Here is an 87,460-nt window from a genome sequence, read left to right on the forward strand (position 1 = left end):
CATCAGCGGGTGGTGACTGGCCAGCCAGAGCTGGCGGCGTGATCGGATCAGAACATAATGCTCGAAACGGTCAATGGCCTCGCTGTTGGACACAATGATCAGGCCAAGATCCAGGCGCCCTTCCAGAACAGCCTGCTCGATACTGGGCCGATCCATGTCCACTAGATCAATATCCACCTGCGGATAGCTGCGCTTGAAGCGAGCCAGCAGGCTGGGCAGAAAATACCCCAGCACTGCGTAGGTGGCTCCTACGCGCACCACTCCCTCCTGGGTATGACTCAAGAATAGGGGTTCCTTGAATGCATCGTTCAGCGTATCGAGAATGTGCCGGGCATGCTGCAGGAACCGGTGCCCTTCTGCTGTCAGAGCAACCCCGTAGGGCTGTCGCTCAAACAGATTGACCCCCAGATTTTCCTCCAGTTGAGCCACTGCTGAGGTAATCGCGGACTGGGAAACATGGACATCCAATGCCGCCTGGGAGAAACGGCCCGTGGTGGCAGCCGCCACAAAGTAGCGTAGTTGACGCATCGAAATATCTTTGGAGCTGGCCATCTGATTTTCGAATACCTGAGTGCGGTTTTTAGAATTTTACGTTACCTGTACCCCTTCCTACACTCAAAAGCAAATGGGGCTTCGCTCGCCCCGATCCTGATGACAAAAACAATAATTCGAGGAATAGCGAATGAGTGCAGCCAACAAGACGTTGGATGAAAAGTACACGTTGGAAAGCGGGCGCATCCTGCTAACCGGTATCCAGGCGCTCGTTCGCCTACCCTTGATGCAACGGCAACGTGATCTTGCAGCAGGTTTGAATACTGCTGGGTTCATCTCGGGCTACCGTGGCTCGCCACTGGGCGGCCTGGACCAGGCTTTATGGAAGGCTCAGAGCCATCTCAAACAGCATCACGTTGTCTTTCAGCCCGGCCTGAACGAAGACCTGGCCGCTACGGCCGTCTGGGGATCACAGCAGGTCAACCTCTTCCAGGGTGCGCAATACGACGGCGTGTTTGGCATGTGGTATGGCAAAGGCCCAGGCGTTGACCGCTGTGGCGATGTCTTCCGCCACGCTAACGCTGCAGGCTCTTCACGCTTTGGCGGCGTGCTGGTTATCGCTGGTGACGACCATGGCGCTCGTTCTTCCACCCTGCCTCATCAGACCGAGCACATCTTCAAGGCCGTGATGATGCCGGTATTGTCTCCCTCCGGGGTGCAGGAATACCTCGATTTTGGTTTGCATGGCTGGGCCATGTCCCGCTATTCAGGCTGTTGGGTGGCCATGAAAGCCATTTCGGAAACCGTGGAAAGTGGCGCGGTGGTCGATGTCGACCCGCTTCGTGTACAGCCCAAGGTGCCTACCTATGAGCTCCCGGCGGATGGTCTCAACATACGCTGGCCCGATCCGCCACTGGTGCAAGAGAAGCGCTTGCTGGAGCATAAGCTCTATGCCGCCCTCGCCTATGCGCGGGCCAACGGGCTCGACCGCATCACCCATGATTCTCCCAACGCCCGCATCGGTATTATCACGTCAGGCAAATCGTATCTGGAAGTCTGCCAAGCCCTGAAGATTCTAGGTATCGACGAAGACATGGCCCGGCAGATCGGTTTGCGCGTGTACAAGGTGGGCATGGTCTGGCCCCTGGAAGCCGAAGGCGTCCGGCATTTTGCCGACGGGCTGGAAGAAATCATCGTGGTGGAAGAAAAACGCCAGTTGATCGAATACCAGCTCAAAGAAGAGCTGTACAACTGGCGCGAGGATGTCCGTCCACGCATCGTGGGCAAGTTTGATGACAAGGGCGAATGGTCACTGCCCCATACGGACTGGCTGCTCCCGGCCACCAGTGACCTGACCCCGGCGCAGATTGCCCGTGCAGTGGCCAAGCGCATCCTGCAACGCCAGTCCAATGGCCTGCTGCAGATGCGGCTGGCAGTGCTGGATGCTCAGTTGGCAGCCAAAGGCGGACTGGTCACCAAGATGGCGCGGATGCCCCATTACTGCCCTGGCTGTCCACACAACACTTCTACTCAGCTCCCGGAAGGCAGTCGCGCACTGGCCGGGATCGGTTGTCACTACATGGCAACCTGGATCTACCCTGAGCACACCCAGACATTCAGCCAGATGGGTGGTGAAGGTGTCGCCTGGGTAGGACAGGCACCGTTTACCCAGACAAAGCATGTATTTGCGAACCTGGGCGATGGGACTTATTTCCACTCAGGGCTTCTAGCCATTCGCGCATCGGTCGCCGCGAAAGTACCGATTACCTACAAGATTCTCTACAACGATGCCGTGGCCATGACAGGCGGCCAACCGGTGGACGGTACCTTGACCGTGCCGCAGATTTCCCAGCAGCTACGCGCCGAGGGTATCGAGCGCATCGTGGTCGTCACGGATGACCCGGACAAATACAAGCCAGTCAAAGGGCTTGCCGAGAATGTACCGGTCAAACACCGTGACGAGCTGGACGCTGTGCAACGTGAGCTGCGAGAGCACCCGGGCGCATCCGTCATCATCTACGACCAGACATGTGCCGCCGAGAAGCGACGTCGCCGCAAGCGTGGTGCCTATCCTGATCCCGCTCGTCGCGTTGTGATCAACGAGGCCGTGTGTGAAAACTGCGGTGATTGCAGCAGCAAGTCCAATTGCATGTCCGTGGCTTCGGTCGAGACTGAGTTCGGACGCAAGCGCGAGATCGACCAATCCGCTTGCAACAAGGATTTCAGCTGTCTTTCAGGTTTCTGCCCGAGCTTTGTCACGGTGGAAGGCGGAAAGCTGCGCAAGGCCAAGGCGCTGGCGGAAGACCCTTCCGATAGTTGGGATCTGCCTGAGCCTGTACTGGCCTCGGTCAGTGAGCCTTACAGCATTCTGGTAACTGGTGTGGGCGGTACAGGAGTCGTCACGATCGGTGCCCTCCTGAGCATGGCGGCTTATCTTGAAGGCAAGGGAGTGCTGACGCTGGACATGGCGGGGCTGGCGCAGAAAGGTGGCGCAGTGTGGACTCATGTACGGATCGCCGAGCGGCAGGAGCAGCTCTTTGCACCCCACATTGCTGAAGGTGAAACCAACCTGTTGTTAGGTGGCGATCTCATCGTCAGTGCCAATGCCGAGACGCTTGATAAGCTTCGCCAGGGCGTCACCCATGCGCTCGTCAACAGTCAGGAAAGCGTAACCAGCCACTTTGTTCGCACCTTTGCCCATCAGGCAAACAGTGGCGATGTTCACACCCATCCCGATCCTCAATTCCAGTCTACGGACATGGCCGCTCAGATCGCCGAAGCCGTAGGAACGGATCGTGCCTTTTTCCTTAATGCCAGCCGTATCGCTACTTCGCTGATGGGCGACTCGATTGCAACCAATACCTTTTTGATGGGAGTGGCCTATCAGAAAGGTTGGCTGCCGGTTAGCCAGGACTCGCTATTCCAGGCGATCGAAATGAATGGCGCTGCCGTCGAGCTGAACAAAAAAGCCTTCATCTGGGGCCGTCGAACTGCCGTTGACCAGGCGCGGGTTGAGCAGAAGGTCAAGGAAGGCTCCGTTGTTACCGCGTCTCACCAGTTATCCAAAACCCTTGAAGAAGTGATTCTGCGGCGTGTGGATGATCTGACGGCGTACCAGAACACCGCCTATGCCGAGCGCTACCTTGCGCGTCTTGAAAAGATCAAGGCAGCTGACACAGTCCTGATGGGACAGCCTGGTGAATTGAGCGAGGCGGTTGCCCGTGCCTATTACAAGGTCCTGGCTATCAAGGATGAGTACGAGGTGGCGCGTCTGTACACCGATGGCGACTTCCAACGCAAGATTGCTTCGATGTTTGAAGGCGACTACACGCTCAACTTCCATTTGGCTCCGCCTATCTTCAATAAATCCAAGGCTGGTGAGGGTCCGAAGAAGCAGCAGTTCGGACCCTGGATGATGAAAGGCTTCAGCATGCTGGCGCGCCTGAAAGGTATCCGCAATACCTGGCTGGACCCCTTTGCCCGCACTGAAGACCGCAAGCGAGAGTTGAAGACGCTCAGGGAATACGAAGCCAACCTGGATGAAATCCTGCAGCGTCTGACGCCTGACAATTATTCCGTTGCAGTTGAGCTTGCCAAGTTACCGCTGGACATTCGGGGGTTCGGCCCGGTGCAGGAGCGTTATCTGGCTACTACCGAACGCAAGCGTGCCGAACTGCTGGCCCGCTTGAGGCAACAAGCCTCGTTTGTAGACGCTGCCGCTGAGGTACAGGAGACCCTGCAGCGCATTCGTACTACCCAGCTGTAAGGTGTTGAATCGAGCGGTTGCAGGAATGAGCCGCTCGTATCCCAATGCAGGAGGTAGCTTTATCAACGGCACGGCAAAATGTTAACCTAATCACAATTCGCATGGTGCGAATCAAGGATGCCCGAAAGGATTAGTGATGTATCGTAAAGCAGTTGCGGCTATCGGAATGGCCGTATTATTAAATGGATGTGCCTCTGGCTTGAACAGTTTTCAGAAGTCAGAACTCGACCGGTACGAAGCCCGCGGTCTGGTCGTTCAAGAAAAGAGCCCTGGTCTTGCAGCAGGCCTTGGCCTTCTTCCCGGAGGAGGTTCTTTCTATACCAGAGAATACGGCTTTGGCGTCGTGAATCTTCTGCTCTGGCCTCTTTCCATCATCTGGGACCCGGTTGGCGGTTACGATGCAGCCAAGGTCATCAACTATCAGGCCACCAAGGCTAAGCTTGATGCTGAGCGTGACAAGGACTTGGACACGCTTGATAGCCAGCTTCAGCTGGGTCAAATTGACATGACCCAGTACACGCTGGAAAAGCGCAAGATCGAGAGCAAGTACAAATAATTCCCCCGCTCCCGCTGACATCATGACTAGCGGGAGCGGTACGCACTACGACGCCTTTCGCTGCGTCAGCTCCTCGATCATGATTTCCCGCATGCGAAATTTCTGAATCTTGCCCGTTACGGTCATGGGAAACTCGTCTACGAAGCGAACATGTTTCGGCACCTTGAAGTGTGCGATGTGGGCCTTGCAGAAGTCGCGAAGTACCTCCTCCTGCGGGCTGTGCCCGTCATGCAGCTTGACCCAGGCGACGATCTCCTCACCGTACTTGTCGTCAGGAATGCCAATTACCTGAACATCTGCCACTGACGGGTGACGGAATAGGAACTCTTCGATTTCACGTGGATAGACGTTTTCACCACCCCGAATGATCATGTCCTTGCTGCGGCCCACGATCTGCACATAGCCCTGCTCGTCCATGCAAGCAAGGTCGCCCGTATGCATCCAGCGGGCACCGTCCAGCACGTCGGATGTGGCCTTTGGGTTTTCCCAATAGCCTAGCATCACGCTATAGCCGCGTGTACATAACTCGCCTATTTGCCCACGAGGAACGATGCGGCCCTGCTCATCGACGATCTTGCTTTCCAAATGGGGCTGACTGCGGCCCACGGTGGTAACGCGGCGCTCCAGTTCATCGTCCGGGCTGGTCTGAAGGGAGACCGGACTGGTTTCGGTCATGCCATAGGCAATCTGCACTTCGCTCATGTGCATCTCGGTTATGACTCGGCGCATCACTTCGATCGGGCATGTCGATCCTGCCATGATGCCGCTGCGCAGGGAGGACAAATCAAAACGCACGCGTTCGGGATGATCAAGTTCGGCGATAAACATGGTGGGAACGCCATAGAGCACGGTGGCCTGCTCTTCCGAGACAGCGCTCAATGTTGCCAACGGCTCAAAAGATGGCGCTGGATAGATCATGGTGGAACCGTGGGTCAGGCAACCTAGATTACCCATGACCATACCGAAGCAGTGATACAGCGGTACGGGAATGACCAGACGATCCCGCTCGGTCAGCCCAAGGCTTTCTCCCACCATGTAGCCGTTATTGAGAATGTTGTAATGACTCAGAGTGGCTCCCTTGGGAAAGCCTGTGGTGCCCGAGGTGTACTGGATATTGATAGGGTCATCGAACTGAAGTAGCGCGCTGCGCTCATGCACATCAGCCGTGCTCGTTTGCTTGGCGAAATTGGCAAGATCACTCCAACGCAGGAAACCGGCAGGTGCCGTTTCGCCCAGCGTGATTATGCCGTGCAGATCCGGAAGGTTTACACAGCGCAGCCGCCCTGGGGGCTGGCTTTCAAGATCAGGGAGAAGCTCGTTCAACATGGCGTGGTAGTCGCACGTCTTGAAGGTATGCGCGCACACCAGCCAACGGCAGCCGGATTGCTTCAGCACATACTCCAGCTCACCTACCCGATATGCCGGGTTGATATTGACCAGAATGGCCCCGATTCTAGCGCTGGCAAACTGCATGACGCACCATTCCATGCAGTTTGGTGCCCAGATACCCAGTCGGTCCCCCTGCTCTACACCCAATGCTACCAAGGCCCTGGCGCAACGCTCTACCTCCTCGGCCAACGCCTGCCAGGTCAGCCGTACATTCTGGTGACGAACAATTAGCGCTTCGCGCTCAGGGTAACGGGCTACTGTAAGATCAAAGGCCTCTCCAATCGTCATGGCCAGTAAGGGCTTGTCTTGACGGCCCTGGGTATAGCTCGGTTGGTTCATGGCTTTCCCTTCTTGTCATTGTTGTGGGAACTGCTGACTCATGTGGCTACCGCTAAAGCCTAGTCATCTTTACGTTAACGTAAAGGGCATGGCAAGTCGTTGTATCCAACCAGCACAACCAAATTTCTGAAGAGGTGTCTGGCGTGCTTGCGAGGTATTTGCATCCAGACATTACCGAAGCGAGTTGACAGCTTCGCTGACCAGCTTTACGTTAACGTAAAGGTAATCCAGTTGAGTTTACATATGACGGCGAGTTACAGCATTTCCGATCTGGCCCGAGAGCTGGATATTACAACCCGCACCATTCGCTTCTATGAGGAGCAAGGCATGCTTACGCCCGAGCGGCGTGGTCAGGAGCGCATCTACTCGGCCAAGGATCGCGTCACGCTCAAGTTGATTCTGCGGGGTAAGCGAATCGGGTTTTCGCTGGCGGAGTGCCGGGAATTGATCGAATTGTATGACCCGAGTTCAGGTAACCAGAAGCAGCTCAATAGCATGCTGACCAAGATTGCGGAACGTCGCGAGCAGCTTGCACAGCAGCTGCTGGATATTCAACAGATGCAGCTTGAACTGGACACGGCTGAAGAGCGCTGTCGTGCGGCGCTGGAGATGGCTAACGCCACGGCTTGATCCCTTTTTGCTTCCACCAGACAAAAACAATCACAGGTGACCCCATGACATACCCCTCGCTCAACTTTGGCCTCGGCGAAACCATCGACATGCTGCGCGAGCAGGTGCAAAGCTTTGTCAGAGCGGAAATCGCACCCCGCGCAGAAGCCGTTGACCGTGAGAATACGTTCCCTCATGACCTCTGGCGCAAATTTGGCGACATGGGCCTCCTAGGCATCACGGTGAATGAGGAGTACGGCGGCTCGACACTGGGGTATCTGGCTCATGTGGTGGCCATGGAAGAAATCAGCCGAGGCTCGGCTTCTATCGCCCTTTCCTATGGTGCGCATTCAAACCTGTGCGTCAATCAGATCCACCGTAATGGTACACCTGAGCAGAAAGCCAGATATCTGCCCAAGCTGGTATCAGGTGAGCATGTCGGCGCGCTGGCCATGAGCGAGCCCAATGCCGGTTCTGACGTGGTTTCCATGAAACTGCGTGCAGAGAAACAGGGTGACCGCTACATCCTCAACGGCACTAAAACCTGGATTACCAATGGACCAGATGCCAATACCTATGTGATCTATGCCAAGACTGATCTGGATAAAGGACCACACGGCATCACAGCATTCATCGTTGAACGTGACTGGAAAGGCTTCAGCCGCAGCAACAAGTTCGACAAGCTGGGGATGCGGGGCTCCAATACCTGCCAACTCTTTTTCGATGGCGTCGAGGTGCCGGAAGAAAACATCCTTGGCGCCCTGAACGGGGGCGTAAAGGTACTTATGAGCGGGCTGGATTACGAGCGTGTCGTACTCTCTGGCGGACCTGTCGGCATCATGCAGGCCTGCATGGATGTCATTGTCCCCTACATTCACGACCGCAAACAGTTTGGCCAGAGCATTGGCGAGTTCCAGCTGATCCAGGGAAAGGTGGCGGACATGTATACCCAACTCAATGCCAGCCGCGCGTACCTGTATGCCGTTACCCAAGCCTGTGATCGAGGAGAAACCACGCGCAAAGATGCCGCGGGCGTCATTCTCTATACGGCTGAGCGAGCCACTCAGATGGCGTTGGATGCCATCCAGATTCTGGGCGGCAATGGCTATATCAATGAATTCCCGACCGGTCGCCTTCTGCGCGATGCCAAGCTGTACGAAATCGGTGCCGGGACCAGCGAGATCCGACGCATGCTGATCGGGCGCGAGTTGTTCAAGGAGACAATGTAACCCACTTTCTATCCTGCGGACATTCCAACAACAACGCTGAAGCGAGATCCGCCATGACCGTTCTAACCAGTCAGCTCGACCCCTGCTCGCCTGACTTTATCCGCAATCAAGACGCCATGCAGGCACAGGTGGCGAACCTGCACGCGCTGCTTGCCCACATCCAGCAAGGCGGCGGGCCCAAGGCGCAGGAGCGTCATACCTCACGCGGCAAACTGCTGGTACGAGACCGCATTGATCACCTGCTCGACCTCAACTCGCCTTTTCTGGAGGTTGCCCAACTTGCCGCTCATGAGGTTTATGGCGAGGACGTACCGGCGGCTGGCGTGGTGGCCGGCATTGGCCGAGTCGAGGGTGTGGAGTGCATGATCATTGCCAACGATGCGACGGTCAAAGGAGGGACGTATTACCCCCTTACCGTCAAAAAGCACCTGCGTGCTCAGGCCATTGCCAAAGAGAACCGACTGCCGTGTATCTACCTTGTGGATTCTGGCGGTGCCAACCTGCCCCGACAGGATGAGGTCTTTCCTGATCGCGATCATTTCGGACGAATTTTCTTCAACCAGGCAACCATGAGCGCCCAAGGCATTCCGCAGATTGCGGTAGTGATGGGTTCTTGTACTGCCGGTGGCGCCTATGTGCCCGCCATGGCGGACGAAACCATCATGGTTCGCAACCAGGCCACCATCTTTCTGGCCGGTCCGCCCCTGGTCAAAGCCGCTACCGGTGAGGTAGTGACCGCTGAGGAACTGGGTGGCGCTGATGTACATTGCAAAGTGTCCGGCGTGGCGGATTACTACGCCGAGAATGATGAGCATGCCCTTGCTCTGGCGCGTCGCTGTATTGGCCATTTGAACTGGCGCAAACAGGGTCAGGTACAGATGCGCTCCCCTGTAGCACCTAAATACTCACCCGATGAGCTTTATGGGGTTATCCCGGCAGATGCCAAACAGCCCTACGACGTTCGCGAAGTGATTGCGCGTCTGGTTGATGGTAGCGAATTCGATGAGTTCAAGGCGCTGTTCGGACCTACGCTGGTCTGCGGTTTTGCGCATTTACACGGCTACCCCGTAGCAGTTCTGGCCAATAACGGCATCCTGTTTGCCGAGGCGGCGCAAAAAGGTGCGCACTTCATCGAGCTGGCCTGCCAGCGAGGTATTCCGCTGGTGTTTCTTCAAAACATCACGGGCTTCATGGTTGGCCAGAAATATGAAGCAGGCGGCATTGCCAAGCATGGGGCCAAGCTTGTGACCGCTGTCGCCTGCGCACAAGTCCCCAAGTTTACCGTGATCATTGGCGGCAGCTTTGGCGCGGGAAATTACGGCATGTGCGGCCGAGCCTATGATCCCCGCTTCCTCTGGATGTGGCCTAACGCCCGTATCGCGGTAATGGGCGGTGAACAGGCAGCCGGTGTACTGGTGCAGGTCAAGCGGGAACAGACCGAGCGGACAGGCGGAGCACTCAGCCTGGAAGAGGAAGCGGCCATCAAAGAGCCGATCCTTGAGCAGTACGACCGTCAGGGTCACCCCTACTACTCCAGCGCCCGTTTATGGGATGACGGCGTGATCGACCCTGCCCAGACGCGTGAAGTACTGGCCCTGGCTATCTCTGCTTCTTTAAACGCACCTATTGAGCCGACCCGCTTTGGCGTGTTCCGCATGTAAGGAATCCTGCGATGACTTACCAGACCTTGCAACTTGATATCGACAGCCGCGGCGTTGCCACCTTGTGGCTGAACCGCCCGGAAAAAAACAATGCGTTCAATGCCGAGGTGATTGCCGAGCTCATTCACGCATTGGAAGCAATTGGTGCTAATGAGGCCATCCGGTTTCTGATTCTGCGTGGACAGGGACGGCACTTTTCCGCAGGAGCAGACCTTGCCTGGATGCAGGCATCGGCCACCTTGAGCCTCAAGGAAAACCATGACGATGCACAACGACTGAGCCTTTTAATGGAAACACTTCATGCCCTACCCCAACCTACGTTGGCGGTCGTGCAGGGAGCGGCCTTTGGTGGAGCGCTTGGATTGATTGCCTGTTGCGACATGGCCATCGGTTCGCAGGATGCTGTGTTCTGTCTTTCTGAAGTCCGCATCGGTCTGGCTCCGGCAGTGATCAGCCCCTATGTCGTCCGGGCTATTGGCGAGCGAGCCACGCGTCGCTATGCCTTGACAGCCGAGCGCTTTTCCAGTGGTCGTGCACAAGCCTTGGGGCTACTGGATGAAACCTACCCGGCTGACCAACTGGAAGCCGCCGTCAATGAGTGGAAAAACAATCTGCTCCTCAACAGCCCCGCAGCCCTTAAAGCCTGCAAGAGCTTGCTACACCAAGTGGGTACGGCTGCAAACCTGGATGATGCATTGAAAGGTTATACCCAGCACTTCATTGCATCACTGCGGGTAAGCCCTGAAGCACAGGAAGGGCTAAGCGCCTTCCTTGAAAAACGTATGCCCAGCTGGCAGGAGCCCTCCGTATGAGCATGTTAAAGCCTCTCGACACTCTCCTGATCGCCAATCGCGGCGAGATTGCCTGTCGTATCATGCGTACCGCCCAATCGCTGGGTATCCGAACGGTCGCGGTGCACAGCGAGATCGACATTACAGCCCGCCATGTTCGCGAAGCAGACCTGGCTGTAAACCTAGGTGGTAGTAAACCGGGCGAAAGCTATCTGTGTATTGACAAGATTATTGCAGCGGCCAAGCACAGCGGTGCCCAGGCCATCCATCCGGGGTATGGCTTTCTTTCCGAAAATGCAGCCTTTGCCCAAGCGATTGAAGAAGCAGGCCTGCTCTTTCTCGGCCCTCCCGCCTCCGCAATTGTGGCGATGGGTAGCAAGTCTGCCGCCAAGGCCCTGATGGAAACCGCCGGCGTGCCCCTGGTTCCCGGCTATCATGGCGAGGACCAGACGCTAGAAACATTCAGACAGGCCGCCGAGCAGATCGGCTATCCCGTTCTGCTGAAAGCGGCTGCTGGCGGTGGTGGCAAGGGTATGAAAATCGTTGAGCGAGAGGCCGATCTGGCTGATGCCCTGGCCTCGGCGCAGCGTGAAGCTCAATCTGCCTTTGGCGACGCCCGCATGCTGGTTGAAAAATACGTGCTCAAGCCTCGACATGTCGAAATACAAGTCTTTGCCGATCAGCACGGTCATTGTTTGTATCTGAACGAACGCGACTGTTCGATTCAGCGTCGCCATCAGAAAGTCATAGAAGAAGCCCCTGCCCCCGGACTTTCTCCTGCATTGCGTAAAGCCATGGGAGAAGCTGCCGTACGGGCTGCACAGGCGATCGGCTATGTCGGTGCCGGTACCGTCGAGTTTCTGTTGGACGACCGTGGCGAATTCTTCTTTATGGAGATGAACACGCGCTTACAGGTAGAGCATCCTGTGACAGAGGCTATCACCGGACTGGATCTTGTTGCTTGGCAGATTCGCATCGCCCGAGGTGAAGCCCTGCCCATCACTCAGGATCAGGTCCCGCTTGAAGGGCATGCTATTGAGGTACGCGTGTATGCAGAAGATCCTGGCAATGATTTCCTGCCCGCTACCGGTACCTTGCATCTCTATCAGGAACCCGCCAGTGGTCCAGGTCGCCGCGTCGATAGTGGTGTAACCGAGGGTGATACAGTATCGCCCTTTTACGATCCCATGCTGGCCAAGGTCATCGCTTGGGGCGAGAACCGCGAAGAAGCCAGACAACGTCTGCTCGCCATGCTGGAGCATACCCAGGTAGGCGGGCTGCGAACCAACCTGGCCTTTCTCAAGCGCGTGTTGGCTCACCCCGCCTTCGCGCGTGCTGAACTGGATACAGATTTCATTCCTCGGTATCGGAATGAATTACTGCCAGCCCCTGCAGAGCATGACAATGATTTCTGGCAAGCAGCTGTTCAAGGCTGGCTAGGCAGTGAGCCGCCGGTAGCAAGGGCTGATGACCCCAGCGCTCCCTGGGCATCGTTGCCCGGATGGCGAGCAGGCTTGCCGAATCGGCAGGCAGTAACGCTGATATGCAATGAAGAAAAACAGCGTGTTGTCTGGGATGGAAAAGATCGAAAGGTCAAGGCGCAGCGCCGCGACGACAACCTCTATCTGAATTGGCGAGGCGAAACCCACACCCTTACCCGCTTCGATCCCATACAGGCCGCAACCAATAAAACGGTTCACTCAGGCGGGCTTACCGCTCCTATGAATGGCAGCATTGTGCGGATACTGGTAGAACCAGGTCAGCGTGTTGAAGCCGGCGCTCCCCTAGTGGTTCTGGAAGCCATGAAGATGGAACATACCATCCGGGCCCAGACTCCAGGCATGCTCAAGGCCATCCTTTACCATGAGGGTGACATGGTCAGCGAGGGTTCAACCTTGGTTGAAATGGAGGCTGATGATGCTGCCTGAGCGTGTTCGTCTGGTTGAGGTAGGCCCACGAGATGGCCTTCAGAATGAAACACAGCCGATTAGCCTGGAGAACAAGGTACGGCTGGTAAATGATTTGACTGACACTGGCCTTGATTACATTGAAGTGGGTAGTTTTGTTTCTCCCAGGTGGGTGCCGCAGATGGCAGGGAGTTCTGATCTATTTTTGAAGATCTTTAAAAGGGCTGGTATTACCTATAGTGCCTTGACGCCTAACATGATGGGTTTCGAAGCTGCCTTGAATGTAGGTGTGAAAGAAATAGCCATCTTTGCAGCAGCATCCGAGAGCTTTTCTCAACGTAATATCAACTGCTCTATCAATGAGAGCCTGCAGCGGTTTAAACCTGTAATGGAGGCTGCACGGCAGCATGGGATTAGCGTCCGTGGGTATGTTTCCTGCGTACTGGGGTGTCCTTATGAGGGCGACATTACGCCTGATCAAGTCTTATCAGTTGCACGTGAACTGATTGATATGGGGTGCCGTGAAATTTCATTAGGTGACACGATAGGGATTGGTACACCGGGTGCTGTACGAACGCTCATAGGTAAGCTCTCCCAAGAGATTCCGTGTGATCGACTGGCTGTGCATTTCCACGACACTTATGGCCAGGCATTGGCCAATATCTATGCTGCCCTGCTGGAGGGTGTCTCTGTGGTCGATAGCTCTGTTGCCGGCCTGGGAGGCTGTCCCTATGCAACGGGTGCAAGCGGTAATGTGGCCACAGAGGACGTGCTCTACATGCTCAACGGCCTTGGTATCCAGACTGGAGTAGATCTTTCTCGGCTGATTGCCGCAGGTCAGCGAATCTGTGAGGTCCTAGGCCGCGATACAGGCTCTCGAGTCGCCAAGGCTTTTAAATAGCGCTCCTTCCCTACCGTTACGAGACTTTATAGGTACTCGTAACGGTTCATATGCAACGTACCCGCTTTTACCGATCATGCTTCATGAGGTAAGCATCAACATCATGGAGCAATGCTAGAGGTCTGGATACATTGGGCGTATTTCCTACCGTTCGATTACTGCTCGAAACGCTGATTACGATGCCGACGCGAATGCCCCGCTCCGCTGATCTGGAAGGAAAAGATGAAACTGGAGCACTGGAAAAATATTTGGTTAGACAGCGATTCATTTCTACGGCTGGTAATGCCCTCTTCTCCTGACATGAAAGCTACGTTTGTATGAAGTCAGCTTCTTAACGTAGCGTCTTTTTTGATGACTTGCTGCTTTTGCTTTTTATGGAGGTGTTTGAAAAGACTATATGGGCTGGTATTACTTAGGCACTCTGACCTTCCAGCGCAGGCTTTTCATTGGCACTCAACTGGCCATTGATAGCGATGCGCTTGGGCTTGGCCTCTTCCGGTACTTCACGTACCAGATCGATGTTGAGCAAGCCATTCTTCAAGCTCGCGCCCTTCACCTCAATGTGATCAGCCAGGCGGAAGGACAGCTTGAAGGCACGCTGGGCGATGCCCTGGTGCAAATAGGTCACGCTGTCAGCGTTCTTCTCGCGACGGCCGCTTTTCACGGTTAATACGCCCCGCTCCACTTCAAGCTCAAGGTCTTCTTCGGCAAGGCCGGCAGCCGCGATCACGATGCGATAGCGATCGTCGCCATGCTTTTCCACGTTATAGGGTGGGTAGGAGCTGCCCGACTCGTTGCGCAGCGCGGATTCGAACAGGTCATTGAAGCGGTCGAATCCAACGGAATGGCGGAACAAGGGAGCAAGAGAGAATGCAGTGTTCATATAGGGAATCTCCTGAGTCATCAGCAAGTTTCAACGCAGGGCCCGACTTCGGCGCCCTGCAGGACTCCATATAGGAACCCTCTCGCTTTTTTCAAGTAGCACGCCCGACGAACGGTAAATCTCCACCTAGTATCAGCCGATGTGTGCAGGAGTCGGTAGATGAATACGGCTTCGCTGCGTATCGGTGCAACTTCTTTCGTATTGGCGTCGACTTTATGACGATCAGAAGACAGCAAAATGCAATAACGAGACATGCGTCTCACTTTTCTAGCGCTATGAACGCTACCCTTTCAAGCACGTGAGATGGACGGGTTTGAGCAACGCGGTATTCATGCTGAAGGTAAGAAGTTGATTCAGCTATGAAATTTTTGATCCCCGCCAAATCTCGCCGTTGTTGTCGAGTAAGTGCTCGTAACGGTTGCCCCATTAAATTGGAAAACGTTTGCAAACTGCCTGTGCGTAGTATGCAAACGCTATAGCGGCTGGAAAATCTCGTTTCAGATCGCCTGAAATTTTTCTCAGGCGAGGCTCAGGCTGAACAGTTCACCGTTCTCATGGCCGGTCGTAGCTGATGGAGCTCCAGCAATATTGAGACTGGTTCAGAGCCTTTGCTCCCGTCTCCCTACCGATTTCGAGATACCTTTCATGGCCAAATACAACAACGCCCTGCGCCGCACCGAAGAAATCTTTTTTGATGATCGCAAACGCAACGAGCTGATCATTATCCCGCACGACACTGATGAAATCAGCGAAATTGAGGCACTTTTGACACAATTATCACGTGCCTCTTTACGAGTCATCCATAAGAATGGCCAGAAGGCGACATTGATGATTCTTCAGGGCTGGAAGTCCAATCCCAAAAAAATCACGGCCAGCTTTACGCCGGGCGTGATTGATGTATTGGGACGTGACCTGGAACCCAAGGATCTGCTGGCCCTAGCTATCGAAAAAGCAACTTAACCCGTACTGCAACACCGTACAGGTACGATAGAACCATTTGGCTTATTCAGGCTAAATGGCTAGTCACATCCGTAGAAAAGTGTCTAGCAGGTACAGACCGCCTTTCTAATGGACTGTAGATACAGGTCTGCCTGCTGCTCAAGCCATTGCCGTTTTGTAACTGCCTGCTCCCGCATCTTGCCCTTCTCCAGCATCTTTGCATCTGCATCTACATTGAGCAGTACCGCCGATAACCCACCCTGCAATAACAGACTCCCAGAGAGTATGTCGCTCAGCACATTCTCGGATGTAAACGAAACGCCTTCTTCCGCCAGACGAAGCAGTTCGAGACAGGTTTCTGCTGTTTTCAACGGGACCTGCGTGGCCTCGACCACGGCATCTTGTACCTCCTGCTCACGTTCTTCTGCCTGGATTGAGGAATGCTCCGGTAGTCGAGCCGCATCCATATAGCGCTCAAACGCTTTTACATCTGCGTCGGCGTAGGTACCAAGCTTCGCCATCTGCTGCTCGACGCGCTTGATCAGCTCGCTCCGACCAGGAGCAGCCGATTTGGATTCGCTGATCCGCAGCGCCATGAGTATCAACGCACTTCCCATCGTGGCCGAGACGACCGCTGCTGCCCCACAGCTGGGTGTCGAGCTGTTGGCAGCCGTTGCATCACGAAAGGCTGCCAGCGTCATGCTCCAGATACTGCTCATGATTCACACCTGCACTCTTTGTCTGTTCTTATCAGAGCGGCCAGCAAGCAAATACGTTTCCAACGTAAGTGTTAACAGATTATATGGATATGCATATATACGAATTTTCATATATTAATTATAGTGCCTCCCTTATTGAAGGAAGCCATATATGTCCCAATCCCTGACGCCTTCACTCCTGTTTAAATGCCTCGCCGACGAGACCCGTGCACGCATGACATTGCTGATCCTTCAAGAGGAAGAGCTATGTGTATGTGAACTTGCTAGCGCTCTGGATGAAATCCAACCAAAGATTTCTCGCCATCTGGCACACCTGCGCCAATGTGGACTGCTAGCGGATCGTCGCCAGGGCCAATGGGTGTATTACCGGATTCACCCAACCTTGCCCGGGTGGATTCGGGCTGTCCTTCGGAGCACGCTGGAAGCCAATCCAGCGTGGCTCGCGGTGGACATGGAACGCCTGCACAAAATGGGTAACCGTCCCGAGCGTAAGGCGCTTTGCTGTTAATCAACGTCAACCTTCCATCGAGTTTCATGCATGCTGATTGCATCTTTGATCTTTCTGATAACGATCGTTCTGGTCATCTGGCAGCCCAAAGGGTTAGGCGTGGGCTGGAGCGCATCCCTAGGAGCCGTTCTGGCACTTCTGACAGGTGTCGTAAGCCTGGGAGACATCCCGGTCGTATGGCATATCGTATGGAATGCTACTGCCACCTTTATCGCCATTATCGTCATCAGCCTGCTACTGGATGAGGCAGGCTTTTTCGAATGGGCCGCATTGCATGTCGCCCGCTGGGGTGGCGGCAATGGACGCAGGCTGTTCGCGTTCATTATCCTGCTGGGGGCTGCGGTTTCTGCCCTGTTCGCCAATGACGGTGCGGCGTTGATCCTTACCCCTATTGTCATCGCCATGCTAATGGCCTTGCGCTTTTCACCAGCCGCCACGCTGGCATTTGTCATGGCGGCCGGTTTTATTGCCGATACAGCCAGCCTGCCGCTCGTGGTATCCAACTTGGTAAACATCGTTTCGGCGGATTATTTCGGCATCAGCTTTGGCGAATATGCCGCCATCATGGCACCCGTGAATATCGTGAGCATCCTGGCCACGCTGATTATGCTGCTCTGGTTTTTCCGCCGTGAAATCCCTCAGCACTACGACTTGGCCCAGATCAAGGACCCCCGTGAAGCCATACGAGACCGTGCAACGTTCATTGCTGGCTGGTGGGTGCTGGGCCTTTTGCTCATTGGCTTCTTCATCATTGAGCCGATGGGTGTACCTATCAGCGTTATTTCTGCGGCCTGTGCCCTGCTGCTATTCGTAATTGCGGCGCGAGGTCATGTGATCAGCACCCAGAAGGTTCTCAAGGACGCTCCCTGGCAAATTGTCGTCTTTTCCCTTGGGATGTATCTGGTGGTATACGGGCTACGCAATGCGGGCCTGACAGACTACGTGACGCAGGCATTGAAATATTGCGCTCATTACGGTGTATGGGGCGCTGCAATCGGAACCGGCCTGCTAACCGCTTTTTTGTCGTCCATCATGAACAACCTGCCTACGGTTCTCATTGGAGCGCTTTCTATTCATGACAGTGAAACCAGCGGTGTGGTCCAGCAGGCCATGATTTACGCCAACGTTATTGGCAGCGATCTGGGCCCGAAGATCACCCCTATCGGGAGTCTGGCCACGCTGCTCTGGCTACATGTTCTTGCACGCAAGGACATTACGATTACCTGGGGTTACTACTTCAAGGTAGGTATCGTGCTTACCCTGCCCGTTTTGCTCGCGACGCTTGCTGCGCTCGCTCTGCGTTTAAGTCTGTAAGCGCCAGGAGGCTTTATGAAAGTACTGTTCATGTGTACCCATAACCGTTGCAGAAGCATTCTATCGGAGGCAGTGTTCAATCATCTGGCTCCTGATGGATTCGAGGCGGTTAGCGCTGGTAGCCATCCTAGTGGGGAGGTCAGTCCATTGACTTTAGATGCTTTAAAAAGGGCTGGTATTACAACGGAGGGACTTTATAGCAAGTCTTCCGACGTGTTTGCTGACGCTCCGCCTGATGTAGTTATTACCGTCTGCGACCGGGCAGCTGGCGAAGCCTGCCCGGTCTATTTTGGTCATGCACTCAAGACTCATTGGGGGCTGGAGGATCCCTCTGCACTGGAGGCCAGCGAAGCGGATATTCAGCAAGCCTTCGAGAAAACGCTAAGGATCATCGAGCAGCGCGTGCAGGCATTCCTTGCCCTACCGTTTGATCGGTTGAATCGGGACGAACTCCGCTCCGCAGTTAATGCGCTTGGCAACTGACCGGGAGGCTTTACTTGGATAACCTGCCGAATCTCGATATGTCCCTGATCGACATTCCCGCTGTCGAGCGCCTGGATAGTCAGCAGCCCCTGCCCCATAAGCCCAGGATCCTGTTGCTTTATGGATCGAACCGAGAGCGCTCCTTCAGCCGACTCCTGACACAGGAAGCCGCTCTTCTGCTCGAACATTTTGGCGCCGACGTCCAAATTTTTGACCCCTCAGATCTCCCCTTGCCTGACGATGCCCCCGACACCCATGAGAAAGTCGTTGAGCTGCGGGAATTGATGCAATGGTCAGAAGGTCAGGTATGGTGCTCACCTGAGCGACACGGCTCCATGAGCGCCGTTTTCAAAGCACAAATCGACTGGGTTCCGCTGGCCATGGGTGCGGTTCGCCCTACCCAAGGCAAGACCCTCGCTGTTCTGCAAGTCTGCGGAGGCTCGCAGTCTTTCAATGTCGTGAATCAACTGCGTGTTTTAGGTCGTTGGATGCGGATGTTCACGATTCCAAATCAGTCCTCGGTGCCCAAGGCGTTTCTGGAATTCGATGAGGCAGGACGAATGAAACCTTCGCCCTATTACGATCGCCTAGTGGACGTCATGGAAGAACTGATGAAGTTCACGCTCCTGCTCCGTGGGCGCCAGACGTATCTGGTAGATCGTTACTCGGAACGCAAGGAATCTGCCGAGGCACTGTCCCGGCGCGTCAATCAACGCTCCCTCTGATCGAGATAGACTTCAATCTCCTGAACGGTGCTCCGTGCCGTTCGGGTGACGCCTACCAGCGTTGCTGATGCCATACCGGTCCACTCACCGTAGCCCACGAGCCACACACGGGGCTCCTTGACCGAACGAGTGCGGTTAACCTGAACGCGTCCATCCGGCTCGACTAGCCCCAGCGCTTCCAGATGCGTCAACGCAGGCCTGAAGCTCGTGCACCAGATTACCGCGTCTACTGCAATTTCATGTCCGTCGGACCAGACTACGCCGCTCTCAGTAAAGCGCTCGAATGGCCGCACGGCCCGTAATACGCTTCGTGTCCTTGCCTCCTTCACGCTGGGAACCATGACAATATCGCCCAGCCCACCCGCGGGCTCATCCCAGACGCGGCCTTCCTGCTGCGCCCTCCAGCGCTCGGTTGCTCGCTCGAACAGGACATATCCATCCACATCGTCCGGTAGAAATTGTGGATCCGCCAGGGTAATCCAATGAGCCTCTGCCACCCTGGATACTTCAGCCAGGATCTGAGCCCCTGAATTGCCCCCTCCGACAATCAATACGGTTTTGCCCATAAAGGGCTCGGGATTGACATACTGTGCCGAATGAATCTGCTGCCCTCTGAACAGCGTTTGGCCCGGATAACGGGGCGTATAGGGATGTCGCCAGGTTCCGGTTGCACTAACTACCGCCTGGGCCAGCCATGCCTCTGCGCCAGCCTTGACCAGCAAGCCGTTCGGGTGTGGCTCAATGCTCTCTACCCAGACAGGACGCCTGATGGGAAACCCGTAACGCTGCTCATATCGGGTCAGATAATCCAGGACATGGTCACGTGAAGGCGTTTCTTCGTGGGTAGGAGGCATGGGCCAACCAGGAATGGAGCTGGCCGGTGAGAACAGATGCAACGAATCCCACCCGTGTTGCCAGGCACCACCTGGATGCTGCTCTGCATCCAGCAACACGAATGAACGTGACGTACGACGCAGGAAATAGGCAACTGCCAGCGCGGACTGCCCTCCTCCTACCACAACCACGTCAATCTGCTGCATAACCCTGCTCCACCCTGTCATTCTCGGTAGTTTCTGACCGTTCACGCACCTAGGGGTGCCTACCGCTTCGACACCTTGATCAAACGATCAAGGCCAAATGCAGTCACATCTATAACAGACGAAGTGGCAGTTATTGACTGCACAGCTCTGGATTAGAAGGAGTTTACATTCGGCATGACTGGCCACGATCAACGCGAAGCCGACCCCATACGCTGTGAGAGCGAGCCTATTCATATTCCAGGCGCTATTCAGCCTCATGGGTATCTGATTGCTTTTAGAGAAGCCGATACTCGCGTTCAGCACATCAGCGCCAATCTCCCTACGCTTTTGGACTGCAAAGCGGATGCGGTACTTGGACAGCCTCTTGCAAAGATCCTGAATGCTCAAGCGTTGTCGCAGGTCGAGCAAGCGCTCCGGCAGCCCCATTTCGACGAGGTCAATCCGCTGTTATTGACGGTCGGAAGCCACGAATACGAGGGTCTGCTGCATCAACATGATGGCTTGATCTTTCTCGAACTGGAACGTGCTCAACCCACTTCGCCTTCTGACGGCGTTCTGAATTCACGCGCGCTGCGTCGCCTGCAAAAAGTACGCACGTTGGCGGATTTGCAGCAGGTGGTTGTCGAGGAGGTCAGAGCCCTGACAGGTTTCGACCGGGTTGTGGTCTACCGATTCGATAACGAAGGTGACGGCCAAGTGGTGGCAGAGGCACGAGATCCTGAGGTAGATCCCTATCTCGAGCTTCGGTTTCCTGCCTCTGATATACCGGCCCAGGCCCGCAAGCTCTATGAGCATAACTGGATTCGCCTGATTCCCGATGCTCGCTATGAGCCGGCCCCCCTGCTCCCGCCATTCAGAAGCGAGACAGGCCAGCCGGTAGACCTTAGTTGTGCAATCCTGCGCAGTGTTTCGCCGCTGCATCGGGAATACATTGGCTATCAAGGCTTGCGGGCGTCAATGAGTGTATCGCTTATGCAGGGCGATTCCTTATGGGGCCTGATCAGCTGCGGTCATAGGGAGCCCTATTACCTTCCCTACCGAATTCGTGCCGCTTGCCAGGCAATTGGCGAGTTAACGTCGCTCCAGATCAATGCGCTCCAGGAGCGGGATGCCCAACAGCAGCGTGAAGCCAAGCAGGAATACCTTTCTCGCCTGGTGGAAGCCATGCATTCGGCTGAAGATGAGGCGTTGATCGGGCTGATGTACAAAGGGGACGATCTTCTGGCGCTTGCGGATGCCAGTGGCGCTGCCATTTTAGTCGATCAACGCGTATTGGTTGTGGGGGATTGTCCGGGTGATACTGAAATCAAGGCGCTCGCCCAATGGGCTGAATCGCAACTTGGCGAGAGCGGGATTTTCCATACGCGCTGTCTACCCAATGAGCTGGCTGATGCCTCTGCCTATGCGCACCTAGGTAGCGGCCTTATGGCTATTACCCTGCCCAAGCCAGTCACCAATATGGTGCTGTGGTTCAGACCAGAGCTGGTCAAAACCCTCAAATGGAGCGGTAATCCGAATAAACCCTTAGAAGCGGACCCAGATACCGGTCAGCTGCGTCCTCATCCGCGGCGCAGCTTTGCCGTTTGGCGAGAACAGGTACGTGGACGCTCCAAGCGCTGGCTTCCTGGAGATATTTATGCCGTCAAGGACTTGCGCCGCTCAGCGATAGAAATTGATCTGGCCCTTCAGGTCGCCCGCGAACGCGAGGCCGTACGTGCCCGTGACGAGATTGTGGCAGTAGTCTCCCATGACCTGCGTAATCCCATGACGATTGTGACCATGCAGGCAGGCCTTATGCAGCGGATGATCGTGGGCGATCAACGTGAATCATCCAAGCGCTTGCTGTCGGCGATCAATATCATTCAAACGGTCGCTACACGCATGAATAGCATGATTGGCGACCTGTTGGACCTGTCCAAGATTGAATCGGGCCGCTTTCAGATTTCACCTCAGCCCCATGATGCTTCCAGTCTGGTCCACCAGGCGGTGCAGTTATTGCAGTCGCTCGCCGAAACCAAATCCATTCAGCTCAAGATTCATGCAGAAGACGACGTGATCCTCAATGCCGATGCCGAGCGGCTCTTTCAGGTGCTATCGAATCTGATCAGTAACGGTATCAAGTTCACGCCTGCTGGTGGCAGTATCGAAATATCCGTGACGCGTGAGGGTAGCCACGCCTGCTTCTCCATCAGAGACAGCGGCATAGGCATTTCCGATGACGAATTGAAGCATATCTTTGATCGTTACTGGCACGTCAAGGCAGGCAACCCAACGGGAACCGGGCTGGGCCTATTCATTAGCAAGGGAATTGTAGAAGCGCATGGAGGTAGAATCTGGGCCGTGAGCGATCCCGGACAAGGCAGCACCTTTCATTTCACGCTGCCCCTGGCCGCTTGATTGACTGAGGCGTTAGTCAACTACTAGTGATCTGCTCGTCAAGAAACCTTTACAGCAAGCCTTGCAAACCGTGGATGTTGGCGCGGCTGTCAGAAAAACGTGACACTTTATCCCACAGCAACAGCCCGGGTCCTTCAGGCCGGGGTTGTTACTTGTGCTGGCTTCGGCTCATATAGGTCTACTGGAAAGGACATTCCATTACCGCTTCTCCGGTACGTCCGCTCCGTCACATACAACAATAAAAGGTGACGCATGATCCTGAACGTAGACTGCCTGCTTTCTAGCTCTAAAACCGCCTCGATTAACCTTACCTATCACAGGTGTACTCATCAAAAGAGTGCTTCAACCGATAAAAGGCGGAGTACCTGCGACATTTTTACCTAGTTTGGCCTTCGCATAGACACGCTTCACACCGCACAATAACAACACCTTGCGTGAGGACGTTTAAATGGTTGGTCGTAACACCCAATCGGGTACACTAAAACGTGGCCTGAAAAATCGCCATATCCAATTGATAGCCCTGGGTGGCGCTATTGGTACTGGTTTGTTTCTTGGCTCGGCAGGCGTCATGCAGTCGGCCGGCCCTTCCATGATCCTGGGCTATGCCCTGGCAGGATTTATTGCCTTTCTCATCATGCGCCAACTGGGCGAGATGATTGTCGAGGAACCTGTAGCCGGCTCGTTCAGCCACTTCGCTCATCGATACTGGGGAGGCTTTGCCGGCTTTCTGTCAGGCTGGAACTGCTGGGTTCTCTATATCCTGGTAGGCATGTCCGAGCTGACGGCGGTTGGCAAGTACATTCACTACTGGTGGCCGGAGATACCCACTTGGGCCAGCGCCGCCTTCTTTTTCCTGCTGGTCAATGCCATTAACCTGGCCAATGTGAAACTGTTCGGCGAGGCCGAGTTCTGGTTTGCGATCATCAAAGTGGTTGCCATCATCGGCATGATCCTGCTGGGAACTTACCTGCTTATCGGTGGCAGTGATCCACAGGCTTCTGTCAGCAACCTGTGGTCGCATGGCGGCTTCTTCCCCCACGGCATTCAGGGATTGGTCATGTCCATGGCCATTATCATGTTCTCGTTTGGTGGCCTGGAAATGCTGGGCTTTACCGCCGCCGAAGCCTCGGAGCCCAAGAAAGTCATTCCCAAAGCCATCAACCAGGTGATCTACCGTATCCTGATCTTTTATGTCGGCGCCCTGATCATCCTGCTTTCACTCAAACCCTGGGATTCGCTGGTACAGACGCTGACTGCCTCTGGCGATGCGTACAGCGGTAGTCCCTTTGTCCAGATCTTCTCTCTGATTGGCAGTGATGCAGCGGCCCACATCCTGAACTTTGTCGTACTGACCGCAGCGTTGTCCGTCTACAACAGTGGTTGCTACTGTAACGGACGCATGCTGTTGGGTCTGGCTGAGCAAGGCGATGCGCCTCGTTTCCTGGCCAAGGTCGATACTCGCGGCGTACCGGTAAGTGCCCTTCTGTTCTCGGCCGCCATTACCTTCCTGGCGGTGGTTGTCAATTATCTGATGCCGCAGCAGGCGCTTGAGCTCCTGATGTCGCTGGTAGTGGCAACGCTGGTAATCAACTGGGCGATGATCAGCCTGGCGCATCTGAAGTTTCGTGCGCAGATGAAGCGCCAGGGTGTCAGCACGGCGTTCAAGGCGTTCTGGTATCCCTATGGGAACTACCTGTGCCTGGCGTTTGTAGTCTTCATCCTGGGCACCATGCTGTTGATTCCCGGCATCAATATCTCGGTTTACGCCATTCCGGTATGGCTGGTCATCATGGTGGCGTGCTATCGCCTCAAGCGTAAGCCGGACGCCAACGCCGCAGAACCTTCGCTGGCAGCCACTTCGGCTGACTAAGCCAGACACCTGGACCCGTAAGGGTCCAGGCTCCTCCTCTGTATCAACTTTTCCCTCCCGCTGTAGCCTAATGCTCCGATCTTGCGTGTTCGCAACCGGAGGAAGAGCAATGGATTTAGGCATTTCGGGACGCTGGGCAGTAGTATGTGCTGCCAGCAAGGGGCTGGGTAAAGGCTGTGCCAGTGCGTTAGCTCAGGAAGGCGTCAACCTGGTAATCAATGCACGCGGCCTTGAAGCACTGGAGGGGACCGCCACATTTCTACGCTCGCTTAATCCTGCTATTGAGGTCCGCTGTGTCGCAGGCGATATCAGTGATGAAAACGTCAGACAGGCACTCCTGACTCAATGTCCACAGGTCGACATCCTTGTGAACAACGCAGGCGGACCTCCGCCGGGAGACTTTCGTGACTGGACGCGGGAGGACTGGCTGAGCGCCGTCGAGACTAATATGCTGACGCCCATCGACCTGATCAAAGCAACCGTTGATGGCATGGCGGAGCGAGGATTCGGTCGTGTCGTGAATATCACGTCCTCTGCCGTCAAGGCGCCTATCGATATTCTAGGATTGTCCAATGGCGCACGCAGCGGCCTGACGGGGTTTGTCGCCGGGCTTGCGCGTCAGGCTCGTCTGGCGGAGCGCAACGTTACGATCAACAACCTTCTGCCAGGCTCTTTCGATACCGATCGGCTACAGAACACGCTGGAGCGTTCTGCACAGTCCACTGGCAAGCCGGTAGCAGATATCGTTCAGCAGCGATTACAAACGATCCCCGCCAGACGCTTCGGCACGGCAGATGAATTCGGTGCGGTGTGTGCTTTTCTATGCAGCCAACATGCGAGTTACATGACCGGCCAGAACGTGTTGCTCGATGGTGGGCATTACCAGGGCACGTTCTGAAAGAAAAGCCGGCGATTGCCGGCTTTTCCGCTACCGAGAGACCTCAGCAATCGCACGTGCCAGTTCATCGAGCCGGTTCTCGTCCAGCCCGGCGATATTGGCCCTGCCGCTACTGACGAGATAAACGCTATAACGCGCCTTGAGCTGTGCGACCTGCTCAGCGGTGAGTCCTGTATACGAGAACATACCGCGTTGCTCGGCAATATGAGCAAAGCGCTCGTTCAAGCCAAAGGGGATCAGTGCTTCGACCAGTCCCTTGCGCAAGCTCGTGATACGCGTGCGCATGGCATTGACTTCTTCCTCCCACATTGTGCGTAATGAAGCAGTACCCAGGATCTCGGCCACGACCGCCGCACCATGGGAAGGCGGCGTAGACCAGAGATTACGGGCAATCGAGGCGAGCTGGCTGCGTACGGCCAGAAGACGATCTGCATCTTCCGCCACCACGATCAGCCCTCCCGTACGTTCACGGTACAGACCAAAGTTCTTCGAGCAGGAGCTGGTAGTCAAAAGCTCTGGCAACGCCTGGGCAAATAACCTGACAGCCCAGGCGTCTTCTTCCAGCCCGTCGCCAAACCCCTGATAGGCAAAGTCGAACAAGGGCAGCAGCTCGCGCTCCTTCACGATCCCCAATACCTGCTGCCAATCGGCCCGACTCAAATCGAAGCCAGTCGGATTATGACAACAGGCGTGCAACAGAATGACGTCACCTTTGGGAATCTGCCGCATGGCTTCGAGCATACCGGCTACATCAAGACGGTTATCTGCTCCCACATAGGGGTAATGCTGCACGGCGAGCCCGGCGGCCCTGAACAGCGTTTCGTGAATCGGCCAGGTTGGCTGACTCAACCAGACGCCCTTGCCTGGCAGACACTGCGCAATGAACTCTCCTGTTAGCCGCAGGGCTCCTGTACCACCGACGGTCTGGGTACAGCCGGCCCGTTTGTCATCGATTACCGCGCTATGTGCACCTAGAACAAGGTGCAGCAGGTAGGTCCCGAAGCTCACATCGCCGTGGCCGCCAACATAGCTCTTGGTCTGTTCGTTGCCGATCAATGCCTGCTCCGCCAGTTTGACGGCTTTGGGAATGGGAGTAAGGCCTTGCCGATCCTTATATAAGCCTACGCCCAGATCCAGCTTGGCGGGGTTAGGATCGGCTCGAAACGCTTCAAGCAGCCCCATGATCGGGTCGCCGGCTACCCAGTCGACCGTCTTAAAATGGCTCACTTGCGCCCCTCCGCTGTAGCCGCCACCTCGTCCGTGCGGGCCGCCATGATGAAATCGTTGCGATGAAGTCCTTTGATCGAATGGCTCCACCAGGTCACCGTCACCTTGCCCCATTCGGTCAAGAGGCCGGGATGATGCCCTTCTTCCTCAGCAATAGCGCCAACGGCATTGGTGAACGCCAGCGCATGGCGAAAATTCTTGAAGCGGAAGACCTTTTCGAGCTGCATGATTCCGTCACGCACTTCAATGTTCCAGTCCGGAATCTGCCGAATCAGCTCCGCCAGCTCTTCTTCGCTGACTTTGGGGGCATCGGCGCTACAGGCTTCGCAGTGGCCTTGTTTCAGAGCGGTAGCAGTCATGTCTTCTCCTTGTAATATCAGGCTGCTTTGGGCGAAAAGCGGGGCTTGTGAAGCCCGAGCTGCATGGCCTCGCGAACCATGCCCATGATGTCTTCATGAGCGACCTGGAATAGCCGCTTGAGTTCAGGCAACACGAAATAGACGGGTTGCAGAATATCGATTCGATACGGGGTACGCATGGCCTCGATGGGGTCGAACGGCAGGTGCTCGGGTTCGGCCGAAAGCGAATACACCGTCTCCTTGGGCGATGACAGGATACCGCCTCCATAGATCTTACGTCCCATCGGCGTATCCACCAGTCCAAACTCAATGGTCATCCAGTACAGGCGCGCCAGGAAGATGCGCTCTTCCTTGGAGGCAGCGAGCCCCAACTTGCCGTAGGTATGGGTGAATTCGGCAAACCAGGGATTGGTCAGCAGCGGGCAATGGCCAAAGATTTCATGGAAGATATCGGGCTCCTGCAAATAGTCCAGTTCTTCACGGGTTCGAATGAACGTGGCGACTGGAAACTGCTGGCTAGCCAACAAGGCGAAAAACGTCTCGAAAGGGATCAACGCTGGCACTTGTGCCACGCGCCAGCCCGTGGTGCGTTCCAGTACGCGGTTGACTTCGGACAACTGGGGTATGCGGTCCATAGGCAGATCAAGTTGGGTAATACCGTCCAGGTATTCCTGGCAGGCCTTGCCTTCGATCACCTTCAACTGCCGGGTGATCAACGTATTCCATACACCGTGCTCATCATCCGAGTAATGGATAAAACCAGACTCATCCGGTTTTCTCGCCACGTACTGCGTACCTTTCATGTAGCCTCCTTGACGGCGGATGCCGCTGGGTCTTGTTGTATGGCTCTAGCAATAGCGCGAAGGCGGGCTGTGTGTATAAGGGTAAAAGATCAAGGCGGCATATGTTGCCTAGATGATTCGTAAGAAAATCTTTACAGCAAACTGTTAAGGGTTCACTTCAGGCTGTGTGGTTTACTTGATAAAGGGCCTATCTGGCACATATTCTTGACACTCAATTTGCGGCCCACTGAAAAATTCGGCTGCACCGCCCGCCATAATCACAACAATGGGCCCGCTCGATGCGAATCAAAGTTTTGTGTCAGAACCGCGTAGGCATTCTGCGCGACATGCTCAGTCTGTTGGCTGACTACGGGATTAACGTGGCCCGTGGCGAGGTGGGAGGCGACCAAGGCAATACGGTCTATCTCTACTGCCCTAATCTGATCAATCTGCAATTCCAGGCACTGCGACCCAAGCTCGCGGCCATCCCCGGTGTGTTCGATATCTGGCGCATCAGCCTCATGCCCAGCGAGCGTCGTCACCTGGAACTCAATACGCTGCTCGGCGCGTTGGAGTTTCCCGTGCTGTCGATTGATATGGCTGGCCATATCGTTGCAGCCAACCGCGCAGCAGCACAGCTATTGGGTGCCCGAGTGGACGAGGTGCCCGGGATGGCACTCTCAAAATATGTGGATGAGCTGGACTTGCCTGAGCTGGTTCGTGCCAACAAATCCCGGCTCAACGGTCTGCGTATTCAGATCAAGGGCGATGTCTTTCTCGCCGATATTACCCCCCTGCAGACCGGGCATGACGACAGCGAGGCCCTGGCGGGCGCCGTACTGACGCTGCACCGTGCCGACCAGGTGGGCGAGCGTATCTATCAGGTACGCAAGCAGGAGCTTCGAGGGTTTGACAGCATCTTCCAAAGCTCCAGATCCATGGCTGCTGTCGTCCGGGAGGCGCGACGCATGGCTCCTCTTGATGCGCCGCTGCTGATTACCGGCGAAACCGGTACCGGCAAAGAACTGCTGGCGCGGGCCTGTCACCTGGCAAGCCCGCGCGGTCAAGCCCCCTTCATGGTGCTCAACTGTGCGGGGCTGCCCGAGTCGATGGCTGAGACGGAACTGTTTGGATACAGCGCTGGTGCATTCGAAGGGGCTCGGCCAGAGGGCAAGCTTGGACTGCTTGAGCTTACCGCCGGCGGCACGCTCTTTCTGGATGAAGTGGGTGAGATGAGCCTGCGCCTTCAAGCCAAACTAGTTCGGTTTCTGCAAGATGGGATTTTTCGCCGGGTGGGTAGCGACGAGGAGGTCTACCTGGACGTCCGTGTCATCTGCGCCACCCAGCAGGATCTGTCCGATTTATGCGTACAAGGCGAATTCCGCCAGGACCTGTACCATCGCCTCAATGTGCTTTCGCTGCACATCCCCCCCTTGCGAGAGTGCCTCGATGGACTGGAGCCGCTGGTCGAACACTTTCTGGATCAAGCCAGCCGCCAGATCGGCTGCCCGTTCAAGCCTTTGGCCCCTGCCGCCTTCGAGCGACTACGCCATTACCCCTGGCCTGGCAATGTGCGTCAGCTTGAAAACGCACTCTTTCAAGCGGTTTCCTTGGCCGAAGGCAAGGTGGTTAAACCTGAGCAAATACGCCTGCCGGATTACGGTACCCCACAACCGCTGGGGCACTTCACGCTGGACGGTAATCTTGACCAGATCGTTGGTCGATTCGAAAAGGCAGTGCTGGAACAGCTGATCACCCAATACCCCAGCAGCCGCTTACTGGGAAAACGACTTGGCGTCTCCCATACCACCATTGCCAACAAGCTCCGTTTATACGGTATCGGGCAGCATACCGAGCCGTCAGGTTAAACATCCAAAATCAATAAGGCCATTGCGGGCAAATTAGCCACAGGCCGGACTTTCGTGAGGCGTGGGAGATTCAGAAAATCATCGATACTGCGGTTCTGTCCTCCCAAGAGCGTGCCTGGTTGCCGATCAGTTAACGACGCGTGAATTAGGCAGCCTTATCAGGCTGCCTTGCGAGCGCGCAGAAAGTCATTCCAGCGACGCACCAGGTAGTTGTGCTCATCCATCACGGAATTCCAGACGCTGATATGCCCCATGCGCTGCGCATAAGACCCACCTTCACGGCGCTCGCCGCTGTCGATCAGGGGAAGCCCGTCACTACCCAGCAACTCTTCGCGCGCGGGCTTGCCGTCATACCAGTAATCCCATTCGGCTGCGCTCATGTAATCACGGGCGCGGGGCGGATTGGAGATATAGAAACCTTGCCGTGCCATGACGGCGCCAGGCCAGCCGGACAGCCACCAGTTCAAATAGGCATAGGCAGCGTCCTTGACGCGTCCTTCAGCCCGACGTGACAACGATAGTCCGCCGAACCAGGCTCGATATCCCTCCTTCGGAACCGCGAGGCGATACTGGATACCGGCCCGATGGAGCTGCATCAGGGTGGGTGACCATAGGCTCTGGATGGAAACAGCAGGGTCGAGCATCAGCCGGCCGGCTTCCTGATCGTCCGACCAGAACGCGGCGAAATGGCCATGATGCTGTTTTTTGATCAGAAGGTCTGCCAGCTGGTCGATTTCATCTAGCCGAAGATTGCCCAGATTCTCGAATCGTGCAAGACCAGCCGCCTGTAACGCCAGCGCTGCGTCGAGCGCGCCGATGGCGGCATCGCTCTGTAAAGCAATATGGCCGCACCAACCCTCATTGATCAGCCAGGACCAGCTCTCTTCGGTTGCAGCGAGCGTGTCGGGCAGCCGCTCCGGGCGGTAGGCAAAGCTGTCAGCATTATGGGTCAGTGGCAGCATACTGATCCGCTCGGTAGGCTGACCTCCCAGGTTGCCATCATGCTGAACGAACAGCCGCTCGCTAGGCAGGCTGCCAGCACCCAATTTATCACTGGTGTGGAGCCTTCCCCGCTTGGGCAAATCGTTGATTTCATCCCATAACGCAATCCGGCGAATGTCGATCGGCTGGATGGCCCCGGCAGGCCACACGAAATCCACGTTGTGAAACCATTGATCATAAAGGTCGTAGCGTTCCGGCTGCATGACTGCAATACGCTGCGCCTGCTGGACATTGTGGATCTCGTAGACTAGACGGATACCGAGTTCCTCTTCGGCACGCTGACGGATGGATTCGAGCAGCGTTACCGAGGTGCCCAAGACACGAAGCGTGACAGGCTCGCTCATGCCGCAGCCCCCAAACGCCCCAGAAAGGCAGCAAAGGAGCGCTTGAGAAGGCCGGTATCCAATCCTCTTACGATAAAGACCAGGCGCGAGCAACGCGCCCCTCCGGGCCAGGCCGGTAGATGTACAGGCGCATGCAGGCAGTGCTGTACGCCATGAATGACGATGGGCTCAGGGGAGTCGATCACGTCCAGAATACCTTTGACCCTGAGGATACGTTCACCATGGCATCTTAGCAGCATCGACAGCCAGACGCCGAAGGCAACCCAGTCCAGCGGTGTAGCAAATTCCAGACAGCAGACCTCCGCGTCACCGTGCCGGGCATTCGGTACCGGTGCAAAGAGCTGCCAGCGCTGCACCTCTGCCATAGCGTCATGACCCTGCACCCCCTCGCCCAGGAGCAGTTCATCCCCACTGCGAACCTCAGCGGTAATAGCCAAGGTGGCGGATGGATTCAATGCCTGGAGCTGCGCACGACAAGCCTCTACAGCAGGCGGCTCGATTAGGTCGATCTTGCTGATCAGCAGACGGTCCGCCGCAGTAACCTGCCCCAACCATTCGGGATGCAGACGCTGCTGCAGCTTGGCATGCTGCGCATCCACCACGGTAATGAGCAACCCTAGATGATAGCGGCCACGTAACTGCGGATCCTGGGTCAGGGTAGCCAGAATCGGTGCCGGATCGGCCAGCCCGGTGGTTTCCAGTAGTACACGTTTGAAGGGCGGTACCGCGCCCCGGCTACGCCTGTCATGCAAATCGATCAAGGCCTGCTTGAGGTCTTCCCTGACGGAGCAGCAAACACAGCCACTGGGAAGCAGCACCGTATCCGGTGCCACTTCCTCAACCAACAAATGGTCGATACCCACTTCGCCAAACTCGTTGATCAGCAGCGCCGTATCCCCCAGTTGTTCATCAGCGAGCAGGCGCTTGAGCAGCGTAGTCTTGCCGCTCCCCAGAAATCCGGTAATCACGTTGACCGGCACGCTCATGGATGCATCTCCAGATGTTCGAGCAGGCGCACATCAAGTGGGTCCAGTGGCCTGCCCAGAATCAACTCTGCCGAGCGCCACAACTGGTCCAGTCCGTGGGCAATTTCCTGCCGGCCGGTCGCCCCCTGTACCACATACGCCGAGCCCTGAAAATCCGTCACACTCAGACGAAACGGTGTAATCACATGGTTGATTGCCTTGATGCGCCGCAGCCGTTCACGACGCCGTGGCAACTCATCACCCAAGGGATCGCTCCAGTGCCTCTCTTCGCCCAACAGGCCACACAGCCCACACATGTCAGCTCCTCATGATCGTGTACCCAGCCACTTGGGTAGGTGGTTGCTCAACCTGCCCTGCGAGGAAACGGCATGGCAACGGTGGTTGAGCATAACAACACCCATCGCTTCGTTACGGCATGACATCCCCTGAGTTCGGTCCCAGCGTCTGTCCGACAAACAGGTTGCCACCCGGCTCGGAGGCCAGGAGCACGGCCACTGGTGCCACCTCTTCAGCCCTGCCGAATCGCCCCAGTGGCAGCTCCTTGGCTTTGGCAACCTTCCAGTCCTGACTAATGCCATCGACGAGCGGCGTCTCGATCGGCCCCGGCGCAATGGCATTGACCAGTACGTTGTCCTTGGAAACTTCCAGCGCTAGGGATTTCGTAAAGCCGATCACTCCGGCCTTAGCGGCCGCATAATGGGTCAACTCCGCTCCGCCCTTGATACCCAGCTGCGAGGCCACATTAATGATGCGCCCCCACCGCTGCGCCAGCATGTGCGGCAATGCACGCTGGCTGGCAATAAATACGCTGGTGAGATCTATTCTGAGCATGTCATCCCACATGGTCTGGGTCAGCTCAACGCAGGGCGCCTGCGTTAGCATCCCTGCATTGTTGACGAGAATATCGATCCCTCCAAAGGCTTGCAGGCAGACATCTATACCTGCCTGAGCACCCTCTCGCGTCCCGACATCCGCCACACACTCGATCACGTCGGCACCTTGAGCACGGCACTGCTGCGCCGTCACAGCCAACCGTTCGGCATCACGATCACACACCACCAGACGAGCCCCTTCCCGAGCATACGCCTGGGCGATAGCAGCGCCAATACCGCTGGCAGCCCCGGTGATAACAGCGCGACGCGCCTGCAACTGTTTCATGACATTCTCCTTTTGGTTCGCGGTGCAGGCACCGTCGGCATTAATCTCATTCAGGCCAGCGTACCGTCAGGCCACCATCGACGATAATGCTCTGCCCGGTGATATAGCTCGCCTCGGTACTGGTCAAGAAACGTACCAGCCTGGCGACCTCGTCGGCACGCCCCACACGCCCGAGCGGAATGGCACGTGCGGCCTTTGCCAGTCCCTCCGGACCAAGGGAGTTCTTGGCATCCAGCGACTGAGGTGTCTCGATCAAGCCCGGGATTACCGCATTACAGCGGATGCCACGCGGTGCCAGTTCAACTGCCAGGGAACGACACAGCCCGGGTACACCCGCCTTGGCCGAGGCGTAATGAGCATGGTTCTGCCAACCATAGACACCCCCTGCAATCGACGAGATGGCAACCATTGCGCCCCCCTCGCCCATATGGCAAGCCGCCGCGCGGAACGTCCGCATGACGCCTGTCAGGTCCACGTTGAGCATTTCGTTCCAACGCTCGTCGGTCATCTCCAGCAATGGCGAAGCGCGTAACAGACCGGCATTGGCGATCGCATAATCCAACCGGCCGAAGCGTCCCATGGCGGCCTCCGCCAGCGCATCGACCGACGCGCTCTCGGTTACGTCCAACGGCTGCATCAGGCATTCACCGCCAGCCTCTTCCACCAGGCGAAGTGTCACCTCGTGATCATGGGGATCACCCGGGAAATAGCCTCCTGCCACGCGTATGCCCTGCTGGGCATACGCGACAGCCAGGGCCTGACCAATACCGCTGGCGGCACCGGTAACCAGGGCAACGGGGTGAGAACTCATAGTCATGTCACACTCCACTTTTTATTTGAGACTGGAGGGTTCGACGTGGCGCGCGGCCCACATCACAACGCCGGAGAGAAAGCATGGCAAGGCACCAAACCAAAGCGCGGCGCTGTGCCATTGACCACCGGCGCCCAGAACGCTGGTGATGCCCAACCCTGCCAGAATGGCGCCGACCGGACCCATGGCATGCACAATGGCACCGCCGGTAGCCCGGATACTGGTAGGAAAGCTTTCACCCATGAAGAACAACATGGCCGAATAAGGCCCTGTCAGAAAAAACAGACCGAGGCTGTACAGCGCCACGACAGGCATCAACTCACTGGGTGCCTGTAGCATAGCCGCAAAGGCCAGTCCGCCGCACATCCAGCCCAGCGCCACGGTGTTGCGCCGACCAATACGGTCACCCAGCCAACCATGGAACAGGTAGCCGATAAAACCGACCAGGTTGGACAGCACTAGAATCCACAGCGAATTTTCGAACGACAGATGATGAACGCTGACAATCACCGACGTCCCGAGCACACTGAAGACCTGAATGGCCGACCAGTTGAGCAGGATCGCCACGCTTAGCACAACGGTCGGGCGCAGCGCCGCACCACGAAATGCAGCCGCAACCCCTGCCTTGGCATGCTCGTCGTAATCGACGTCATACTCGTACGCCAGGCTGCGGGCCTCGCTTTCCTGACCCGCCTTGCGCAACTGAGCAATACGCAGATGTACTTGGAACTGTGGGCTCTCTTTGAGCTTGCGGGCCAATACTGCAATCACAAAGGCCGGTACGGCGGCAAATACGAAACAGCCTTGCCAGCCTATGGCTGGCAGCAACAAAGCAGTTAGTCCCGCCGCAATCAGGGCACCGACCGGCCAGCCGCTCTGCACTAGGCTGTACACAAAACCGCGACGCTTGATCAGCTTAGGATCATCAGACGCCGCATAGATTTCGGTCAGGTAGGTCGCGTTGACCCCTTCCTCTGCATACCCCAGACCTGCCACGGAACGTACACCGATCAAGGCCCCCTTACCCATGCCGGCACAGATCGCCGTCAACAGCGAGCACAGCGCCGCTCCTCCAATGGTAAACATGATGCCGCCACGCCGCCCGATGCGATCCACGATAGGGCCAATCGCAAAGGCTACTACTGCACCTCCAACGGCTACCCACGTTGCGATTTCGGCCTGCTCGGCCTCGCTCCATGAATAGTGGCCACCCATGACCGGCAACAAGGTACCGAACAGGATGAAGTCATAGACCGCAAACACCCAGGCAAAGAACGCAATCCAGGTTGCGTACTTCACATCACCTGAGGACAGCGTTTGAGGTTTCCAGCCGGACGTCAGGTCCGTTTGAAGCGGTGTAGCAGCATGCGTAGTCATATCGGTTTCCTCGACGGAAAAGAACGATCAGCGCTGGCGCGGCTGACGCTGCAGGAAGTCATCGGCAATCTCGTCCATGGTGACGAAACGCACCCCTTCATGGCCCTGCATGTGCTCGATGAAACGCTCCAGCATCAACAGAACCTGTGGGCGGCCTGAAACATCAGGGTGAATGGTGATCGGGAAGACGGCATAATCATGTTCGCGGTAAACCCAGTCGAACTGGTCACGCCACATCTCTTCTAAATGGCGAGGATTGACGAAACCATGGCTGTTGGGGGACTTCTTGATAAACATCATGGGCGGCAGGTCGTCCAGGTACCAGTTGGCCGGAATCTCGACCAGATCTGTTTCCTGCCCGCGAACCAGCGGCTTCATCCACGCCTCAGGCTGCTGGCTGTAATCAATCTTGGTCCAGCTGTCGCCTACCCGTACGTAATAGGGATGAAAGTCGTTGTGCATCAGGCTGTGGTCATACTTGATACCTTTCTTGAGTAGAAGCTCATTGGTGACACGGCTGAACTCCCACCAGGGCGCGACGTAGCCTGTCGGACGCTTGCCCGCCAACTGCGTGATCAGCTCGATGGATTTGTCGAGCACGGCCTCTTCCTGTTCGGGAGTCATCGCGATGGGATTTTCATGGCTGTAACCATGAATACCAATCTCATGGCCGGCTTCAGCGACGGCCTTCATCTGCTCGGGGAAAGTTTCAACCGAGTGCCCCGGAATGAACCAGGTAGTACGCAGACCATACTTCTTGAACAGGTTGAGCAAACGGGGAGCACCAACTTCACCAGCGAACAGGCCACGGGAGATGTCATCCGGCGAATCTTCACCACCGTAGGAGCCCAGCCAACCGGCTACGGCGTCCACATCCACACCGATCGAAACGAAGATTTCCTTTGCCATGCCTAACCTCATTGCCCGGTATTATGAGGCGCTGGAGAGAGCCGGGCCCCTACTCCAGCGCGTCAAAAAGCGTTAGCGCTGGAGCAAGACCGCTTCCACGCCCAAGGCGACCCGAAGCAGGTAGGTATCCTCCCCGCTGGGCACGGATAACAACAGGCCCGTCGGCAAGCCATCACCGTCGCATCCGCTACGCAGCGAAACTCCGGGCATGTCCAGCAGACTGCCGGGCATGGTCAGGCGAAGCGTGGCAAGATTGGTGGCGATGAACAGCGCATCGTCGCGCTCCAGCGGCTCGAGTAACGGAGCGACATGGGCGACGGTCGGTGTCACCAGGACGGCCCCGTCGAGCTCAAGGGTCATTTCGCGCTGTAACCGTTCCCGTGCCTGATAAAGCTTTATCTGCCGACTGGCCGGAAAGTGACGCGCCGCCTCGAGGCGGGTACGAACCCGCGGGTCCAGCTGGTCTGCTTCAGGGCTGCCCAGTAGCGCCTCGTGCAAAGTGAACGCTTCGGCAGAACCAAGCCAGCCCTCGGTTTCAATCACCTTCAAGGTCTGTTGGAGGGCCTGAACTGGACGGTAGTCAACCAAGGCGCCTGCGTTGCAAAGCTGTTTAAGGGCCTGTTCGAGATTTTCTCGTACAGCAGGCTCTACACGGGAATCGATCAACACATCAGGATCAACCCGCAAGCGCAGCCCCCTTACAGGGAGCGCCTCTGGGGCGTTGGACGTCGCTCCCTTGATCAGCGCATCAAGCATAAGTACATCACGAACGCTTCGGGTTATCGGTCCCAGGGCATCCAGGGTTCGAGCCAACGGGAACACACCATCCATGGGGTACCGGGCCGTTGTACTGCGATAACCCACCACGCCATTCAACGCCGCCGGAATACGAATCGAGCCGGCAGTATCAGTGCCCATGGCAATTGGAACGATGCCCGCACCTACTGCGACCCCGGAGCCAGAGGAAGAGCCGCCCGGAATACGTCTTTCCTGAGCTGAGGCTGCATTAGCCGGTGTGCCGAAATGCGGATTGAGACCAAGACCTGAATAAGCTAACTCGCTGAGGTTGGTCTTGCCCACGCTTACCAGCCCTGCGCGAGCTAACTGCCGGACCAGATACGCATCGGTGGTTGCTACGGGCGAGCCTCTTCGAACGGCAGCGCCCGCTGTTGTCACGCTGCCCGACACGTCAAACAGGTCCTTCCAGGCGATTGGCACCCCATCCAATACAGATAACGGTTGGCCGGCCTTCCAGCGTGCCCATGACGCCTCTGCCTCACGACGTGCCCGCTCAGGATCCAAGAAAATAAAAACGTGCTCTGCCTGCCTAGCGCTCTCCAGCGTTTTCTCTAACACGGCAACCGGATCGGTAGCACCCATACGATAGGCCGCCGCCAGCGTGAGGCCATCGTTTGCTAAAAGGCCTGACCGAGTGACTGACACAATCCACCTCTAAATGTACATATTTTAATTAGTACATTTATTGCAAGCACTGATTGTGCCAGATTCTTTTTGTAACTCTACGAACGCCTGAACCATGCGTCGCAGAGCTATTAGGTTGAGATTATTTAACGATGCACAAAAATGTATTTATTAAAAAAGATCCATTTTTGTGCATTTAAGTAACACACTGTCTCAAAAGGCCCCAACGTAGTGCATGGCAAGTCGAGCAGAAACACCTAAAACGACTGTGAGAGAATTCCACGATCATCGGATGGAAACCTGCGAATGACTGCTGAAGACTCCGCAAGCTATGAAGATGGGCGGGCCGCCGTTCCCCGTTACGGCATGATCCGGAATGCCCTTCGGGACGCGATACTTGGAGGCCGTGCCGAAGCTGGCCTCGTCCTGGTTGAAGCACCACTAGCCCAACTATTTGGTACGAGTCGGGTGCCGGTTCGTCAGGCCTTAACCATGCTCTATGAGGAAGGGTTACTCTCCCGTTTCGAAGGCCGCGGTTATCTGATCAACCCAAACAATCTTGAACTTGAACCCAAGCGCCTTGCCCTCAGCCGTCAGCTCCTGGGCCTTGAGCCTATCGATACCCGGCCACTCGGAGAGCGGGTATTCGATGACATTTCCGCCTGCGTATCCAAGGCCATGGTATTTGGTCATTACCGGCTCGATGAGCAGGACGCTGCGGATCATCTAGGGGTCAGCCGCAGCGTTGTTCGGGAAGCCCTGATGCGCCTGCGGGATCGTGGCCTGCTAGAAAAGGAGCCCTACTCACAGTGGCTGGCCGGTCCGCTGACAGCACAGGCCATTACCGAGGATTACGAGCTGCGGGCTCTACTGGAACCCGAAGCCTTGCGACAGAACGCTCCAACCCTTACCCGAGCGGCACTTATCGCAATGTTGGAACGTATTCTCAAGGCGCAAGCTCTTCAGGGGGGGCCTTCGCGTCAGGTAATTGAGATCATCGAGCATGATCTACACGGTCAATGCCTGAGTGGAATCCGCAACCGCAAAATGGCCACACTTATTCGGCACAGCCAGAGCCCAATGAACATAGGCCGGATTTTCTATGAAGCTGTCCAGACCGGTGGTAACGAAGCCATGCTGACCGAGCATCGACTGATCATCGAATCCCTGCTACATGGTGCTGTGGACTCAGCGGCCTTGAACCTGCGGGATCACTTGATTCGAGCGCGAGACAGAACGCTTCAACGTCTCAAGGTACTTTCCGTACTTCCAGACCCTGAGTTGCCAGGGTATTTGACTAGACTTAGTTAGCGTTTAATTTCAATGAGTTAACTTGCCAAGTTGACTCTATATCTAACTTTAAGTAAAAGGCTCTTCGGTGCTGGACAGCTAAAAAAGGTCAGCTCAATACTGATCATTTTGAAAAAGTTAATTGCTATAAATCAAGTAATTAATTACTTAATTTAATGTTATTTATTAATATTAAATTAACGTTAAAGCGTGCCTCATATTTTCATCTGAAAAAGCCTCTTAAGGTCAGACAGGATGCTTTGTACGGGGTCAATGCTGAACTGGCTACCGATCCCCAACACACACTTCCAGATCGTGGTCCCGGTATTGGCATCGAGCACTACCATGTCACCGGACATCGAACCGGCATACACCAGACCCGGCGACGAAGCTACCGCCCTAACCCGACAGTCTATTTTGACGTCACCGGATTGGTACCGGTGGCAGGCGCTTGCCAGAGAATCCGGCCAGCGCGGACCACATACCACCCTTTCTGCTTTTCTGGAGATCAGGCGTCACCGTGTGGTTCTGTTCGAGGAGCTATGATCGACACATAGATTTGCGAATTGAGCGGATCTACCGATGAGCTCCACTCGATTCCGCCGATTGTGTCTCCAGGGCCTACCTGTGTTAACCAGAGGGTTTGCCGGTCCTGCATCCAGTACCAGCCTCGGGTTGGCATAATTATCCGGTACCAGGCAGGCCGTTTGAGCGTTATTAGTAGATGCGCCCTAGATACAACAGCACGCTGCGCTCGCCGAATGGCATAGAACCGGCGGCTGAAGGGGCCAACCATCAGCATGCCTCACACGGCAGCGCCGGCAGGCTGTTGGTTGACCCGCCGGTGCCGATACAGGAAAGATCACACCGCGCAGCAGAACAGATTATGTGATGGCGCCAATATGCCAGGGAACGAATTCATTCTGTCCATAACCGTGCTGCTCGCTCTTGCTGCGCTCGCCCGAGGCAATCCTGAGCATTTTTTCGAAAATCTCAGCCCCGGATGCTTCGATGGTCAGCGTACCGGTCGCGATTTCGCCACAGTTGATGTCCATGTCCTCTTCCTGACGCTGCCAGAGAGCATTATTGGTCGAGAGCTTGATCGAGGGCGCCGGTGCGCATCCATAGGCTGAGCCCCGTCCGGTGGTAAAGGCAATAAGATTTGCGCCACCCGCCACCTGCCCGGTAGCGGAAACCGGGTCATAGCCGGGCGTGTCCATGAACACCAGTCCCTGAGCCCTTACCGGCTCGGCATATTCATAGACAGCCATCAAGTTACTTGATCCGGCTTTCGCTACCGCGCCAAGCGATTTTTCCAGAATGGTCGTAAGGCCACCCGCCTTGTTGCCTGCAGACGGGTTGTTGTTCATTTCCGCTCCCGTGCGTCGGCAATACTCTTCCCACCAATGGATGCGCTCGATGAGCTTTTCGCCTACCTCACGGCTGGTAGCCCGACGGGTCAGCAGATGCTCGGCACCATATATTTCCGGTGTTTCGGACAGGATAGCCGTACCACCGCAGGCTACCAATCGGTCCACCGCATTACCCAGGGCCGGATTGGCGGTAATACCGGAGTAGCCATCCGAGCCGCCGCATTGCAGGCCTACTATCAAATGACGGGCACTCACAGGCTGGCGCTCGATGCGATTGGCTTCGTTCAAGAGGTCTTTCACATACGCAATGCCTTTGGCTACGGTCTTGGCCGTACCTCCCGTATCCTGAATGGTGAACGTACGCAGTGTTGCGGTCGTTTCCAGCCCCTGAGCCGCCATCATGCCTTCGATCTGGTTGGTTTCGCAGCCAAGTCCGATCACCATGACCGCCGCGAAATTGGGATGGACGGCATATCCGCCCAGAGTGCGGCGCAAGATGGCCAGAGGTTCGCCTGCTGAATCTACAGCGCAGCCGGAGCTATGCGTCAGCGCGACGACGCCATCCACATTGGGATAAGGCGCCAGGGCGGCCGGATTGATATCCCGCCGAAAATAGTCAGCCACTGCCCGAGCTACAGTCGCCGAGCAATTTACCGAGGTCAGGATACCGATATAGTTGCGCGTCGCTATACGACCATCCGGGCGGACGATACCTTGAAACATCGGCCCCTCGGTGGGAAAGGCCTGCACGTGGGCATCCTCTCCAAAAGCATAATCCCGGGCAAACTCACCCATCGCCAGGTTATGAACATGGACGTGCTCGCCGGGCATAATGGGGATCGTGGCAAAGCCGATGATCTGACCATAGCGGCGCACCGGTTGCCCGCTATCAATCCGGCGCACCGAGAACTTGTGGCCTGCGGGAATGGGCTGACTGAGGGTTACGCGCTCCTCCGCGATGGCAAGCCCTGCCGGCAGCGGCTGTAGCGCCACGAGGACGTCGTCCTGCGGGTGAAGGCGGATCACGGCTTTGGCGGTATCGATACCGCCTGTTTTTATTATCAGTTCCATGGCGTTCTCACGGTAATGTCAATTTTGCAGTAATTGACGCACGGCCAGCTCTACCCCGCGCAACTCTGCCAATCCTTTGAGACGGCCGATCAATGAATAGCCGGGGTTGGTGCGGCGATGCTGATCATCCAGCAGCTGATGACCATGATCGGGCCGCAGGGGAAGTCGGGGGCCATGCTCATGTTCGCGTCGACGCTCTTCCAGAACCAGCTCACGGATCACACCAACCATGTCTGCGTCTCCAGCCAGATGATGCGCTTCGTGAAAGCTGCGCGGATCAGCCTCGCGCTTCACCGAGCGCAGGTGAGTGAAATAGATGCGAGGCGCAAACTGCCGAGCCATGGCAACGAGGTCGTTATCTGCACGCACCCCGTAGGATCCGGTGCAAAAGGTCAACCCGTTGGCCGGACTGGGTGCCGCATCAAGAAGCCATTGGGCGTCCTGTGCGGTAGACACGATACGAGGCAAGCCCAGAAGAGGCCGTGGCGGGTCGTCGGGGTGAATGGCCATGCGTACGCCCGCCTCCTCCGCCACCGGCACAATGGCCTTGAGAAAGTAGCCCAGGTTTTCCCGAAGCTGCTCCGCGTCGATGTCCGCATAGGTCGCAAGCAGTCCTTTGAAATCATCCAGGCTATAGTGCTCTTCAGCGCCTGGCAGACCGGCAATCAAGGTAGCAACGAGCGTATCGCGCCGGGTGTCGTCCAGGTTGTCAAAATAGGTACGGGCCCGCTGGATATCGTCCTCGGTGTAGTCCGCCTCGGCGCCTTCACGCTTGAGGATAAAGAGATCAAACGCGGCAAATGCATCCTGATCAAAGCGTAGTGCCCACCCGCCATCCTCCAGCGGCCATGCGAGGTCCGTACGGGTCCAGTCGAGGATGGGCATGAAGTTATAGCAGACGATGTCGATACCGCACGCCGCGAGATTGCGAAGGCTCTGTTGGTAGTTGCCAATGTAGTCATCGCGGCGGCCACAGCCTCGCTTGATATCCTCGTGAACGGGAATACTTTCCACCACCGACCAGGTCAGTCCAGCTGCCTCGATCATCGCCTTTCGTTCACTGATCGCCTCTACTGTCCAGACTCCCCCGTTGGGAACCTGATGCAAGGCCGTGACGATGCCTGTCGCACCGGTCTGCCGAATGTCGCTCAAGCTGATGGGGTCGTTAGGGCCGAACCAGCGCCAGGTATGCTCCATGACTTCGCTCCTCAGTGATTATTATTGTTCGTCGCTTCTGCGAGCGCCGCGGCAATACCTTGGGTGCTCAGCACACGGTAGGCTTGATGCACGGCCTGCCGGAACCCCTCCTGCTCGGTCAGACTCGCCGGAAAGACGTCCATAAGTCCCAGAAAGGCCTCGACCAGTGCCTCTCCCTGCCGGTGCGCATGCAACTCAGCAAAGGTGTCACGCAGCGGATCATTTACCTCATGCGCCCCTTGGCTGCTCTGCCCGGAGCAGTACTCAATCCAGGCCGCTACGCCAAACGCAATGCAGCTGATTCCGCCTCCCTGAGCAAGCCGTGCTTCCGTGCCGGAGAGCCAGCGCTGGGGCAGCTTTTGCGAGCCGTCCATAGCGATCTGATGCAAACGGTGCTGGAGGCTGTCGTTGCGAAAGCGTGCTATCAGATCATCAGCATAGGCGTTGAGGTCGATTCCTGCCGGCATTTCCAGTGTCGGCATGGCCTCGTCCTTCATGTAATGCCGGACGAGTCTGACCAGTGCAGGATCATTCATGGCGTCATACACCGTGGTATGACCTGCCAGTGCACCTACGTAGGCCAAAAGTGAATGGCTGCCATTGAGCAGGCGTAGTTTCATGGTTTCGAATGGGCGTACATCCGTTACCATCTGCACCCCCTCCTGCTCCCAGTCGGGCCGCCCCTGAGGAAACTGATCCTCTATCACCCACTGGCTGAAGGCTTCGCCAATAACGGCTGCCGGGTCCTCGCAGCCAAGCTGACGCAACGTTTCGAACGAGGCGTCAGTCATGGCAGGAACAATGCGGTCTACCATACTGCAGGGAAACGCGACCTCCTGACTGATCCAGGCGGCCAGTCGTTCATCTTGGGCAGCCGCCAATTGCGTTACCGCCTGCCGTGTTCGCTGGCCGTTGTCCGGCATGTTGTCACAGCACAATACTGTAAAGGGGGCTATCCCACGGGCATGACGGCGGCGCAAGGCCTCTACCAGCAGACCTGGGGCCGTACGCGGCGCATGGGGCGTGCGAATATCATGGGCGATATTGGGGTCATCTACGTGTAGCTGCCCAGTAGCGGGACTCAAGCAGTAGCCTTTTTCCGTCACAGTCAGCGTTACGATGCGTGTCGCCGGGTCGGCCATTCGTTCGAGCAAGGCTTCTTTATCTTCACCGTCTTCGCCGGCATAAAGTACCTCCTGCAGCGCCGCGATTTCCCGCAAGGCAACGTGCTCACTGTCGCGGTATTCGGCCACGTGATAGCGACAACCTTGCGCACTAAGCTGATCGACAAGTACCCGGTTGGACCGAATGTTGGCGCTGCATATACCCCACTCTCCGCCACCATGCCGTGCCAGAGTGCGCTCCAAGTAGACTGCCTGATGCGCACGATGAAACGCACCAAGGCCCAGATGCACGATGCCGATGATCGGCTTTGGATAGGTTGAGGGATACCGCTCGACTTCACGCATGGGAAGGCTCCTTGATTCCTGCCAGAATAACGCCACAGGCTTCCCCCAGCGCTTGAAGGGATTCGATCACCCCTGTCTCAACCGGCACACCCTCACGCGATGCCGCTTCCTGGGCCTGGATTTCCTTGAGTCCCGCGTACCAGACCTGATCGTGCCCTGCGGCAGTCTCCGAGGTGCGCAGGTCTGACAAGAGCTGATCCATGGCTTGGCGAAACTCATCCGCGGGACGGAACAGGTCGATTCGAAAAGCAGCAAAAAAGTGCCCCACTCGCCCCGTACTCCCAGGCGTATCGTGCAGGTGCCTGCCAAACCCATGCCCCGCCAGTGCGCCACAAAGGATGTCGACCATCACGGCAAGACCATAGCCCTTGTGGCCACCAAACTCGGTGCCCGCACCGCCTAATGGGTGCAACCCGCCGCCTGCATAGATGTTCATGCTTTCCAGGAGACTGGGGGCATCATGGGCATCGCCTCCATCCGGTGCCGCAGCCCATCCAGTGGGCAACGGTGTGTTCTGCCGGCCATAGACTTCCAGCTTGCCGCGCGTCACGGCTGTGGTCGACATGTCCAGCACAAAGGCCTTTTCCCTGTCGGCCGGTGCGGCAAAAGCGATCGGGTTGGTGCCAAACATGCATTGTCGGCCATGCGTGGGGACGCCAAGTGCCGCCGTGTTGGTCATGGCGATGCCAATCAAGTCATGGGGCAGCGCCTGCATGGCATACCAGGCGGCAATACCAAAGTGGTTCGAGTCGCGTACGGTCGCGAAACCCGCGCCGTGCTCGCAGGCTTTGGCAATCACGGCATCCATGGCCTGCTGGCTGACCGTGGTACCCATACCACCCTGGGCGTCCAACACCAGCGAGAGCGGCGTTTCATGAACCAGCTTCGGCTTGGCATCTGTCAGGATACTGCCCGCCTTGAGCCCTCGCACATAGCGCGGCAGACGTGCTACGCCATGGGAAGGAATGCCCCGGGCGTCAGAGTTCACCAGCACTCGGGCAGCGAGTTCAGCGTCCGGTGCGGCGAGACCATGAGCTCTAAAGACCTGCTGGCAGAATCCTTCAAGCGCCCCTTGTTCTACACGTGTGTACTGCATCTGCAACTCCTTACGAGGAACGGCCCAGTACTGACGGCGTAGCGACCGATGGCGCCATCTCCGCCTGCACAGGGGCAATAGGCTTGACGAAACGGGCCACACACAGCGCACCCACAACCGTCAAAAGACCTGCCAGGAGGAAGGCACTAGTAAATGCCCCGGTAAACTGGACGATAAAACCGGTCACGGTTGGTCCGACGATGCCGGAGGTGTTGGCCAGGAAGTGCATGAAGCCGCTTACTCCACCGACCCGTGCCGCCGGTACGGTATCCTGGATGATGGCCCAGTAAATGGCGCCGGTCAGATACAGGAAGAATACAGACAGCGCCACCAGCGCTACCGCGCTATACATGGTGGAAACAAGCCCGGCGCAACCGATGCAGACCGCACAGCACAACAGGCACCCCACCAGCACTACCTTGCGCGAGAACATCACCCGGCCGGTTTTCTTGAGCACGAAGTCGGACACGAAGCCACCCAGCGCCAGTCCCAGGCATCCCAGAATCCACGGAATGACGGTCGCGATGCTCATGTCCTTCACGTTCATGCCATGAGCCATGGTCAGGTAGCTTGGGAACCAGGTCAGGAAGAAGTACAGCGTGTAGTTGTAGGTGAAGAAGGCAAACGCCGTAAACAGCACGGTAGGCTGCTTGAGGTAATACCGGAGTGGCTGAGTCGGCACGTTGGCAATCTCGGTGAGCCGTTCACCCTCTTCGATTTCACGTGCTGCCGCACCGTCCGGCTTGGCCTTGATGAACTTGAACCACACCGCCGCCCAAACGAGGCCAATGATCATGATGACGATGAAGGACTCCTTCCAGCCGTAGGTGACGGCAATGATGCCTACCACCGGCCCGGAAATGGCGCCACCCAACGGCGTACCGGCCATGGAAACGCCCAAGACGCGTGCTCGCTTATCGGGCGCGTACCACGTGTTCACCATCTTGCTGGTCGTCACGCTCAGCGGCCCTTCCCCCATGCCAAACAGCACGCGGATCAGGAACAATGAGGCAAAGCCCAGGGCCAGCACCGTCAAGCCACTGAACAGTGACCACAGCACCATGGCTACCAGCAGCGTGGTTTTGGCGCCGTAACGATCTGCCGCCCAGCCGCCGACAAAGTTGAAGGCTGCATACCCTACGAAAAAGCTGCTGAAGATCAGCCCCATCTCGCCGGCATTGAGCCCAAAGTCCTTCTGAATGAACGGAGCCGCCACAGACAATGCCGAGCGATCCAGATAATTGATGACACCCGCCAGAAACAGCATGACGAGTACCAGGCTACGACCTTGACCAAACATGAAAACCTCCCGCTTCTTGTATTTATCGGTGAGGGCGCCCGGGTGGGCGCGTATCGATTGGAAAGACGGCTAAGGCCGTCCGAGTTAACCCGCCACGTGCATCAACTCCACTAACACCTTACGCGTCTGCTCAGGATGGCTTTCGATCAGATCAATGGCCTCAGGCATATCGTCAAAGGCTACGCGATGGCTGATCAGATCCTGCGCATTCAGCTTTCCGGTCGCCATCAGCTCAATCACCCGTGGAAATTTGCGGTTGTTGAGCCGCGATCCTACTAGCGTCAATTCCTTCTTGATCATTTCCAGCTGTACCAGGTCGCTGGGCGCTGCATTGAAACCCAGAAGACCAATCCGCCCGGCGGGTGACGCCAGCCGCACCATTTGAGGCATCAACGCAGGAATACAGGCTGCATCTACAATGAGCGGTACGCCCTCGCCTCCGGTCTGCTCCTTCATGACAGACTCCACATCCTGTGCCTGCCCGTTGATCGTGCGTGTCGCGCCCAACGCCCGGGCTGTTTGCAGGCGCGTATCAATCACATCGGTAACAGTGATGTCGGTAAGTCCCAGGGCGCGCGCCATCTGCACGATGGTCAACCCGATAACGCCAGCGCCATAGACCAGTACAGAGTCGCCTGGCTGAGGTTGCATGCGATCAAGCACGTTCAGCGCGATGGAATACGGCTCCACCAAGGCGGCATGGCTGAGCGGCATCCCCTCTGGCAGTTTGTGAGCGTTCTCCGCTGGCACACTGACGCGCTCGCTGAAACCACCGTCGCGGTGCACGCCAATCACTTGCAAATGGGTACAGACATTAGGACGGCCAATGCGACAGGGGTAGCAGGTGCCGCAACTGATGACCGGATCGACGCACACACGATCGCCAACGCTCAGCGTCTCGACACCCTCGCCGACCTCCTGAACGACACCGGCAAACTCATGTCCGGTCACCCGTGGAAACCGAACGAACGCGTTCTGCCCATGGATGATATGCATGTCCGAACCGCAGATACCCGCATACGCCACGCCTACCACCACCTCACCTGGCGCAGCGACTGGTGTCTCGACCTGGGCCAGACTGAACTCATGGGGAGCCCGTACCTGAAAAGCTTTCATTGTTTGCCACTCCTCTGGATCGACCTAACGGCTGCACCGGCGTTACCCAGCAGCCTCCCTGCATACAATCGGTTCTGTTTGTTCATTGTGCGTACCCGTCTGTTGTTGTCATTGTCGAGCATGACTCACCAGTGCCAGAGCGTGCCGTCTACGAGGCGGTTTACCGGCAGACTGGCACGCTTGTAGGGATAGCGCGCCGCCAGATCTTCATCGATGTCTACGCCATGCCCTGGCGCTTCGCCCGGCGTGAAATGACCATCTTCGAATCGATACGCGTGGGGGAAGACTTCATCGATCCGCTCCTCATGGGGCATGTGCTCCTGGATGCCAAAGTTAGGTACCCAGGTATCGAAGTGCAGTGCCGCTCCCATGCATACCGGTGACAGGTCAGTTGCGCCGTGAAAACCGGTACGCACGTGATACAGCGCCGCCAGATCGGCGATGCGCCGGACATGGGTAATCCCGCCGGCATGTACAAGGGTGGCGCGGATATAGTCGATCAGCTGCTTCTGGATCAGCTCGCGGCAGTCATGAATCGAGTTGAAAACCTCACCCACCGCCAGCGGTGTGGTGGTGTGCTGGCGGATCAGGCGGAAACCTTCCTGATTCTCGGCAGGTGTACAATCTTCCAGCCAGAACAGATTGAATTCCTCTACCGACTTACCCAGACGCCCTGCTTCAATGGGTGTCAGGCGATGGTGCACGTCGTGGAGGATGTGCAGGTCGTCACCGAAGCGTTCACGAACCGCAGCAAACAGCTTGGGGACATACTTGAGGTACTTGGCAGTGTCCCAGACGTGTTCGGCCGGCAGGTCACTGTCTGCCGGCTCGTAGCGCTCACCTTCGCGCTTGGCTACACCATAGGTGGTGGGAATACCGGGAATGCCACATTGGACTCGGACGGCCTTATAGCCCAGCTCTACATGTCGGGCTACCTCATCCAGGCAGGACTCAATGTCCTTGCCAGTAGCGTGCCCGTATACCATCACCTGCTCACGACTTTTGCCGCCAAGCAATTGATACAACGGCATATTGGCGGCCTTGGCCTTGATGTCCCACAACGCCAGGTCAACCGCGGCAATCGCCGTCATGGTGACGGGCCCACGACGCCAGTAGGCACCGCGGTACAGGTACTGCCAGATGTCTTCGATTCGATGAGCATCCCGTCCGATCAAGGCAGGAATAACATGTTCTTCCAGATAGGCGACCACGGCCAGCTCACGGCCATTGAGGGTAGCATCGCCGATTCCGTAAAGACCTTCGTCAGTCACAATCTTGAGAGTGACCAGATTACGACCGGGACAGGTCACGATAACGCGGGCTTCTCTTATCTTCATTGTTCAAGCCTGGGCAGCTAGGGAATACGAAAGCGCGGGCATTGCCGGCATGGCGGGAGGCGGAATCAGGGCGCCTCGGTGCTGAATGACATTGACAGCCAACCGGTGACCCCACCGGGCAGCCTGTTCAGGATTACCGCCCTGCAGACGACAGGCAAGGTATGCTGCGCTGAAGGAGTCACCGGCGGCGGTGGTATCGACCACCTGCTGCGCCTTCTCGCCGGGAATCGTCAGAACCTGCCGTCCGGTATGGATCAGACACGGAGCCTCCCCCCGCTTGAGAACTATTTCAGTAACGCCTGACTGGGCATAGGTACGGAACAAGACCTCAGGTGAAGAGAATCCGAACAGCTCGACATCGTCTTCCCAAGTAATCAACGCAAGGTCGACCAACGCCAGCAATGCCTGGTAGCAGTGCTGCGCCGTAGCGCGATCCGGCCAGAGTCGGGGACGGTAATTATTATCGAACACGATCCGCGTGCCCTGCCTGCGCGCCTCGGCCAATGTCTCGAGAAGCCGTGCACGGCCTTCGGCAGTCAGGACGGCCAGGCTGATGCCACTCAGATAGATCACGTCATAGTCGAGCAAGGCTGCTAGCGTCTGGGCTGATTCATGACCATCGAAGCAGCGTCGGGCGGCCGCCTCACCACGCCAGTAAAGAAACTGCCGCTCGCCGTGCTCATCAGTCTGGATGAAATAAAGACCAGGCAATGCGTCAGGCAGGTGTCGCACATTTTGTGTACCCAGCCCTTCAGCCTGCCAGGTTTGACACATGGCCTCGCTGAACGGGTCTTGACCGATGGCGGTTATATAGTCAACCGAAATGGCCGTGGACTGGCATAGCCGAGCCAGATAGACCGCGGCGTTAAGCGTATCCCCGCCAAATGCCTGAGTAATCGTGCCTACGCTGTCGCGTTGCAGCTCGATCATGCATTCACCAACCAGGGCAACCCGTATCGGAGATGGCAAAGATTTGAAGAGGGTCGTCATAGGAAGCCCCCCTCCCGATTCGTCACATACGCGTCTGCCTGGACGGGCATTAGATACCGCTGTGGAATAGCCTGCATTATCTGGTGCCTTCTTGTTTTTGTAGCGGGGTTCCACGCTTGCGGCCCCTACATCAGCATTATTGAAACGCGGTTTCAATTCCTGTATTGAACCGAGTGTAGCGATTCAACAAGGCACGTCAAGAGAAATGAAACGCTGTTTCGAAATGGAATTCAGATACACTTAACAACGTTCGCAGAGGAGCCCGCATGGATAGTCCCACTACCAATAATGAATCTGTAACCGCGGTTAGCCGGACCATGGCTGTTCTGGAAGCGCTGGGTCAGTGCCCTGAAGAAAGTGGCGTTTCAGAAATTGCGCAAAAGCTGGACATGTCCAAGAGCACCGTCTACCGCTTTCTACAGACCCTTAAATCGCTGGGGTATGTCGTACAGGACAGCGAGGATCGTTATCGCCTCAGCGTGCGGCTGTTCGAACTGGGCAGTAAGGCATTGCCGCATATTGATCTTGTACGTGAAGCCGAGCCCGGCATGCGTACCATCAATGAACTTACGAGCGAAACAGTGCATCTGGGCATTCTCGATGAAGACAATATCGTTTATGTCCACAAGATCGACTCGCGCTACAACCTGCGGATGTACTCGCGGATCGGCTTGCGTGCGCCGCTTTATTGCACAGGCATTGGCAAGGTACTGATGGCCTGGCGCGACGAGCAGGATGTACGCAAGCGCTTGGCGAGCGAGACCTTCCAGCCTCGTACGGCCAATACCCTGTCGAGTCTGGAGGCCTACCTTGAAGAGCTGGCACTTATCCGCGGCCAGGGATACGGTGAGGACAAAGAAGAATTCGAAGAGAATATGCGCTGCCTTGCCGCGCCCATCCATGACCGCTTCGGCCATATCGTTGCTGGAATGAGTGTTTCCTTCCCCTGCTTTCGCTTCAGAGAAGAACTCAAGGACGAATACGTTCAGGAATTACTAAAAACAGCCCAGGTCATTTCGCGCCGCTTGGGTTGCCCCGAAAGCATGTTTAACTAAAGGTTCGACGTGTCTCCGCTGCTACTAGCGAAAGCAGCGGAGAAGTAACAGCGCATTTAGTGTGCAGCCGTCAATCCACGATAAAGCTTGTGGTAGTACCGTAATAGAGATTATCCATCTTCTGACCGGCTACTTCATAACCATTCGCAGGCGTCTGGTAACCACTTGCCAAGATGAACCGACCTTTCTCCTTGGTAGGGACATCGACAACGCCCTGACTATCTGTCTTCAATTTCAGCGCCTGATTTTTTGGATCGAACAGAACCACATCATGTGCGGCAAGCGGCTTGCCTTTGAACAATAATGTAAAGCGGTTACTGTTTGCAGCAGCAGGGACGAGTTCGTAATCCAGCAATGCCTTGGTCTCGGTGCGGCCTGCACGAGCGTGCATCAAGGCGGCTGTATAATGGCCCTGCTCATCCTTCCAAGGTTTCCAGACCTGATCGTTATAACTGCGAACATCCCCCTGCTCGTTTACTGCAGCCTCCAGATGATCTTCACGTGCTACAACCTTTGCCGTTGCATTTCGATCATGGGTGAACACTTGAGTGGTAGGGGCCAGCGCCGCAATGGTCTCGCCGGTTTCCAATACGCCCTCGTCCGGCTCGCCGAGGTAGACACGTATAGGGCCACTTGCATCCCGCTCAAGCCAGAGTTCATGCGCACTTGAATTAAGTACAACGCTACCAAGACCAATACAGAGCAGAGCGTTTCTAAGTATCACCACAGGTTTTCCTTATTGAAGGTTATTGGAAGCGCCCCTTCACCACATTGGCAAAAGAAATTCGCACCGGTTGCACCGCTTTCATGTATCGCGCAGCAGTACATAAAGCATGTAAAGATCACTGATGAGAAGCGTTTTTCCGCCTGCTTGACCTCTTTAGCCCTTACCTCACATCCATCCTATCCCGTTACGTCGATAAAGCCTTATGGCTAATTTGTAATGAGATATTTTCTTTTTTGATACATATTCTCAACTGATATAGATTATCAGGTAGATAGAAAGCCTCCCCCCTCGCGCTATTAGCTGTGGTTGTACTTAAGCGCTTATCTACAAAGGACTTGTATGTACCGCTCTACTGCTTCATCTTGCGCTATCGTTGCCTGCGTGACCCTGCTTGCCTCACCCATAAATGCGGCTGAACAAGAGGCTGCCCTTGAACTGGACGCTACCGAAATCAGCGAGGAATCGCTGGATGAAAGTCCTACAGGGCCGGTGAGTGGATATGTCGCCAATCGCAGCCTTACGGCTACCAAGACCGATGCCTCATTAATCGAGACACCGCAGTCCATTTCGGTCATTACCCGTGATCAGATGCAGGCTCAGGATGCACAGAGCCTTAATCAGATCCTGCGTTACACCGCGGCCGTCATTCCGGAAAGTCGTGGCGCTACCGCTTCGCGCCTGGACCAGTTGACCATTCGGGGGTTTTCACCAGGTAGTTACCTAGACGGGCTGCGCATGCCCGGCAGCCGGGATGCCCTTCCTCAGGAAGATGCCTTTGATCTGGAGCGTGTAGAGGTACTAAGAGGGCCTGCGTCGGTACTCTATGGACAATCCAGCCCGGCAGGCGTGATCAATCTGGTCAGCAAGCGTCCCCTGGATACGCCCTACCATGAAATCGGTGTTCAGATAGGCACGTTTGACAAGAAGCGGACCACGCTGGATTTCAGCGGTCCTCTGGACGACGCAGGAGAGTTTTCCTACCGCCTGCTGGGTCTTTATGACGATGCGGATGGCCAGATCGAACACACCGAAGTACGTCGACAGTCCATTGCACCGTCATTCACCTGGCGCCCCTCGGAGAACACGACCCTTACACTGCTGGGCCATTTCCAGCGGGATCCCAAAGGGGGCTCCTACGGCTCCATTCCCGCTTACGGCTCAGCACTGCATAGTCCAACCGGCAGGCGCATCAAGGTCGACTTTTACGACGGTGACAAGGAGTTTGAAAAGTCTGATCGTGAGTACTACTCGCTCGGGTATCAGTTCGAACATCACTTCAACGATACCTGGACTGTACGGCAAAACGCTCGCTACCTGCGCAGCGAGGGCATTTACCGCAGCTTGTACAATGCATCCGTTCTGGCAGCTGACTACCGCACGATGAGCCGCAGCACCATTGCAACCGATGTAGACATTGACGCCTACGCCCTCGACAACCAACTCCAGGCCAAGTTTGGTACGGGCCCGTTACAGCACACCGTGTTACTGGGTGCTGACTATCAGAACACCAGCAGCGATACCAAGGCCGGTTATGGAAAAGGCAGTAGCCTGGATATCTTCGACCCTGTCTATACCGGTATCGATCGCTATCCTGCCTTCTCGACCGACGCGACTCAGCGCAGTGAGCAGAAAGGTCTCTATCTACAGGATCACCTAAGTTGGGACCGCTGGGTCCTGCTAATGGGAGGACGATACGACTGGGTAGGTACCAGCAATAGCACACTCACCCTCAGCACCGGCAGAAAAGCCAAAAGTTCGCAGTCCAGCGAAGCATTTACAGGACGTCTGGGGCTGGTCTACCTGTTCGATAATGGGTTCGCACCTTATGTAAGCTATGCGGAGTCGTTCGAGCCGCAGTCGGGCACGCTCTATGGCGGCTCGCTCTTTCAGCCATCGGAAGGCAAGCAGTACGAAATCGGAATCAAATACCAACCGCCTGGGAGCAACAGCTTTATCACCATCGCAGCGTTTGATCTTCGCAAGACCAACGTACCGACGCTCGATCCAGACCCAACGCACCTGTGCAACGGCAGTCGGTGCCAGGTACAGGATGGCGAAGTCCAGTCCCGTGGCCTGGAGATTGAAGGCAAAGCCAGCCTGACCAATAATCTGGACATCACTGCCGCCTACGCCTACCTCGACAACCGGATCACAAAATCCAACAACACCACCAACAGAGCCCCTGGGGTGACGGGTGTTGCAAACGGTCCCGAGGTACCCGTGGAAGGCACGACCACTTACGGCCTGCCTCGCCATACCGCTTCCGCCTGGGCCGATTACACTTTTCATGAGGGGCCGGTTAAAGGTCTTGGTGTAGGCGGCGGTGTACGCTACGTCAGCTCCTCTTGGGGCGATGCCGCCAACACGTTAAAAGTATCCGGCTATACGCTGTTTGATGCCGCCATCCACTATGACATCGGCCACATCAATAGCCCTACCGACAACTTGCGGCTGGCGCTGAATGTAACCAACTTGACGGACAAGGAATACATCACCACCTGCTACTCGTATTCGTGGTGCTGGTACGGTTCGCAGCGTACGGCGCAGTTGAGCGCAACGTATCAGTGGTGACAGCTCCGCCGGAGCGAGGTTGAGCATCAAGCAGTGGCGCTAACCTCGCCTCACAATGGGCTATATCTACTTGCGTAGCGATCAGGTCGTTTTGCGGCCTAGCCCCGGCTGGTCGCAATGCGGTACTGCGTGGCCGCCAGACGCGCATCCAGCAGTGCGTGGTGAGGCACCTGCTCTTCAGCAATTGCCTCGGCAAGATCGGGTATCAGGTCATAGCTATTACGGGGCGCGTTACGCACATTGGCAGGCCACTTGCCATAGCGATATGCCAGTTGACTGAAGAACTCCCAATCCCACAGTGGCGCATCACAACACACGATGACCTCTTCATCAAAGCGGGATAGAAACTGCCATAGCGCATCCCTGGCGTCCGGCACGCTCATGCCATACTGCACAGGGTCCAGCTGCGGCAGCACAATCTCAATGACAAAGTCAGAGCAGTCTGCAAGGTCCCAATTCTGCGGCAATTCAACATAGAACTCGGGGCCGTCTGGAACAACCAGCGCCAGCGAAATCAGTCTGGCGTGTGCGGTAAGACTAGTGAACTCTGTATCAAGAAAAGCAAATGGCATTGCGTCACCCCGGGCTGGTGTGTGTCAGTATGCAATTATTTAGTCAGGAGAGGCCGTCGATGTCTGATCACGTTCATTTCTACGAACCCGCCAAGGGCCATGACCTGCCCCACGACCCCTTCAACGCCATTGTCGGACCCCGGCCTATTGGCTGGATTTCCTCTCACGATGAGCAAGGGCAGCTGAACCTAGCGCCGTACAGCTTCTTCAACGCCTTCAACTACGTACCCCCTATTATCGGCTTTTCCAGCATTGGCTATAAGGATAGCGTACGTAATATCGAGCGGACGGGTGAGTTCTGCTGGAACCTTGCGACACGCGCACTGGCGGAACAGATGAACACCAGCTGTGCAGCGGTAGCGCCGGAGGTCAACGAATTTGAGCTGGCCGGGTTGAGCACTGCACCTTCACGCGTTGTTTCAGTGCCGCGCGTGGCCGAAACGCCGGTTTCTTTCGAATGCAAGCTCACCCAACTGATCCAGTTGCAAACCGCGGCCGGTGACAAGGTAGAAAGCTGGCTGGTGCTGGGAGAGGTGGTGGGCGTGCATATCGACAAATCCCTCCTGGTCGATGGGGTCTACCAGACAGCGGCAGCACGGCCCATCCTGCGCGGGGGTGGCCCGGCAGACTATTTCGAGATTACCGAAGCGCAGCTCTTCAAGATGTACCGGCCGAAATAAATACCCAATAATTATTCAGCGCAAACGAAAAACCCCGCGCTTGGCGGGGTTTCGTCGACCTTACTCAACATCCTGTCAAGTTGCCATCCTGGCGTGGTCGTCGTCCTTGAGGTGCGATGAGCGCTTCCTGCGCTGCATTCCGATGTGTGTAGATTACGCAGATGCTGCATGCAGGCCTAGCGCCAACCGACTTCTATCCGTGTAAGCCTTTTGCCATAGGTGCCGTCAGTATGGACTCGCGCTTTGGAGCCACATGGGGAAAGCGCAAGGTAAAGCAAATGTGCCGATGCTCATCCTGCTCGACGCTTGCACTTCCCCCATGCAGACGCATGATGGCTGCTACAATCGCCAGTCCAAGCCCGTTGGATTCCGAGCCATGCCGTGCCGCATCACCTCGGTAGAACCGATCAAACAAGCGCTCCAGCTGACGAGGTTCGAGCATAGGGCAGCTGTTCTCTACCTGGATCCATTGCTCCTGTCCTTTTTGCAGTGTACGGATATGGATAACGGAACCTTTGTCCGCATATCGAATGGCGTTGGCAACCAGATTGCTCAGCGCACGGCGCACCATCAGCGGATCAGCTTCCAATTTCCCGTCGCCTTCAGTGCTGAGCCGCAGCTCGCGCTCTTCGGCCAGCCCTTCGAAATAGTCCGCTACACGCTCCAGCTCGTCCGCGAGCGCCAGGGTTTTGTAATCAAGTACCGCCTGTGCATCATCGGCGCGGGCCAGAAACAGAATGCTCTCCACCATGCGTGAAATACGCTCCAGCTCTTCCAGATTGGAGGCGATCACACTCTGATACTCATCCAGAGAGCGAGGTTGCTGCAACGTAACCTGGCAGATCCCCATCAGCGAACCGATAGGCGTGCGAATCTCGTGGGCAAGGTCCGCTGAAAATTGCACCAGACGCTGATAACCATCTGCCAGCCGATCCAGCATACCGTTGAACGCCGTGGTGAGTTGATCCAGCTCCTTGGGCGTATTGGCGGGCTCGAGTCGACTGTTCAATCGCGCGGGTGTGATTGTTGCAGCATGGGCAGCCATTTCACGAATAGGCAGCAACCCCCTGCGCAGCAACAGATAACCCAGGATAGCCGTCAGCAGAAACGCCAGCACTACAGCGCCCAGGATGCGCTCACGGAACGTATCAAGCATGGCCATCTCCTTGACCAGCAGATGAGCCGCCACGACACGAACCGAGGTATCCCCGGAACGGACTTCAGCTGCCGCTGCGCGCAGGGGAATATTGTTCGGCGCAACGCCACTGCGCAGGTCATCCAGACTCAATGACTCGTCACTGCCGACCATAGGCAAATCCGGCAGTATGGCCTGCTTGGGATTGACCATGACGATAGGCTGCCCCTGCTGGCTGATGATGAAGACATCCTCCTCATTACCCAGCATGTTTTCGAACAGCTGCGGATTGCGCTGCAGATCCGCCAGGTTCAGGTCATACCTCAACAGCTTGCGAAAATGGTCGACCCGCCCAAGTACGGCATAATCACTGCGCTCCAGTAGCGTGTGTTTCAACGAGCCGTACAGATAAACGCCCACGCCGCCTACGGTCAGCATGGCGACAACCGCAAAGGCCAGAGTTGCCCGAAGGGTTAGAGAGGGCTGTCTTCGGATGCGCATGGCCGAGCCTCACAGACGTAGCCAATGCCGCGTACCGTATGAATAAGTTTGATGGGATAGGGTTGATCGATCTTGCTGCGTAGTCGCTTGATGGCCACATCCACCACATTGGTGTCGCTATCGAAATTCATGTCCCACACCTCCGACGCGATCAGAGTACGCGAGAGCACCTCACCTTCACGGCGCAGCAGCAGATGCAACAATGCGAACTCCTTGTTGGTCAGCGTAATCACCTGCTGCTGCCGCGTAACGCGCCGCCTGAGCAGATCCAGCTCCAAATCTGCCAGGTGGTAGTGGTCGACCTCACGGACAACGCCACGCCTGAGCAACGTACGGATGCGCAACACCAGCTCGGTAAACGAAAACGGCTTGACCAGATAGTCATCCGCGCCCAGCTCAAGGCCGCGGATACGGTCCTGCACCTGATCGCGAGCAGTAAGAAACAGGACGGGCACGTCGTGCTTCTTGCGCAGCACCTCCATGATCTGCCAACCGTCGATGCCAGGCAGCATGACGTCCAGAATGATCAGGTCATAATGATGCTCAAGCGCCATGTGCAGACCGTCCGCTCCATGCTGGGCCCAATCCACCGCGTAGCCGGACTCACCCAGCCCTTTCTTCAGGTACTCGCCGGTTTTCGTGTCGTCTTCAATCAGTAATAGGTGCACAGTTGCTCTCCTGCGATCAGTCAATTCTAACGAGCACGACGACGACGGTGGATTACATTTTTGTCATTCGCCCGTCATCTTTATGACCCCTTCCCTGCGCGAGCATGGCTCCTGCAACCTATCCCAGAAGGATTCGCCCATGACCAAGAATCTGTTATCCACTGCCCTAGGTACCTTATTGCTGGGCAGCACGTTGCTTGCCCATGCCGCCACGCCCGCCGGCGCCGCCATGCCTACCGTCAAGCCGGTTCGCGGAACGGTAGATGCCGTGCAATCCAATATGCTGAATCTCACCACTCGCAATGGCCAACACCTGTCGGTTGCATTGACTGACAAGACATCTTATCGCCTGGTCTCTCCGGCCAAACTGGACGCGATCGAGCCCAACAGCTTTGTAGGTTCCGCCGCCATTCCGCAGCCGGACGGCAGCCTCAAGGCACTGGAAGTCACCGTATTTGAAGCTAGCCTGCGGGGTACTGGCGAAGGCCATTACGGATGGGAAAACGCTGATGGCTCTTCCGGTACCATGACCAACGGTACTGTTGGAGAACTCAAGAATGCCAACGGCCGCACCCTGACAGTGCAGTACAAGGGCGGCGAAAAGCAGTTGCATGTGCCTGAAGATGTGCCGATTGCCTATGTAGAACACGGCAAGGCGGACGAACTCAAGCCTGGCACTAAGGTCGTGTTGTTTCCTGATGCTGATGGCAAAACCGCCAAAGGTGTTGCGATCGGTAAAGACGGCTACACCCCACCCATGTAGTCCAGCTGAGGCGCACCGGAGCGGTGCGCCTACCCTCCTATCGGAGATGACCCATGACGCATCCGACTACCACGCGGCGGCTGGTGCATGCCTGGCCGGTACGCCTAACTCACTGGATCAACGCCCTTGCCATGCCCTGCATGTTTTTGAGCGGATGGGGTATCTACAACGCCTCACCGCTATTCAGGTTCGCCTTTCCGAACTGGGCTACCTTGGGCGGCTGGCTGGGCGGTTCCATTGCCTGGCATTTCGCGGTCATGTGGGTCCTAGTGATCAATGGCGCCCTCTATGTGCTGTACAGCCTCGCCAGCCGACACTTTCGTCGGGACTTGTTGCCCATAGGCGTCCAGACCTTTCGCCAGGACCTCATGGATGCGCTGCGCCTTCGGTTAGCCCATCGACTCGGGACGTATAACGCCGTACAGCGGTTGATGTACTGGTTTGTACTGGCCATGGGCGTTCTGGTCGTACTGTCAGGTCTTGCAATATGGAAGCCCGTACAGTTGCAGGCCCTGGCCACTCTGCTCGGTGGATTTGACCGGGCACGCTATGTTCACTTTCTTGCTATGGCTGGGATCGGCGGTTTTGTGATTGTCCACCTTGTCCTCGTCATGCTTGTCCCTCGCACCTTTCTTCCGATGATCACCGGTCGGGCCAAGGAAACGCATCATGAGTGAGCGCAAAACCAGAATTCACCTTGAGCCAGCGCAGCATAAACAAGTGGTTAACCTGCAGCGTCGACTGTTCCTGCGCTCCGGTCTTACCGTTGGCGCCATGGCCATGCTGACCGGCTGTAATCTGCAGGATGGCGATCAGGTAGACAAGGTGCTCTGGGCCCTGTCCCGTTGGAATGATCGGGTTCAGGCCTGGTTGTTTGGCGGCCAGCGTCTGGCGCCGGTCTACCGGGAAGACCAGATCACTCATCCTTTTCCGTTCAACGCCTTTTACCCTGAATACAACGTTCCTGATGTAGACCTGAGCGATTATCGCCTTGAGGTCTCGGGGCTCGTACAAAAGAAGCAGCCCTGGACGCTGGAAGCGCTGCGGCGACTTCCTCAGCGCAGCGACATTACCCGGCTGATCTGTATCGAAGGTTGGAGTGCCATTGGTCAGTGGAGTGGCGTACCGCTCAAGACCTTTCTCGAACACATCGGTGCTGACACCACGGCAAAGTATGTTGCCTTCAAGTGTGCCGACCGCTATTACTCCAGCATCGACATGGCCACTGCCCTTCATCCACAAACCCTTCTGGCACTAGACTTTGGCAAGACACCGTTACCGCCCGACTACGGCTACCCGCTTCGCCTGCGCGTACCCACCAAGCTGGGCTTCAAGAACCCCAAGCATATTGGCGAGCTGTTTGTAACCAACCAATACCCGGGAGGGTACTGGGAAGATCAGGGCTACAATTGGTTCAGCGGTATTTGAAACCCAGCATTCTGCCCTTATATTAAGAGCCAGCCATATGATGCGTACCGTATTTGCCTTTGCGCCGGTACGCCTCTTTTCAGCGTCATGCTGCGCTTGTACGGGTTAACGCCCTTATTCCTAGAACAATCCCAATACCGCCTAGGCTGGCATCGACCAGGTCTGAACCTGTCGTACGTCGACGGCCCGATTCAAGTATCGGACAGCCGTGCCGCCATAGAGCATATGGGCATCGAGCTTTCAGACCTGATAAACCAATCATGCCGCTCCTGAACAAGAGCGCAGCATTGTTGCTGAAAAGACCGACCGGGCCTTATTTATCCAATGTCTTTTCAAAGGTTATTTCATGCACAACTTACTCGCCTCGAAGAACGCGCGCTATTACGCACTTGCGCTAGTCTTCCTGTTTTGCGGCACGCTGGCACTGTTCGGCCTGCTAGGTTTTTTCGACCCCTTCAAAACGCATCATCTGATGCTGAACAGTGCAGATAACCGCAGCGACATCATTATCTGGATGCTGCGTAAAGTATCCTGGTTCCTGTTCATGGCGGTGTCTTTCAGCGGATCACTTCTGTTCCTGGATGCAGCGGTTACGCCAGCAACCGCCACGTCCGATAAGTAATCAGCGACGCGCCGAGACCAGTCGTATGCGGGTGATTTCCGAGGGCGCACCAAAGCGAATCGGAGGTCCCCAATAACCTGTGCCCCGGCTGATATAGACAAAAAGCCTCCCCAGCCGATGGATACCGGCCACCCACGGCTGCTGGAAACGCACAAAATGCATCCACGGCCAGAACTGCCCTCCATGGGTATGTCCGGAAAGCTGAACATCAAACCCCGCCTCGGCTGCCAGCTTTGCTGAGCGTGGCTGATGGGCCAGAAGAACCTTGGGCACGTTGTTCGGCGCACCCTGGAGCGCCGCCTGCGGATCGCTTTTGTGCTGCGGCACAAACATTCCGGCGGAATAATCCGTAATTCCCGCCAGCACCAGCTCAGCCCCGTTGTGAGCAATCACCACGTGCTCGTTGAGCAGCACCCTGAGGCCCATGTGTTTCAAGTGGCTTACCCACTCCAAAGCACCTGAGTAGTACTCATGATTGCCTGTCACCACGTACACACCGTAACGGCCTTTTAGTTCGGCCAGTGGCTGAATGTGCTCGGCCAACTGCTTTACAGAGCCGTCGACGAGATCCCCTGTTACCGCGACGACATCGGCCTCAAGACGGTTCACCCGCTGAACGATGGCAGAAATATAAGACCGGTGAATTGTTGGGCCAACATGGATATCGCTGATCTGAGCGATCGTAAAACCTTCCAGGGCTTCCGGCAGGTCTTCGACGGGTAATTCAACGTCAACGACGTTTGCAATTCGTCGTGCATTGAAGACGCCCAGCACCGTGAAAAGCAGCACCAGACCTATGACTGCCTCGGCAGAGCGTTCTGTGACCGCCTCGGACAGCGCGCCAGGAAATAACATGAGCACAGCGATCAATACACCGCGCAACAGGCTTAGCACGGCAAGGCTGGAAAATATTCCCATAGCCAATAGACCTGCCCAGGCCAGCCAGGGCATGCGCAAACTGCGCGAGCGAAACCCTAATGGCACCAGGTAGCAGGACAGCGCCAGCAAAAGCGCGGCAAGCAACTGCCCTACATCGTTAAGCGGCAGATGGGGAATCAGCGTCACGCCGACATAAACATGAAGCAAAATCAGGATAACCGGCATCGTCCAGCGTGAGCGAAACATTTAAAGATCCTGTTCTAGAGCATTCAGGTAAGACCACAACGTTGCGGAAACATAACCGCGTTATAGGCAGCACACCAGCAGAAAGCCGCTGATAGAAACCGGTTCCATGGTTGCAACAAACGACCGGCCTTCTGTTTGCCTGGCCTGTAGGAGACTTCATAGAACCTATGCCCGTTCGCGTTGTTCTTTATCCAAGGCTTAAACCCAAAGGAGACAGGCCATGAGCAACAACATTGAAGGCAAGATCGTTGTGATTACCGGTGCCAGTAGCGGGCTGGGCGAGGCAACGGCCCGACAGTTAAGTCAGATGGGCGCAACCGTTGTTTTGGGCGCGCGCCGCCTGGAGCGTATCCAGGCCTTGGCTGATGAAATCAATGGCAACGGCGGCAAGGCGCTTGCCATGAAGACTGACGTCACCGACAGCGCACAGGTCAAGGCACTGGTCGAAAAAGCCATCGCCACCTATGGCCGCGTCGACACCCTGTTGAACAACGCAGGACTCATGCCGCACTCCCCGCTTGAGCGGCTCAAGATCGAAGACTGGGACCGCATGATCGACGTCAACGTCAAAGGTGTGCTTTACGGCATTGCTGCGGTACTGCCCCACATGTCCGAGCGCAAGGCCGGTCATATCATCAACGTATCGTCAGTAGCCGGACACAAGGTGCGCGCTGGCAGTACGGTCTACTCTGCGACCAAGCATGCCGTACGCATCATCTCCGAAGGACTACGCCAGGAGGTGAAGCCCTACAACATCCGCACCACCATCATTTCTCCAGGCGCAGTTGCTACAGAGCTGCCAGACAGCATCACCGAGCAGGACGTCGCTGAAAACGTCCGCAAATTCTATGAAATCGCTATTCCCGCCGACTCCTTCGCGCGAGCCGTCGTTTATGCCATGAGCCAGCCGGATGATGTAGACATCAACGAGATTCTCTTCCGTCCTACGCTTCAGGACTACTGACACTGCTCCACTAGGGTCTTGCCTGCAAGACCCTGTTTCGCCCTGCGCTACACCATCAGTTTTTTGACGTCCTGCCTAGCTGTGCCACAATTTCCGCCTTTACCGCTTACGCCCTGACTGAGACTGCCCGTTTCGTCTGGATCAGACCAGACGTTCCAGTGCACGAATCACTTATAAATAACACTAGAAGGTTTGGTATGGAGGACATCTCCCCCCAATGGCGCATGGCAATCGATTTGGAGCGCTGTATCGGTTGTCATGCCTGCTCGGTCGCCTGCAAGGTCGAAAACCAAGTGGAACTTGGCCACTTCAGAACCAAGGTCTATTACCACGACCAAGGCGAATTTCCTCACACACAGCGCAGCTTTCTTCCGGCCTTGTGCATGCAATGCGCCGATGCACCCTGTATCAAGGCGTGCCCTACGCATTCCATCGAAAAGGGCAAGGACGGCATTGTTCGAATCAACGTGGATACGTGTGATACCTGGGGCAGCTGCGTGACCGCTTGCCCATACGGCGCCCTGCACATTGATCCGGTCCAGTGGGTCGCCGACAAGTGCGACTTCTGTAGCCACCGCCTGGAACAGGCCATGCAGCCTGCCTGCGTCGAAGCCTGCCCAACCGGCGTACTGGTCTTTGGTGATATCAGCGATGCAGCAAGCCCTGTCGCGCAGTTCTACCAGAAGCGCGGAGCCGAGCTGGCCAGCCTCAAGCCTGAACAGGCCACTCAGCCGCAAGTGCTCTATCGAGGACTGGATCGCGTTGCGCCTCGTACCATCGAGACCAAGCTGCCACACGGACGCAACCACGACCCGCATTCCTACGAGATCGATACGTGGGCGGAGCTCGGTACGCCTACCTGAACACGCTTGCGTCCTGTCCCTTTTCGAGCATGAATCAATGAAACGTCGCACGTTCATCAAATCCGGAATGGCAGCGCTCGCGCAGCTTAAACTGGGTGAATACATCTATCTGGGCGTAGGTACCGCCGTTGGTGCCGGTGGTGTCGCTGCCGCCCTGGCCATGGATCCACCGCCCCGCAAGACCAGGCATGACTACAGTCAGGCCAAACGCGTCAAAAGCGTATGCCTGAACTGCTCCACCGTATGCGGTATCGAAGGCTTTGTCATTGATAACCAGGTCGTCAAGATTCGTGGCAACCCTCTCGATCCAAACATGGGTAGCTACATGACCTGTGCCAAGGGTCAGAGCGGGCCGACGATCAATGACTATCCCGAGCGACTGCTTTATCCTCTGAAGCGGGCGGGCGCTCGGGGCGAAGGCTTATGGCAACGGATTAGCTGGGACGAAGCTTATACAGAGATTGCCTCGCGCATTCAGCGCAGTATCGATGCAGGGCACCCCGAACGGGTCGCCTTGCATGCCGGACGCTCTCGCATCGATGCGGAAATTAAGCGTTTTTTAGGCGCTATAGGCTCACCCGTGCAGCTCAACCATCGCGCCTTGTGCTCGGCCAGCAAGCGCGGCGCCAACTACATCAGCCTGGGCGACACCGACTGGGAGTCCATCGATGCCGAGCGCTGCCGATACTTTCTGAACTTCGGCTCCAATTTTTATGAGGCCCACCAGGGCGGTCTTCATTTGGCCAAGCGTGTGGCAACCGCCCGCTTCGATCATGGTGCCAAGCTTGTCACCTTCGACATTCGCCTATCCAACACTGCTGGCCGCAGCGATGAGTGGCACGCGCCTTTTCCGGGTACCGAGGGTGCTATTGCACTCGCCATGGGCCATGTCATCATGCGCGAGGGTGAATACGACCGCAGGTTCATGGAGCACTTCGTCAACCTGAGCCTGAAAGAAGTCCATGCCTTCCTTGCCCCTTACACGCCTGAATGGGCGGCCCAGCAGTCAGGGATCGCCGCCAGCGACATCGAACGCCTTGCACTTGAATTTGCCCGCCAGCGCCCCGCTGCTGTGGCGTTTACCAACCGGGGGACAGGCGCCCATTACAATGGACTCAATGCTGAACGCGCCGTGGTCATGCTTAATGCCCTGGTTGGCGCTGTAGGCCAGCCGGGTGGTTACTGCTATGGCCTGGAAGAAAAGCTCAGCGCCACTCGCTATCCGCAGCCGCAACCTGTGCCGCCCAAGCCGAAGCTGAGAACGGATCTGGAAGATCCACCCGAGTGGCCACTGGCCAACCGCTGGCAGGAGATGAAGGTGGGCCAGATTGTGTATGACTACATCCGCCAAGGCCGCGCCAAGGTTGATGTGTATCTATCCTATACGATCAGCTCCCCCATGACCTGGCCTGAGGGCCGCTCGACAACGGTCGAGGTGCTCAAGGATGAATCCCTGATCCCTTTTCATGCCTGCTCCGACGTAGTTTATTCAGAGATGGCCCATTACGCCGATTTGATCCTGCCGGATGCGACCTATCTGGAGCGCTGGGGGCTTGATACCCGTAACAGCCTGGAACTCCAGCACTTCGTTACCTTGCGTCAACCCATGGTGCAGCCGCCGGGCGAGGCACGTAGCTATGCCGATGTGCTGTTTGATATTGGCCGACGCCTCGGCCCGGAACAGGCCAGATACTTTCAGTTTGGTGACCATGAGGCGTTTGTCCGACACCAATGCGCCAACATACCGGCTGGCGAAGAAGCTGATGGCTTCGAGTACATGAAAAAGCATGGCGTATACGTCGACCGCAGCGCTCCGAAAAGCTACGAGGTACATCGCCGTCGCCTCACGCCTGAACAGCTCCGCAACACGAGAGTCGACGAAGCCACGCAGGTCATCTATACGGCGAATACGGCCGGCCAGGAAAGTGCTATTGGCCTAATGATCAAAGAGGACGGGATTCGCACAGCAGTCAGAGGTTTCCAGACACCCTCTCGCAAATTCGAGCTGTACTGTCCGGAGCTGGTCAAGGTCGCTACGACACTCGGCATTACCGATGACGGTCTGCCCAGTTATATCCCTATTCCTGCGCACCAGAACCTGCCGGAAGACCGGTTCATCCTGACCAGCTTCAAATGGAATGTGCATACTCAGGCCCGGACAGCCAATCAGAAATACCTGACGGAAATCGTCCATGACAATCCCATGTGGATCAATGCATCCACTGCCGCGTCACTTGGCCTTAAAACCGGCGACTGGGTTGAATTGACCACCTACCGCCCGGTCAGCGGCCCGCATGGTGACCAGGCCTATAAGGGGACAGGTGAGCCTGTAGGCTCCGAGCGTGTTCGTATTTTCGTAACCCAGGGCATACATCCTCGCGTGTTTGCGGTATCCAATAGCCTCGGCTATCTCGTATCGGGTCGCGCTGCCCTTGCACGTCAGGGCGAGCGCAATACCGAAGCGACACTTGGCCAGCAGGGTTATGGAGGGACTCCAGAACAGGATGACCTAAGCACCTCGCTCTGGTGGGATGAACGCCAGGGCGGCCGCGGTAACGGTTACAACGTGAACCGAATTATTCCCATCAACCCACAACCGCTCATTGGTAACCAGGCTTGGTTCGATACAGTTTGTACGATTCGCAAAGTCGAAGGTAGAGAAGCGTGAAAAGGTAGGCAGGGCCTAAGCCATGCCACAACGCACGCGACAATGCGTTCATGGACATCGCGATAAATAACTAATAGAGTCTAATCGGTACAGCCTTGCTTATAGCCAAAAGCTATGGCAAGGCTGTCTCGACTGCAATCCATTCTGGCTTCAACACCTTAAGCTGTACCTTGCCGTAGTTATGCTTCCCTGCGTTTCCCTCTAGCATTCATACGCCTCGTCCCGCTCGACGGTTTGACTAGCCATCAACCCTTTCCCGCAGGTTGATCCGCCTTACCCATGAATACCGTTTATCTCGTTCTGATTCTGCTACTGGTAGCGTCTGCAACCGGTGTGGCTGCCCGCTTCCTACCCGTACTTCCGACACCGCTGGTTCAAATCGCATTTGGTGCCTTGCTGGCTTGGCCTGCCGGCGGTCTGCATGTGGAACTTGAGCCTGAAATCTTCATGCTGCTCTTTATTGCTCCGCTTCTCTTTGCCGATGCGCGACGCTTTCCTCAAAGGGAGTTCATGATTCTGCGAGGTCCTATCCTGGCGCTGGCCCTGGGTCTGGTGTTGATGACGGTGGTTGGTGTCGGCTATGTCGTGCATTGGATATTCCCTCACCTGCCCTTGCCCGTCTGCTTTGCGCTCACTGCCATTCTGTCCCCCACCGATGCCGTGGCGGTGTCCGCCATTTCCGGTCGTCTCCCGGTTCCGCCGCGGCTCATGCATATCCTCGAAGGCGAATCGTTGATGAACGATGCCTCAGGCCTTGTGGCGTTCAAGTTTGCAGTTGCGGCAGCGCTTACCGGCGCGTTTTCCATCATGGATGCCACTGTGGGCTTCTTCATGATCTCGATAGGTGGTCTCGTCATCGGCGCGGCCATGGCCTTTGTTTTCAACTTCATCAGAACGCGCCTGATCGAGCGCCGACTGGGCGAAGCTTCAACGATCCAAATCGTGCTTCTACTGCTTCTGCTGCCCTTTGCAGCTTATCTGGTGGCTGAGCATTTCAATATGTCGGGCATCCTGTCCGCCGTAGCTGCGGGGATGGTCATTAACTATAAGGACCTGAAACGTCAGGACCAGACCAGCTCACGCATTCAAACGCGCAGCGTTTGGGACATGCTTGAGTTTGTGCTCAACGCCCTGGTCTTCCTGCTCCTAGGTTTTCAACTACCCGAAATCATCGAGGGTGCCCTGCACTATGCGGAGCAGAATGGCGGTACGCTCGAATTCTTTAAGCTGCTGGGTTTGGTCGGCCTGATTTCCCTATCATTGTTTGCCATGCGTTTTGTCTGGATTCTAGGCGCAGCCCACCTGCCTCGCCTGCTGTCCAGGCGTGAAGCCAGACCCAGGGTATCGATGCGCGTCATTCTTGCGGGTAGCCTGGCTGGTATCCGAGGCACGGTAACCTTGGCAGCAGCGCTCTCCTTACCGGTCGCAATGAATGATGGCACTCCCTTTCCAGCACGAGAGCTACTTATCTTCCTGGCTACCGGCGTCATTATGTTTACCTTGATTGCCGGCAGTATCGGCCTTCCCCTGGTGCTTCGGAATCTGCACTTGCCAAAGGACACCAAGGCGTATGAAGAGGAGCGAATAGCCCGCATTCGCGGCGCTGAAGCGGCTATTCGTCGAATTGAAAGCTACCGACAGGAAAAAGCCAAGAAACTGGCCGAGCACAAGGGTGATGAAGAAGTCATCATTGCGTTCAATGACGTTACGCTCCAGCTGATGGACTACTACCACAAGCGGCTGGAAATCAATAATGTCGAACTCTCCACTCCTGTCCTGGAAAGTCGCCGGGAGCTGGAGCGTGAAACCCGTCTGGAGGCATTGAAAGCTGAGCGCCATGAGTATTACAAGTTGCGCAGCAAGCACATTATCAATGACAACACCTTACGCAAACTCGTACGTGAGGCAGACCTGCTTGAGACCGCTCTGGGCAACAACGCTGAAAAGTCTCATTAAATATCGGTGACACTGATAGCCCGCGGGAGCCTGCACCGGTCCTGCGGGGTTGCCGGTAACCATTGAATTTTCTTAAGGCAAATAAAAACCCCGCCGAGGCGGGGTTGTCAGTAATGCGGTTCTAACGGTGCTGACTAAGCTCATAGGAGGTGATGAGATTGCAGTTTCAAGATATCCCATCCAACCAAAACAAAAGCTGAACAGCCTTTAATCTTCTAGGGTGAGCCAAACGTGCAGACATCAAGGCGTTATCTGAGCGCTTTGAAACCTAGATCAAAATGATATAAAGGCAATTAGCCATTACTACTGGCCCTGTGATCTAATAATTCACTGTTTATTGTGGAATGGAAGATCATCTTGAGTTTCACTCATGCCAGCAAGGATGCCAGCGAGTTTCGTATCGACAGTGCTGTAACAGCTATTGATTCAGCACGTTTTCAGGCACATGCCTCTGAGGTTTGTCGTCTGGCCCTAGTGCTGGATGGCAGTATTCACCCTGAATACGCAGGCAAGGCTCGTTACCTGATAGACCGGTTGATTCAGATCGACACAGAACTTGAAGCGCTGGTCGAATCTGCCAAGGCGCTGATAGCCGAATCCAGAAACTATCAACGCCCAAAGCCGACCCCTGATCATGTAGAGCCGCCTTTGCAACCAGGACTGGACATACGCCCCTTCTCAGACGGCAGACGACTCGACTGAACTCAGGACGTTGCAGCTCGCATGGTGGGGCCTGGCTTGGGTAACACCCGCTTGCGCCATGTCGCCAGTTTCTCAAGCGTAATGCAATCCTGCCAGTCAGCGAGCGCAACGCCTTGGTCAGCCAAGCGCTCACGTAAATCCTTCAGGTAATGATGCAGGACGATGGGGTTGCTGAAATAAGCACTGTTCAACGGCTCGGAACTGAACAGGATGCCATTTTCCTTATCGTGAACCATGAAGCTGAAAGTTCTGTACGCCTCACCTTGTTTAAAGACGCAGCGAAGAGGCGCCAGGGCGTATCGGATCTTTCCACAAATGGCTTCGTAACGTAAATGTTGCATAGGTCCCTGCCCAACTACAGATAACTAGGTTGCGCAAAGACCTTACAGATGAGAATTAGTTCAATTTAAACAATAAACTAGGCTGTAATCTTATAGCAAACTCTCATCTATGGCATGCAGATTATGCTTGATGAAAAGGCTCACGGTTCGCCTGAACCTGATTTCTGCCGTCACGTTTGGCACGGTAAAGTGCCTGATCCGCGTTCATGATGAGTTTCTTGCCGGAACACTCATCGCCACGACTAGGTACATACGCATGCACACCGCAGCTGACCGTTACATAGCCAGTTGGATTACCAGGATGCGCCAGCTTGAGCTCTCGTACGTTTTCACGAATCCGCTCCGCAACCAGAACGGATCCATCCAGATCGCTTCCTGGTAGAAGTACCGAAATCTCCTCGCCACCATAGCGAACAGCAACATCGCTGGGGCGGTTGAGGCTTTTCTGGATGGCTTTGGCGACACGTTGCAGACAATCGTCGCCGCCTGGATGGCCGAAGAGATCGTTATACGTCTTGAAGTAGTCGATATCGATCATGATCAGACCGACCGGATGAGAATAACGAAGTGCACGTCCCAGCTCGGCAGGCAACAATGTATCCAGATAACGTCTGTTGGCGAGACCGGTCAGGCCGTCATGCATGGCCAACTTTTCAAGCCCCTGCTTGGCATCGACCAGGTCAGCTTCTGCCTGCATGCCGTGCTGAATCTGCCTGAGTAGTAAAAGCCCGAACATCGTCATGCCCAACAGCATCAGCGCCACCATGGCAACGGCTCTGCGCGTCTCGTCAGTCCAATTAGCCAGAACAGCTTTTTTGGACAAGGCGGCACCAATTACCAATGGATAACGCTCTAACTGGCGATAACCGTACATGCGCTCAACGTTATCTACGGACGCGCGGACCACCGCGACACCTACAGGTGCGCCAGGAAGATAATTACTGAAAATCGGACCTTGCTGAATGCTTTTGTTAACGTATTCATCTTTAAAAGGACGTCGGGCGATGATCGAGCCATCGGTCAGGGCAAGAAAGATCGCGCCCTCGTCATCAAGCTTGAAACTGTCATAGAACTGTTGGAAATAGCTCATCTTGACCGTAGCCAACACAATGCCACCAAAGCTTCCATCAGGCTTATTGAAACGCCGCGAGATCGGAATGATCCAGTTGTTGGAAGAGCGGCTGCGCACGGCATGATCAATGTGTGGCGTCAGATTGAAATTGGAGACATGCTGCTTGAAGTAGTTACGGTCCGCATTGTTGCTAATGGCCGGTATCGTCGGAAAGGATGTCGCCAGCCAATCGCCCTTCTCATCATAGACGAACAATCCCTCGAGCTGTGGAAGATCTTGCACATGCCGCCTGAGCAGCATACTCATCCGAGTCATGTGCTGGACGCTGGTGCCATCTATTTCCATACGCTCCTGCAGACCGAGCAGTACGGTATCAGCCTCGGTGAACGTATCTTCGGCATGCTGGGCCAAGGACTTTGCAAGGTTGGAGGTCATGACCTCGCCTTCGCTGATCTGGACATTTCGCGAATTCCAGACCTGCCAAGCCGTCAATGCCACCATTGACAGGCAAACCGTGACCAAAAAGAGAATCGTCAGGAGCTGTAGCGGTAACCGCTTGGCCTTCGAGTCGTACCCATTTTCGAGATCAAGCATATCTAGGCAAACCTGGAAGACCAAAAGCCTGAAACAAAGATTGCATACTGTAAGGGTTAATGCTGCAAATCACCTTAATTCATAGAGTGCAATCCTGCACCCCGAGTCACATGGCGACAGCATTAAATTACAGTCGCTGCGTTGCCAAAACTTCAAACGCCTGCTCATCCGCGTTACGTCCACGCCAGGCGAGAATCTTGCCAGGACGGAAATTACGGGAGTCAATCATCGACTTGGTCAACCTGAGCTCGCCACGCAACCAGGCCGGATCATCCGGCGAGAACGAGGTGGGCGCCTGCTCTAGGCAGGAATAGAAGGCTCGCTGTCCATTCAGGTCGACATTCATGATCTGAATAACTCGGTCCCGGGGCTGAGCATCGCCAGCCAGAATATCGGGGATCAGATAGGCATTCAGGAACACATCGGCGATCTGGACAAGATCGCTTGAGATATTTTTGAACGCTACGACTTCCACCCGTACGCCCTTCGCCTGAAGCGCCTGTGCCAGCGCGACAAAATCACCGTCGCCTGTCACCAGCACGACCCGATCCAGCTTGTCAGCCTGGGTCAGGACGTCAACGGTGAGTTCCACATCGACATTGCCTTTGCGGGACGTGCCCGTATCATTGTTGTAGCGCTTGACCGGCTTGATCAGCAACCGAAACCCGGCGCCCTGGATACGGGCTACGTGGGCAGCATGCCAGTTCGCATACTCAGGCTTTTCTTCGGCCAGCACTTCGTCGAAGGCATGATAAGCCTTGGCGATAGTGACTACGCTGGATGCCTCATAGAAACGCCTGAGCGTTTCGTAGCGCATGTAGCTGCCGCCACTTGAGCTGATATTGTCTGAATCGACGTAGATGCCTGTGCGCACGGGTAACCCTTACTGAACTGCAAACCATGACAACGTCCGATGAACGCTATCAGTATAGATCGCTAATATACCCTGCCGCGTCCATTCGCCGAAGTCACAGGTTATCAGAATGACATCAGGGACCTGAAAACAGTAGCCTGTCGAACCAAAAAGACAGTCGGTCAACCGGCTGAACTCGACGCTTCAGAAATCACATGCCCGCATTTTGCTGTTATGCGAAACTGCTCACTCTTGCCGTTTCGCTGCAAGAAGAGAAAGAAGAATAAAACCCTTTGAGGTGTCACTTGAAGAAGCTGTATGTGCTAGGAACCTTGGCGGCATGCTTTTGTGCTGCTGCGCTGGCTGAAACAGACCGCGCTGCCCCTTCAGTCAGGGAACATGACAAGAGTGTTTTTATCGACAAGCTCATGAAACAAATGACGCTTGAAGAAAAGATAGGCCAGCTCAACCTGGTAAGCGTTGGTCCTGACTACACCAAGGACGCCATCATGGCGGACATTCGGGCCGGCAAGGTAGGCGCGATGTTCAATACGGTCACTCGGCCCGACATTCGTCAGATGCAGGTCCAGGCGGTAGAGCACAGCCGCCTCAAGATTCCACTGTTATATGCTTATGATGTGGTGCATGGCCACCGCACCATTTTTCCTATCAACCTGGGGATGGCGTCCAGCTGGGATCTGGATGCGATTGCCTTGAGCGGGCGCATTTCAGCAGAGGAAGCCAGTGCAGACGGTCTGAATCTCACCTTCTCCCCAACAGTTGACGTCACTCGTGACCCTCGCTGGGGACGGGTTTCCGAGACGTTTGGTGAAGACAGCTACCTGACCTCAAGGATTGCCGGCACACTGATCAAGGCGTATCAGGGTGACGACCTGGCCTCCACACATTCGATCATGGCGAGCTTCAAGCATTTCGCGTTGTATGGCGCTACCGAAGGCGGTCGCGATTACAACACGGTCGACATGAGTCCCCAGCGCATGTTCCAGGACTATCTTGCCCCCTACAAGGCGGCAGTGGAGGCAGGCTCGGGCAGTGTTATGGTTTCGCTCAACGCCATCAACGGCATTCCTTCCACAGCCAATCGATGGCTGTTAAAGGATCTGCTGAGAGACCAGTGGGGCTTCAAGGGTCTCATCATCAGCGATCATGGCGCCATCAACGAGTTGATCCGTCACGGCGTCGCCGAAGATGGGCGCGAAGCCGCAAAACTTGCTATCAAGGCAGGCGTGGACTTGAACATGCACGACGACTTGTATGGCACCCAGCTTCCTGCCCTGCTCAAGAGCGGCGAAGTCAGCCAACAGGAAATCGACGATGCCTGCCGTTATGTACTCAGCGCCAAATATGACCTGGGCCTGTTCAAGGACCCTTATGCCTTCCTGGGCAAACCGAACGATCCACCTTTTGATACCAACGCCGAGAGCCGCTTACACCGGGAAGCCGCGCGGGAGGTAGGCCGCAAAAGCCAGGTCCTGCTCAAGAATAAAGGCAACCTGCTTCCACTTGAAAAGAACGGTACCATTGCGGTTATCGGTCCCCTGGCCAAGAGCCAGCGCGACGTAATGGGAAACTGGTCAGCCGCCGGGATGACCCAGCAAGCCGTCTCCCTTTATCAGGGCCTGGCTAACGCGGTCGGTGACAAGGCCACACTGGTCTATGCCAAAGGCGCCAACATTACTGATGACGCCAGCATTCTTGCCTATCTGAACTCCTACGACCCTGCTGTCGAGGTGGACCACCGCTCTACCGAAGACATGATCGAGGAAGCGGTAGAGGTAGCCTCGAAAGCGGATGTCATTGTCGCCGCGGTAGGTGAGTCGCAAGGCATGGCCCATGAAGCATCCAGCCGCGCCCATATCGATATTCCGAATAATCAGCGCCGCTTGATCAGAGCCTTGAAAGACACTGGTAAGCCTCTGGTACTGGTGCTCATGAATGGCCGACCACTGGATCTGAGTTGGGAAAGCCAACAGGCCGACGCGCTACTGGAAACCTGGTTTAGTGGCACTGAGGGCGGTAACGCTATCGCCGATGTCTTGTTTGGCGATTACAACCCCTCCGGCAAGCTGCCCATGACCTTTCCACGCTCGGTTGGCCAGATACCCATCTATTACAATCACCTCAATACCGGCAGACCGTTCAATCCGAAAGACCCAGGCAAATACACGTCTCGCTATTTCGATGAGGCTAACGGACCGCTGTATCCCTTCGGCTACGGCTTGAGCTACACCACTTTCGACCTTTCCGATATAACGCTCTCCAGCGGCACGCTGCACCGAAATGGCAGACTGAAAGCCAGTGTGACGCTGAAAAATACGGGACAGCGCGCGGGCGAGACGGTTGTACAGCTGTACTTGCGAGACGTTACTGCCTCAATCAGTCGTCCGATCAAGGAGCTGAAGAATTTCCGCAAGGTCATGCTGCAACCTGGCGAAGAAAAGATTATCGACTTCGACATCAGTGAAGAAGACCTAAAATTCTACAATGCAGACCTGAAGTACGCCGCCGAGCCCGGTGCATTCAAGGTTTATATCGGACTGGATTCGGAAGAGGTAAAGGAGCAGCAGTTCCGCCTGCTTTAACCAGCTGGAAGTGCCGGGCCATCCGGCACTTCTTCACCCTGCTACCCTACCAGCAGTTGGGTGACCGTATGGATGATCAGTCCAACCAGTCCGCCTACGAGCGTGCCGTTGATACGGATGAACTGCAGGTCTCTGCCTACGTTCTTCTCAAGCTGTTCGACCAACTCGTCAGTGTTCCAGGCTTCGACTCGTTCGGCGATGTAGTCTCCCACCTGACCGCGATAACGCTCAATGACAGGAGGCGCTACCTCCTCGATCTGGTCATTGATCCATTGCCGCATAGGCGCATCCGCTGCCAGCGCAGCCCCCAGCCCTTGGGTCAGACGAATCAGGCGTCGACGTATTGAGGAATCGTCCTTGCCCAGATCATCCTGCAGCCAGTCAATCAGATCATCCCAGAGCCCTTGCAGATACCCGGCAATGGCGGGGTGCTCGATCAGCTGCATACGGACCTGCTCGCCTTTCACTCGAAATTCGGGATCGTTCTTGAGCTTCTCGATGAAGTCGGCGACATAATGGTCGAAGCGAGCCCTCATCTCATGATCCTTGTCTTCGCTGATCTCGGTAATGAGCATCGAGATCCGCTTGACGACCTTCTCGGCCGACCAGCGCCCCGCATACTCATCAAGCCGAACATAGCGCAACGCGCTGAGCTCTGAAGAGATCGCCCGGGCAATCATCGCCTGAGTATCTTCGTCCCTCATCATGCGGTCGATCTCACGCAGCACATCATCGAGCATGGCCTGATGGCGTCGGTCTGCCGTCATGACATCCAGCAGCTGCCCGCTCAACAGTGCCAGGTCAACCTGCTGCAACCGAGCCGTCGCCGTGCGCTGGATAAAGCGCTGAACACGCTCATCCCGCAAGGCACCTACACCGAATCGGGCCACCCCTATCAGATGATTACCTAGGGCTTCGGCATGGTGAGGCTTTTGCAGCCAGCCGGCCAGTTGGTCGGCTGCGTTGAATTCTCTGACCTTTGCCATCAGCTGAGGGGTGGACAGGAAATTAAGACAGATGAAATCCGAAAGCTTGCGCCCTATGCCCGCCTTGTTACGTGGAATGATAGCCGTGTGAGGAATGGGCAGCCCCAGGGGATGCCTGAACAGCGCGGTAACCGCAAACCAGTCGGCGATCGCGCCAACCATCGCCGCCTCGGCAAAGGCGGCGACATACCCCCAGCCAGGATGGATGTCATGCAGTGCGGTAGCGACCGCATACAGGACAGCGGCTGCCAGCAACAGGCAGCCCGCCAGAACCTTCATGCGAAAGACTGGGGACTGCCAGCGATCGGATTTTGCAGGTGCATCAGGTGTTACAGGTTCGTTGGCCAAAACGGTCCTCGCTCGGGTCGTTGTTCCTGTCTGGGTGACTGAGCAGGCTGCGCTCAGTCCCGGTAATACACTTTGACCAGGTGATAGCCAAACTTGCTTTTGACCGGACCATGAATATCACCGACCGACTTCTTGAAAATTACCTGATCGATCACCCTGACCATCTGGCCCGGCTTGACCTCGCCAAGGTCGCCGCCCCGCTTTCCTGAGGGGCAAATCGAAAATTTCTTCGCCAGTACGTCAAAGGCCTCGCCTTTTTCAAGGCGCTTCTTGAGGGCGTCCGCCTCGTCGGATGTCTTGACCAGAATATGTTTGGCCATGGCTTTCATAAAAGGGAACCTCAGGGTCGATAATGGCCGACCCGCTGTTTATCCAGTGGAGAGATGGCAGGTTGATGACTGAACGCCTCAGTCTTCCAACGCGTTCTTTAGCGCTTCATAGGACGGCGCCGCGTAGATGACGAGCTCGGCGCAGAGATCCAGTACGCGCTGCACGTCATGGGTGTACACCAGAACGGCTTGCAGCTCATCATCAAGTGGCTCACTGAAATCCATCAGGGTGTAGCCACCCTTTTCCTTGTACATGCTGCTCAGCTGAACCTGGATCCGATTGAGCGCCTTGAGTGGTTCAACCTTCACCAGCTGCTTGGGTTTGATGTTGAACGGCACATCCTTGCCGAAGGAATCCATGATGTGCTGGAGCAGCTCATCGTAGCTATCGGCCTGGAACAGTACCGTTTCCGGCAAACTGCCGACTACTACCCACTCGCCCAGCGAAATCGGGAAGGTTTCGTCGTAATTGATATCCGGATTGGCTGCCAGGAACGCTTCGGGATCGGCATAAGCTTGTGCAGCTTCGTCAGCGATCCGCGCGATCTCCTCATCGCTCATACAGCCGGAGCTGATTAGGGTGATCAGTTCAAGGAGTTGGTCTTTCATGTGAGGCATCCGGAAATAATCGAATGCCTAGTGTACAGGGAGGCGCTGCCGGATGCCGACTCGCTGGCCCAGCGGCGTGGTATTACCGCTGGGCCGACTGATCATCGCTAAGGCTTGCGGTACAGCCCAATGATGCCGGAAAAGTCCTTGCCGCCCTCACCTCGCTGGCTCATGCTCTGGTAGAGCTGCTGTGCCAGCGCACCCAACAGAACCGGTTGGCGCACCTGCTTCGCCGCTTCAGTGGCAAGCCCCAGATCCTTGAGCATGAGGTCAGCCCCAAACCCACCGGTGTAACCTCGTGAAGACGGCGCCGTCTCGATGATACCCGGCCAGGGGTTATAGGTATCCGAACTCCAGCAGCGTCCGGTAGAGGTATTGATGATGCCGGCCAGAACCTTGGTGTCGATGCCGAGCGCATCGCCCAGCGCCATGGCTTCTGCAACACCGATCATGCTGATGCCCAGCAGCAGGTTGTTACAGACTTTGGCGACCTGCCCGGTTCCGACCTCACCACAATGCACGATATTCCTACCCATATCAGAGAGTACCGGCTGTATGAGATTGAACAGTTCAGGCGTCGCACCGACCATGAAGGTCAAGGTGCCCGCCTGCGCGCCACCGGTCCCCCCTGAAACCGGCGCATCGGCCATGGCGATTCCTCGCCCCGCCGCCACCTGGGCGACCTCCCGGGCCGTCTGAGGATCGATGGTGCTGCTGTCAATTGCTACGGCTCCGTCAGGCAGGGCTGCCAGAAGCCCCTCTTCACCCAGGTAGACGCTGCGCACATGGGCCGCGGCAGGCAGCATGGTAATGACCAGCTCACATTCCAGTACAGCGTCCCGGGCGGAGTTTGCCGCCTTGGCGCCCGCTTCCGCCAGGGCGCCAACCGCCTGTGCGTTGACATCGAAGACCGTGAGCGCATGTCCGGTTTTCAGCAGGTTATGCGCCATCGGAGCCCCCATGTTTCCCAAACCAATAAAGGCAATACGCATGGTTATTCTCCTTCTGTAACGTTGACGACCGCGCCGATCAACGCAAGGTAATCGTGGTATTCACCCCATCGCTGACACTGTCATCGTCGAACCAGCGGGCCGTGACGGTTTTGGTCTGGGTGTAAAACTGGACGACTTGCTTACCGTAAGGCCCTAGATCACCCAGTTTGGAACCGCGGGAGCCGGTAAAGCTGAAGAAGGGAACCGGTACCGGGATCGGAATATTGATTCCTACCTGACCAACATCGATTTCACTCTGGAATTTGCGAGCCGCTGCACCGCTCTGGGTAAAGAGCCCAGTTCCGTTACCGAAGGGGTTGCGATTTACCAGAGCAATCGCCTCATCCAGCGTATCAACTTCGAGAGTCAGCAGGACCGGGCCAAAGATTTCTTCCGTGTAGATACGCATGTCTGTCGTAACGCCGGAAAACAGCGTAGGCCCTACGAAATTACCCTGCTCGTATCCGGGCACCTGAACATTGCGCCCGTCAAGCAGCAATGAAGCACCTTCCGCCACCCCGCTTTCGATCAGACCGAGCACACGCTCCCTGGCCTGTTTGGAGATCAGCGGACCAACGTCAGTCCCCGGTTCGGACCCAGCATTGACCTTAAGTTGTTCAGCCTTGGCCTTGAGCTCCGGCAGCCATTCGCACGCCTTACCTACCAGAACAGCCACCGAAGTGGCCATGCAGCGTTGGCCGGCAGCACCAAAAGCCGCACCTACCAATGCATTAAGCGTCTGCTCCTTGTTGGCATCGGGTAACACCACCGCGTGATTCTTGGCGCCCATCATCGCCTGCACGCGCTTGCCGTGCTGACCCGCCAGATTGTAAACATGAGTACCAACGGCTGTAGACCCGACAAAGGAGACAGCCTTTATATCGGGATGAGTACACAGCGCATCGACTACGTCCTTTCCGCCGTGTACCACATTGAGGACACCGGGTGGAATGCCAGCCTCAAGCGCCAACTCGACCAGCTGCATCGTGGAAAGCGGGTCCTGCTCGGAAGGCTTGAGCACGAACGTATTGCCACAGACGATAGCCATGGGGAACATCCACAGCGGGATCATGGCCGGGAAATTAAAGGGTGTAATGCCTGCGCAGACACCAATGGGCTGACGTAGCGTATAAGTATCCACCTCGCCCGCCACGTTTTCGGCAAACTCTCCCATCTGCAGACTACCCACCGAGCAGGCGTGCTCGACGACCTCCAGACCCCGGAAGATGTCACCCTCGGCATCGGCCAGGGTCTTGCCCTGTTCAGCGCTCAACGTTTGGGCAATGGGCTTCATATGCTCACGGATCAATGCCTGATACTTGAGCATGATGCGCATACGCGTACCGATGGGCGTACGCTTCCAGCGGGTAAATGCCTGCTGGGCAGCAGCGATCGCCGCATTGACCTCATCGGTCGTGGCAAAGGGAACACGAGCCAGCACGTGCTGAGTTGCCGGGTTGACAACATCGCGCCACTCCTGCGTTTTGGAGTCCACCCACTCACCGTTGATCAGCAGTTTGACTTGGCTGATATCAGCCTTGGCATCATTCAAGGGGGCGTTCATAGGGATTCTCCTGAGGTGGAATTGACCATGCCAACGGGGCGGGAAGCGGTAGTGGAAATAGCGGAGCGGCCGACCTGGGGATCCGGCTTCATCAGGGCCGTACAAAGCAATGCAATCGCGCCCATCACCAGCAGATAGACGATGACGTATCGCGGATTGCCCTCTCCCAGCGACAGCAGCGTAGTGGCGATCATGGGTGCAAAGCCGCCGCCCAGCACGCCAGCAAACTGCACGGAAAGCGAAATTCCGCTATAGCGAATCTGCGCCGGATACTGACGGGCAAACAACAGTGACTCAGGCGCATACAGGATGGGAAACACTACGCCCACGGCCAGCACCATGGCCCACCAAACAAGCAGGGGTTCACGTGTTCCCAGCATGGCAAAGAAGGGATAAACAAAGGCGCACAGCAGGAGCAGCCCGGCAAAATAGAGACGCCGCTGCCCTACCCGATCAGAGAGGTAACCACAGAACGGCATGGTGACTAGGGACAGTGCAGCACCGGCGGTAATGGCATTCAGTACACTGGCGCGGGGAATCTGGAGCTGATTGGCGGCATAGGCCAACGCAAAGGTGACCGCCATATAGAACCAGGCGTTTTCAGCCGTGCGGGCGCCGATGATGGCCAGAGTTTCCCGAGGGTGCTCCTTGAGCACTGTAAACAAGGGGACCTTGACCTTACGCCCCTCCTGCTTGAGCCGTTCAAAGTCAGGCGACTCCGCCACCTTTACCCGGATCAGCCAACCGATACCCAGCAGTACCACACTGGCCAGGAATGGCAGCCGCCATCCCCAGGCCAGCATATCTTTCTCTGGCAAAGTGGCCACCGCACCCATGGCCAGCGAGGCCAGTACCAAGCCTGCCCCAACACCAGTCTGCGGCAGGCTGCCGTAAAAGCCTTTTTTTCCTTCCGGCGCATGCTCGACCGCCATCAGCACAGCGCCGCCCCACTCTCCGCCTACGGCCATGCCTTGCAGGAAGCGCATGATCACCAACAGCAAGGCTGCCCAATAGCCGATCTGGTCATAGGTGGGAATCAGGCCGATGGCGATGGTAGGAACGCCCATCAACATGAGCGTCAGCAATAACATGGATTTTCGCCCAATCCGGTCACCGAAATGACCAAACACGATGCCGCCCATGGGACGACCAAGAAATCCTACGGCGTAGGTGGCAAAAGCAGCCAGTACGCCACTCATGGGATCGAGGGCAGGAAAGAACAGCTTATTAAAGACCAATGCCGCAGCAGTGCCGTAGAGAAAAAAGTCATACCACTCAATGGTGGTTCCGGCCATGCTGGCCAGCCCGGCGATCCGATAGTGCTTGCGACCAGATGAGGTCGCTCTGGATGATGTCGTGCCTGCAGTCATAAACGCCTCCGCTTATTGTTGTTGTGCGAGGTGTCATCAGCCGGAATCGCGTTCTGGCGCTTGCGGCTGTTTCGGAGTATAGGTGTGCAAACTTCCAATAAGAACGCACAAAAAAGCCGAACCGATATGCAAAAAAATCTCATGTCCCCTGCCGCACTTGACTGGGACGATCTCAAGTTTTTCCTGGAGGTAGCCCGGACACGAACGGCTACCGGCGCGGCCCGTAGGCTGGCGGTGGACTACACAACAGTGTCACGCCGTATCCGTATTCTGGAGCAGACGCTAGGCGCCTTACTGTTTGAAAAATCACGCAGCAGCGGCTTTGCAATGACCACCGAAGGCCAGCGGCTCCTGGGCTATGCAGAGGCTATCGAGAGCACGCTGCAATCGGCCTGTGAAGAGGTCGCCGGTGCAGGGCTTTCCCTGTCGGGACATGTCCGAATTGGCTCCACAGAAGGGTTCGGCAGCTTCTTCATCGCGCCGCAAGTCAGCCATTTTCAGCAAACCTATCCAAGCTTGACGGTCGATGTATTGCCGGTTCCGCATTTCATCAGCCTGTCCAAACGTGAGGCAGACATTGCCATTACCCTGGAGCGGCCTGAACGAGGACCTTACGTCTGCACGAAACTGTGCGATTATCAGCTTAGGCTCTATGCAACTCCGGGCTATCTAGAGCGGCACGGCCCCATTCATGATCGGAGCGATCTGGCTGAGCACACCTTTATCACCTATGTAGATGATCTCGCTTTTAGCCCGGAGCTGTTGTATTTGGAACACGCTGTTCCAAGCGCTCGATCGGTGTTACGCAGCACCAGTGTAATCGCTCAATATACAGCGGCGCTTCAAGGACGCTCGCTGGCGATCTTGCCCTGCTTTCTGGCCGGCCCGGATCCCCGTTTGCAACCGCTGCTTGCGGAGGAAATTCAGATAACACGGCATTTCTGGATGTATTGTCAGGAGGATTTGCGGGCATTGAAGCGCGTTACGCTACTTTGGGACTACCTCAAAGCCTGCGCCGAACTGAACGAACCACTGTTAAGCGGCGCCTCCAGTGAAATGAGATTCATCGATCCTTCGTGACTTGCAGCGCATCTAACGCTTCTACCACCCACAGGTTTTTACCGGACATATGAAACAAGTACGGTGCTCTATGTGTCCTTGTTACAAAATCGACAACGCACCGTTTCGAACACCCATACAGCGAAACGGCCTAACGCAGTATCCTAACGATCAGGTGCTGGTCGACGGGGCGGCGTTTCCACACTTCACCGAAACCTATCTAATGCACACCATCAGCCATGCCTCAACACCCTGACTGGATCATCTGCGAGCACTGCGATTCGGTCTACCATCGGCGCCTACTCGCGCGGGGCGAAGCTGCCCGCTGCGTGCGTTGCGATGCCGTGATCGAGCGCAGCAGACGGCTCAATGTCGAACAGTTGTTCGCCCTTACGCTGGCAGCTGGCATCCTGTTCATATTGGCCAACGTCTTCCCCATCATGCACATCAGCTTGCAAGGGCTGAGCAACGAGGCCACGCTCTGGGAATCTGTCGAGGCATTGGCTCAAGGTCGTATTACGTTGATTGCGCTGGTGGCAGGCCTGGCGATTATCTTCGCGCCGCTGTTTCAGATTCTGCTGCTGGGCTGGGTGCTGGGTTACGCTTATGTGGGCGAAATGGCCCCAGGGTTCAGGGCCTGTATGCGGGCGCTTGAGCATTTACGACCCTGGAGCATGCTGGAGGTCTGCCTGCTTGGCATTCTCGTAGCCATTATCAAACTGGCCGGTATGCTCAACGTTTCGCCTGGCGTCGGCTTATGGGCCATGGCCATGCTGACGGTGCTGATTATTCTCATTGCCGGTCGTGACATCCGCTACCTCTGGGATGATCTGGAGGTGCCGGTTATATGAATAAACCGCCCTACGCGCGCGAACTCAAGGTTTGCCTGTGCCATACCTGTGGATTTGTCTGCCCTGAGGGAGCGCATGAATGCCCGCGCTGCTATTCCCCGGTTCATACGCGCAAACCCAACAGCATCGCCCGTACCTGGGCGTTTCTGCTTGCTTCGATCATCTTTTATGTGCCGGCCAATGTCCTGCCGGTGATGTATACCAGCATGTTCAGCGGGGGCAGTGAAAATACGATCATGAGCGGTGTCATCGAGTTCTGGCAGCACGGCTCGTGGGACATCGCTATCCTGATTTTCATTGCCAGCGTTGCCGTGCCCTGCATGAAATTTTGCGTCCTGGGTACTTTGCTGATTACCTGTCAAAGGCGCAGCCGCTGGGCCATGCGCGAACGGGCCAAGCTTTATCGCTTCGTAGAGCTGATCGGCTATTGGTCGATGCTCGATGTATTGGTCGTGGCCTTGGTGGCTGCGCTAGTTCAATTCCGAGCCTTGAGCACGATCGAGCCCCGTCTGGGTATCCTGTTCTTTGGCCTGGTTGTTGTGTTGACCATGCTGTCTGCCATGAGCTTTGATCCGCGCCTGATCTGGGACGCTGAGGTAAATGATGTCGAATAACCCGAACACTGCTTTTCCAACCCCTGGCACGCCTCAGATCAGAAAGCGGCGCTTCAGTATTTCTCTGGTCTGGCTGGTCCCGATCGTGGCGGCTCTGGTAGGGCTATCCATGGTCGTCAACAGCTGGTTGCGCGCAGGTCCTCAGGTCAACGTCAGTTTTCAGACGGCTGAGGGGCTTGAAGCAAACAAGACCCAGGTAAAGTACAAGAACGTGGTAATCGGTACGGTTACCCGGATCGCCCTCAGCGAAGACCGCACCCACGTTACCGCCACGATTGACCTGGATAAGTCAGCCGAACCCTTTACGCGCGAGGATACCCAGTATTGGGTGGTCCGTCCGCGTATCGGCGCCAACGGGGTTTCCGGTGTAGACACACTGCTCTCCGGCCCCTTCATCGGTGCGGACGCTGGCCGTTCCGACGTGACCAAAAAAGATTTCGTCGGACTGGAAAACCCTCCTCCTGTCACCTACGGGCAAAGGGGCAAGCGCTTTACCCTTCATACCGACGATCTTGGCTCATTGGATATTGGCTCGCCGGTCTACTATCGCCGCATTCAGGTAGGCCAGGTCATCTCGTATAACCTGACGGAAGATGGCAAAGGGGTAGATGTTCAGGTGTTCGTCAATTCGCCCAACGATGCGTTTGTGACCGACGATACCCGCTTCTGGAATGCCAGCGGCATTGACGTCTCGGTTGATGCCAGCGGCCTGAAGGTCAACACCCAGACGATCCCCTCCATTCTGGCGGGCGGCATTGCCTTCCGGGAGCCTAATTACAGCCCGGACGCCAAACCAGCTCCAGAGCACTACGAGTTCACGCTCTATAACGACCAGCAGACGGCACTGGCGCCTCCCTCCGGCGAACCTCGGTTTATTCGCCTGCGTTTCAATCAGTCCTTACGCGGACTTGCGGTGAATGCTCCCGTGGAGTTCCTGGGGGTGAATATCGGCCGGGTTGTCTCAGTGGATCTTGATTATGACCCCAAAACGCAGCGGTTCCCGACTACGGTAGGTGCAGTGGTCTATCCGCAGCGTTTGGGCAGTGCCCATGACAAGCTGGTCAAGCAGATCGGCGGTGAAAGCGAAGAGCAATCCGCTCAACTGATCAAGCGTCTGGTCGAGCAAGGTCTGCGAGCCCAGGCCCGCACAGGCAACCTTCTGACAGGACAGCTTTATATTGCGCTGGATTTCGATCCTAAGGCGGCCAAGGTCAGCTTCAACCCCAACAGTCGTCCTCTTGAAATTCCGACGGTTCCAGGCGGGTTCGATAAGCTACAGGAGCAGCTGCAGGCCATGGTCGACAAGATCAGCAAGCTACCTATCGACTCGATTGCCAACAACCTGAACGGCAGCCTGAACGAGTTGCAGAAAACGATGAAACAGGTCAATGGCGATGTGTTGCCGCAAATGCGAGGTACGCTCGAGGAGCTGCAAAACACGCTCAAGACCGCCAACGAAACGTTGGATGAAGATTCGCCGGCACGTCAGCAGGTCAACCAGGCCATGGACGAGGTCCAGCGAACCGCTCGCTCCGTGCGTGTACTGACCGATTATCTGAGCCGCCATCCCGAGTCGCTGATTCGTGGCCGTACCGAGGAAGCGGCGCCCGGCTCCTATAAAGGGAAGTCATCCTCTCGAGACATTGAAATGGAGTCCCAGCCATGACCCTTCGCTTATCGCTGGCTGCAATAGCGGCCACGCTGGGGCTTGCCGCGTGCAGCTCAGCCCCTACGCATTACTACACGCTACTGCCTCCCCTGTCTGGCCAGGCGGCTTCTCACACCGCCCCCGCAGCGTTTCAGTTCGAGCTTGCGCCTGTGCGCATGCCTGTGCAGGTTGACCAGCCCCAACTGGTGGTGAGGCAAAGCAATGGTAGCCTCGCCATTCTGGAGTCCGAACGCTGGAGCGCGCCGCTTGGCGATGAATTTCATGACGCCCTGGCAGGTCAGCTGGAGCAACAGCTCGGCGTCCGGGATCTGGCAGGACTTCCCAAAACCTCCGGCAAGCCGGTGTTGACGCTACGCACTGATGTACGCCGCTTCGACATGCTGCCCGAGCGGTATGCCTTGATTGATGTGGTTTGGAGCCTTAACCTGAGAAGCGAAGGTAGCCTACGCCGAACATTGACCTGCAGCAGTATCATTCGCGAGCCTGCCGGCATGGAGCTTGAAAGCCTCGTCATAGCCCATCAGAAGGCTATTGCTACTCTAGCCAAAACCATTGCGCAAACCGCGCAGCGTTGGAACGAACTGCCGACTACAGAATGCCCATGATGATCGATTGGTACCTGCGTATCCGCCACGCCTGCTCACAAACCAGTGTCTTTGAAGTCTGTTTTGCCTTCGGCACCGCGTTTGTCCTGTTATTTCTACCCGTCGAACAAGCCAGCGGCCTAGCCAAGCGCTTGAGAGAACATAGCGCCTATTTTGTAGAAAGTACGGCCTTTTCGAGCGATGTACTCTTTAGCCTTGGCAATGAACTGAACTATCAAACCGGAACGTTGACCAGCTGCGGCATGTAAGCCACGCCTCCATATAGGGGGCTAAAACGCCCTCTTGTACCTACTGCGTGTTTACTCAGGCTTTACGGCTGATGAGCCCTTCTCACAGGCAGTAGGCTTCCTGCCTGTGTAGCCCCTGCTGTTTTGAACCAGGCCGCCTTTCAATACGTTCAAATAAGCGTTTTGAGACAGGGTAGAGACCGAACCTCCCATCAACCTCGGTATGCTCGCCCCCCTTGCCATACACAGGCTTGTTCCAAGCCGTACATGTATGGATGAATTTTATGGATACACCTTAGTAAAGAAATACAGGCCACACGCCAAGGAGTAATGATATGGACACCACGGAACCCTCCAGAGAAGCGTCATATTCGTCAAAATGGCAAGAGCGTTTTGCCTTTTACGACACCTATGGTGCACCTAAAACCGCTACCTGCAAAAAGGCATTCAAGCAGCTTCCTTTTCGAAAGAAGCTCCTGATCATTAGATGCTGGCCAGCCTTTTTTCTCGGACCTTTCTATTTGATTTTTGCTTTAGGTTTAAAGAAAAAAGGTTTAGCCATGTTAGGCATTGCCTTCTCTACCGGCTTACTTGAACTTCTGTTTCAGGAGCTGACGGGGATTGATGTCCCCCAAGCGCTTGACTTTGGCATTAGCATAGGCTTTGCGATTGCTAACTCAATGATCGCCAATTACGCCTATTATCTTAAAGAAATGAAAAATACGCAGAGCTGGAATCCGTGGGAAGGTTTCTCGGCTTTCGGATAGATTTGGGCGGGCTAGCTCTCTCAGCTTGGAAGACTTCGGTTTTTACAACGACGTTGGTTATTTATCAAAATAGCCAACGTACCTCTACTGTAAAACCTCTTTACAACGCCAAACTTGTCAGACATCTTATAGGTAGACCGGATAATTAATCTAAATAAGAAGGTGTTCCAGATGCATTCCGAGCCTGTTTTTCTCGCCAAACGCTCGCATAATCTTTCGCAGGAGCTGGCCAATATTCTCGATAGCCAGATACGCGATGGCCAGCTTAGCCCTGGCGCAAAACTGCCTTCCGAAGCGCAAATCATGAAGGCTCATGGCGTGAGTCGCTCGGTTGTTCGTGAAGCGCTTTCCCACCTTCAGGCAAACGGCAAGGTAGTCACCCGGCAAGGTATCGGCACATTTGTATGCGAGCCCATTATTCGGCTATCAGGCATGATTGATCCCTCCAGTGTAGAGACACTGCAGGATGTTCTTTCAGTCGTTGAAGTCCGAATCAGCCTTGAGTCCGAAGCGGCAGCCCTGGCAGCACAAAGACGCTCAGAGGCACATCTGACGCAGTTTAGAGCTCTGCTCGACCGTATGCAGGCACGGGCAAGAGCGTCCTCTCCCTCAGAGGATCTCGACATGGAAATGCACCTTTTGATCGCCCAGGCAACCGGTAATCGCTACTTTACAGAGATCATGAGTTGCCTTAGCCGAGAACTCATTCCACGTATGCGCCTGAACAAAGCCTTTAATGAAAGTTCGCTGTCCCAAGCCTATCTTGAGCGGCGCGATGCCGAACATGAAGACATCTATAACGCCATTGTCCGGCAGGATGCCATTGGGGCTGCAGCAGCTATGCGTCTGCACCTTAGTAACAGCCGAGAACGATTGGTAAAAGTGATGCAGTCACTTTAGAAGGGCCAGCTGCAATCAAAAAATAAGCAAAAGAGCATCATACCCACTTGTATGACGACTGATGAGAGGTTAGGCTAAATCCACAACAACAAACCTCATGGCTCTCAGCAGGGTGCAATACATGAATCCGCAAGAACTCAAGCACACCCTTTCATCCGGATTGCTGTCCTTTCCGGTAACCGATTTCGATGCGCAGGGCGACTTCCG

General features: G+C 56.1%; 78 protein-coding genes (1 of these 78 only partly in view). 39 read left to right on the plus strand and 39 right to left on the minus strand.

What is annotated here, in order from left to right; genetic code table 11:
* Window positions 1-552 carry the 5' portion of a LysR family transcriptional regulator gene (locus tag GM154_RS15605; protein ID WP_219652719.1) on the minus strand. Its footprint begins 360 nt before the window's first position, so 552 of the gene's 912 nt are visible here — the first part of the coding sequence; the start codon lies at window positions 550-552; its stop codon lies off the left edge, out of view.
* Between the two features lie 130 nt (window positions 553-682).
* Between GM154_RS15605 and GM154_RS15610 the strand changes: the two genes are divergently transcribed.
* Window positions 683-4,258, plus strand: a complete 3,576-nt coding sequence (locus GM154_RS15610; RefSeq protein WP_219652720.1) for an indolepyruvate ferredoxin oxidoreductase family protein — start codon at window positions 683-685, stop codon at window positions 4,256-4,258.
* 136 nt (window positions 4,259-4,394) lie between these two features.
* A complete protein-coding gene (locus GM154_RS15615) occupies window positions 4,395-4,814 on the plus strand; it encodes a hypothetical protein (protein ID WP_019364174.1) in 420 nt (139 codons plus the stop codon).
* A 45-nt stretch (window positions 4,815-4,859) separates the two neighbouring features.
* Here the strand turns inward: GM154_RS15615 and GM154_RS15620 are convergent, their stop codons facing one another.
* Entirely contained in the window at window positions 4,860-6,542 is a 1,683-nt protein-coding gene (locus tag GM154_RS15620; protein ID WP_219652721.1) for an AMP-binding protein, read from the minus strand.
* Between the two features lie 243 nt (window positions 6,543-6,785).
* Between GM154_RS15620 and GM154_RS15625 the strand changes: the two genes are divergently transcribed.
* From GM154_RS15625 to GM154_RS15650, 6 genes are read left to right on the plus strand one after another with little or no spacing between them, the layout of a single operon-like run.
* The gene (locus GM154_RS15625; RefSeq protein ID WP_010798313.1) at window positions 6,786-7,172 is read left to right on the plus strand and encodes a MerR family DNA-binding transcriptional regulator; all 387 of its coding nucleotides are present in this window, start codon (window positions 6,786-6,788) and stop codon (window positions 7,170-7,172) included.
* A 44-nt stretch (window positions 7,173-7,216) separates the two neighbouring features.
* Entirely contained in the window at window positions 7,217-8,380 is a 1,164-nt protein-coding gene (locus tag GM154_RS15630; protein ID WP_074826468.1) for an isovaleryl-CoA dehydrogenase, read from the plus strand.
* Between the two features lie 53 nt (window positions 8,381-8,433).
* Entirely contained in the window at window positions 8,434-10,041 is a 1,608-nt protein-coding gene (locus GM154_RS15635) for a carboxyl transferase domain-containing protein (RefSeq protein WP_219652722.1), read from the plus strand.
* Window positions 10,042-10,052: 11 nt separating this feature from the next.
* Window positions 10,053-10,853, plus strand: coding sequence for an enoyl-CoA hydratase-related protein (locus tag GM154_RS15640; RefSeq protein ID WP_219652723.1), 801 nt, complete (start codon window positions 10,053-10,055; stop codon window positions 10,851-10,853).
* Window positions 10,850-12,760, plus strand: coding sequence for an acetyl/propionyl/methylcrotonyl-CoA carboxylase subunit alpha (locus tag GM154_RS15645; protein ID WP_374940323.1), 1,911 nt, complete (start codon window positions 10,850-10,852; stop codon window positions 12,758-12,760). Before GM154_RS15640 ends, GM154_RS15645 begins: the two co-directional genes overlap by 4 nt.
* On the plus strand, window positions 12,747-13,640 hold the full coding sequence (locus tag GM154_RS15650; protein WP_219652724.1) for a hydroxymethylglutaryl-CoA lyase: 894 nt from the start codon (window positions 12,747-12,749) through the stop codon (window positions 13,638-13,640). Before GM154_RS15645 ends, GM154_RS15650 begins: the two co-directional genes overlap by 14 nt.
* A gap of 412 nt (window positions 13,641-14,052) precedes the next feature.
* On the opposite strand, the gene GM154_RS15655 is transcribed toward GM154_RS15650, so the two are convergent.
* Window positions 14,053-14,523, minus strand: coding sequence for an Hsp20 family protein (locus tag GM154_RS15655; RefSeq protein WP_219652725.1), 471 nt, complete (start codon window positions 14,521-14,523; stop codon window positions 14,053-14,055).
* A gap of 645 nt (window positions 14,524-15,168) precedes the next feature.
* On the opposite strand from GM154_RS15655, the gene GM154_RS15660 reads away from it, so the two are divergent.
* The gene (locus GM154_RS15660; RefSeq protein ID WP_010798306.1) at window positions 15,169-15,483 is read left to right on the plus strand and encodes a hypothetical protein; all 315 of its coding nucleotides are present in this window, start codon (window positions 15,169-15,171) and stop codon (window positions 15,481-15,483) included.
* Between the two features lie 83 nt (window positions 15,484-15,566).
* Here the strand turns inward: GM154_RS15660 and GM154_RS15665 are convergent, their stop codons facing one another.
* Window positions 15,567-16,181 (minus strand): cyclodeaminase/cyclohydrolase family protein, encoded by a 615-nt coding sequence (locus tag GM154_RS15665; RefSeq protein ID WP_219652726.1) that lies wholly within the window; start codon window positions 16,179-16,181, stop codon window positions 15,567-15,569.
* A gap of 151 nt (window positions 16,182-16,332) precedes the next feature.
* On the opposite strand from GM154_RS15665, the gene GM154_RS15670 reads away from it, so the two are divergent.
* From GM154_RS15670 to arsH, 4 genes are read left to right on the plus strand one after another with little or no spacing between them, the layout of a single operon-like run.
* Window positions 16,333-16,689, plus strand: a complete 357-nt coding sequence (locus GM154_RS15670; protein ID WP_074826448.1) for a metalloregulator ArsR/SmtB family transcription factor — start codon at window positions 16,333-16,335, stop codon at window positions 16,687-16,689.
* 30 nt (window positions 16,690-16,719) lie between these two features.
* The gene (locus GM154_RS15675; protein ID WP_219652727.1) at window positions 16,720-18,003 is read left to right on the plus strand and encodes an arsenic transporter; all 1,284 of its coding nucleotides are present in this window, start codon (window positions 16,720-16,722) and stop codon (window positions 18,001-18,003) included.
* A 15-nt stretch (window positions 18,004-18,018) separates the two neighbouring features.
* Window positions 18,019-18,486, plus strand: a complete 468-nt coding sequence (locus GM154_RS15680; protein WP_219652728.1) for an arsenate reductase ArsC — start codon at window positions 18,019-18,021, stop codon at window positions 18,484-18,486.
* 14 nt (window positions 18,487-18,500) lie between these two features.
* A complete protein-coding gene (arsH, locus tag GM154_RS15685; RefSeq protein ID WP_258019863.1) occupies window positions 18,501-19,211 on the plus strand; it encodes an arsenical resistance protein ArsH in 711 nt (236 codons plus the stop codon).
* Here the strand turns inward: arsH and GM154_RS15690 are convergent.
* Window positions 19,196-20,251 (minus strand): ArsO family NAD(P)H-dependent flavin-containing monooxygenase, encoded by a 1,056-nt coding sequence (locus GM154_RS15690; RefSeq protein WP_219652729.1) that lies wholly within the window; start codon window positions 20,249-20,251, stop codon window positions 19,196-19,198. The genes arsH and GM154_RS15690 overlap by 16 nt on opposite strands.
* A 174-nt stretch (window positions 20,252-20,425) precedes the next feature.
* On the opposite strand from GM154_RS15690, the gene GM154_RS15695 reads away from it, so the two are divergent.
* From GM154_RS15695 to GM154_RS15705, 3 genes are all read left to right on the plus strand, one after another.
* On the plus strand, window positions 20,426-22,648 hold the full coding sequence (locus GM154_RS15695) for an ATP-binding protein (RefSeq protein ID WP_219652730.1): 2,223 nt from the start codon (window positions 20,426-20,428) through the stop codon (window positions 22,646-22,648).
* 448 nt (window positions 22,649-23,096) lie between these two features.
* Window positions 23,097-24,518, plus strand: coding sequence for an amino acid permease (locus tag GM154_RS15700; RefSeq protein WP_219652731.1), 1,422 nt, complete (start codon window positions 23,097-23,099; stop codon window positions 24,516-24,518).
* Window positions 24,519-24,627: 109 nt separating this feature from the next.
* Entirely contained in the window at window positions 24,628-25,416 is a 789-nt protein-coding gene (locus GM154_RS15705; RefSeq protein WP_219652732.1) for an SDR family oxidoreductase, read from the plus strand.
* A 30-nt stretch (window positions 25,417-25,446) separates the two neighbouring features.
* Here GM154_RS15705 and GM154_RS15710 read toward each other — a convergent pair whose 3' ends face one another.
* From GM154_RS15710 to phhA, 3 genes are read right to left on the minus strand one after another with little or no spacing between them, the layout of a single operon-like run.
* Complete coding sequence (locus GM154_RS15710) at window positions 25,447-26,643, minus strand: amino acid aminotransferase (protein ID WP_219652733.1); 1,197 nt, start codon at window positions 26,641-26,643, stop codon at window positions 25,447-25,449.
* A complete protein-coding gene (locus GM154_RS15715) occupies window positions 26,640-27,002 on the minus strand; it encodes a 4a-hydroxytetrahydrobiopterin dehydratase (protein WP_019365745.1) in 363 nt (120 codons plus the stop codon). Before GM154_RS15715 ends, GM154_RS15710 begins: the two co-directional genes overlap by 4 nt.
* 17 nt (window positions 27,003-27,019) lie before the next feature.
* Window positions 27,020-27,805, minus strand: a complete 786-nt coding sequence (gene phhA / locus GM154_RS15720; RefSeq protein ID WP_010798294.1) for a phenylalanine 4-monooxygenase — start codon at window positions 27,803-27,805, stop codon at window positions 27,020-27,022.
* A 278-nt stretch (window positions 27,806-28,083) separates the two neighbouring features.
* Between phhA and GM154_RS15725 the strand changes: the two genes are divergently transcribed.
* Complete coding sequence (locus GM154_RS15725) at window positions 28,084-29,652, plus strand: sigma-54-dependent transcriptional regulator (protein ID WP_219652734.1); 1,569 nt, start codon at window positions 28,084-28,086, stop codon at window positions 29,650-29,652.
* 158 nt (window positions 29,653-29,810) lie between these two features.
* Here GM154_RS15725 and GM154_RS15730 read toward each other — a convergent pair whose 3' ends face one another.
* The 8 genes from GM154_RS15730 to GM154_RS15765 all read right to left on the minus strand — a co-directional run bounded on the left by GM154_RS15730 (window position 29,811) and on the right by GM154_RS15765 (window position 37,682).
* On the minus strand, window positions 29,811-30,998 hold the full coding sequence (locus tag GM154_RS15730) for a PotD/PotF family extracellular solute-binding protein (RefSeq protein ID WP_219652735.1): 1,188 nt from the start codon (window positions 30,996-30,998) through the stop codon (window positions 29,811-29,813).
* Complete coding sequence (locus tag GM154_RS15735; protein ID WP_150347409.1) at window positions 30,995-31,984, minus strand: GTP-binding protein; 990 nt, start codon at window positions 31,982-31,984, stop codon at window positions 30,995-30,997. Before GM154_RS15735 ends, GM154_RS15730 begins: the two co-directional genes overlap by 4 nt.
* Window positions 31,981-32,280: a hypothetical protein gene (locus tag GM154_RS15740; protein WP_219652736.1), complete on the minus strand. Its 300-nt coding sequence runs from the start codon at window positions 32,278-32,280 to the stop codon at window positions 31,981-31,983. The genes GM154_RS15735 and GM154_RS15740 overlap by 4 nt, the downstream gene beginning before the upstream one ends.
* 112 nt (window positions 32,281-32,392) lie before the next feature.
* Complete coding sequence (locus GM154_RS15745; protein WP_019365739.1) at window positions 32,393-33,142, minus strand: SDR family NAD(P)-dependent oxidoreductase; 750 nt, start codon at window positions 33,140-33,142, stop codon at window positions 32,393-32,395.
* Between the two features lie 46 nt (window positions 33,143-33,188).
* The gene (locus GM154_RS15750) at window positions 33,189-33,959 is read right to left on the minus strand and encodes an SDR family NAD(P)-dependent oxidoreductase (protein ID WP_219652737.1); all 771 of its coding nucleotides are present in this window, start codon (window positions 33,957-33,959) and stop codon (window positions 33,189-33,191) included.
* A gap of 15 nt (window positions 33,960-33,974) precedes the next feature.
* On the minus strand, window positions 33,975-35,330 hold the full coding sequence (locus tag GM154_RS15755; RefSeq protein WP_219652738.1) for an MFS transporter: 1,356 nt from the start codon (window positions 35,328-35,330) through the stop codon (window positions 33,975-33,977).
* A gap of 27 nt (window positions 35,331-35,357) precedes the next feature.
* Window positions 35,358-36,239, minus strand: coding sequence for a polysaccharide deacetylase (locus tag GM154_RS15760; RefSeq protein ID WP_019365736.1), 882 nt, complete (start codon window positions 36,237-36,239; stop codon window positions 35,358-35,360).
* Window positions 36,240-36,311: 72 nt separating this feature from the next.
* Window positions 36,312-37,682: an amidase gene (locus GM154_RS15765; RefSeq protein WP_374940324.1), complete on the minus strand. Its 1,371-nt coding sequence runs from the start codon at window positions 37,680-37,682 to the stop codon at window positions 36,312-36,314.
* A 285-nt stretch (window positions 37,683-37,967) separates the two neighbouring features.
* Between GM154_RS15765 and GM154_RS15770 the strand changes: the two genes are divergently transcribed.
* Complete coding sequence (locus GM154_RS15770; RefSeq protein ID WP_219652739.1) at window positions 37,968-38,972, plus strand: GntR family transcriptional regulator; 1,005 nt, start codon at window positions 37,968-37,970, stop codon at window positions 38,970-38,972.
* Between the two features lie 194 nt (window positions 38,973-39,166).
* Here GM154_RS15770 and GM154_RS26005 read toward each other — a convergent pair whose 3' ends face one another.
* The 9 genes from GM154_RS26005 to GM154_RS15815 all read right to left on the minus strand — a co-directional run bounded on the left by GM154_RS26005 (window position 39,167) and on the right by GM154_RS15815 (window position 49,900).
* On the minus strand, window positions 39,167-39,310 hold the full coding sequence (locus GM154_RS26005) for a hypothetical protein (RefSeq protein WP_219652740.1): 144 nt from the start codon (window positions 39,308-39,310) through the stop codon (window positions 39,167-39,169).
* A 525-nt stretch (window positions 39,311-39,835) separates the two neighbouring features.
* Complete coding sequence (locus GM154_RS15780) at window positions 39,836-41,395, minus strand: UxaA family hydrolase (RefSeq protein ID WP_219652741.1); 1,560 nt, start codon at window positions 41,393-41,395, stop codon at window positions 39,836-39,838.
* Between the two features lie 18 nt (window positions 41,396-41,413).
* Entirely contained in the window at window positions 41,414-42,592 is a 1,179-nt protein-coding gene (uxuA, locus tag GM154_RS15785) for a mannonate dehydratase (protein WP_219652742.1), read from the minus strand.
* A gap of 11 nt (window positions 42,593-42,603) precedes the next feature.
* On the minus strand, window positions 42,604-44,061 hold the full coding sequence (locus GM154_RS15790; RefSeq protein ID WP_219652743.1) for a mannitol dehydrogenase family protein: 1,458 nt from the start codon (window positions 44,059-44,061) through the stop codon (window positions 42,604-42,606).
* Window positions 44,054-45,157 (minus strand): Ldh family oxidoreductase, encoded by a 1,104-nt coding sequence (locus GM154_RS15795; protein ID WP_219652744.1) that lies wholly within the window; start codon window positions 45,155-45,157, stop codon window positions 44,054-44,056. The genes GM154_RS15790 and GM154_RS15795 overlap by 8 nt, the downstream gene beginning before the upstream one ends.
* 10 nt (window positions 45,158-45,167) lie before the next feature.
* A complete protein-coding gene (locus GM154_RS15800; RefSeq protein ID WP_010798287.1) occupies window positions 45,168-46,457 on the minus strand; it encodes an MFS transporter in 1,290 nt (429 codons plus the stop codon).
* A gap of 84 nt (window positions 46,458-46,541) precedes the next feature.
* Entirely contained in the window at window positions 46,542-47,573 is a 1,032-nt protein-coding gene (locus GM154_RS15805; protein WP_074826405.1) for a Zn-dependent oxidoreductase, read from the minus strand.
* Between the two features lie 125 nt (window positions 47,574-47,698).
* Window positions 47,699-48,910: a D-mannonate dehydratase ManD gene (manD, locus tag GM154_RS15810; protein ID WP_219652745.1), complete on the minus strand. Its 1,212-nt coding sequence runs from the start codon at window positions 48,908-48,910 to the stop codon at window positions 47,699-47,701.
* 3 nt (window positions 48,911-48,913) lie between these two features.
* Complete coding sequence (locus tag GM154_RS15815) at window positions 48,914-49,900, minus strand: sugar kinase (RefSeq protein WP_219652746.1); 987 nt, start codon at window positions 49,898-49,900, stop codon at window positions 48,914-48,916.
* A gap of 266 nt (window positions 49,901-50,166) precedes the next feature.
* Between GM154_RS15815 and kdgR the strand changes: the two genes are divergently transcribed.
* On the plus strand, window positions 50,167-50,955 hold the full coding sequence (gene kdgR, locus GM154_RS15820; RefSeq protein ID WP_219652747.1) for a DNA-binding transcriptional regulator KdgR: 789 nt from the start codon (window positions 50,167-50,169) through the stop codon (window positions 50,953-50,955).
* A 70-nt stretch (window positions 50,956-51,025) separates the two neighbouring features.
* Here kdgR and GM154_RS15825 read toward each other — a convergent pair whose 3' ends face one another.
* The gene (locus GM154_RS15825) at window positions 51,026-51,682 is read right to left on the minus strand and encodes a DUF4198 domain-containing protein (RefSeq protein WP_219652748.1); all 657 of its coding nucleotides are present in this window, start codon (window positions 51,680-51,682) and stop codon (window positions 51,026-51,028) included.
* Window positions 51,683-52,021: 339 nt separating this feature from the next.
* On the opposite strand from GM154_RS15825, the gene GM154_RS15830 reads away from it, so the two are divergent.
* Window positions 52,022-54,253 carry a TonB-dependent siderophore receptor gene (locus GM154_RS15830; RefSeq protein ID WP_219652749.1) on the plus strand — a complete coding sequence of 744 codons (2,232 nt, stop codon included), beginning with the start codon at window positions 52,022-52,024 and terminating at the stop codon, window positions 54,251-54,253.
* 98 nt (window positions 54,254-54,351) lie between these two features.
* On the opposite strand, the gene GM154_RS15835 is transcribed toward GM154_RS15830, so the two are convergent.
* Window positions 54,352-54,825: a 3'-5' exoribonuclease gene (locus tag GM154_RS15835; RefSeq protein ID WP_219652750.1), complete on the minus strand. Its 474-nt coding sequence runs from the start codon at window positions 54,823-54,825 to the stop codon at window positions 54,352-54,354.
* Window positions 54,826-54,884: 59 nt separating this feature from the next.
* On the opposite strand from GM154_RS15835, the gene GM154_RS15840 reads away from it, so the two are divergent.
* The gene (locus GM154_RS15840) at window positions 54,885-55,505 is read left to right on the plus strand and encodes a flavin reductase family protein (protein ID WP_219652751.1); all 621 of its coding nucleotides are present in this window, start codon (window positions 54,885-54,887) and stop codon (window positions 55,503-55,505) included.
* A gap of 193 nt (window positions 55,506-55,698) precedes the next feature.
* On the opposite strand, the gene GM154_RS15845 is transcribed toward GM154_RS15840, so the two are convergent.
* Together GM154_RS15845 and GM154_RS15850 are read right to left on the minus strand one after the other, a co-directional pair.
* Complete coding sequence (locus tag GM154_RS15845; RefSeq protein WP_308460614.1) at window positions 55,699-57,135, minus strand: heavy metal sensor histidine kinase; 1,437 nt, start codon at window positions 57,133-57,135, stop codon at window positions 55,699-55,701.
* Window positions 57,114-57,809 carry a heavy metal response regulator transcription factor gene (locus GM154_RS15850; protein WP_150347424.1) on the minus strand — a complete coding sequence of 232 codons (696 nt, stop codon included), beginning with the start codon at window positions 57,807-57,809 and terminating at the stop codon, window positions 57,114-57,116. Before GM154_RS15850 ends, GM154_RS15845 begins: the two co-directional genes overlap by 22 nt.
* A gap of 139 nt (window positions 57,810-57,948) precedes the next feature.
* On the opposite strand from GM154_RS15850, the gene GM154_RS15855 reads away from it, so the two are divergent.
* From GM154_RS15855 to GM154_RS15870, 4 genes are all read left to right on the plus strand, one after another.
* Window positions 57,949-58,572: a hypothetical protein gene (locus GM154_RS15855; RefSeq protein WP_219652753.1), complete on the plus strand. Its 624-nt coding sequence runs from the start codon at window positions 57,949-57,951 to the stop codon at window positions 58,570-58,572.
* Between the two features lie 53 nt (window positions 58,573-58,625).
* On the plus strand, window positions 58,626-59,249 hold the full coding sequence (locus GM154_RS15860; RefSeq protein ID WP_219652754.1) for a cytochrome b/b6 domain-containing protein: 624 nt from the start codon (window positions 58,626-58,628) through the stop codon (window positions 59,247-59,249).
* The gene (locus tag GM154_RS15865) at window positions 59,242-60,000 is read left to right on the plus strand and encodes a molybdopterin-dependent oxidoreductase (protein WP_219652755.1); all 759 of its coding nucleotides are present in this window, start codon (window positions 59,242-59,244) and stop codon (window positions 59,998-60,000) included. The genes GM154_RS15860 and GM154_RS15865 overlap by 8 nt, the downstream gene beginning before the upstream one ends.
* Window positions 60,001-60,346: 346 nt before the next feature.
* Complete coding sequence (locus tag GM154_RS15870) at window positions 60,347-60,622, plus strand: hypothetical protein (protein ID WP_010798273.1); 276 nt, start codon at window positions 60,347-60,349, stop codon at window positions 60,620-60,622.
* Here the strand turns inward: GM154_RS15870 and GM154_RS15875 are convergent, their stop codons facing one another.
* Window positions 60,623-61,747, minus strand: a complete 1,125-nt coding sequence (locus GM154_RS15875) for a metallophosphoesterase (protein WP_219652756.1) — start codon at window positions 61,745-61,747, stop codon at window positions 60,623-60,625. It abuts the gene before it with no gap.
* 220 nt (window positions 61,748-61,967) lie between these two features.
* Between GM154_RS15875 and GM154_RS15880 the strand changes: the two genes are divergently transcribed.
* The 5 genes from GM154_RS15880 to GM154_RS15900 all read left to right on the plus strand — a co-directional run bounded on the left by GM154_RS15880 (window position 61,968) and on the right by GM154_RS15900 (window position 68,900).
* Window positions 61,968-62,711, plus strand: a complete 744-nt coding sequence (locus GM154_RS15880; protein ID WP_019365713.1) for an SDR family oxidoreductase — start codon at window positions 61,968-61,970, stop codon at window positions 62,709-62,711.
* 197 nt (window positions 62,712-62,908) lie between these two features.
* Window positions 62,909-63,574 (plus strand): 4Fe-4S dicluster domain-containing protein, encoded by a 666-nt coding sequence (locus tag GM154_RS15885; RefSeq protein WP_010798270.1) that lies wholly within the window; start codon window positions 62,909-62,911, stop codon window positions 63,572-63,574.
* Window positions 63,575-63,611: 37 nt separating this feature from the next.
* Window positions 63,612-66,242, plus strand: coding sequence for a molybdopterin-dependent oxidoreductase (locus GM154_RS15890; protein ID WP_219652757.1), 2,631 nt, complete (start codon window positions 63,612-63,614; stop codon window positions 66,240-66,242).
* 279 nt (window positions 66,243-66,521) lie between these two features.
* The gene (locus GM154_RS15895; protein WP_219652758.1) at window positions 66,522-68,198 is read left to right on the plus strand and encodes a Na+/H+ antiporter; all 1,677 of its coding nucleotides are present in this window, start codon (window positions 66,522-66,524) and stop codon (window positions 68,196-68,198) included.
* Between the two features lie 357 nt (window positions 68,199-68,555).
* Window positions 68,556-68,900, plus strand: a complete 345-nt coding sequence (locus GM154_RS15900; RefSeq protein WP_074826357.1) for a hypothetical protein — start codon at window positions 68,556-68,558, stop codon at window positions 68,898-68,900.
* A 2-nt stretch (window positions 68,901-68,902) separates the two neighbouring features.
* Here GM154_RS15900 and GM154_RS15905 read toward each other — a convergent pair whose 3' ends face one another.
* From GM154_RS15905 to GM154_RS15915, 3 genes are all read right to left on the minus strand, one after another.
* Window positions 68,903-69,241 carry a hypothetical protein gene (locus GM154_RS15905; protein WP_010798266.1) on the minus strand — a complete coding sequence of 113 codons (339 nt, stop codon included), beginning with the start codon at window positions 69,239-69,241 and terminating at the stop codon, window positions 68,903-68,905.
* Between the two features lie 121 nt (window positions 69,242-69,362).
* A complete protein-coding gene (locus GM154_RS15910; RefSeq protein ID WP_219652759.1) occupies window positions 69,363-70,907 on the minus strand; it encodes a sensor domain-containing diguanylate cyclase in 1,545 nt (514 codons plus the stop codon).
* A gap of 127 nt (window positions 70,908-71,034) precedes the next feature.
* Window positions 71,035-71,781 (minus strand): NYN domain-containing protein, encoded by a 747-nt coding sequence (locus tag GM154_RS15915; RefSeq protein ID WP_219652760.1) that lies wholly within the window; start codon window positions 71,779-71,781, stop codon window positions 71,035-71,037.
* 284 nt (window positions 71,782-72,065) lie between these two features.
* Here GM154_RS15915 and bglX point away from each other — a divergent pair, with 284 nt between their 5' ends.
* A complete protein-coding gene (gene bglX, locus GM154_RS15920; RefSeq protein WP_219652761.1) occupies window positions 72,066-74,363 on the plus strand; it encodes a beta-glucosidase BglX in 2,298 nt (765 codons plus the stop codon).
* Window positions 74,364-74,404: 41 nt separating this feature from the next.
* Here bglX and GM154_RS15925 read toward each other — a convergent pair whose 3' ends face one another.
* From GM154_RS15925 to GM154_RS15950, 6 genes are all read right to left on the minus strand, one after another.
* Window positions 74,405-75,628 carry a DUF445 domain-containing protein gene (locus GM154_RS15925; RefSeq protein ID WP_150348627.1) on the minus strand — a complete coding sequence of 408 codons (1,224 nt, stop codon included), beginning with the start codon at window positions 75,626-75,628 and terminating at the stop codon, window positions 74,405-74,407.
* A 122-nt stretch (window positions 75,629-75,750) separates the two neighbouring features.
* Entirely contained in the window at window positions 75,751-76,026 is a 276-nt protein-coding gene (locus GM154_RS15930) for a peptidylprolyl isomerase (protein WP_010798261.1), read from the minus strand.
* A 78-nt stretch (window positions 76,027-76,104) separates the two neighbouring features.
* Window positions 76,105-76,635 (minus strand): hypothetical protein, encoded by a 531-nt coding sequence (locus GM154_RS15935; protein ID WP_219652762.1) that lies wholly within the window; start codon window positions 76,633-76,635, stop codon window positions 76,105-76,107.
* A gap of 107 nt (window positions 76,636-76,742) precedes the next feature.
* Complete coding sequence (gene mmsB, locus GM154_RS15940; RefSeq protein WP_219652763.1) at window positions 76,743-77,627, minus strand: 3-hydroxyisobutyrate dehydrogenase; 885 nt, start codon at window positions 77,625-77,627, stop codon at window positions 76,743-76,745.
* A gap of 37 nt (window positions 77,628-77,664) precedes the next feature.
* A complete protein-coding gene (locus GM154_RS15945) occupies window positions 77,665-79,191 on the minus strand; it encodes a CoA-acylating methylmalonate-semialdehyde dehydrogenase (protein ID WP_219652764.1) in 1,527 nt (508 codons plus the stop codon).
* A complete protein-coding gene (locus GM154_RS15950; protein ID WP_219652765.1) occupies window positions 79,188-80,561 on the minus strand; it encodes an MFS transporter in 1,374 nt (457 codons plus the stop codon). The genes GM154_RS15945 and GM154_RS15950 overlap by 4 nt, the downstream gene beginning before the upstream one ends.
* Window positions 80,562-80,687: 126 nt before the next feature.
* On the opposite strand from GM154_RS15950, the gene GM154_RS15955 reads away from it, so the two are divergent.
* From GM154_RS15955 to GM154_RS15990, 8 genes are all read left to right on the plus strand, one after another.
* Window positions 80,688-81,641 carry a LysR family transcriptional regulator gene (locus GM154_RS15955; RefSeq protein WP_074826774.1) on the plus strand — a complete coding sequence of 318 codons (954 nt, stop codon included), beginning with the start codon at window positions 80,688-80,690 and terminating at the stop codon, window positions 81,639-81,641.
* Between the two features lie 218 nt (window positions 81,642-81,859).
* Entirely contained in the window at window positions 81,860-82,471 is a 612-nt protein-coding gene (locus GM154_RS15960; protein ID WP_219652766.1) for a paraquat-inducible protein A, read from the plus strand.
* A complete protein-coding gene (locus tag GM154_RS15965; RefSeq protein ID WP_010798254.1) occupies window positions 82,468-83,085 on the plus strand; it encodes a paraquat-inducible protein A in 618 nt (205 codons plus the stop codon). The genes GM154_RS15960 and GM154_RS15965 overlap by 4 nt, the downstream gene beginning before the upstream one ends.
* Complete coding sequence (locus tag GM154_RS15970; protein ID WP_074826334.1) at window positions 83,075-84,751, plus strand: intermembrane transport protein PqiB; 1,677 nt, start codon at window positions 83,075-83,077, stop codon at window positions 84,749-84,751. The genes GM154_RS15965 and GM154_RS15970 overlap by 11 nt, the downstream gene beginning before the upstream one ends.
* Complete coding sequence (locus GM154_RS15975) at window positions 84,748-85,359, plus strand: membrane integrity-associated transporter subunit PqiC (protein WP_219652767.1); 612 nt, start codon at window positions 84,748-84,750, stop codon at window positions 85,357-85,359. The genes GM154_RS15970 and GM154_RS15975 overlap by 4 nt, the downstream gene beginning before the upstream one ends.
* Window positions 85,356-85,607 (plus strand): hypothetical protein, encoded by a 252-nt coding sequence (locus GM154_RS15980; protein WP_219652768.1) that lies wholly within the window; start codon window positions 85,356-85,358, stop codon window positions 85,605-85,607. Before GM154_RS15975 ends, GM154_RS15980 begins: the two co-directional genes overlap by 4 nt.
* A gap of 314 nt (window positions 85,608-85,921) precedes the next feature.
* The gene (locus GM154_RS15985) at window positions 85,922-86,353 is read left to right on the plus strand and encodes a DUF2628 domain-containing protein (RefSeq protein ID WP_219652769.1); all 432 of its coding nucleotides are present in this window, start codon (window positions 85,922-85,924) and stop codon (window positions 86,351-86,353) included.
* Between the two features lie 171 nt (window positions 86,354-86,524).
* Complete coding sequence (locus tag GM154_RS15990; protein WP_074826326.1) at window positions 86,525-87,253, plus strand: FadR/GntR family transcriptional regulator; 729 nt, start codon at window positions 86,525-86,527, stop codon at window positions 87,251-87,253.
* Window positions 87,254-87,460 lie beyond the last annotated feature (207 nt).

The sequence above is a fragment of the Pseudomonas sp. MAG002Y genome (assembly GCF_019400845.1).
GTDB lineage: Bacteria > Pseudomonadota > Gammaproteobacteria > Pseudomonadales > Pseudomonadaceae > Chryseomonas > Chryseomonas luteola.

Bases quoted from the DNA above. Each gene is read 5' to 3' on its own strand.
- GM154_RS15950 (WP_219652765.1), bottom strand. From the start codon at position 80,561: ATGACTGCAGGCACGACATCATCCAGAGCGACCTCATCTGGTCGCAAG.
- GM154_RS15620 (WP_219652721.1), bottom strand. From the start codon at position 6,542: ATGAACCAACCGAGCTATACCCAGGGCCGTCAAGACAAGCCCTTACTG.
- GM154_RS15880 (WP_019365713.1), top strand. From the start codon at position 61,968: ATGAGCAACAACATTGAAGGCAAGATCGTTGTGATTACCGGTGCCAGT.
- GM154_RS15935 (WP_219652762.1), bottom strand. From the start codon at position 76,635: ATGAAAGACCAACTCCTTGAACTGATCACCCTAATCAGCTCCGGCTGT.
- phhA (WP_010798294.1), bottom strand. From the start codon at position 27,805: ATGAAAGGTACGCAGTACGTGGCGAGAAAACCGGATGAGTCTGGTTTT.
- GM154_RS15740 (WP_219652736.1), bottom strand. From the start codon at position 32,280: ATGTGTGGGCTGTGTGGCCTGTTGGGCGAAGAGAGGCACTGGAGCGAT.
- uxuA (WP_219652742.1), bottom strand. From the start codon at position 42,592: ATGGAGCATACCTGGCGCTGGTTCGGCCCTAACGACCCCATCAGCTTG.
- GM154_RS15700 (WP_219652731.1), top strand. From the start codon at position 23,097: ATGGTTGGTCGTAACACCCAATCGGGTACACTAAAACGTGGCCTGAAA.
- GM154_RS15945 (WP_219652764.1), bottom strand. From the start codon at position 79,191: ATGAACGCCCCCTTGAATGATGCCAAGGCTGATATCAGCCAAGTCAAA.
- GM154_RS15695 (WP_219652730.1), top strand. From the start codon at position 20,426: ATGACTGGCCACGATCAACGCGAAGCCGACCCCATACGCTGTGAGAGC.
- GM154_RS15715 (WP_019365745.1), bottom strand. From the start codon at position 27,002: ATGACTGCTACCGCTCTGAAACAAGGCCACTGCGAAGCCTGTAGCGCC.
- GM154_RS15780 (WP_219652741.1), bottom strand. From the start codon at position 41,395: ATGGAACTGATAATAAAAACAGGCGGTATCGATACCGCCAAAGCCGTG.
- GM154_RS15660 (WP_010798306.1), top strand. From the start codon at position 15,169: ATGGCCAAATACAACAACGCCCTGCGCCGCACCGAAGAAATCTTTTTT.
- GM154_RS15805 (WP_074826405.1), bottom strand. From the start codon at position 47,573: ATGAAAGCTTTTCAGGTACGGGCTCCCCATGAGTTCAGTCTGGCCCAG.
- GM154_RS15690 (WP_219652729.1), bottom strand. From the start codon at position 20,251: ATGCAGCAGATTGACGTGGTTGTGGTAGGAGGAGGGCAGTCCGCGCTG.
- GM154_RS15760 (WP_019365736.1), bottom strand. From the start codon at position 36,239: ATGGCAAAGGAAATCTTCGTTTCGATCGGTGTGGATGTGGACGCCGTA.
- GM154_RS15630 (WP_074826468.1), top strand. From the start codon at position 7,217: ATGACATACCCCTCGCTCAACTTTGGCCTCGGCGAAACCATCGACATG.
- GM154_RS15750 (WP_219652737.1), bottom strand. From the start codon at position 33,959: ATGACTATGAGTTCTCACCCCGTTGCCCTGGTTACCGGTGCCGCCAGC.
- GM154_RS15735 (WP_150347409.1), bottom strand. From the start codon at position 31,984: ATGAGCGTGCCGGTCAACGTGATTACCGGATTTCTGGGGAGCGGCAAG.
- GM154_RS15705 (WP_219652732.1), top strand. From the start codon at position 24,628: ATGGATTTAGGCATTTCGGGACGCTGGGCAGTAGTATGTGCTGCCAGC.
- GM154_RS15985 (WP_219652769.1), top strand. From the start codon at position 85,922: ATGGACACCACGGAACCCTCCAGAGAAGCGTCATATTCGTCAAAATGG.
- GM154_RS15835 (WP_219652750.1), bottom strand. From the start codon at position 54,825: ATGCCATTTGCTTTTCTTGATACAGAGTTCACTAGTCTTACCGCACAC.
- GM154_RS15980 (WP_219652768.1), top strand. From the start codon at position 85,356: ATGATGATCGATTGGTACCTGCGTATCCGCCACGCCTGCTCACAAACC.
- GM154_RS15955 (WP_074826774.1), top strand. From the start codon at position 80,688: ATGCAAAAAAATCTCATGTCCCCTGCCGCACTTGACTGGGACGATCTC.
- GM154_RS15925 (WP_150348627.1), bottom strand. From the start codon at position 75,628: ATGAAGGTTCTGGCGGGCTGCCTGTTGCTGGCAGCCGCTGTCCTGTAT.
- GM154_RS15865 (WP_219652755.1), top strand. From the start codon at position 59,242: ATGAGTGAGCGCAAAACCAGAATTCACCTTGAGCCAGCGCAGCATAAA.
- GM154_RS26005 (WP_219652740.1), bottom strand. From the start codon at position 39,310: ATGTCCGGTGACATGGTAGTGCTCGATGCCAATACCGGGACCACGATC.
- GM154_RS15970 (WP_074826334.1), top strand. From the start codon at position 83,075: ATGTCGAATAACCCGAACACTGCTTTTCCAACCCCTGGCACGCCTCAG.
- GM154_RS15770 (WP_219652739.1), top strand. From the start codon at position 37,968: ATGACTGCTGAAGACTCCGCAAGCTATGAAGATGGGCGGGCCGCCGTT.
- GM154_RS15965 (WP_010798254.1), top strand. From the start codon at position 82,468: ATGAATAAACCGCCCTACGCGCGCGAACTCAAGGTTTGCCTGTGCCAT.
- GM154_RS15745 (WP_019365739.1), bottom strand. From the start codon at position 33,142: ATGAAACAGTTGCAGGCGCGTCGCGCTGTTATCACCGGGGCTGCCAGC.
- GM154_RS15645 (WP_374940323.1), top strand. From the start codon at position 10,850: ATGAGCATGTTAAAGCCTCTCGACACTCTCCTGATCGCCAATCGCGGC.
- GM154_RS15930 (WP_010798261.1), bottom strand. From the start codon at position 76,026: ATGAAAGCCATGGCCAAACATATTCTGGTCAAGACATCCGACGAGGCG.
- GM154_RS15625 (WP_010798313.1), top strand. From the start codon at position 6,786: ATGACGGCGAGTTACAGCATTTCCGATCTGGCCCGAGAGCTGGATATT.
- GM154_RS15870 (WP_010798273.1), top strand. From the start codon at position 60,347: ATGCACAACTTACTCGCCTCGAAGAACGCGCGCTATTACGCACTTGCG.
- GM154_RS15615 (WP_019364174.1), top strand. From the start codon at position 4,395: ATGTATCGTAAAGCAGTTGCGGCTATCGGAATGGCCGTATTATTAAAT.
- GM154_RS15815 (WP_219652746.1), bottom strand. From the start codon at position 49,900: ATGACGACCCTCTTCAAATCTTTGCCATCTCCGATACGGGTTGCCCTG.
- GM154_RS15650 (WP_219652724.1), top strand. From the start codon at position 12,747: ATGATGCTGCCTGAGCGTGTTCGTCTGGTTGAGGTAGGCCCACGAGAT.
- GM154_RS15890 (WP_219652757.1), top strand. From the start codon at position 63,612: ATGAAACGTCGCACGTTCATCAAATCCGGAATGGCAGCGCTCGCGCAG.
- GM154_RS15885 (WP_010798270.1), top strand. From the start codon at position 62,909: ATGGAGGACATCTCCCCCCAATGGCGCATGGCAATCGATTTGGAGCGC.
- GM154_RS15675 (WP_219652727.1), top strand. From the start codon at position 16,720: ATGCTGATTGCATCTTTGATCTTTCTGATAACGATCGTTCTGGTCATC.
- GM154_RS15610 (WP_219652720.1), top strand. From the start codon at position 683: ATGAGTGCAGCCAACAAGACGTTGGATGAAAAGTACACGTTGGAAAGC.
- GM154_RS15800 (WP_010798287.1), bottom strand. From the start codon at position 46,457: ATGTTTGGTCAAGGTCGTAGCCTGGTACTCGTCATGCTGTTTCTGGCG.
- manD (WP_219652745.1), bottom strand. From the start codon at position 48,910: ATGAAGATAAGAGAAGCCCGCGTTATCGTGACCTGTCCCGGTCGTAAT.
- mmsB (WP_219652763.1), bottom strand. From the start codon at position 77,627: ATGCGTATTGCCTTTATTGGTTTGGGAAACATGGGGGCTCCGATGGCG.
- GM154_RS15990 (WP_074826326.1), top strand. From the start codon at position 86,525: ATGCATTCCGAGCCTGTTTTTCTCGCCAAACGCTCGCATAATCTTTCG.
- kdgR (WP_219652747.1), top strand. From the start codon at position 50,167: ATGGATAGTCCCACTACCAATAATGAATCTGTAACCGCGGTTAGCCGG.
- GM154_RS15840 (WP_219652751.1), top strand. From the start codon at position 54,885: ATGTCTGATCACGTTCATTTCTACGAACCCGCCAAGGGCCATGACCTG.
- GM154_RS15665 (WP_219652726.1), bottom strand. From the start codon at position 16,181: ATGAGCAGTATCTGGAGCATGACGCTGGCAGCCTTTCGTGATGCAACG.
- GM154_RS15635 (WP_219652722.1), top strand. From the start codon at position 8,434: ATGACCGTTCTAACCAGTCAGCTCGACCCCTGCTCGCCTGACTTTATC.
- GM154_RS15895 (WP_219652758.1), top strand. From the start codon at position 66,522: ATGAATACCGTTTATCTCGTTCTGATTCTGCTACTGGTAGCGTCTGCA.
- GM154_RS15755 (WP_219652738.1), bottom strand. From the start codon at position 35,330: ATGACTACGCATGCTGCTACACCGCTTCAAACGGACCTGACGTCCGGC.
- GM154_RS15725 (WP_219652734.1), top strand. From the start codon at position 28,084: ATGCGAATCAAAGTTTTGTGTCAGAACCGCGTAGGCATTCTGCGCGAC.
- GM154_RS15860 (WP_219652754.1), top strand. From the start codon at position 58,626: ATGACGCATCCGACTACCACGCGGCGGCTGGTGCATGCCTGGCCGGTA.
- GM154_RS15680 (WP_219652728.1), top strand. From the start codon at position 18,019: ATGAAAGTACTGTTCATGTGTACCCATAACCGTTGCAGAAGCATTCTA.
- GM154_RS15910 (WP_219652759.1), bottom strand. From the start codon at position 70,907: ATGCTTGATCTCGAAAATGGGTACGACTCGAAGGCCAAGCGGTTACCG.
- GM154_RS15670 (WP_074826448.1), top strand. From the start codon at position 16,333: ATGTCCCAATCCCTGACGCCTTCACTCCTGTTTAAATGCCTCGCCGAC.
- GM154_RS15655 (WP_219652725.1), bottom strand. From the start codon at position 14,523: ATGAACACTGCATTCTCTCTTGCTCCCTTGTTCCGCCATTCCGTTGGA.
- GM154_RS15795 (WP_219652744.1), bottom strand. From the start codon at position 45,157: ATGCAGTACACACGTGTAGAACAAGGGGCGCTTGAAGGATTCTGCCAG.
- GM154_RS15960 (WP_219652766.1), top strand. From the start codon at position 81,860: ATGCCTCAACACCCTGACTGGATCATCTGCGAGCACTGCGATTCGGTC.
- GM154_RS15790 (WP_219652743.1), bottom strand. From the start codon at position 44,061: ATGCGTGAAGTCGAGCGGTATCCCTCAACCTATCCAAAGCCGATCATC.
- GM154_RS15830 (WP_219652749.1), top strand. From the start codon at position 52,022: ATGTACCGCTCTACTGCTTCATCTTGCGCTATCGTTGCCTGCGTGACC.
- GM154_RS15905 (WP_010798266.1), bottom strand. From the start codon at position 69,241: ATGCAACATTTACGTTACGAAGCCATTTGTGGAAAGATCCGATACGCC.
- GM154_RS15640 (WP_219652723.1), top strand. From the start codon at position 10,053: ATGACTTACCAGACCTTGCAACTTGATATCGACAGCCGCGGCGTTGCC.
- GM154_RS15730 (WP_219652735.1), bottom strand. From the start codon at position 30,998: ATGAGCGAGCCTGTCACGCTTCGTGTCTTGGGCACCTCGGTAACGCTG.
- GM154_RS15875 (WP_219652756.1), bottom strand. From the start codon at position 61,747: ATGTTTCGCTCACGCTGGACGATGCCGGTTATCCTGATTTTGCTTCAT.
- GM154_RS15975 (WP_219652767.1), top strand. From the start codon at position 84,748: ATGACCCTTCGCTTATCGCTGGCTGCAATAGCGGCCACGCTGGGGCTT.
- GM154_RS15855 (WP_219652753.1), top strand. From the start codon at position 57,949: ATGACCAAGAATCTGTTATCCACTGCCCTAGGTACCTTATTGCTGGGC.